This window comes from Mangrovibacter phragmitis (genome assembly GCF_001655675.1).
In the GTDB taxonomy this organism is placed as follows: domain Bacteria; phylum Pseudomonadota; class Gammaproteobacteria; order Enterobacterales; family Enterobacteriaceae; genus Mangrovibacter; species Mangrovibacter phragmitis.
This window is the reverse complement of the sequence record NZ_LYRP01000022.1, coordinates 57,672-173,014: the sequence shown is the minus strand read 5'-3', so window position 1 is coordinate 173,014 and position 115,343 is coordinate 57,672. Positions and strand designations below refer to the sequence as shown.

General features: G+C 51.3%; 98 protein-coding genes, 1 tRNA gene and 4 pseudogenes (2 of these 103 cut by a window edge). 49 read left to right on the top strand and 54 right to left on the bottom strand.

The window, feature by feature from the left end:
• Nucleotides 1–490: the 3' portion of an ABC-2 transporter permease gene (locus tag A9B99_RS13920; RefSeq protein ID WP_032715518.1), read on the top strand. The gene continues 203 nt to the left of window position 1, outside the view; the window shows 490 of its 693 coding nt (coding positions 204–693); the start codon falls outside the window, past its left edge; it ends in the stop codon at nt 488–490.
• Nucleotides 491–842: 352 nt separating this feature from the next.
• Here A9B99_RS13920 and A9B99_RS13915 read toward each other — a convergent pair whose 3' ends face one another.
• Both A9B99_RS13915 and A9B99_RS23345 read right to left on the bottom strand, forming a co-directional pair.
• Nucleotides 843–1,163: a TA system toxin CbtA family protein gene (locus tag A9B99_RS13915; RefSeq protein ID WP_064598428.1), complete on the bottom strand. Its 321-nt coding sequence runs from the start codon at nt 1,161–1,163 to the stop codon at nt 843–845.
• A gap of 36 nt (nt 1,164–1,199) precedes the next feature.
• Nucleotides 1,200–1,307 (bottom strand): annotated as a pseudogene (locus tag A9B99_RS23345) (type IV toxin-antitoxin system YeeU family antitoxin); the annotation flags it as partial.
• 845 nt (nt 1,308–2,152) lie between these two features.
• On the opposite strand from A9B99_RS23345, the gene hemB reads away from it, so the two are divergent.
• A complete protein-coding gene (gene hemB, locus A9B99_RS13905) occupies nt 2,153–3,175 on the top strand; it encodes a porphobilinogen synthase (protein WP_064598425.1) in 1,023 nt (340 codons plus the stop codon).
• A gap of 273 nt (nt 3,176–3,448) precedes the next feature.
• On the opposite strand, the pseudogene A9B99_RS13900 reads toward hemB, so the two are convergent.
• From A9B99_RS13900 to A9B99_RS13885, 4 genes and pseudogenes are all read right to left on the bottom strand, one after another.
• Nucleotides 3,449–3,643: pseudogene (locus A9B99_RS13900) on the bottom strand (transposase); the annotation flags it as partial.
• Between the two features lie 137 nt (nt 3,644–3,780).
• Entirely contained in the window at nt 3,781–4,308 is a 528-nt protein-coding gene (locus A9B99_RS13895) for a carboxymuconolactone decarboxylase family protein (protein WP_064598421.1), read from the bottom strand.
• A gap of 51 nt (nt 4,309–4,359) precedes the next feature.
• Complete coding sequence (locus A9B99_RS13890; protein ID WP_064598419.1) at nt 4,360–6,030, bottom strand: carboxylesterase/lipase family protein; 1,671 nt, start codon at nt 6,028–6,030, stop codon at nt 4,360–4,362.
• A 72-nt stretch (nt 6,031–6,102) separates the two neighbouring features.
• A complete protein-coding gene (locus A9B99_RS13885; protein ID WP_064598417.1) occupies nt 6,103–6,879 on the bottom strand; it encodes a cyclase family protein in 777 nt (258 codons plus the stop codon).
• Nucleotides 6,880–7,050: 171 nt separating this feature from the next.
• On the opposite strand from A9B99_RS13885, the gene A9B99_RS13880 reads away from it, so the two are divergent.
• Complete coding sequence (locus A9B99_RS13880; protein WP_197499278.1) at nt 7,051–7,644, top strand: TetR/AcrR family transcriptional regulator; 594 nt, start codon at nt 7,051–7,053, stop codon at nt 7,642–7,644.
• Nucleotides 7,645–7,744: 100 nt separating this feature from the next.
• On the opposite strand, the pseudogene A9B99_RS13875 reads toward A9B99_RS13880, so the two are convergent.
• Both A9B99_RS13875 and A9B99_RS13870 read right to left on the bottom strand, forming a co-directional pair.
• Nucleotides 7,745–8,596: pseudogene (locus A9B99_RS13875) on the bottom strand (IS3 family transposase); the annotation flags it as partial.
• A gap of 5 nt (nt 8,597–8,601) precedes the next feature.
• Nucleotides 8,602–9,171 (bottom strand): IS110 family transposase, encoded by a 570-nt coding sequence (locus A9B99_RS13870; protein ID WP_064598412.1) that lies wholly within the window; start codon nt 9,169–9,171, stop codon nt 8,602–8,604.
• Nucleotides 9,172–9,213: 42 nt separating this feature from the next.
• On the opposite strand from A9B99_RS13870, the pseudogene A9B99_RS13865 reads away from it, so the two are divergent.
• A pseudogene (locus A9B99_RS13865) lies at nt 9,214–9,441 on the top strand (phage polarity suppression protein); the annotation flags it as partial.
• Nucleotides 9,442–9,764: 323 nt separating this feature from the next.
• Nucleotides 9,765–12,518 (top strand): TrlF family AAA-like ATPase, encoded by a 2,754-nt coding sequence (locus A9B99_RS13860; protein WP_064598410.1) that lies wholly within the window; start codon nt 9,765–9,767, stop codon nt 12,516–12,518.
• Nucleotides 12,519–12,566: 48 nt separating this feature from the next.
• Here the strand turns inward: A9B99_RS13860 and A9B99_RS13855 are convergent, their stop codons facing one another.
• Both A9B99_RS13855 and A9B99_RS13850 read right to left on the bottom strand, forming a co-directional pair.
• Nucleotides 12,567–13,829 carry a tyrosine-type recombinase/integrase gene (locus tag A9B99_RS13855; protein WP_064598408.1) on the bottom strand — a complete coding sequence of 421 codons (1,263 nt, stop codon included), beginning with the start codon at nt 13,827–13,829 and terminating at the stop codon, nt 12,567–12,569.
• 164 nt (nt 13,830–13,993) lie between these two features.
• Nucleotides 13,994–14,078: transfer RNA gene (locus tag A9B99_RS13850), tRNA-Leu, on the bottom strand.
• A gap of 294 nt (nt 14,079–14,372) precedes the next feature.
• On the opposite strand from A9B99_RS13850, the gene ahr reads away from it, so the two are divergent.
• Entirely contained in the window at nt 14,373–15,392 is a 1,020-nt protein-coding gene (ahr, locus tag A9B99_RS13845) for an NADPH-dependent aldehyde reductase Ahr (protein WP_064598407.1), read from the top strand.
• Nucleotides 15,393–15,476: 84 nt separating this feature from the next.
• On the opposite strand, the gene A9B99_RS13840 is transcribed toward ahr, so the two are convergent.
• The 3 genes from A9B99_RS13840 to lptF all read right to left on the bottom strand — a co-directional run bounded on the left by A9B99_RS13840 (nt 15,477) and on the right by lptF (nt 18,312).
• The gene (locus tag A9B99_RS13840; protein WP_064598405.1) at nt 15,477–15,737 is read right to left on the bottom strand and encodes a hypothetical protein; all 261 of its coding nucleotides are present in this window, start codon (nt 15,735–15,737) and stop codon (nt 15,477–15,479) included.
• 392 nt (nt 15,738–16,129) lie between these two features.
• Nucleotides 16,130–17,212: an LPS export ABC transporter permease LptG gene (lptG, locus tag A9B99_RS13835; RefSeq protein WP_064598403.1), complete on the bottom strand. Its 1,083-nt coding sequence runs from the start codon at nt 17,210–17,212 to the stop codon at nt 16,130–16,132.
• Entirely contained in the window at nt 17,212–18,312 is a 1,101-nt protein-coding gene (lptF, locus tag A9B99_RS13830; protein WP_064598401.1) for an LPS export ABC transporter permease LptF, read from the bottom strand. Before lptF ends, lptG begins: the two co-directional genes overlap by 1 nt.
• A gap of 274 nt (nt 18,313–18,586) precedes the next feature.
• Between lptF and pepA the strand changes: the two genes are divergently transcribed.
• The 4 genes from pepA (at nt 18,587) to A9B99_RS13815 (ending at nt 23,672) form a co-directional block, all read left to right on the top strand.
• Nucleotides 18,587–20,098 carry a leucyl aminopeptidase gene (gene pepA, locus A9B99_RS13825; RefSeq protein ID WP_064598400.1) on the top strand — a complete coding sequence of 504 codons (1,512 nt, stop codon included), beginning with the start codon at nt 18,587–18,589 and terminating at the stop codon, nt 20,096–20,098.
• Between the two features lie 95 nt (nt 20,099–20,193).
• A complete protein-coding gene (locus A9B99_RS24385; RefSeq protein ID WP_269448071.1) occupies nt 20,194–20,322 on the top strand; it encodes a hypothetical protein in 129 nt (42 codons plus the stop codon).
• A 30-nt stretch (nt 20,323–20,352) separates the two neighbouring features.
• A complete protein-coding gene (locus A9B99_RS13820; RefSeq protein WP_064598398.1) occupies nt 20,353–20,811 on the top strand; it encodes a DNA polymerase III subunit chi in 459 nt (152 codons plus the stop codon).
• A gap of 5 nt (nt 20,812–20,816) precedes the next feature.
• Nucleotides 20,817–23,672, top strand: a complete 2,856-nt coding sequence (locus A9B99_RS13815; protein WP_064598396.1) for a valine--tRNA ligase — start codon at nt 20,817–20,819, stop codon at nt 23,670–23,672.
• A gap of 1,228 nt (nt 23,673–24,900) precedes the next feature.
• On the opposite strand, the gene A9B99_RS13805 is transcribed toward A9B99_RS13815, so the two are convergent.
• Nucleotides 24,901–26,097, bottom strand: coding sequence for a YjgN family protein (locus A9B99_RS13805; protein WP_064598393.1), 1,197 nt, complete (start codon nt 26,095–26,097; stop codon nt 24,901–24,903).
• Between the two features lie 207 nt (nt 26,098–26,304).
• Between A9B99_RS13805 and A9B99_RS13800 the strand changes: the two genes are divergently transcribed.
• Entirely contained in the window at nt 26,305–26,799 is a 495-nt protein-coding gene (locus tag A9B99_RS13800) for a GNAT family N-acetyltransferase (RefSeq protein ID WP_064598392.1), read from the top strand.
• Nucleotides 26,800–26,806: 7 nt separating this feature from the next.
• Here the strand turns inward: A9B99_RS13800 and miaE are convergent, their stop codons facing one another.
• Nucleotides 26,807–27,574, bottom strand: a complete 768-nt coding sequence (gene miaE, locus A9B99_RS13795; protein WP_064598391.1) for a tRNA isopentenyl-2-thiomethyl-A-37 hydroxylase MiaE — start codon at nt 27,572–27,574, stop codon at nt 26,807–26,809.
• Nucleotides 27,575–27,625: 51 nt separating this feature from the next.
• Nucleotides 27,626–28,051, bottom strand: coding sequence for a ribonuclease E inhibitor RraB (rraB, locus tag A9B99_RS13790; RefSeq protein ID WP_064598390.1), 426 nt, complete (start codon nt 28,049–28,051; stop codon nt 27,626–27,628).
• A gap of 98 nt (nt 28,052–28,149) precedes the next feature.
• Between rraB and argL the strand changes: the two genes are divergently transcribed.
• The 5 genes from argL (at nt 28,150) to A9B99_RS13770 (ending at nt 31,976) form a co-directional block, all read left to right on the top strand.
• Nucleotides 28,150–28,245, top strand: a complete 96-nt coding sequence (gene argL / locus A9B99_RS24515) for a putative translational regulatory protein ArgL (protein ID WP_231889194.1) — start codon at nt 28,150–28,152, stop codon at nt 28,243–28,245.
• A complete protein-coding gene (argF, locus tag A9B99_RS13785) occupies nt 28,215–29,222 on the top strand; it encodes an ornithine carbamoyltransferase (protein WP_064598388.1) in 1,008 nt (335 codons plus the stop codon). The genes argL and argF (A9B99_RS13785) overlap by 31 nt, the downstream gene beginning before the upstream one ends.
• Nucleotides 29,223–29,874: 652 nt before the next feature.
• Nucleotides 29,875–30,120, top strand: a complete 246-nt coding sequence (locus tag A9B99_RS23880) for a hypothetical protein (protein WP_156519060.1) — start codon at nt 29,875–29,877, stop codon at nt 30,118–30,120.
• Nucleotides 30,121–30,637: 517 nt separating this feature from the next.
• Nucleotides 30,638–31,114 (top strand): hypothetical protein, encoded by a 477-nt coding sequence (locus A9B99_RS13775; protein ID WP_064598383.1) that lies wholly within the window; start codon nt 30,638–30,640, stop codon nt 31,112–31,114.
• 10 nt (nt 31,115–31,124) lie between these two features.
• Nucleotides 31,125–31,976: an N-acetylmuramidase domain-containing protein gene (locus A9B99_RS13770; RefSeq protein WP_064598381.1), complete on the top strand. Its 852-nt coding sequence runs from the start codon at nt 31,125–31,127 to the stop codon at nt 31,974–31,976.
• Between the two features lie 1,590 nt (nt 31,977–33,566).
• On the opposite strand, the gene A9B99_RS13750 is transcribed toward A9B99_RS13770, so the two are convergent.
• Nucleotides 33,567–34,022: a YhcH/YjgK/YiaL family protein gene (locus tag A9B99_RS13750; protein WP_064598373.1), complete on the bottom strand. Its 456-nt coding sequence runs from the start codon at nt 34,020–34,022 to the stop codon at nt 33,567–33,569.
• A 704-nt stretch (nt 34,023–34,726) separates the two neighbouring features.
• Here A9B99_RS13750 and arcA point away from each other — a divergent pair.
• The 8 genes from arcA to ridA all read left to right on the top strand — a co-directional run bounded on the left by arcA (nt 34,727) and on the right by ridA (nt 42,290).
• Nucleotides 34,727–35,947: an arginine deiminase gene (arcA, locus tag A9B99_RS13745; RefSeq protein WP_064598371.1), complete on the top strand. Its 1,221-nt coding sequence runs from the start codon at nt 34,727–34,729 to the stop codon at nt 35,945–35,947.
• An 18-nt stretch (nt 35,948–35,965) separates the two neighbouring features.
• Nucleotides 35,966–36,883, top strand: a complete 918-nt coding sequence (arcC, locus tag A9B99_RS13740) for a carbamate kinase (RefSeq protein WP_064598369.1) — start codon at nt 35,966–35,968, stop codon at nt 36,881–36,883.
• 81 nt (nt 36,884–36,964) lie between these two features.
• The gene (gene argF / locus A9B99_RS13735) at nt 36,965–37,969 is read left to right on the top strand and encodes an ornithine carbamoyltransferase (RefSeq protein WP_064598366.1); all 1,005 of its coding nucleotides are present in this window, start codon (nt 36,965–36,967) and stop codon (nt 37,967–37,969) included.
• 68 nt (nt 37,970–38,037) lie between these two features.
• The gene (gene arcD, locus A9B99_RS13730; protein WP_064598364.1) at nt 38,038–39,510 is read left to right on the top strand and encodes an arginine-ornithine antiporter; all 1,473 of its coding nucleotides are present in this window, start codon (nt 38,038–38,040) and stop codon (nt 39,508–39,510) included.
• Nucleotides 39,511–39,628: 118 nt separating this feature from the next.
• The gene (locus tag A9B99_RS13725; protein ID WP_064598361.1) at nt 39,629–40,138 is read left to right on the top strand and encodes an arginine repressor; all 510 of its coding nucleotides are present in this window, start codon (nt 39,629–39,631) and stop codon (nt 40,136–40,138) included.
• 203 nt (nt 40,139–40,341) lie between these two features.
• Nucleotides 40,342–41,277, top strand: a complete 936-nt coding sequence (gene pyrB, locus A9B99_RS13720; protein WP_064598359.1) for an aspartate carbamoyltransferase — start codon at nt 40,342–40,344, stop codon at nt 41,275–41,277.
• Nucleotides 41,278–41,290: 13 nt separating this feature from the next.
• Nucleotides 41,291–41,752 carry an aspartate carbamoyltransferase regulatory subunit gene (gene pyrI, locus A9B99_RS13715; RefSeq protein WP_064598357.1) on the top strand — a complete coding sequence of 154 codons (462 nt, stop codon included), beginning with the start codon at nt 41,291–41,293 and terminating at the stop codon, nt 41,750–41,752.
• Nucleotides 41,753–41,885: 133 nt separating this feature from the next.
• A complete protein-coding gene (ridA, locus tag A9B99_RS13710; RefSeq protein ID WP_064598356.1) occupies nt 41,886–42,290 on the top strand; it encodes a 2-iminobutanoate/2-iminopropanoate deaminase in 405 nt (134 codons plus the stop codon).
• Between the two features lie 82 nt (nt 42,291–42,372).
• Here ridA and mgtA read toward each other — a convergent pair whose 3' ends face one another.
• Nucleotides 42,373–45,087 (bottom strand): magnesium-translocating P-type ATPase, encoded by a 2,715-nt coding sequence (mgtA, locus tag A9B99_RS13705; RefSeq protein WP_414855555.1) that lies wholly within the window; start codon nt 45,085–45,087, stop codon nt 42,373–42,375.
• Between the two features lie 436 nt (nt 45,088–45,523).
• Here mgtA and treR point away from each other — a divergent pair, with 436 nt between their 5' ends.
• From treR to nrdG, 5 genes are all read left to right on the top strand, one after another.
• Nucleotides 45,524–46,489 (top strand): trehalose operon repressor TreR, encoded by a 966-nt coding sequence (gene treR / locus A9B99_RS13700; RefSeq protein WP_064598355.1) that lies wholly within the window; start codon nt 45,524–45,526, stop codon nt 46,487–46,489.
• A gap of 147 nt (nt 46,490–46,636) precedes the next feature.
• Nucleotides 46,637–48,055 carry a PTS trehalose transporter subunit IIBC gene (treB, locus tag A9B99_RS13695; RefSeq protein WP_064598354.1) on the top strand — a complete coding sequence of 473 codons (1,419 nt, stop codon included), beginning with the start codon at nt 46,637–46,639 and terminating at the stop codon, nt 48,053–48,055.
• 221 nt (nt 48,056–48,276) lie between these two features.
• Nucleotides 48,277–49,941, top strand: coding sequence for an alpha,alpha-phosphotrehalase (gene treC / locus A9B99_RS13690; RefSeq protein WP_064598352.1), 1,665 nt, complete (start codon nt 48,277–48,279; stop codon nt 49,939–49,941).
• A 417-nt stretch (nt 49,942–50,358) separates the two neighbouring features.
• Nucleotides 50,359–52,494, top strand: coding sequence for an anaerobic ribonucleoside-triphosphate reductase (gene nrdD / locus A9B99_RS13685; RefSeq protein ID WP_064598350.1), 2,136 nt, complete (start codon nt 50,359–50,361; stop codon nt 52,492–52,494).
• 2 nt (nt 52,495–52,496) lie between these two features.
• Nucleotides 52,497–52,961 carry an anaerobic ribonucleoside-triphosphate reductase-activating protein gene (gene nrdG, locus A9B99_RS13680; RefSeq protein ID WP_064598349.1) on the top strand — a complete coding sequence of 155 codons (465 nt, stop codon included), beginning with the start codon at nt 52,497–52,499 and terminating at the stop codon, nt 52,959–52,961.
• Between the two features lie 87 nt (nt 52,962–53,048).
• On the opposite strand, the gene A9B99_RS13675 is transcribed toward nrdG, so the two are convergent.
• The 11 genes from A9B99_RS13675 to pmbA form a co-directional block, all read right to left on the bottom strand.
• Complete coding sequence (locus A9B99_RS13675) at nt 53,049–54,965, bottom strand: BglG family transcription antiterminator (protein ID WP_064598348.1); 1,917 nt, start codon at nt 54,963–54,965, stop codon at nt 53,049–53,051.
• A gap of 56 nt (nt 54,966–55,021) precedes the next feature.
• Nucleotides 55,022–55,762 (bottom strand): 2-dehydro-3-deoxy-phosphogluconate aldolase, encoded by a 741-nt coding sequence (gene dagF / locus A9B99_RS13670; RefSeq protein ID WP_064598347.1) that lies wholly within the window; start codon nt 55,760–55,762, stop codon nt 55,022–55,024.
• Complete coding sequence (locus A9B99_RS13665; protein WP_064598345.1) at nt 55,759–56,877, bottom strand: DgaE family pyridoxal phosphate-dependent ammonia lyase; 1,119 nt, start codon at nt 56,875–56,877, stop codon at nt 55,759–55,761. Before A9B99_RS13665 ends, dagF begins: the two co-directional genes overlap by 4 nt.
• Nucleotides 56,861–57,994, bottom strand: a complete 1,134-nt coding sequence (locus tag A9B99_RS13660) for an amidohydrolase/deacetylase family metallohydrolase (RefSeq protein ID WP_064598344.1) — start codon at nt 57,992–57,994, stop codon at nt 56,861–56,863. Before A9B99_RS13660 ends, A9B99_RS13665 begins: the two co-directional genes overlap by 17 nt.
• Before the next feature lie 45 nt (nt 57,995–58,039).
• Nucleotides 58,040–58,684, bottom strand: a complete 645-nt coding sequence (locus A9B99_RS13655; protein WP_064598342.1) for a DUF4310 family protein — start codon at nt 58,682–58,684, stop codon at nt 58,040–58,042.
• Between the two features lie 11 nt (nt 58,685–58,695).
• The gene (locus A9B99_RS13650; protein WP_064598340.1) at nt 58,696–59,472 is read right to left on the bottom strand and encodes a DUF4311 domain-containing protein; all 777 of its coding nucleotides are present in this window, start codon (nt 59,470–59,472) and stop codon (nt 58,696–58,698) included.
• 240 nt (nt 59,473–59,712) lie between these two features.
• On the bottom strand, nt 59,713–60,009 hold the full coding sequence (locus A9B99_RS13645; RefSeq protein WP_064598339.1) for a DUF4312 family protein: 297 nt from the start codon (nt 60,007–60,009) through the stop codon (nt 59,713–59,715).
• Entirely contained in the window at nt 60,009–60,374 is a 366-nt protein-coding gene (locus A9B99_RS13640) for an SFCGS family glycine-rich protein (RefSeq protein ID WP_064598338.1), read from the bottom strand. Before A9B99_RS13640 ends, A9B99_RS13645 begins: the two co-directional genes overlap by 1 nt.
• 10 nt (nt 60,375–60,384) lie before the next feature.
• Nucleotides 60,385–60,729 carry a glycine dehydrogenase gene (locus A9B99_RS13635; protein WP_064598336.1) on the bottom strand — a complete coding sequence of 115 codons (345 nt, stop codon included), beginning with the start codon at nt 60,727–60,729 and terminating at the stop codon, nt 60,385–60,387.
• 292 nt (nt 60,730–61,021) lie between these two features.
• The gene (cybC, locus tag A9B99_RS13630) at nt 61,022–61,411 is read right to left on the bottom strand and encodes a cytochrome b562 (protein ID WP_064598984.1); all 390 of its coding nucleotides are present in this window, start codon (nt 61,409–61,411) and stop codon (nt 61,022–61,024) included.
• A gap of 47 nt (nt 61,412–61,458) precedes the next feature.
• On the bottom strand, nt 61,459–62,811 hold the full coding sequence (gene pmbA / locus A9B99_RS13625) for a metalloprotease PmbA (protein ID WP_064598334.1): 1,353 nt from the start codon (nt 62,809–62,811) through the stop codon (nt 61,459–61,461).
• A 93-nt stretch (nt 62,812–62,904) separates the two neighbouring features.
• On the opposite strand from pmbA, the gene yjgA reads away from it, so the two are divergent.
• Nucleotides 62,905–63,459 (top strand): ribosome biogenesis factor YjgA, encoded by a 555-nt coding sequence (gene yjgA / locus A9B99_RS13620; RefSeq protein WP_036114137.1) that lies wholly within the window; start codon nt 62,905–62,907, stop codon nt 63,457–63,459.
• A 411-nt stretch (nt 63,460–63,870) separates the two neighbouring features.
• Complete coding sequence (locus A9B99_RS13615; protein ID WP_064598328.1) at nt 63,871–65,079, top strand: aldose 1-epimerase family protein; 1,209 nt, start codon at nt 63,871–63,873, stop codon at nt 65,077–65,079.
• Nucleotides 65,080–65,309: 230 nt separating this feature from the next.
• Here the strand turns inward: A9B99_RS13615 and A9B99_RS13605 are convergent, their stop codons facing one another.
• Nucleotides 65,310–66,098 (bottom strand): MipA/OmpV family protein, encoded by a 789-nt coding sequence (locus A9B99_RS13605; RefSeq protein WP_064598325.1) that lies wholly within the window; start codon nt 66,096–66,098, stop codon nt 65,310–65,312.
• Between the two features lie 126 nt (nt 66,099–66,224).
• Between A9B99_RS13605 and A9B99_RS13600 the strand changes: the two genes are divergently transcribed.
• The 4 genes from A9B99_RS13600 to A9B99_RS13585 all read left to right on the top strand — a co-directional run bounded on the left by A9B99_RS13600 (nt 66,225) and on the right by A9B99_RS13585 (nt 72,395).
• Nucleotides 66,225–66,917 (top strand): response regulator, encoded by a 693-nt coding sequence (locus A9B99_RS13600; protein WP_064598324.1) that lies wholly within the window; start codon nt 66,225–66,227, stop codon nt 66,915–66,917.
• Nucleotides 66,914–68,107, top strand: a complete 1,194-nt coding sequence (locus A9B99_RS13595) for a sensor histidine kinase (RefSeq protein ID WP_064598322.1) — start codon at nt 66,914–66,916, stop codon at nt 68,105–68,107. Before A9B99_RS13600 ends, A9B99_RS13595 begins: the two co-directional genes overlap by 4 nt.
• A gap of 68 nt (nt 68,108–68,175) precedes the next feature.
• Nucleotides 68,176–69,327: an efflux RND transporter periplasmic adaptor subunit gene (locus tag A9B99_RS13590; protein WP_064598320.1), complete on the top strand. Its 1,152-nt coding sequence runs from the start codon at nt 68,176–68,178 to the stop codon at nt 69,325–69,327.
• Entirely contained in the window at nt 69,324–72,395 is a 3,072-nt protein-coding gene (locus tag A9B99_RS13585) for an efflux RND transporter permease subunit (protein WP_064598318.1), read from the top strand. The genes A9B99_RS13590 and A9B99_RS13585 overlap by 4 nt, the downstream gene beginning before the upstream one ends.
• Nucleotides 72,396–73,521: 1,126 nt before the next feature.
• On the opposite strand, the gene mpl is transcribed toward A9B99_RS13585, so the two are convergent.
• The gene (gene mpl, locus A9B99_RS13575; RefSeq protein WP_064598316.1) at nt 73,522–74,898 is read right to left on the bottom strand and encodes a UDP-N-acetylmuramate:L-alanyl-gamma-D-glutamyl-meso-diaminopimelate ligase; all 1,377 of its coding nucleotides are present in this window, start codon (nt 74,896–74,898) and stop codon (nt 73,522–73,524) included.
• 185 nt (nt 74,899–75,083) lie between these two features.
• Between mpl and fbp the strand changes: the two genes are divergently transcribed.
• The gene (gene fbp / locus A9B99_RS13570; RefSeq protein ID WP_064598315.1) at nt 75,084–76,085 is read left to right on the top strand and encodes a class 1 fructose-bisphosphatase; all 1,002 of its coding nucleotides are present in this window, start codon (nt 75,084–75,086) and stop codon (nt 76,083–76,085) included.
• A 213-nt stretch (nt 76,086–76,298) separates the two neighbouring features.
• Here the strand turns inward: fbp and A9B99_RS13565 are convergent, their stop codons facing one another.
• From A9B99_RS13565 to ytfQ, 5 genes are all read right to left on the bottom strand, one after another.
• Nucleotides 76,299–77,918: a methyl-accepting chemotaxis protein gene (locus tag A9B99_RS13565; RefSeq protein WP_064598313.1), complete on the bottom strand. Its 1,620-nt coding sequence runs from the start codon at nt 77,916–77,918 to the stop codon at nt 76,299–76,301.
• A 91-nt stretch (nt 77,919–78,009) separates the two neighbouring features.
• A complete protein-coding gene (yjfF, locus tag A9B99_RS13560; RefSeq protein ID WP_064598311.1) occupies nt 78,010–79,011 on the bottom strand; it encodes a galactofuranose ABC transporter, permease protein YjfF in 1,002 nt (333 codons plus the stop codon).
• The gene (ytfT, locus tag A9B99_RS13555) at nt 78,998–80,020 is read right to left on the bottom strand and encodes a galactofuranose ABC transporter, ATP-binding protein YtfT (RefSeq protein WP_064598309.1); all 1,023 of its coding nucleotides are present in this window, start codon (nt 80,018–80,020) and stop codon (nt 78,998–79,000) included. Before ytfT ends, yjfF begins: the two co-directional genes overlap by 14 nt.
• A 13-nt stretch (nt 80,021–80,033) precedes the next feature.
• Nucleotides 80,034–81,536 carry a galactofuranose ABC transporter, ATP-binding protein YtfR gene (gene ytfR / locus A9B99_RS13550; protein ID WP_064598307.1) on the bottom strand — a complete coding sequence of 501 codons (1,503 nt, stop codon included), beginning with the start codon at nt 81,534–81,536 and terminating at the stop codon, nt 80,034–80,036.
• A gap of 59 nt (nt 81,537–81,595) precedes the next feature.
• A complete protein-coding gene (gene ytfQ / locus A9B99_RS13545) occupies nt 81,596–82,552 on the bottom strand; it encodes a galactofuranose ABC transporter, galactofuranose-binding protein YtfQ (RefSeq protein ID WP_064598305.1) in 957 nt (318 codons plus the stop codon).
• Nucleotides 82,553–82,945: 393 nt separating this feature from the next.
• On the opposite strand from ytfQ, the gene ppa reads away from it, so the two are divergent.
• Entirely contained in the window at nt 82,946–83,476 is a 531-nt protein-coding gene (gene ppa, locus A9B99_RS13540; protein WP_064598304.1) for an inorganic diphosphatase, read from the top strand.
• A 390-nt stretch (nt 83,477–83,866) separates the two neighbouring features.
• Here ppa and A9B99_RS13535 read toward each other — a convergent pair whose 3' ends face one another.
• The 3 genes from A9B99_RS13535 to tamA are packed head-to-tail and all read right to left on the bottom strand — an operon-like array spanning nt 83,867 to nt 89,756.
• Nucleotides 83,867–84,214, bottom strand: a complete 348-nt coding sequence (locus A9B99_RS13535) for a gamma-glutamylcyclotransferase family protein (RefSeq protein WP_064598302.1) — start codon at nt 84,212–84,214, stop codon at nt 83,867–83,869.
• A gap of 2 nt (nt 84,215–84,216) precedes the next feature.
• Nucleotides 84,217–88,026 carry an autotransporter assembly complex protein TamB gene (gene tamB, locus A9B99_RS13530; protein WP_064598300.1) on the bottom strand — a complete coding sequence of 1,270 codons (3,810 nt, stop codon included), beginning with the start codon at nt 88,024–88,026 and terminating at the stop codon, nt 84,217–84,219.
• Nucleotides 88,023–89,756 (bottom strand): autotransporter assembly complex protein TamA, encoded by a 1,734-nt coding sequence (tamA, locus tag A9B99_RS13525; RefSeq protein ID WP_064598298.1) that lies wholly within the window; start codon nt 89,754–89,756, stop codon nt 88,023–88,025. The genes tamB and tamA overlap by 4 nt, the downstream gene beginning before the upstream one ends.
• A 364-nt stretch (nt 89,757–90,120) precedes the next feature.
• Here tamA and msrA point away from each other — a divergent pair, with 364 nt between their 5' ends.
• Together msrA and paeA are read left to right on the top strand one after the other, a co-directional pair.
• Complete coding sequence (msrA, locus tag A9B99_RS13520) at nt 90,121–90,762, top strand: peptide-methionine (S)-S-oxide reductase MsrA (protein ID WP_064598297.1); 642 nt, start codon at nt 90,121–90,123, stop codon at nt 90,760–90,762.
• 167 nt (nt 90,763–90,929) lie between these two features.
• Nucleotides 90,930–92,267: a polyamine export protein PaeA gene (gene paeA / locus A9B99_RS13515; RefSeq protein ID WP_064598295.1), complete on the top strand. Its 1,338-nt coding sequence runs from the start codon at nt 90,930–90,932 to the stop codon at nt 92,265–92,267.
• Nucleotides 92,268–92,375: 108 nt separating this feature from the next.
• On the opposite strand, the gene A9B99_RS13510 is transcribed toward paeA, so the two are convergent.
• Nucleotides 92,376–92,582, bottom strand: coding sequence for a DUF1107 domain-containing protein (locus A9B99_RS13510; RefSeq protein ID WP_036103080.1), 207 nt, complete (start codon nt 92,580–92,582; stop codon nt 92,376–92,378).
• A 331-nt stretch (nt 92,583–92,913) separates the two neighbouring features.
• Here A9B99_RS13510 and A9B99_RS13505 point away from each other — a divergent pair, with 331 nt between their 5' ends.
• Nucleotides 92,914–93,471, top strand: a complete 558-nt coding sequence (locus A9B99_RS13505) for a YtfJ family protein (protein WP_064598293.1) — start codon at nt 92,914–92,916, stop codon at nt 93,469–93,471.
• Here the strand turns inward: A9B99_RS13505 and cysQ are convergent.
• Both cysQ and A9B99_RS13495 read right to left on the bottom strand, forming a co-directional pair.
• Nucleotides 93,461–94,201 (bottom strand): 3'(2'),5'-bisphosphate nucleotidase CysQ, encoded by a 741-nt coding sequence (gene cysQ, locus A9B99_RS13500; protein ID WP_064598291.1) that lies wholly within the window; start codon nt 94,199–94,201, stop codon nt 93,461–93,463. The genes A9B99_RS13505 and cysQ overlap by 11 nt on opposite strands.
• 194 nt (nt 94,202–94,395) lie before the next feature.
• Nucleotides 94,396–94,788, bottom strand: a complete 393-nt coding sequence (locus tag A9B99_RS13495; protein WP_064598289.1) for a winged helix-turn-helix transcriptional regulator — start codon at nt 94,786–94,788, stop codon at nt 94,396–94,398.
• 99 nt (nt 94,789–94,887) lie between these two features.
• Here A9B99_RS13495 and A9B99_RS13490 point away from each other — a divergent pair, with 99 nt between their 5' ends.
• From A9B99_RS13490 to A9B99_RS13480, 3 genes are all read left to right on the top strand, one after another.
• Entirely contained in the window at nt 94,888–95,736 is an 849-nt protein-coding gene (locus A9B99_RS13490) for an SDR family oxidoreductase (RefSeq protein WP_064598287.1), read from the top strand.
• Nucleotides 95,737–95,850: 114 nt separating this feature from the next.
• Nucleotides 95,851–96,678, top strand: a complete 828-nt coding sequence (locus tag A9B99_RS13485; RefSeq protein ID WP_064598285.1) for an AraC family transcriptional regulator — start codon at nt 95,851–95,853, stop codon at nt 96,676–96,678.
• A gap of 73 nt (nt 96,679–96,751) precedes the next feature.
• The gene (locus A9B99_RS13480; protein ID WP_064598284.1) at nt 96,752–97,732 is read left to right on the top strand and encodes a DMT family transporter; all 981 of its coding nucleotides are present in this window, start codon (nt 96,752–96,754) and stop codon (nt 97,730–97,732) included.
• Nucleotides 97,733–97,770: 38 nt separating this feature from the next.
• Here the strand turns inward: A9B99_RS13480 and A9B99_RS13475 are convergent, their stop codons facing one another.
• Entirely contained in the window at nt 97,771–99,435 is a 1,665-nt protein-coding gene (locus A9B99_RS13475) for a methyl-accepting chemotaxis protein (protein ID WP_064598281.1), read from the bottom strand.
• Nucleotides 99,436–99,642: 207 nt separating this feature from the next.
• Between A9B99_RS13475 and ytfE the strand changes: the two genes are divergently transcribed.
• Nucleotides 99,643–100,305, top strand: a complete 663-nt coding sequence (ytfE, locus tag A9B99_RS13470; protein ID WP_064598280.1) for an iron-sulfur cluster repair protein YtfE — start codon at nt 99,643–99,645, stop codon at nt 100,303–100,305.
• A gap of 236 nt (nt 100,306–100,541) precedes the next feature.
• On the opposite strand, the gene cycA is transcribed toward ytfE, so the two are convergent.
• On the bottom strand, nt 100,542–101,948 hold the full coding sequence (cycA, locus tag A9B99_RS13465) for a D-serine/D-alanine/glycine transporter (protein WP_064598278.1): 1,407 nt from the start codon (nt 101,946–101,948) through the stop codon (nt 100,542–100,544).
• Between the two features lie 268 nt (nt 101,949–102,216).
• Complete coding sequence (gene fklB / locus A9B99_RS13460) at nt 102,217–102,837, bottom strand: FKBP-type peptidyl-prolyl cis-trans isomerase (RefSeq protein WP_064598982.1); 621 nt, start codon at nt 102,835–102,837, stop codon at nt 102,217–102,219.
• 347 nt (nt 102,838–103,184) lie between these two features.
• On the opposite strand from fklB, the gene A9B99_RS13455 reads away from it, so the two are divergent.
• Nucleotides 103,185–103,889, top strand: coding sequence for a LysM-like peptidoglycan-binding domain-containing protein (locus tag A9B99_RS13455; RefSeq protein WP_064598276.1), 705 nt, complete (start codon nt 103,185–103,187; stop codon nt 103,887–103,889).
• A gap of 124 nt (nt 103,890–104,013) precedes the next feature.
• Here the strand turns inward: A9B99_RS13455 and rplI are convergent, their stop codons facing one another.
• The 4 genes from rplI to rpsF are packed head-to-tail and all read right to left on the bottom strand — an operon-like array spanning nt 104,014 to nt 105,453.
• Nucleotides 104,014–104,466 (bottom strand): 50S ribosomal protein L9, encoded by a 453-nt coding sequence (rplI, locus tag A9B99_RS13450; protein WP_064598274.1) that lies wholly within the window; start codon nt 104,464–104,466, stop codon nt 104,014–104,016.
• A gap of 41 nt (nt 104,467–104,507) precedes the next feature.
• Nucleotides 104,508–104,735 carry a 30S ribosomal protein S18 gene (gene rpsR / locus A9B99_RS13445; protein ID WP_000135199.1) on the bottom strand — a complete coding sequence of 76 codons (228 nt, stop codon included), beginning with the start codon at nt 104,733–104,735 and terminating at the stop codon, nt 104,508–104,510.
• 4 nt (nt 104,736–104,739) lie between these two features.
• Nucleotides 104,740–105,054 (bottom strand): primosomal replication protein N, encoded by a 315-nt coding sequence (priB, locus tag A9B99_RS23330; RefSeq protein WP_074388814.1) that lies wholly within the window; start codon nt 105,052–105,054, stop codon nt 104,740–104,742.
• Between the two features lie 6 nt (nt 105,055–105,060).
• Nucleotides 105,061–105,453, bottom strand: a complete 393-nt coding sequence (gene rpsF, locus A9B99_RS13440) for a 30S ribosomal protein S6 (RefSeq protein ID WP_036103112.1) — start codon at nt 105,451–105,453, stop codon at nt 105,061–105,063.
• A gap of 347 nt (nt 105,454–105,800) precedes the next feature.
• On the opposite strand from rpsF, the gene A9B99_RS13435 reads away from it, so the two are divergent.
• Nucleotides 105,801–106,031 (top strand): hypothetical protein, encoded by a 231-nt coding sequence (locus A9B99_RS13435; protein ID WP_064598272.1) that lies wholly within the window; start codon nt 105,801–105,803, stop codon nt 106,029–106,031.
• Here the strand turns inward: A9B99_RS13435 and yjfP are convergent.
• Entirely contained in the window at nt 106,028–106,753 is a 726-nt protein-coding gene (yjfP, locus tag A9B99_RS13430) for an esterase (protein WP_064598270.1), read from the bottom strand. The two genes, A9B99_RS13435 and yjfP, sit on opposite strands and share 4 nt — an antisense overlap.
• A gap of 225 nt (nt 106,754–106,978) precedes the next feature.
• Between yjfP and bsmA the strand changes: the two genes are divergently transcribed.
• The 3 genes from bsmA to A9B99_RS13415 all read left to right on the top strand — a co-directional run bounded on the left by bsmA (nt 106,979) and on the right by A9B99_RS13415 (nt 110,049).
• A complete protein-coding gene (gene bsmA / locus A9B99_RS13425; RefSeq protein WP_064598269.1) occupies nt 106,979–107,290 on the top strand; it encodes a biofilm peroxide resistance protein BsmA in 312 nt (103 codons plus the stop codon).
• A gap of 153 nt (nt 107,291–107,443) precedes the next feature.
• Nucleotides 107,444–107,719: a YdgH/BhsA/McbA family protein gene (locus tag A9B99_RS13420; protein WP_082917885.1), complete on the top strand. Its 276-nt coding sequence runs from the start codon at nt 107,444–107,446 to the stop codon at nt 107,717–107,719.
• A 332-nt stretch (nt 107,720–108,051) separates the two neighbouring features.
• Nucleotides 108,052–110,049 (top strand): methyl-accepting chemotaxis protein, encoded by a 1,998-nt coding sequence (locus tag A9B99_RS13415; RefSeq protein WP_082917878.1) that lies wholly within the window; start codon nt 108,052–108,054, stop codon nt 110,047–110,049.
• Here the strand turns inward: A9B99_RS13415 and A9B99_RS13410 are convergent.
• From A9B99_RS13410 to nsrR, 4 genes are all read right to left on the bottom strand, one after another.
• Nucleotides 109,986–111,620 carry an isovaleryl-CoA dehydrogenase gene (locus A9B99_RS13410; protein ID WP_064598263.1) on the bottom strand — a complete coding sequence of 545 codons (1,635 nt, stop codon included), beginning with the start codon at nt 111,618–111,620 and terminating at the stop codon, nt 109,986–109,988. The genes A9B99_RS13415 and A9B99_RS13410 overlap by 64 nt on opposite strands.
• A 96-nt stretch (nt 111,621–111,716) precedes the next feature.
• A complete protein-coding gene (gene rlmB, locus A9B99_RS13405) occupies nt 111,717–112,451 on the bottom strand; it encodes a 23S rRNA (guanosine(2251)-2'-O)-methyltransferase RlmB (protein WP_064598261.1) in 735 nt (244 codons plus the stop codon).
• Between the two features lie 102 nt (nt 112,452–112,553).
• Nucleotides 112,554–114,986, bottom strand: a complete 2,433-nt coding sequence (gene rnr, locus A9B99_RS13400) for a ribonuclease R (RefSeq protein ID WP_064598979.1) — start codon at nt 114,984–114,986, stop codon at nt 112,554–112,556.
• Between the two features lie 39 nt (nt 114,987–115,025).
• A protein-coding gene (gene nsrR / locus A9B99_RS13395; RefSeq protein ID WP_064598977.1) for a nitric oxide-sensing transcriptional repressor NsrR crosses the window boundary here: on the bottom strand, nt 115,026–115,343 show its 3' portion. Its footprint extends 108 nt past the window's final position; only the last 318 of its 426 coding nucleotides appear in the window; the start codon falls outside the window, past its right edge — the gene reads right to left on this strand; its stop codon occupies nt 115,026–115,028.

Sequence of the window (115,343 nt, the reverse complement as noted above, 5' to 3'; positions counted from 1 at the left end):
TGAAGCCGAAATGATCACTGATGAGCTCAAAAAGCTGAAATCGATAGCCGTCAAAACAACGCTGAAATCGCTGAAGATACAGCAAAAAGCAAATATCCTCGTTTACCAAAATCTTTTAGAGTTTAGGGATATTTATCAACTACTCTCGGATACAAAAGAATTTGAGACTGATTACCAAGTACTGGTAATGGAAACCGCACTTTCACTCAGGGAAAATGTCTTTGATTTTGTGGATCTTGAGATCGAGAGCTATAAGTCTCAGTGGTCTAATTGGCGCGATAAATATGTCAGAGAATACATTAGAGCAAACATCAATCAGGACTCACTATCTTCACGAGTGAGAATGAGTATTCGCTTTGCAAATCAGTATCTTTACTTGTCTCATTTTATTGATGGATTGTCTGCGGGTGGCACGCCGATGTTAAAGATTATAAGCGTAGAGGATGGTTGGCATATGATTATGAAAGGTACTACGTGGAAGGGTCGTTGAAGATTGTATTTTTCCTTATCCCCTTGATTTGGTATTGCCAATTAAACACGCTATCCGAGCTTCATAGCCCAATCTTGTTCCCCACAGATATCTGAGATTGGCTGAAATACGGCACTAATCTGCTGGCGACGTTTCTCAGTCTGTGATTGTCTTGAATATCAACCGGTGACAATCCGTTCGATACTTGTCGAAAGAATGAGCTCATTCTGTTCCGTCAACACGTCGGGTTCTGTTTGCATCGTTAATCGCCCATAAAAGCAAACACGCCTACCGGGAGTGGCAGGCGCATTATGCGATGAATAAAAAAGGTGGGAAGTTCAGAGGTAAAAATCAGGAGTGAGGCTCGAAGAATTCAAGTATTTATTAATCCGGTAGCTCGCCTGGCTCTAAGAATATCAGTCGCGGTCAGAAATGGTGTCTGCTCCTGCCATGTAAATCCCTTACGGTCGATGCGAACCAGTTCATAACGTTCCACCAGAAAATTAACAGCATCGGCAAGCGTAATTCCTGCATCGATATGCTCCTCAATGGTCGCGTCGTCATGGAATGGTGTGTCGTTAAGCGTCAAGCCGTAATGGTGATCCAGCAAATACGTTAAAAGTTGCTGCCAGACGTGCACTGGCGACAGACGTGACAAAACCGGCACCTTGGCCGGTACAGTTGAAATGTGCATGGGTAGAATCCTGAGAAAAGAAGAAGAGAGAAGGTGTTACGGGGTTGGATAAATAGAAATGTAAACATAACCGCAGCTACCACGGGTATCAGCTACACAGGTTAAACTCGCAAGTTGAATGTTCACCTGACGTTGCTGATGTGGAGCTCCCGGACCCGGAACCAGGGTTCGCCCATCCGCACATATTTTTTGGCGGACCGGCTGCGGGCAATCACACAGCCATCGTTATATCTGAATGGCGCTAACAGTTAGTAATATGTAATAACATGATTTTTATGAGTATTGAATTACTAACTTTTCTGTGTGTTAAGACTCGGAGGGCTACTTCAGTTAGAAACTTTTAGAGCGAATCCGATGAGAAGCATCTTCAAGAGGAAATGATCAGTCACCGTCCGTTGTGTGCCAAAGCAGACATTGAACATGTCTGCTTCTATTAAAGTAATGGGTTGGCTCATAACAAACTTAGCTTGAAAGGAGTGAACCGGCTTAGCGAACAGGGGCTCACTGATGTTGGTCACGTCCGCCCTTGGCACGAAGCAAACAAGCTACCAAGGCTGAAGGTCCGCTATGAGCGCAGGCTGTGTAAAAACTCAGACCAAAAACTCAAATGCGTGAATCTATGCAAAATCTGGGATTCAAACGGTTGGTCAACTCAGCCAAAATTTACGTAGGAACACGGTTTTCAGCGCTGTTTTTATCCACTTCTGCAATCAAGAAGGTTTTCACACAGCCTGAGCAAACAGCGGAAGTTCGCGTTTGTCATAACAACTGGGATGGAGGACTAACATTGGCATCTGATAATCAACTGGGAGCCGGTCACTTGTTCCGGTTCTACTCGTTTGTTGTGATAAGCCCGTAAATTTAATGTCAGGTGAAATAACTGCCTGAGCCTTTATGTAGAATGATTTTAAGGCGTAGAATGAAGAAGTTATGAGCAAATTCTTTAAATGCCTTATATTCCGACACCCAATCAATGAAAGGTACATTCAGTGTCTATAATTATCCCGGATTCATTTCCTGCCCGCCGTTTACGTCGTTCCCGTACCCATGCTTTCAGTCGCCGACTGGTTGCGGAAAACCATCTGACCGTGGATGACCTGATCCTGCCTGTTTTCATTGTTGAGGGAAAAAATCAACGTCAGGAAATCGCTTCGATGCCGGGAGTCTTCCGATTGTCTCTGGATAACCTGCTTCTTGAAGCTGAGATGCTTGTGAAGTCAGGCATTCCTGCGATTGCGCTATTCCCTTCCCTTGAACCTTCCGATAAGTCACTTTACGCAGACGCTTCATGGGATCCAGCAGGTCTGGTGCCCCGTGCTGTTCTGGCCCTTAAAGGCGCCTTTCCTGAACTGGGTGTCATCACTGATATTGCCCTTGATGCCTACACCACACATGGGCAGGACGGTATCATTGATGAAAACGGGTATGTCCTTAACGATAAGACGAATGAAATACTGGTGAAACAGGCAATGGCTCATGCTTTCGCGGGGGCAGATATTGTAGCGCCAAGTGACATGATGGACGGGCGCATTGGTCAAATCAGATGTGCTTTTGAATCACAGTCGTTACATAACGTCCAGATAATGGCTTATTCGGCGAAGTACGCTTCAAATTATTACGGTCCTTTCCGTGAAGCCACAAAATCTGCAACTGCACTGGGTAAAGCGAACAAGAAAAATTATCAGATGGATCCGGCGAATGCGATGGAAGCAATGCATGAGATTGCGCAGGATTTACAGGAAGGGGCCGATATGGTGATGGTGAAGCCCGGACTACCTTATCTGGATATCATCAGGGAAGCGAAACGAAATTTTGCCGTGCCTGTCTTCGCTTATCAGGTTTCTGGCGAGTATGCCATGCATATGGCCGCATTTCAGAACGGCTGGCTGGAAGAAGAAAAAACGATTATTGAATCTCTGGTGTGTTTCAAACGCGCCGGGGCAGATGGCATTCTCACGTATTTTGCCGCGCGAGTAGCCACGTTGCTTAATAGCGGGCATGGAGAATACTGATCTTGCGTGCTCAGAGAAACTGAAATAGCACGATTATGACAATGTCCGCTCCTGGCACGCAGCGGACAGGCTGCGTGACCATCATGTCTGCTGTGAGCGCAGGCTGTGTGAAAACTCATAGCCTTAAGTAGCCAAACAATATTTCTCATCTGTGTTTTGAGAATGCTGTTTAAGTTGACAAGGTAATCTGTGATTTTATCCGGGTGTCTCAGAAGTTTTTATTGCGGGAAAGAGCCTGATATTTGTTACTGGAGGATAAAACGGCCGGAACCATTAGCCGTATTGTTCCTGAAGCTGAAATATCAATCCTGTAGTACCCCATATCGATATCATCCTTTTGAGGTTATAAGCCAATATATGTAAACTCATTTCCGTACTGACATTTTTAAATTTCCGCATCAGAAAGTGCGTTGCACCCATCCACATTTTAATTGTCCCAAACGGATGTTCTACCGTTTGCTTTCGCATGTCCGCTCCTCAGGATATTTATAGTGCTGGCCTCAGCAGCCCAGGGTAGATTTCACGATGTTATCCGCCGCCCAGAAGCCCGCCAGGCTCTACAGCCTGTGGGCTCCTGCGCTATGACCGGTTTTATTTTCAATGCCTCAGGCCATTTTTTCCCATGACGTCGGTCTCTCATCCAGTTCAACTTCCAGTGTTTCAAGGAAGCGTGCCGTCATCATGTAATGCCCGATCAATAGCGTGATTTCGGCTATTTCCTCCTCGCTGCAATAACACCTGAGCGCATGAAATACCACGCCCGTCACTTTGACATGATTCACACATTCGTCGGTAAAACGGACCACAGCCTGTGTTTTACCGTCCAGTTTCTGAATGTCGCCATCTTCAATGGCGTCGATATCACTTTTACGCCAGCCGCTCTGTCTGGCTATTTCGACGTGCTGCATACGTTCATACGCGCTGTGGCTAAGCGCGGCGACCCGTAAAATCACCAACTCTCTGTATTTGGCGCAAAGATGCCCCTGTCGGAATGAGGCGCCTAGCGTCAGATAGCCGTCCGTACACGCGCCGGTGCGCAATAAGGCGCGAGTGAGGTTGGCAGGGAAACGCTGATAGAGATCCTGTTGTTCAGGTGTGAGGGAATCGACTTCGGGTAAGGTAATACGTGCCATGATTGTGCCCCTTTTGGAGGGAAAGACTGGCGATGGCCAGTTTTTCGGCCTTTATTCTTCGAACGCTTGTTCCAGATGCTGACTCAGCCTTTCTTCAAGCTGGCGTACGCTATCAATGCCTAAAGCAGAAAAGTGATTTTCCTCTTGCTCAAGCAGTCGCTTCTGCGGGATCACCTCTTTGCCGAAACGAAGGATGACCTGATTTTCCTCATCGAATTTCGGCCAGAGATCTTCACCCCCATGCCGAATAAAGGCGGCATAGTAGTTCCCCATGGCCCCGGCACTGTGTTTGAGTTCATCGATATCGATCCCATCGAATGCTGGCCATTGCGACAGTCGCTCCGGGTCGTAATTACGCCACAAAAACGGCATATCGCCGGTGTGGACCGCCCGTAGCTCCCCATTCCATCCCGGGAGATCGTAGCTGAACTGGAAAAGCCAGGTCGGTACACCTAACCGGGTGAAGTGTCTGGCTATTTTTAACGATGAAAACTTAAAGAACTCAAAAGACATAATGTCGGAGAGAATATGTCCCGGCTCCCGATGTTCCGGATAGAGTTCTTTATACCCTTCGTACAGTTGCTGAGCGCCGTCACTGCCATAAATCGGCGTCAGGACGTCGAGAACATCCTGTACGCTGCCATGACGTAGGGTTTCGGTATGACCGCGGAAAAACTGCCATTCATCTTTGGCGAAACCAATCATCAACTCGTTGACCGTATCGGCAGCCGCGTGGCTGGAGAGATATTCAGCAGGGCGTTCCGGGATCCATTTGCCGTCAACCACGCCACCCAGAGGGCGCCAGGCGATATTTTTGTCCGGATGGAAAAAGCGCGTTAAGACATTCTGCACCGCCAGAAAGCGTTCGGGATCGATGTCGGCGAGCGCTTCAGGGGACGAGATATCCAGTAAGGAGAGATATTTCTCCGCCACCCGGACCGCCTGCGCCTGATTTTGGGTACACCAGACATTGAAAGGCGATAATGACTGGATAATGGCCCGCCGGAAAAATTTCCGGGCCGGCGCATACGTCAGCAGATGCGAGACGGCGGTCGCGCCGCAGGATTCGCCGCCGATAGTCACATTATCCGGATCTCCTCCGAACGCGGCGATATTCTCATGCACCCATTGCAAGGCGGCGAATTGATCTTTCAAACCCAGGTTGATGGCTTCGGGAAACGCATCGCTGATTAAACCAAAATGCACCCAGCCCAGCGCCCCTAAACGGTAATTGGGCCGGACGACAATGATATTTTCCTGCCGGGCAAGATTGGCGCCGTCTTCCAGATGAAACGATCCCGAACTGACAGCGTTGGCACCGCCATGATAATACACATAGACCGGCATTTTTTTTCTGCCCGCATTCTCCGGGACCCAGATATCAAGGTACAGGCAGTCCTCGCTGATATTTTCGTGATGGTAGGTTTTCCCCACGTAAGCAGGCCAGGCAGGGACGCCCGGCACGCCGGCGTCGATGCGCTTAACCTGCTCCATAACGGCGTGCGTGTTGTTCAGGTTCATCTGAAAGGACGCCGGTCCCGAAACCACCGCGTTTCTGATCCCCTCCCAGGGAGAAAGGGGCTGAGGGTTGCGAAACCGTAGCGAACCGACCGGGGGCCGGGCATAAGGGATGCCCCGGAAAATATCCAGCGCGTTTTCGCGCAGACCCTGAATCCGGCCCTGCCGGGTAGTGACGATGGGGGAACGAGTTTCTGTATGCATGGAGCACCTCTGTTTTCAGTGATGGCGATCTCTCGCCGGTGTCGGCTTGAGCGTGATGAAGAGAGTGAAGGGTTATTCATCGACTAATGCGATGGTTCTGCACCAACCGGCCGAGGCCCGATGGACTTTTATCGGCAGGCTGATGACCGTAAATCCGTTATCCGGTAATGAATTCAGAGCGGAGAGTTTTTCAATCTGGCAGTAGGGCGTTTCGTTTCCGGCATAGTGCCCTTCCCAGATCAGGGAGGAGTCGCCCGTTTGCTGATAACGCGCACGGGTATAAGCGAACGGCGCATCCCAACTCCAGGCGTCGGTGCCAACCAGACGTACGCCTTTTTGCGTCAGATAAAGCGTGCCGCTTCGCCCCACGCCGCAGCCGCGTTCAAGGTAATCCTCACGGCCGTAGCGATCGCCGGCCGCCGTGTTGATCAAGACGATGTCTCCCGCAGAGAGGGTATGGCCGATGCGGGCGAATTCTTTATCCAGATCCGCCGGACCAATGACATAGCCGTCTGGATACTGGCGAAAATCGAGCTTCACCCCTGGACCGATACACCAGCTCAGGGGGATTTCATCAATGGTCAGAGATCGATCGCCATCCTTCATGTGGGAATGGTAGTGCCATGGCGCATCCATATGTGTGCCCGCGTGGGTGCTCATATTGACGAACTCCACCGCCCAGCCCTCTTTTTCCGGCAAGTCGTCCGGACTGAGCCCCGGAAACATCGCGGCAAGCTGGAGCGCACCTGCCGCATGGTTATGGTAATTGATGGAAGGTAAAAACGGCGGCGGATCGGAGGGGATGCCGTTTTGCAGAGTGACGGAAAGATCGATGATGCGCTGTTTCATTACTGCTCTCCATTTCTCAACAGAACAACCCAACAGGAGACTGAATGCGGTGACGCTATTGGATTATCCCTGGTTTAGTTCTATAGTTGCACTGCTCAGTGCAACCACCAGTGCACTGCACTGTGCAGTGCAATTGGTAAAAAGTCAAATACAATGGTGAAAAAAAACACTATGGCAACACCGTCTGCTGAAAAAATTCTGGATTCGGCCGTGAACGTCCTGCTGACGCAGGGCTACGACGCGGCAAGCATGGATGACATCGCTGCGGGCGCCGGGGTATCCCGCCGCACCTTGTTCAATCAGTTTTCAACGAAGGAAGTGTTGTTCGAACAGGCTATTGAGTATTTCTGGTCACGTTTACCCGTTGTACAACTCTCTACCACGCAGGAAGCCATGGCCGATCCGCAAACGGGATTGATGCAAATTGGCCTGGCCATCGCGGATTTCTGGGCGGCGGATACCTCCATAAAACTCGCCCGGATGATTGTTCGCGAGAGCGAACGTTTTCCCTCTCTGGCCAAAAACTATCTGGAGTTAGGTAAAGTGCCCGCCCTGGGTTCGCTCATTCGTTACCTTGCCCAGCAGAACGCTGCCGGTCATCTGAAAATGGAAGATACGGATCTGGCAGCCCGTCAGTTCGTTGGAATGATTAATGAGCCTCTGGTGTGGTTTCGTGTGTTAGGGCTTAAGGATGAAACGAATATCACTCAACGCGAGCGGGTGGTACAGGAAGCGGTCAGGACGTTTTTAAGCCGCTATGCTTAAGCCACACGCCGCTTATCTTTATCTATCCACGGAGAGCGAACACGCAGCTATGCTCCCATTCCAGGTAGTGTGATCCTACCCATGAAATGTGGACACGGCCCTAAGCGAGGTTTTCGTTTTCAAATTGTTCCGGGCTGAGACCGCCACAGGCACTGTGACGACGCCACCGATTGTAATCGCACTCGATATAATTAAACACCGTCGTCCGCATTATTTCCCGACTGATAAAGCGTTCACCGTGGATGCATTCGATTTTCAGCGAGTGGAAGAAGCTTTCCGCACAAGCGTTATCGTAACAGCAGCCCTTTGCACTCGTGCTACCGCGTAAGTTATGCCGCTTCAGTAGTGCCTGATAATCCGCTGAACAGTATTGCCCGCCGCGATCCGTGTGAACGATAACATTTTTCGGGCGTTTACGCCGCCAGAGTGCCATCTGTAACGCATCACAGGCCAGTTTTGCCGTCATTCGTGAGGACATCGACCAGCCAATAACGGCACGAGACCACAGGTCAATCACCACCGCCAGATACAGCCAGCCTTCATCTGTACGTAAGTAAGTGATGTCACCGGCCCACTTCTGGTTCGGACCGCTGGCGCTGAAGTCCTGCTTCAGCAGGTTTTCCGATACCGGCAGACCATGTTCACGGTAACTGACCGGCCTGAACTTCCGGCTGGCTTTCGCCCGTAATCCCTGACGACGCAGGCTGGCAGCGATGGTTTTAATATTGTACTCCGGCAACTCATCAGCAAGGCGTGGCGCACCATAGCGCTGTTTTGCTTCATCGAATGCGTTGCGGACAGCCTCATCACAAACGAGCCGGAACTGTTGACGCAGGTTTATCTGACAATGACGCCTGCGCCAGACATACCAGCCACTTCGGGCAACCCGAAGAACACGGCACATGGCTTTGACGCTGAATTCAGCCTGATACTTTTCAATAGCAACCGTCTTAAACGTCAAACTGCCGCGAGGTAATTTTCGTCATAATTCTGTTGTTTCATCAGGACACCGTAGCAGACATGTACCAGCTTTCTCATTACTCCACCAAGGGCTGACATCTTTGCTTTCCCTCCCGATATCAGGCGATCATAAAATGTCTTGAAATATACGCTGTGTCTGATCGCAACCATTGCTGACATAAAGAGTTTAGCCCTTACTTCTGGGGGCCCGCTTTTTGACATTCGCGTTCTGCCATTCACCGAGCTGCCGGAACGTTTCTCTCTGGGGACGACACCCAGCCATGATGCTGCCTGCTTCGCACTACTGAAGTGATTGCCCCGCAACACGGCCAACATCGTACTACCTGTGGACGGACCTATCCCTGTTATCGAGGTCAGATACGCTATATCCCGTTTCAGATCAGGATAATTGTTGATGTGATCATCAATCAGTTTCCCGACGGCCTCCAGCTCGTAGTTAAGTGTGCCCAGAATCTTTCTGATCGACGCATAAACAAGCGGTGAGCACCGTCCCGACGCCAGTTTCTCAAGCCGGTTCTGCTCGCGTCCCACATCTGTCAACAACACTGTCTAATGACCCCTTTCTGGTCTTATATCAGTGTTGCTGACATGGTACGCAAACGCGCCCTCGACCGTTCATCAGAATACCTGCGTGAAGCCCTGTCAGTATGGCTGGCCGGAGGGCATGACATTACTTATTCAGAACGGGACAGCGAGATTTTAACCGCCGCCGGATACCGGCCGGAAGCACCTTCCCGCGATGACAGCCGCGAGCAATTTACCCCCGCACAAAACATGATTTACACCCGCCGACGTGCCGACATGGCAGCGCAGTAACCTGCGTAAAAAACCGCGAAAATCCCGCCTTTTTCCCCAAAAAAAGCCATGCATGCATAAGGTGCATGGCTTTGCATGCGTTTTATGACTACCTTTAAAGCTGTTCCCGCCAGTGCTGGCAGGGGCTGAGGCCGTTAATGCAGGTGCATTAAAACAGCCCCGGAAAGCGGGCAGGCGAGGCGGGGAAAGCATTGCGCGCGATAAGTATTGATTAATTATATTTAAGTAGGATGTTTGAGATAAAAAAAGGGTTAAAGTAGGTCTGGTAACACTGAAAAAAGCCAAAAAATCATGATGAACCATTAATCCGACAGGAGGATGTCATGCAGCAAATAGGTTCAAAATGGTGGAAGTTTGATTTCCACACACATACACCCGCATCAATGGATTACGGTAAAGCTGACCATCAAATAAAACAAACAATGACCCCAAGGCAATGGTTATTAGACTATATTCAACACGGAATTGAATGCATAGCAGTGACCGATCATAATACTGGGGCATGGATCGACAAATTAAAACCAGAAGCAGAAAATTTAAGATCAGAAGGGCATTCAATATACATATTTCCAAGTATAGAGATTACAGCACATGGTAACATTCACATCTTAGGCATATTCGACATTGATAAAACATCTAGTTTTATATCTCAGATAATTGGGGCAACTAACTATTCTGGTACAGAAGGGGATAGTGATGCAGTAACTCAAATCAGCCCACAAGAGGTTATTGATTTAATCATTAGTCGTGGGGGAGTTGCGATTCCAGCACATATTGACAAAGCGAGTGGGCTTTGCACCGTTCATCCTTCAGGTCCGACTCTAAAGCAAATACTTACTAATGCTTCTGCAGTTGAAATAATAAAAACGCACGATGAATATGAAACCAACCAGCCCGGTTCAAGCCCACTGCGCGGGTATATTTCGTTACAAACAGGTCTTCCTGAGATAATTGGTTCAGATTCTCACCACCCAAGCACAGTTGGTAGAGCTTTTACGTGGATAAAAATGGGTACACCATCAATTGATGGATTAAAACTTGCTTTGTTTGACGGTGATGACTCATTGAAAAGATCAGATCAACACCCAGACTCTCCAAATATTTACGCGGAAAACAGAATTACATCCATAAAGATAAACAAAACTAAATACTGTGGGAGAATAAATGAATTTTCAATACAATTTCATCCATGGTTAAATTGCATTATAGGTGGAAGAGGAAGCGGTAAATCAACCATTTTAGAGTTTATGAGAACTGCTTTGGGAAGAGAGAAAGAACTGGAACAGTTATCATCTAACAAAGAAATGTTTAATTCTTATTCTAAACTAGCCAGAAAAGCTCAGAGCAGAGATGATGATGGTGTCTTTTTAGAAAATAGTAGCATTCACATAGAGTACTTAAAAGGAGAAAATCATTATAGGTTAGAATGGGGGTATGGAGACCAGCAAATATCCATAAACCGAATTGACGGACAAAATATTATCCCAGAAGAAGGGGATGTAATAAGTAGATTTCCCGTAAAAATATTCAGTCAAAAGCAAATATATGAAATATCTCGCTCACCAAATTATCTTTTAAACCTGATTGATGAGTCAAGTATTGTTAGCTTAACCGAATGGAACTATAAATGGGAAAATGAAGTTAGTACAATTTTTCAGTTAAGAAGAGATGTTAAAGATTTAAGGACAAATATATCCACTAAAAGTACCTTAACTGGTCAGTTAAATGACATTAATCAAAAAATAGCATCGATTGAAAGATCCAGCCATGCTAGCATATTATCAAATTATCAGAAATCTTTAAACCAAGATAATTTGATACGTAATTTCATTACAGAAAATGTTGATTTCTTGGAAAATATAACCAATTACATTACTCAAACCAGACCAATTAAAATTGAAATTAATCCTGAGCTTTTTATCAATCAAAATGAAACTACTACCCAAAACAAAATCCTAGATATTCAACAAAAAGTTGAAGATAGTATTATCACATTCAATAAGACCATCAATGACGTCACTAACGAAATTAAAGGCTTAAGCAATTGGTTTGACTCATCTGCATTGAAGCAAGAAATGATTACCAATAAAAATCAATACACCACATTAGTTACTAATCTACAAGCTAGTGGAGTTAATAACCCAAGCGAATATGAAAGCCTCATCGGCACAAGGAAAGCACTGTCAGAACGATTAAGTAAAATCTCTACCGATGAAAAAACCATTGAACAAAAAAGATCAGAAATCGTTCAAAGCTATAAAAAATTAGTTGAACTTCGTAAAGAACTCACTGCCCGGAGAAGACAATTTCTTGTCGACATAAATGATAATAATACTAACTTTAAAGTTAATGTTGATTTTTGTGGAGATAAACAATTCCTTGAAAGTAGTTTTAGAAATGCCATCGATAAAAATGATACTACATTCATCAATGAAATATACAATGAAGATGGCAATGGTTTTTTGAATATATTAAACACTAAGATTAAAGAAATATCAGAGGACAATGATGGAATTATAAATAAAATCCAAGACCTAAAAAATGGATTTTTTGATAAAACCGCTAACACAATATTGGACGTGAAGCTAAGCAAGCGTTTCTTCGATTTTAAAAACTCATTGTCTGAGGAGGAGATTACCGCTTTAATATGCTGGTTCCCTAGTGATTCAATCACTGTGAAATATAATGATGGTCGAAGATTTAAAGATCTATCTCAGGGCTCAGCAGGCCAGAAGGCAGCAACAGTTCTCGCATTTTTACTTTCCTATGGAGATGACCCTATAATTTTAGATCAACCTGAAGATGATTTAGATAACCAGCTAGTTTATGAACTCATTGTAAAAAAAATAAAAGAAAGCAAATGCAAAAGGCAAATAATTATAATAACTCATAACCCTAACATTGTTGTGAACGGAGATTCTGAACTAGTTGTTTCATTAAGCCAGCAGTCAGGTATTACTGATTTCCTCTCCTTCGGGGGATTACAAGAGCGTGAAGTAAGGAGAAACATCTGTGACATAATGGAAGGGGGCAAAGACGCATTTAGTCAACGCTATAGAAGGATTGTTTCTGCTTAAAAGCATTTTCCTCTCTCTAAAAAAGAGAGAGGAAAATACACCTCAACATCAATATGCTTTAAGCTTCGCATAATCGAATGGAGTTACAAATTCATTTTTGTTGGCATCAAGATAATCATCCCACCATTGCACCATTAACCGACGCTCATCCAAATGCTCAGACGTATGGATATAAGCCGCACGCACATTATTACGCTCTGAATGGCTCAACTGCCGTTCTATCGCATCATCACTCCACAATCCTGACTCACCTAGAGCACCACGCGCCATCGTCCTAAAGCCATGCCCGCAAACTTCGGTTTTCGTGTCATAGCCCATTGCTCGCAGGGCACTGTTAACCGTGTTCTCACTCATGACTTTCGCAGCGTCATGATCACCGGGGAAAAGCAGCGCTTTATCACCACTGATTTGCTTAAGCTGTTCCAATAACACCAGAGCTTGTCGGCTAAGTGGAACGATGTGTTCCTCTTTCATTTTCATGCCGCGATGAGAGTAACGCACGCCTTTAATTTCTTCCCGCTTTGCCGGTATGCGCCAGATTGCTTTATCAAAGTCGAACTCATCCCACCTTGCAAAACGTAACTCGCTGGAGCGAACAAAAGTGAGTAAAGACAGTTCTACAGCAATCCGGGTCATCATCCGGCCGCGGTATGCAGCAAGACGAGCAAGAAATTCAGGGAAGCGGCTGGAAGGTAAAGCCGGATAGTGTCGCGCTTTGGTTGTCGACAACGCACCGGCCATGTCACTGGCCGGGTTTGAGTCGATGTAATCGTTCTGTACGGCATAACGCATTATGGCCGTGACGCGCTGTTGCAGACGCTGGGCAACGTCATGTTTACCGCTGGCATCAACTTTTTTAATCGGGGCTAACAGGTGGCTGGTTTTGAGCTGGCGAATGTCGGACGAACCGATATGAGGGAAAATATAAAGCTCAAGATAGCGCAGAACGCGCGAACGATGGTCTTCACTCCACCGTTTGTTACTGGCATGCCATTCACGAGCAATGGTTTCGAAAGCATATGCCCCCGAATTTTCGGCCTGAGCTTCTTTCTGTTCAGCTTTTGGGTCAATCCCCTGCCCTAACAGTTTTTTGGCTTCATCACGTTTTACCCTTGCCTCAGCAAGCGTAACCGTCGGCCAGACACCAAATGCCAGGCGATCTTCTTTTTTGTCGGAAGGACGTCGGTATTTCATGCGCCAGTATTTAGACCCCTTGGCCGAAACCTCGAGATACAAACCGCCGCCATCGGCCATTTTGTAGGTTTTGTCTTTAGGCTTTGCGGTCTCTACCTGTCTGGCGTTGAGCTTCATTTTGGGGGCACATTTCTAATCGAAGTTAAGATGCCCCCAATTATGCCCCCAGTGCCCCCCGGATTTCAACGGACTGTCCCGGACGATGCTGGACGCGAAAATCGCTGTAAGCATTGATTTTAAAGGGTTTAGTGGACTTTCTCGGATGGTCTTGGAAGAAGTCGTGGTGCCGAAGGCCGGACTCGAACCGGCACGTATTTCTACGGTTGATTTTGAATCAACTGCGTCTACCGATTTCGCCACTTCGGCACAGAAGGGGATGCGGAAAACGTGAAGGATTATACCTGTTCCCATTCATGGCGCAAGGCTTATCCCTGCGTCTCGCTACCGTATGCTGAAAAAACCGCCAACCCAATCATTACCTTACCGTAAACAACCCCCAGCGCCGCCCCCACCACTATCAGATTCCTGGCGCTGGCTTTTCCCGCGCACATCCGCCAGCATACCTTGTTACATCAAACGCTTGCGGTTCTGGTTAAGGGCTGTGCTGCGTTCGCTAAGATGTTCTACACTTCAGGTCAGTCCTCAAACCAGGGAACCAACATGACAATCATTAAAAGCTATGCTGCGCCGCAGGCCGGTGCAGAACTGGAACTGTATGAGTTCGATGCCGGGGAGCTTGCTCCGGAAGATGTCGAAGTAGACGTAGAATATTGTGGTATTTGCCACTCTGATTTGTCGATGATCGATAACGAATGGGGCATATCCAGCTACCCGCTGGTTGCCGGGCACGAAGTCATTGGCCGGGTCAGTGCGCTGGGTAGCGCAGCACAAGATAAAGGCCTGAAAGTGGGCCAGCGCGTGGGTATCGGCTGGACAGCGCGCAGTTGCGGCCACTGCGATGCCTGCATCAGCGGCAACCAGATCAACTGCCAGCAAGGCAGCGTGCCCACCATTTTGAACAAAGGCGGGTTCGCCAACAAAATCCGCGCAGACTGGCAGTGGACCATTCCGTTGCCGGAATCCATAGATTTCGCGGCGGCTGGCCCGTTGTTGTGCGGTGGTATTACTGTGTTTAAACCACTGCTGATGCACCATATCACCGCCAACAGCCGCGTGGGCGTGATTGGGATTGGTGGCCTGGGGCACATTGCCATTAAACTGCTGCGCGCCATGGGTTGTGAAGTGACCGCATTCAGTTCGAACCCGTCTAAAGAGCAGGAAGTGCTGAAAATGGGTGCAGATAAAGTGGTGAACAGCCGCGATCCGCAGGCACTTACCGCACTGGCCGGCCAGTTTGATTTAATCATCAACACCGTGAATGTGGATCTGGACTGGCAGCCCTACTTCCAGGCGCTGGCCTGGGGCGGGAACTTCCATACTGTTGGCGCGGTAATGAAGCCGTTCCCGGTGCAGGCATTCACCCTGATAGCCGGTGACCGCAGTGTTTCAGGTTCTGCCACCGGTTCACCGTTTGAGCTGCGCCAGTTAATGAAGCTGGCGGCCCGGGCGCATGTTTCCCCGCAAACCGAGCTGTTCCCGATGTCAAAAATTAACGATGCACTGCAGCATGTGCGGGATGGCAAGGCCCGTTACCGCGTGGTGCTACAGGCAGATTTCTGATAACAGCTTAATGGGAATAAATAACGGCCAGGCACGCACTGTGCACTGGCCGTCTTTCAGTTGCTGCTGGCTCACTTGCCATTTTCAGGCACTTTCTTCTTCCAGTTCACTGCTTCCCTGAACCTTACTGTTCTGTTGTGCCGCCAGTTTTTTCTCCTGTTCCCGTGCGCACTGCGCCTGCTCGCAATAACGCTGGAAACGTTCACAAAACCACGCTCGCTGGGCATCCGTCATATTGCCGGTAATCGCTGCCACATCTACTTTATGCCCTTGCGCCCGCATGCGGGCAAAACTGCGTGCCAGAAAATCAAAATTCTTTAACGCCATCAGTTCTGCTTCACCCATGCTGCCCCTCCATCTTCCGTAAATGTTGCCTGTAAGCTTTCCTGTTTTAAGTATTGTCCTCATCGGATTTTTCGAATGGTCAAAAGGTGCGCACAGCAGCAACTAAACCGGCCTGAGGTCACATTTCGGGGGAAAATACGGGGGAATCTTTGTGGGGCAAAAAACCCAACAAAAAACCCGCTACACAGAGCGGGTTTGAGCCTGATGACAAACCTCATGTACGCACAGAACGAGAGGATGTCACCCTATAAAAAACCTGGAAAATCAAGTCATTGATTTTCGGCTGCTAACTAAAAAGAAGGAAAAACCACGTTTTTTCCTTCTTTTTCATCAATCTGAAACCCGCTACACAGAGCGGGTTTTGCCAGACATCACAACTGCCGTTACCACAGCTAACTGCGTTTCACCAGCAACCACAGGCTGATTAGCAGGAAAGACGCACTGGGCAGGATCGCGCCCATAATTGGCGGAATATGGTACACCAGGCTAAGCGGGCCAAAAATCTGGTCCAGCACATAGAACACAAAGCCGCAACTGATGCCGGTTACCACGCGCACGCCCATTGGCACACTACGCAGCGGGCCGAAAATAAACGACAACGCCATCAGCATCATTACCGCCACAGAAACAGGCTGGAATACCTTGCTCCACATATTGAGCTGGTATTTGCCTGGATCCTGCCCGCTGGATTTCAGGTACTTCACATAGTTATACAGGCCACTAATTGACAGGGCGTCCGGGTCCATCGCCACCACGCCCAGTTTGTCCGGGGTGAGTGTGGTTTTCCAGGTGCCGTTCAGTTTTTGCGAGCCGGTAATCTGCGTGGGGCTGGATAAATCAGATTCATCAATCTGCGAAAGCTTCCACTCTTTCGCGTCTTTATCAAACTTCGCCGAAGCCGCGTTCTCTACCGAAAGCAGGCGGCGTTCTTTGTTGAAGCGATAAATGCTGATGTTTTCCAGTTCGTTGTTGCCTTTTACCCGCTGGATAAACACAAAACTGTTACCGTCTTTCGCCCATAAGCCTTGCTGAGTGGAAAGCAGCGAACCACCGTACATCATTTGCGCCCGGTAGTTGCGCGCCATTTGCTCGCCCTGCGGAGCAACCCATTCGCCAATCGCCATGGTCAGCAATACCAGAGGGATGGCCGTTTTCATTACCGATGCCGCCACCTGCATACGGGTAAAGCCGGAAGCCTGCATCACCACCAGTTCGCTGCGTTGTGCCAGCATGCCCAGCCCCAACAGCGCGCCAAGCAGTGCAGCCATGGGGAAGAAAATCTGAATATCTTTGGGAACACTGAGCAGGGTATACAGCCCGGCGCCTGCTGCGGTGTAGCCGCCCTCGCCGGCCTTTTTCAACTGATCGACAAACTTGATAATGCCGGAAAGCGATACCAGCATGAACAGCGTCATCATAATGGTGTTGAAGATGGTCTTGCCAATATAGCGGTCAAGAACGCCAAACCCTGCCATCAGACCGCTCCTTTCTTAACAAACTGCGCACGCAATTTACGCATGGGCACGGTATCCCACAGGTTCAGGCCTACGGCCAGCGCCAGGTACAATGCATTGACAACCCACATCCACATGGCCGGGTCCAGCTTGCCTTTGGCGCCATTAGAGCGAATAGAGGTTTGCAGCAAGAAAAACACCAGGTAAAGCAGCATAGCAGGCAGCATGGATAACACCCGGCCCTGGCGCGGGTTCACCGCACTGAGCGGCACCACCATCAGCGCCATAATCGCCACCGCCAGCACCAGGGTAATGCGCCAGTTCAGCTCAGCACGGGCAGAGGGCGTATGGGTGTTCCACAAAGTGCGCATATCCATCTGTTCGGTATCGTTCGGGTCCAGCGTCACAGCCTGGTGGCCAATAATCGCTTTATAGTCCTGGAAATCCGTAATCCGGAAATCACGCAACAGCGCCGTACCTTCAAAGCGAGTGCCTTTGTTCAGTGTTACCACCTGGGAGCCATCTGGCCGCAGTGACATTTTGCCGGAATCCGCCACCACCACAGAAGGCCGTGCATTGCCTTTCGGGCGCAACTGCGCAAGGAACACATCGTGGAATTTACTGCCGTTCACACTTTCAATAAACAACACCGAGTTACCATCGGAAGACTGCTGGAATTGCCCGGCAGCCAGCGCCGCCATGCCGGGGTTGGCTTTTGCTTCCGCCAGCACTTCATCCTGGTGGCGTGATGACCAGGGGCCGGCCCACATCACATTCACCGCAGCAACAGCACCTGTCAGTAACATCAGCACGCCTGCCGCTTTAACCAGCACTGATTTACTCAGCCCGCAGGCATGCATTACCGTTATTTCACTCTCGGTATACAACCTGCCAAAGGTCATTAACAGGCCCAGGAAAAGACTGAGAGGCAATATTAATTGCGCCATTTCAGGCACGCCAAGCCCTAATAAAGAGAGCACTAAATTCGTGGGGATTTCACCGTCAACCGCCGCGCCCAGTACCCTGACCAGCTTCTGACAGAAGAAGATAAGTAACAGGATGAACAGAATCGCCAACTGGCTTTTGAGTGTCTCCCGTACAAGATATCTTATGATTATCACATTAAATACGCCTGTGAAAACGAGTCTTTTTGCAGGAAAATTGCTTGTTTCATCGCTTATACGTCATTTATTCTCTTGAGTCGTCGAAAACACCGCTAAGATTAAATAATCTCTCGGCTTCAGGTTTCACGACCTGATAAGTGACGAGCGGAAACCAGTAAAACGTCCGTTAAGATTAACACGAAGTCACCGCAACAGCGGAGTGCGAGTTACGAAAGTTTTCAATTCTATCCGTACAAGCCGCTGTTGTCTTTAAGATTCAGGAGCGTAGTGCATGGAGTTCAGTGTAAAAAGCGGCAGTCCGGAGAAACAGCGGAGCGCCTGTATCGTCGTGGGTGTATTCGAACCGCGCCGCCTGTCCCCAATCGCAGAACAACTCGACAAAATCAGCGACGGTTATATCAGCGCTTTATTACGGCGCGGTGAACTGGAAGGGAAGCCTGGGCAAACCTTATTACTGCATCACGTCCCGAATGTGCTCTCTGAGCGCATCCTGCTGATTGGCTGTGGTAAAGAGCGTGAACTGGATGAGCGCCAGTACAAACAGGTAATTCAGAAAACCATTAACACCCTGAATGATACGGGTTCTATGGAAGCCGTCTGTTTTCTGACCGAGCTACACGTTAAAAGCCGGAGTACGTACTGGAAAGTGCGCCAGGCTGTCGAGACAGCGAAAGAAACCCTTTACAGTTTCGACCAGTTAAAAACCAACAAAACCGAGCCACGTCGCCCGCTGCGTAAAATGGTGTTTAATGTGCCAACCCGCCGGGAACTCACCAGTGGCGAGCGCGCAATCCAGCATGGTCTGGCAATTGCGGCAGGCATTAAAGCCGCCAAAGACCTCGGGAATATGCCACCGAATATCTGTAACGCTGCGTACCTGGCGTCTCAGGCGCGCCAGCTGGCTGATGCTTACAGTAAAAATGTGGTTACCCGGGTGATTGGCGAGCAACAAATGAAAGAGCTGGGGATGAATTCTTACCTGGCTGTCGGCCAGGGTTCCCAGAACGAATCCCTGATGTCGGTTATTGAATATAAAGGCGACCCGTCCGCCGATGCCCGCCCGGTGGTTCTGGTAGGTAAAGGCCTGACGTTTGACTCCGGTGGTATCTCCATTAAGCCTTCTGAAGGCATGGACGAAATGAAGTACGACATGTGCGGCGCGGCGTCGGTCTACGGCGTAATGCGTATGGTGGCGGAGCTGCAACTGCCCATCAACGTAATTGGCGTACTGGCGGGTTGTGAAAACATGCCAGGCGGGCGTGCTTACCGCCCGGGCGATGTGCTCACCACGATGTCCGGGCAGACAGTTGAAGTGCTGAATACCGATGCCGAAGGCCGCCTGGTGCTGTGCGATGTGCTGACCTACGTTGAACGCTTCGAGCCGGATGTCGTGGTGGATATCGCCACACTCACCGGGGCATGTGTGATTGCGCTTGGTCACCATCTCACCGGGCTGATGTCCAACCATAACCCGCTGGCTCACGAGCTGCTTGGGGCGTCGGAGCAATCTGGCGACCGCGCGTGGCGCCTGCCAATGGGCGATGAGTACCAGGATCAGCTGGACTCCAATTTTGCCGATATGGCGAATATTGGTGGCCGCCCTGGCGGGGCAATTACTGCCGCCTGCTTCCTGTCACGCTTTGCCCGTAAATACAACTGGGCGCACCTGGATATTGCCGGTACCGCCTGGCGCTCCGGCAAAGCGAAAGGTGCCACTGGCCGCCCGGTGGCCATGCTGGCGCAGTTCCTGCTTAACCGCGCGGGGCTGGGCAACGAAGAGTAACCTCCGTCCCCTGCTTTCACGGCAGGGGCGAGTATTTTACGGGGAAGGCCTGCCAGGTGCGGGCTTACCCGTGCACAACAGGCCCCCATCGTGGTATGCTTGCTGACCGCCTGGCGGTGTATGCGCCCGCATTCACCCCGGCTCGCTTGCCAACAGGCTGGCACCGCCTTGAAGGCGCCATACTCACCTGGGAAACCGCTGCTCAAACCACGAGCCCGGCGTGAGTGAACAGTCACCGACAACACTCGGAAATCATGAAAAACGCAACGTTCTATCTTCTGGATAACGATACCCCGGCAGGCCCGCTAAGCGCTGTCGAAGCGCTGGTGTGCGAACTGGCGGCAGAACGTTGGCGGGAAGGCAAGCGTGTGCTGGTTGCCTGTGAAAACGAACAACAGGCTATCCGGTTAGATGAAGCGCTATGGCAACGCGAACCCCACCATTTTGTGCCCCATAACCTGGCCGGTGAAGGCCCGCGTTTTGGTGCGCCGGTTGAGCTGGCCTGGCCGCAACGCCGTGGCAGCGCGCCCCGCGATATTCTTATCAGCCTGCTGCCCGGGTTCGCAGATTTTGCCACCGCTTTCCATGAAGTGATAGACTTCGTCCCTTACGAAGAATCCCAGAAACAACTGGCGCGTGAACGCTATAAAGCGTATCGCACGGCTGGTTTCCACTTGACCACGGCCACCCCCACGGTGCCCGGAACGATATAGCAGAAATGGAAAAGACATATAACCCACAAGATATCGAACAGCCGCTTTACGAGCACTGGGAACAGCAGGGCTACTTTAAACCCAATGGCGATAACAGCCAGGAAAGCTTCTGCATCATGATCCCGCCGCCGAATGTCACCGGCAGTTTGCATATGGGTCACGCCTTCCAGCAGACCATCATGGACACCATGATCCGCTACCAGCGCATGCAGGGTAAAAATACGCTGTGGCAGGTGGGGACCGACCACGCCGGTATCGCCACGCAAATGGTGGTCGAGCGCAAAATTGCTGCCGAAGAAGGGAAAACCCGCCACGATTATGGCCGCGATGCCTTTATCGATAAAATTTGGCAGTGGAAAGCAGAATCCGGCGGCACCATTACCCGCCAGATGCGCCGCCTGGGCAACTCTGTAGACTGGGAGCGCGAACGCTTCACCATGGACGACGGCCTGTCCAACGCGGTGAAAGAAGTGTTTGTCCGCCTGTATAAAGAAGATTTGATTTATCGTGGTAAGCGCCTGGTCAACTGGGACCCAAAACTGCGTACCGCGATTTCCGACCTGGAAGTGGAAAACCGCGAATCTAAAGGCTCTATGTGGCACATCCGCTACCCGCTGGCCGACGGCGCGAAAACCGCAGACGGCAAAGATTACCTGGTTGTCGCCACCACCCGTCCGGAAACCCTGCTGGGTGATACCGGTGTTGCGGTAAACCCGGAAGACCCGCGCTATAAAGACCTGATCGGCAAATATGTTGTGCTGCCGCTGGTTAACCGCCGTATTCCTGTCGTGGGCGATGAACACGCCGATATGGAAAAAGGCACCGGTTGCGTGAAAATCACCCCGGCGCACGATTTCAATGACTACGAAGTCGGTAAACGCCACCAGTTGCCGATGATCAACATTCTGACCTTTGACGGCGATATCCGTGAAAGCGCTCAGGTGTTCGATACCAATGGTGTTGAATCCACCGTTTACAGCAGTGATATTCCGGCGGAATTCCAGAAGCTGGAGCGTTTCGCTGCGCGTAAAGCCATTGTGGCCGCGATTGATGCCGCTGGCCTGCTGGTTGAAATCAAGCCGCACGACCTGACTGTGCCTTACGGCGACCGTGGCGGCGTGGTGATTGAACCAATGCTGACTGACCAGTGGTATGTGCGTGTTGCCCCGCTGGCGAAACCGGCGATTGAAGCCGTAGAAAACGGCGATATCCAGTTCGTTCCGAAACAATACGAAAACATGTATTTCTCCTGGATGCGCGATATTCAGGACTGGTGTATTTCCCGCCAGTTGTGGTGGGGCCACCGTATCCCGGCATGGTACGACGCACAGGGTAATGTGTATGTTGGTCGTACCGAAGACGAAGTGCGCCAGGAAAATAACATTCCGGCAGACATCGCCCTGAACCAGGACGAAGACGTGCTGGATACCTGGTTCTCCTCTGCGCTGTGGACATTCTCCACCTTGGGCTGGCCGGAAAATACCGAAGCACTGAAAGCATTCCACCCATCCACCGTGATGGTGAGCGGCTTCGACATCATCTTCTTCTGGATTGCGCGCATGATCATGATGACCATGCACTTTATTAAAGATGAAGACGGTAAACCGCAGGTGCCGTTCCACACGGTGTACATGACCGGGCTTATCCGTGATGACGAAGGGCAGAAGATGTCCAAGTCTAAAGGTAACGTGATTGACCCGCTGGATATGGTGGACGGTATTTCGCTGGAAGCCTTGCTGGAAAAACGTACCGGCAACATGATGCAGCCGCAACTGGCCGAGAAAATCCGCAAGCGCACCGAGAAACAATTCCCGAACGGTATTGAACCGCACGGCACCGATGCGCTGCGTTTCACACTGGCAGCCCTGGCGTCTACCGGTCGTGATATCAACTGGGATATGAAGCGCCTGGAAGGTTACCGTAACTTCTGTAACAAGCTGTGGAACGCCAGCCGTTTTGTGCTGATGAACACTGAAGAGCAGGATTGCGGCTTTAACGGTGGCGAGAAAGTGCTGTCACTGGCAGACCGCTGGATCCTCGCGGAATTCAACCAAACGGTAAAAGCCTACCGTGAAGCGTTGGATAACTACCGCTTCGATATCGCCGCCAACATTCTGTATGAGTTCACCTGGAACCAGTTCTGTGACTGGTACCTGGAGCTGACCAAGCCGGTAATGAACGGTGGCAGCGAAGCCGAATTGCGCGGTACCCGTAATACTCTGGTTACCGTACTGGAAGCGCTGCTGCGCCTGGCGCACCCGATAATTCCGTTTATTACGGAAACTATCTGGCAGCGTGTGAAAGTGCTGAAAGGCATCACTGCCGATACCATTATGTTGCAACCGATCCCGGCGTTTGACAGCGCACTGGTAGATGAAGCCGCACTGGCCGATACCGAGTGGCTGAAACAGGCAATCACCGCTGTGCGTAATATCCGTGCAGAAATGAACATTGCACCGGGTAAACCACTGGAAGTGTTGCTGCGTAACGCCAGCGAAGCGGTGGTTGCCCGTGTAAATGCCAACCGTAACTTCCTGCAAACGCTGGCGCGCCTGGAAAGCATTACTGTGCTGCCAGCCGATGATAAAGGCCCGGTTTCTGTAACCAAAATTATCGACGGCGCAGAGCTGCTGATCCCAATGGCAGGCCTTATCGATAAAGCCGCTGAGCTGGATCGCCTGGCAAAAGAAGTGGCGAAAATCGACGGCGAAATTGCCCGTATTGAGAGCAAGCTCTCTAACGAAGGCTTTGTTGCCCGCGCGCCTGAAGCTGTAGTTGCTAAAGAGCGTGAGAAACTGACCGGTTACGCTGAATCTAAAGCGAAACTAATTGAACAGCAGGCTGTTATCGCCGCGCTGTAAGTTTCTATGCCGCAAGACACCAACCGGGGCCCTGCCCCGGTTTTTTTATGCCTGTGGTTTTTGTTTTAAGCCAGAGGAAAAAAGATGTAGAACGCAGGCCCCACAGCCGCACCGGGCAACACAAAAACAATTACTTGCAGCGGGGACAGTTCGCGTAAGACCGGTGAACCGGAGAAAGGAAGACAAGGTTATTCCGCCCGGATGGCGGAATAAGGCGAACCGAGGCATGGATGCCGAGTCGAGCCGGCCGCAGGCTGACTGCCCGGAGGTGAACACAGTGCGCAGCACCGGTTGCCCGCGAAAACGGGGATTGCAAAGGGGGCGAGCCCCCTTTAGCCCGTTCACTGGCTGTGTAGCCACATTAGTCACCTCACTTCAGGTGAACGGAAACAGCCACACTGCAAGTGAACGGAACAGTCACCGCTGTAACAATAATCTGCCAGCACAGAGCCAGTTGCGCGCCGTGTCAGCCATACTGCTTCCTCTCACCCGCCGCGCCCGGCGCCCGCAGGGGGCACTGGCCCCCTGCACCCCTTTTCGTGGCCGGCAAAATCGCCGCTTCGCGGACATTCGGCTTACCCCGGCGGCCTGTTCGGGTACCGCTCCGGGTCGGCTTCCTGCCTCCCGTCGCTCTGCCTGCGTCCTGCAGGCAGCCCCGCCCCGCCAGGCACGCCTCAACGATTTAGAGGCCACCCAAACCTACCCGTTTGTAAGCCAGAAGCAGCAGCAAAAACACACAAAGACATATCAGGCACAAATCCCCCAGCCACACCAGACAACACAAAAAGCCCCGCTACTTGCAGCGGGGACAGTTCGCGTAAGACCGGTGAACCGCAGAAAGGAAGACAAGGTTATTCCGCCCGGATGGCGGAATAAGGCGAACCGAGGCATGGATGCCGAGTCGAGCCGGCCGCAGGCTGACTGCCCGGAGGTGAACGCAGTGCGCAGCACCGGTTGCCCGCGAAAAACCGGATTGTTAAGGGGCGGGCCCCTTAACACGTTCACAGGCTGTGAAGTCACATTAACCACATCACAGGAAGTGAACGGAACCTTCACTTCAGTCCAAGGTGAACGGAACTTTCACATCAGTCCAGGTGAACGGAAACAACCACACTGCAAGTGAACGGAAACAACTACACATGACACTATGCAAAGTGAACACAACATTCACCGCAGTAACTGTAATCTGCCTAACCGGGATCAAAAAAGGGGGCAAAGCCCCCTTTAATCAAAATACAAACTGCATCACTGACAACCCACGCGCCAGCAAATTCGCCGGGTCAGCCGCTGGCTTATCATTGTGGTCTTCCACTGGTAACTGGTCCAAATCCCCTTCTACATGGGTATTTTCCAGTAAATAACGTGTCGCACGGACTCGCGCCCATGGGTAAGCCAGAAACGCTGTAATGCTGCAAATAAACAGATTACTGACAACCAGCCACACAAACGCACCAACACGTACCGTGGAACGAAAACAAATAGCGCCATTATGCAGGCTCGCCTGGCTGTAGATATAGTTACGTACTGCCACATAACCGTAGCAATAGCACACCAGAGCACCCAGAATATAGAGGAAATAACCCAGCAATATTGAACCTGCAGACTGCATTGCTGCCATCATAATCATGTCTTCCGGATTACCGGAATACTTCATCAGATGCACTATAGGGGCAACAATAAAGTAACCTGCAGCAATCATGAAAGGAATAAATAGCACAATTGCCTTCACGATAATAATGGCACACTTTTTCGTTTCAAGACTTACTTCAAATTTCACGTTACCGTACTGCAAATTATTAATCAGCAATCTACCCCACTGTGAAATATAAAGCCCCTGAATCAGTACAATGCTAAAAAGAGTAACCAGGGCAATACATACAGAGCCGCCAATAACCATACCGGCACTCATTGCGGAACCCATGACGCTCAAAATAGAGGTGACGAGCATCGACATAGCCACCACAATCAGTAATGGCTGCCCCAGCATCACCCACCAGGCGCGTAACGGATTGGTGCGGAAGTTAAAGCGCACACCATTCAATGTGGTCATCATGGCCTGGTAACGTAAACCCTGCATGATCAACCACGGGGAAAACAGTATAAACAACAGCATCATAATCAATGATAATACGGCATTGTTATGGGCAATGTTCACCAGAAAAATGCCATACAACACGGCGATGCACAGCCAGCCAACCAGAATAGATTTACCTGTTGCGTGATAAGCAAATTTTTTCCCGGCTAATTCTGTATTTTCATAGAAATAACGGCGTGAGCGGACAAATGCCCAGGGAAGAAACAATCCAAGAGTAATGATGGTCAGAATAGTGTTGACCAACCATATAACAAAAAATTCACCACCCGTACCTTTGAAGGACATAGCTCGAACCGGGCTGTTTACCATCCCGTCATTTACGTCTGACATAACAATCCTTAGTTAAAATTCAAATAAAACAATAAGTTAAGAAGATATATTTTCTCTGTGTGCATTCAGGACTTTTTATTGTAAAGTATATTTACAAAAAGAAATACACCTGGATTAACGGGGTTGTCATTCGCACAAACTAATGTTATTAGCAGGCTGATATTAATTAACGGCCAAAATAATTCAGACAATTCTTAAGAGAAAATAATGAGCAGTGAAGAATTTATATCACGGGAAATAACTGCAGAAGATAACCCGGCTATTGCAAATGTTATTCGTCAGGTATCTGCAGAATATGGGTTAACGGCGGATAAAGGCTACACCGTTGCAGACCCTAATTTGGATGCACTGTACCAGGTGTATAGCCAGCCTGGGCATATATACTGGGTTGTAGAGTATCAGGGGCGCGTTGTTGGTGGCGGTGGTCTGGCACCACTGGCAGGTGGTACCAGCGATACCTGTGAATTACAGAAAATGTATTTTCTGCCTGTGGCGCGTGGTAAAGGGCTGGCAAAAAAACTGGCGATCCAGGCGCTGGAATTTGCCCAACAGCAGGGTTACCACCAGTGTTATCTGGAAACTACAAGTTCACTGACACAGGCTATTGGGCTATATGAACGCCTGGGCTTTAAACATATTGACCAGGCCATGGGTTGTACAGGCCATGTCGATTGCGAAGTTCGTATGCTGAAAATACTGTAATGCTCAATTAAGCCTGGTTGACCGGTACGCCGCTATGAAAACGGAATTCGGTATCTTCCGACAGTATCAATGCGGCCTCTGCTTCGCCAATTTCCTGTACGCGAGCCTGGATATCATCTACTGATATTTGCCGGGCAAGCGCCAGGTAGTCCTGGTAATGGCGGGCTTCCGAACGCAGCAAAGAGACATAAAACTTTTGCAGGTCACCGTCCAGCCAGGGGGCCAGTGCTGCAAAACGTTCGCAGGAACGCGCTTCTATATAAGCGCCACAAATCAGTTTATCTACCAGCGTCGCTGGCTCGTGGGTGCGGATACTGCGCAACAAGCCTTTCGCATACCGGCTGGCGGTTATTTTCACATAAGGAATATTGCGCGCCGCCATCACTTCCCTGACCTGCCAGAAGTGGTGTAGCTCTTCTTTGATAAGCAACACCATGCGGTCGATAAGCGCCTGTTCCCAGGGTGAGCTGGTTTGAGGCATGGCGCTTTTACTGATTTGCTTATGCAACGCGATAAAGTCAGGCTCCGGGCCTTCGCGAAAAGTAAACGCTTCATAGGGTTGCAGCCACTCCAGCAACGCTGCCGCACCCTTTTGGTCGGCCACATACTTGCGAATCAGCAACATGGCAGTTTGCGCGGCTTTCAGCTCACACACCATGTGGTCGGTCAGCAACAATGGTAAATTTTCCGGTTTACGGGCTTCATGTAACCAGGCTTCGGGTGTGGTGCAGTGGAGAAACTGTAATACGGGGGCAAGAATTTCGGGGTAACTCATCTAACGGTTCCAGGCTTAATACGGCGGGTTACCCCGCCGCTTTATCATGAATCAGTGGCGGACGCCGTCGTCGTCTTCATCCACGTAATCATCATCGTCGTCATCGCCGCCGTCTTCGCCATTCGGGTCTTCGTAGTAAGTTCCCCAGCCGTCATATTCCACTTCGAATTTTTCGGCCAGATCCATTAACTGCTCAACCTGGGTGTCGATAAGCTCAGCGTTTAAAGCACATTCACTGATGGCATCGCAGCAAATAACTATTTCGCCGCCATCCAGTTCCAGTTCTTCCGGGTCGGTCACTTCATAACCCAGCTTAAAGGCTTCCACAGCCACTTTCTCCAGACTCTCAAAGTCATCTGCGGACAGGTGGTGTTCAATGGTGTACAGCGCATCCGGGTCGCTGCCGTCTTCCAGTAATTCTTCAATAACCAAACGCGTTTCTTCGCGTTGTTCGTCCAGCAGTTCAGGGTTTGCCATAAGAGAGCCTCCGTAAGTTGGCATACGGCGCTATTCTCCCACAGCCGGAGCCTTGCCTCCACTCTCATGTGCAAAGATTTCTGACCCCGGGGTTGAAAATGAATATTCATACATATAAAGTGAATTTTAATTCAACTAGTGGTTTTGACCATGTGAGGCAAAAATGTCCTGGTTCTATAAGAAACACTTTCTGAAATTGCTCGACTTCACCCCCAGCCAATTACACGAACTACTGACCCTGGCCGCCCAGCTAAAACGCGACAAGAAAAATGGCACAGAAGCACAGCACCTGTTGGGGAAAAATATCGCGCTCATCTTCGAAAAAGACTCCACGCGCACCCGGTGCTCTTTCGAAGTTGCCGCATACGACCAGGGTGCACGAGTAACCTGGATTGGCCCGAGTGGCAGCCAGATTGGCCATAAAGAATCAATTAAAGACACCGCCCGTGTTCTGGGCCGCATGTACGATGGTATTCAGTATCGTGGCCATGGCCAGGAAATTGTCGAAACACTGGCCCAGTATGCCGGGGTACCGGTGTGGAATGGCCTGACCAATGAATTCCATCCCACGCAGCTAATGGCTGATTTACTGACTATGCAGGAGCACCTGCCAGGTAAAGCATTTAACCAGATGACACTGGTGTATGCCGGAGATGCCCGCAATAACATGGGGAATTCCATGCTGGAAGCGGCGGCATTAACCGGGCTGGATCTGCGCCTGGTGGCTCCGAAAGCCTGCTGGCCAGACGAACAACTGGTAACAGAGTGCCTGGCGCTGGCAAAAACCAATGGAGGGAATATTACTCTGACAGAAGATATTGCCAGTGGTGTGAAAGGCGCAGACTTCATTTATACCGATGTGTGGTTGTCGATGGGGGAAGCCAAAGATAAATGGGCTGAACGTATTGCGCTGTTAAAACCTTACCAAGTGAACGCACAGATGCTGGCATTGAGCGGCAACCCGGATGTGAAATTCCTGCACTGCCTGCCTGCTTTTCATGATGACCAGACTACCACAGGTAAGCAGATGGCTGAGGAATACGGTCTGGTGGGTGGCATGGAAGTGACGGATGAGGTGTTTGAGTCTGCGAATAGTATTGTGTTTGACCAGGCTGAAAACCGGATGCATACCATTAAAGCGGTGATGGTGGCGACACTGACGGATTTGTAGTTGGTGGAGGGGGCGTTCGTCTGGTGTAGGTATTTTTGTTCACTTGAAGTGTGGTTGTTTCCGTTCACCTGAAGTGATGTGAAGGTTCCGTTCACCTGGACTGATGCGAAGGTTCCGTTCACCTGGACTGATGCGAAGGTTCCGTTCACCTGGACTGATGCGAAGGTTCCGTTCATCTGGACTGATGCGAAGGTTCCGTTCATCTGGACTGATGCGAAGGTTCCGTTCACTTCCAGTGATGTGGTTAATGTGACTTCACAGCCTGTGAACGTGTTAAGGGGCCCGCCCCTTAACAATCCGGTTTTTCGCGGGCAACCGGTGCTGCGCACTGCGTTCACCTCCGGGCAGTCAGCCTGCGGCCGGCTCGACTCGGCATCCATGCCTCGGTTCGCCTTATTCCGCCATCCGGGCGGAATAACCTTGTCTTCCTTTCTGCGGTTCACCGGTCTTACGCGAACTGTCCCCGCTGCAAGTGACGGATTGTTTGTGTTGTGCTGAGTGGCTGTATGTTCTGTGCATGGTATGTCTTTGTGTGTTTTTGCTGCGGCTTCTGGTTTACAAACGGGTAGGTTTGGGTGGCCTCTAAATCGTTGAGGCGTGCCTGGTGGGCCGGGGCTGCCTGCAGGACGCAGGCAGAGCGACGGGAGGCAGGATGCCGACCCGGAGCGGTACCCGAACAGGCCGCCGGGGTAAGCCGAATGTCCGCGAAGCGGCGATTTTGCCGGCCACAAAAGGGGTGCAGGGGGCCAGTGCCCCCTGCGGGCGCCGGGCGCAGCGGGTGAGAGGAAGCAGTATGGCTGACACGGCGCGCAATTTGCTCAGTACTGGCAGATTTACTGTTACAGTGGTGACTGTTCCGTTCACTTGCAGTGTGGTTGTTTCCGTTCACCTGGACTGATGTGAAAGTTCCGTTCACCTGAAGTGAGGTGACTAATATGGCTTCACAGCCTGTGAACGGGCTAAAGGGGGCTCGCCCCCTTTGCAATCCCCGTTTTCGCGGGCGACCGGTGCTGCGCACTGCGTTCACCTCCGGGCAGTCAGCCCGCGGCCGGCTCGACTCGGCGTCCTGCCTCGTTTCGCCTTATTCCGCCGTCCGGGCGGAATAACCTTGTCTTCCTTTCTCCGGTTCACCGGTCTTACGCGAACTGTCCCTCGCTGTGAATAGCGGGGGTTTTGTATGGTTTGGTGTGGCTGGGGAATTTGTGTACTGTCTGTTTTCCTTGTTGATAGCTTCAGGTTTACAAACGAGTGGGTTTGAATTGCACAATAGAATTTATAATTCTAAATGAATCAGATTGTTTCATATTATTTATTTTGTTAATAATTAGCACATTAATTCATAATTAAGATTATTCTTAGTTTATATCAACAACTTAGCATTACTATTTTATCGAAATTTCCTCTAAGAGTCTGGTATGAAAAAAACAATAGCATTTCTTTCTGCAGTCATGTTTTGCAGTGTCAGTCATGCAGAAGATTTTATTTGCCACTTAAAAAACAACAAAACACTTACAATAAGTGTAAACGACACTGGAACGCCGGTTTATCAATATGGCACAGTTGATCATACAGATCTCCGTCTGCCTGTGGAGCATAAGGACATTGATTCAATCCGCAATGCGTATCTTTTGGCTCCCGGGGGGGGTGAGGTATCTTACTTACGATTTATAAACGGCACATATTCATATGTTGTTTTTACCAGTAAAAATGCGGCACAGAAAGTACAAAGCGGTGTAGCCATCTGGAAAGCAAGCAATCTTGTCAGCATATTAAAATGTACAAATGAAACAAAGCCAATTGAAAGCTATCTGGGTAATGCGCAGGTGTTGACATCGGATGATGACGATACGCTTTACGGATATAAATATATAAAAAAATACCTCCCTGAATAAGAAATAAAAAATGGAACACATACAAATAGGATTTCCAGTCGGTCCTGGACAGTTGAATCAAAAACAGGATGTCAGAACCATCCAGGCACTACTGAACAGTGCTACGCAAAATCAGTCTGATAAATTATCTGTTGATGGTATAGTGGGTCCAAAGACCATCGCAAGAATAAGACAATATCAGGCCAATATTGTCAAATTAGACCCTCCAGATGGAATTATCTCACCACATGGAGTAACTCTGAGGTCATTACATTTTAAGAAAAAAGAAAAACATATTGTCCCTCAATTTCACTCATCAGGCAATGTTATTACAGAAGATTACTTTATTGAAGCAGCTCATACTTTAAAATGTGAAGTCGCTGCAGTTAAAGCAATTGCCATGACAGAAACCAAAGGCAGTCCTTTTTTATCACCGGGAAAACCATATATTCTTTATGAGAGACACATCTTCTCCTCCTTAACAAATAATCGTTTCGATACCTCACATCCGGATATATCAGCTAAAGAACCGTATCCTCATTATGGTACTTACAATCAACAATATATTCGTTTAGATGAAGCCAGAAAATTAGATGAGAATGCAGCTCTTGAATCTGCATCGTGGGGAGCATTTCAAATATTAGGCCGCTATTACAAAAGATGTGGGTTTAATTCCATACAGCAATTTGTTTCAGGAATGAAAACAATTGATGGGCAATTTTATTCTTTTATCAACTTCATTAACAGTGACAACTCATTACTGAATGCATTACAGCAGAAATCATGGAGAAGAGTTGCATATATTTATAATGGAAGAGCATATTATAAAAAACATTATGATATTAGGTTGGCAAACAATTATCAGCTAGCTTTGTCTGCCTGAAAATTTTTATCTGCGGGGACAGAATTAACCAGGTTGAATGAATATTCCGTTCACTTGAAGTGTGGTTGTTTCCGTTCACCTGAAGTGATGTGGTTAATGTGACTTCACAGCCTGTGAACGTGTTAAGGGGCCCGCCCCTTAACAATCCGGTTTTTCGCGGGCGACCGGTGCAGTGTAGTGCGCTCACCGGGGGTGGTTATTTCCGTTCACTTGCAGTGTGGCTGTTTCCGTTCACTTCCAGTGATGTGGTTAATGTGACTTCACAGCCTGTGAACGTGTTAAGGGGCCCGCCCCTTAACAATCCGGTTTTTCGCGGGCGACCGGTGCTGCGCACTGCGTTCACCTCCGGGCAGTCAGCCTGCGGCCGGCTCGACTCGGCATCCATGCCTCGTTTCGCCTTATTCCGCCATCCGGGCGGAATAACCTTGTTTTCCTTTCTGCGGTTCACCGGTCTTACGCGAACTGTCCCCGCTGCAAGTGGCTATTTTCTTGTGTTGTCTGGTGTGGCTGGAGGATTTGTACCCGGTATGTCTTTATTTATTTTTTGCTGCTGGCTTACAAACGGGTGGGTTTGGGTGGCCTCTAAATCGTTGAGGCGTGCCTGGCGGGCCGGGGCTGCCTGCAGGACGCAGGCAGAGCGACGGGAGGCAGGATGCCGACCCGGAGCGGTCCCCGAACAGGCCGCCGGGGTAAGCCGAATGTCCGCGTAGCGGCGATTTTGCCGGCCACAAAAGGGGGTGCAGGGGGCCAGTGCCCCCTGCGGGCGCCGGGCGCAGCGGGTGAGAGGAAGCCGTGTGGCTGACACGGCGCGCAATTTGCTCAGTACTGGCAGATTTACTGTTACAGTGGTGACTGTTCCGTTCACTTGCAGTGTGGTTGTTTCCGCTCACCTGGACTGATGCGAAGGTTCCGTTCACTTCCAGTGATGTGGTTAATGTGGCTTCACAGCCTGTGAACGTGTTAAGGGGCCCGCCCCTTAACAATCCGGTTTTTCGCGGGCGACCGGTGCTGCGCACTGCGTTCACCTCCGGGCAGTCAGCCTGCGGCCGGCTCGACTCGGCATCCATGCCTCGTTTCGCCTTATTCCGCCATCCGGGCGGAATAACCTTGTCTTCCTTTCTCCGGTTCACCGGTCTTACGCGAACTGTCCCCGCTGCAAGTGGCTATTTTCTTGTGTTGTCTGGTGTGGCTGGGGGATTTGTGCCTGATATGTCTTTGTGTGTTTTTTGCTGAGATATGACAGGCGGGTGTGGGGTGTGGCCTCTAAATCGTTGAGGCGTGCCTGGCGGGCCGGGGCTGCCTGCAGGATGCAGGCAGAGCGACGGGAGGCAGGATGCCGACTCGGAGCGGTACCCGAACAGGCCGCCGGGGTAAGCCGAATGTCCGCGTAGCGGCGATTTTGCCGGCCACAAAAGGGGGTGCAGGGGGCCAGTGCCCCCTGCGGGCGCCGGGCGCAGCGGGTGAGAGGAAGCAGTGTGGCTGACACGGCGCGCAATTTGCTCTGCACTGGCAGGTGAATGTTCCGTTCACTTCCAGTGATGTAGCTTCACAGCCGTGAACGGGCATAGGGGGCCCGGCCCCCTGTCCTGCTCAGTCATTCACCCGCAACTTCACAACAACCTTACGGACTTTGCCGGGTTCACCAGCAGCACACAGCGGTTTATGCACGGTGCCCGGCCAGAATACGACAAAGTCACCTTCATTCAGTACAACTGTTTTCTCGTCCACGCCAGCGGCCAGGAACGCAATATCTTTATCTGCCAGCCAGTCAGTGTCTGGTTTACCTGCCGGATGCGTACTGAACGTCATCCCTTCCTTGCCATTCAGAACAATTTGAATGTCCAGGCAACGGGCATGATATTCCGCTTTGCGGTCGGCAAAGGGTTCTGTGACATCATTAGAAACCATATAAAACAGACGGTTGCCGTCAATTTCATATTTACCTGCGGGGGTTTCGTCAGTGACATGCGCTGTTACATACTCAATGGCCTGGCGTAACGCATCTGGCAGCCAGGGCTGCAAATTATGGATGTTACCAATGATCATGGGAGTTCCTTATTAAAACCGTGTTTCACTCTCTGATTTATACGATGAATCGCACTGCCATACCAGCGCAAATTATTGTCTTTGATAGTCACCGCATGTTTATCTCCGCTGATGTAAATCACTTGTTATTGCCCAGGCATTTTTTATGCAGCAGATGTCTCTTTTTTATGCACTACTTATGCAAATAAGTGCATAAAAAAGTCGCCATCCTGTTGATTTTTATAGCCATACTAAAAAAAAGTCTTCACACTCACAGTTTTGTTTTTCTCTATTTTATGCAGTTTTACGGTTAACTATTTCTCTCATAATGGAGCGAGTAAAATCAAAACTGTGTTTTTTTGCATACTTATGCACACCAGCAAAAATAACACATAATAATCAATAAGTTAAAATATTTTCAATCCTGCATATTCTCACAAAAAAATAACAACTATAAATATTAAAACTCAACTAAAGATTATTTATTCAGATTCAACTTAATGCAATCTGCATTATTTAAGAGCCATATCAAACAAACCGAACAGTTTTGTTTTTTGGATTGCAACACCACTTCAAACTGCTTTTAATAGCATCAGCAAAACAATTTAAAACCAATGCCATCAAGCCGGAAGCAAAGGCAATTATCTTCTGTTTTCTCATTAACAGGATGTGGATAACTGCTATTTAAAACAGGCTTCCGGAATAAAAGATAATGAGGATTAAATATGCAAAAACATTATGTCGGTTCCGAAATAGGGCAATTACGCAGCGTCTTACTTCACCGCCCTAACCTCAGCTTACAACGCCTGACACCATCGAACTGCCAGGACTTGTTATTTGATGATGTGCTGTCAGTGGAAAAGGCAGGTGAAGAGCATGATATCTTCGCCAACACACTGCGGGAACAGGGTGTTGAAGTGCTGCTACTCACTGATTTACTGAGTGAAACACTGGATAACACTCAGGCGCGTGACTGGTTACTCAGCACCCAAATATCTGACTACCGCCTGGGGCCGGCATTTGCCTCCGATGTGCGGGCATGGCTGGCTGATTTACCGCACCGCGAGCTGGCGCGCCGCCTCACTGGCGGGGTCACTTATGGTGAAATACCCGGGCATATTAAAAATATGGTAACGGATACTCATAGCGCCACCGATTTTATTATGAAGCCATTGCCTAACCATTTATTCACCCGTGATACATCCTGCTGGATTTATAATGGTGTTTCAATTAACCCAATGGCAAAAACAGCCCGTCAGCGAGAAACAAATAATTTGCGTGCTATTTACCGCTGGCACCCATTATTTTCCGCTGGTGATTTTGTGAAATATTACGGCGATGAAAATATCAATTATGACCATGCCACGCTGGAAGGTGGAGACGTACTGGTTATTGGCCGTGGCGCGGTATTAATTGGTATGTCTGAACGCACCACACCGCAAGGGGTGGAATTTCTCGCCACTTCACTATTCCAGCATAACCAGGCTAATCAAGTGATTGCGCTGGAACTCCCCAAACATCGCTCCTGTATGCACCTGGATACCGTGATGACCCACATTGATATCGACACCTTCTCCGTCTACCCGGAAGTGGTGCGGCAGAACGCACAGTGCTGGGTACTGACGCCAGATGGCCGGGGTGGTCTGAAACGCCAGCAGGCTCCCAACCTGCTGCATGCGCTGGAACAGGCACTGCATATTGACCAGGTGAAACTGATAACCACTGGCGGCGATGCCTTTGAAGCAGAACGCGAACAATGGAATGACGCCAACAACGTACTGACACTGCGCCCGGGTGTGGTTGTCGGCTACGAACGCAACACCTGGACCAACGAAAAATATGACAAAGCCGGCATTACCGTACTGCCCATTCCCGGTAATGAACTGGGGCGCGGCCGTGGAGGCGCACGCTGCATGAGCTGCCCGCTGGAACGTGATGGCATTTGAGAACGGAGAACAACGAACATGACGGAACGTAAACCCACACTGGTCGTTGCCCTTGGCGGCAATGCACTGCTTAAACGCGGCCAGCCTCTTGAGGCGTCTGTTCAGCGCGAAAATATCGCACTGGCAGCACGGACAATAGCCCAGCTCACCCACCAGTGGCAGGTGGTACTGGTGCACGGCAATGGCCCTCAGGTTGGCCTGCTGGCTTTGCAAAATAGCGCCTTTGACAAAGTCGCCCCGTATCCGCTGGATATCCTGGGTGCAGAAAGCCAGGGCATGATTGGTTATATGTTGCAGCAAACCCTGAAAAACGTTCTGCCCGACCAGGAAATCAGTGTGTTGCTCACCCAGGTAGAAGTCAGCGCCAGTGATCCGGCATTCAGCAACCCGACCAAATATATCGGGCCGGTATATGACCGTGCTCAGGCAGAAATACTGGCTGCCGAGAAAGGCTGGGTTTTCCGCCAGGACGGTGAGTGGACACGCCGGGTAGTCCCGTCACCCCAACCCCAACGCATTCTGGAAAGTGATGCCATCAGCGCCCTGATCCAGCGCGGCCACCTGGTCATCTGCAACGGCGGCGGCGGTGTTCCGGTGGTTGAAAAAGGCGATGGCTATCACGGCATTGAAGCGGTGATTGATAAAGACCTCTCCGCAGCACTGCTGGCCCGCCAGATTGAAGCGGATGCGCTGTTGATTCTGACCGACGCAGACGGGGTATATCTCAACTGGGGGCAACCAGACCAGCGCCCACTGGCCCAAGTCACCCCGGCTGAACTCAAGACGATGACCTTTGATGCGGGTTCTATGGGTCCGAAAGTGGCTGCCTGCTGCCAGTTTGTCGAGCAATGCCATGGGGTTGCTGGCATTGGCGCTCTGGAAGATGGCCTGGCAATTCTGGCGGGCGACAAAGGCACACGTATCTCAGCCCACTGATTCGCGTTTTTTACTGCCACACCTGATCCCTGCCCTCACCAGGCCGGGGTAGAAAAGTGTTATCCAAAAAAGGATATAATAATGACTATTTCACTGAAAAATAAAAACTTTTTAAAACTCCTCGATTTTACGCCCGCTGAAATTCACTACCTGCTGGAGTTGGCGGCTTCTTTGAAGGCCGCCAAAAAAGCCGGGACAGAAAAGAAAACGCTGGCTGGCAAAAATATTGCGTTGATCTTCGAAAAAACCTCCACCCGTACCCGCTGTGCTTTTGAAGTGGGGGCATTCGACCAGGGTGCGCAGGTCACTTATCTTGGGCCGACCGGGTCACAAATTGGCCATAAAGAGTCCATGAAAGATACTGCCCGCGTGCTGGGGAGGATGTACGACGGCATTGAATACCGTGGCTACGGCCAGGCCATTGTGGAAGAACTGGGGCAATACGCAGGCGTCCCGGTATGGAACGGTCTGACCAACGAATTCCACCCCACACAAATTCTGGCTGACCTGATGACCATGCAGGAACACACACCAGGTCGTGCGCTGAAAGACATCGCATTTGCTTACCTGGGCGATGCCCGTAACAACATGGGCAACTCCCTGATGGTGGGTGCGGCGAAAATGGGCATGGATATCCGCCTGGTGGCACCTAAAGCATTCTGGCCGGAACCTGAACTGGTTGCTCAGTGCCAGGACATCGCCAAACAAACTGGCGCACGCATCATGCTGACCGACAACGTACAGGAAGGCGTGGCGGGTGTGGATTTCCTCTATACCGATGTTTGGGTGTCGATGGGTGAAGCCAAAGAAGCCTGGGCAGAGCGTGTAGCGCTGATGAAACCTTATCAGATCAACGATGCTGTTGTGGAAGCCACTGGTAACCCCCAGGTGAAATTTATGCACTGCCTGCCCGCATTCCATAACGATGAAACCACGGTTGGCAAAGAGATTGAGAAAACCTGGGGCCTGAAAGGGCTGGAAGTAACCGAAAGCGTTTTTGAATCCCCCCGTTCTATCGTTTTCGATGAAGCAGAAAACCGCATGCACACCATTAAAGCCGTCATGGTGGCAACCCTGGGTGAATAACACAGTCATGCGGCAGCAGAGCCTGCCGCATTATCCACAGGCTGCCTTCGGGCAGCGGGAGAACGACGATGGCAGACGTTACACATAGCGACACCGATTCCCATACAGCGGAGCACGGTGAGAAAAAGTTGGGGCTGGGTGCACTGGTTGCCCTGGTTATCGGTTCAATGATTGGCGGTGGGGTGTTCAGCCTGCCGCAAAACTTTGCGGCGGTAGCGTCACCCGGCGCACTGCTGGCTGGCTGGGTTATTACCGGCATTGGCATGCTGTGCCTGGCTTTTATCTACCAGAACCTGAGCGCGCGTTGCCCTGAGCTGGATGGCGGGATTTACAGTTACGCCCGCGCCGGTTTTGGCGACTTCATTGGTTTCCAGGCCGCCTGGGGTTACTGGTTTTCCGCATGGCTCGGCAATGTATCCTATGCCGTGTTGCTGTTCAGCGCGCTGAGCTTTTTTATTCCTGTCTTTGGGGAAGGCAACAACCTTATCTCTGTGGTTGGTGCGTCTATTGTACTGTGGCTGGTACACGCGCTGGTGTTGCGTGGTGTGCGGGAAGCCGCATGGATCAATTCACTGCTTACCATTATCAAGGTACTGGTGTTGATTGTTTTTATTATCGCCGCCTTGCTGGCATTCAGAATGGGTATTTTTACGGCTGATTTCTGGGGCCGTGTGATGCAAACCAGTAACACGCACAGCAGCCTGTTCGACCAAACCAAAAATACCATGCTGGTTACCACCTGGGTATTCATCGGTATTGAAGGCGCGACAGTGGTTTCCGCCCGCGCTGCCCGGCGTTCTGATATCGGTAAAGCGACAGTCACCGGCTTACTGGGCGCGCTGGCTATTTATGTGCTGGTCAGTGTGCTTTCGATGGGGATTCTGGACCAGGCCACACTGGCCGGGTTGAAGAACCCGTCTATGGCTGGGGTACTGGAGCATGTTGTCGGCCCGTGGGGTGCACGTTTCGTGGCTGGCGGGGTGATTTTATCGGTTGCCGGCGCACTGCTCGCCTGGACCTTGTTTGCTGCGGAACTCCCGCGCGTAGCCGCACAGGATGGTATCTTTCCCGCAATATTTGCCCGTGAGAATAGCCGCCATTCACCTTCATTCTCACTCTGGATAACCAACGGCCTGATTCAGGTGTTCCTGTTGCTGACACTGTTCTACCAGGCGGGTTACCAGGCCCTGTTCTCTATTGCCACCGCAGCGATTTTACCTCCCTATCTGTTCAGTGCGGCTTATGGATTAAAACTGGCGCTGACAGGTGAGCGTTACCAGGAAAATGAACACCGTGGCGGAGCGATTGCCCTGGGTATCGTCGCTACGGTGTATGGCTTCTGGCTGTGTTATGCCGCAGGTGACTCTATGCTGTTGAGCGCCCTGCTTTTTGCTCCAGGTATACTGGTGTATATCTGGCAACGCCGCATCCAGAAGCGCCTTATGTTCAACAATGCCGAGTGGTGGCTGGTGATTGCCATTGTACTGGCTGCCGCCTGGACACTACTGCTTATTTTGCAGGGCTCACTGAGCATAGCCTGATTTTTTTCGGCCAGTTGACCTGAAGTTGCCAAAGGAAGACTGGCCCGGCGGTTTAAATAATCCAGTTATGTTAAACAGTTAGCTCGATATTTAGTTTTTTTGAATAACAGGATGCAGTATGAAAACCCCGATTACATCGTCTGAAAAGGAGATGCAACAGTTGGCGTTATGCCAGCGGTTAATCATCAACCACAGCTACGGGTGCCAGGATGCGTTACGGCGTGACATGCAACGCCACGGTTTTCAGGCCATCAGCCAGTCCACGATTTCACGTTTATTGCGTATTCTTGGGGTCATTAAAATTCGTAATGCCCGGGGGGAGAAAATCTACAGCCTCAACCCGCAGGAACAGCCTGAACCCAGTGCCGGGCGGGCCATTGGTGAAATGGTTATCAGCGTAGAGCACAACGCCGAGTTTGTTATCCTCCATACTGTGGCAGGCTATGGGCGTGCGGTCGGGAAAATACTTGATTACCGCGCGCTCCCCGATGTTTTAGGCGTAGTGGCAGGCAGCAGTGTTGTCTGGGTAGCGCCCCGGGATGTCACTAAAACGCCCCATTTGCACCATAAAATTGTACAAACTTTTGGTCTGACCGCCGTTTTATCGCAACCGGTTGCGGTACGATAAAAAAATGTGCATTTACGCCTTGATGAGGGACTCAGGATGCGTATAATGCCGCACAATTTGCCGGGAGGATGCATGGTTACGCCAATTCCACAAGACGTTTTGCGTACTCACCTGAATACAGGTGCTGTCTTCCCGTTGCACCGATCCAGAGCCCCTCGTTGAGGGGCTTTTTTTTGCCCGCGTTTCGTTAACAGGAGAGAAACATGGCCAATCCGCTTTATAAAAAACACATCATTTCGATTAATGATCTTAACCGGGAGGAGCTTGAGCTGGTGCTGGCGACAGCCGCACAGTTAAAAGCGCACCCACAACCGGAGTTGTTAAAGCACAAGGTTATCGCCAGTTGTTTCTTCGAGGCCTCAACCCGTACCCGCCTCTCCTTTGAAACATCTATGCACCGGTTGGGCGCGGCGGTGGTTGGCTTCTCTGACAGCAGCAATACCTCGCTTGGTAAAAAAGGCGAAACGCTGGCAGATACCATTTCGGTAATCAGTACCTATGTGGACGCTATTGTGATGCGCCACCCGCAGGAAGGAGCATCACGCCTGGCAACTGAATTCTCCGGCCATGTTCCGGTACTGAATGCCGGTGATGGCTCCAACCAGCATCCCACTCAAACCTTACTGGATCTGTTCACCATTCAGGAAACACAAGGTCGGCTGGAAAATCTGAATATCGCCATGGTAGGCGACCTGAAATATGGCCGTACTGTTCACTCGCTGACTCAGGCGCTGGCGAAATTCAGCGGTAACCGGTTTTACTTTATCGCCCCGTCTGCACTGGCAATGCCGCAATATATTCTCGATATGCTGGAAGAAAAAGGCATTCCGTGGAGCCTGCATAGCAGCATTGACGCCGTTATGGCAGAAGTGGACATTCTGTATATGACGCGCGTGCAGAAAGAGCGCCTCGACCCTTCTGAATACGCTAATGTGAAAGCCCAGTTTGTGCTGCGCGCCAGTGACCTGGAAGGTGCCCGTAGCAATATGAAAGTGCTGCATCCACTGCCGCGTGTTGACGAAATCGCGACCGATGTTGATAAAACCCCTCATGCCTGGTATTTCCAGCAGGCGGGAAATGGCATTTTTGCCCGCCAGGCATTGCTGGCACTGGTTCTGAATGAAGATTTGGCACTGTAAGGGAGACAAGATAATGACTGACGATAAAAAACTGCAGGTTGAAGCTATTAAATGTGGCACTGTTATCGACCATATTCCGGCTCAGGTCGGGTTTAAACTGCTCTCTTTGTTCCAGTTGACCAAAACCGACCAGCGCATCACTATCGGCCTGAATTTACCTTCCGGTGAAATGGGCCGCAAAGACCTTATCAAAATCGAAAATACGTTTTTAACTGAAGAGCAGGTAAACCAACTGGCACTGTATGCGCCCCACGCCACAGTCAACCGGATTGACGATTACAGCGTGGTGGGTAAGAGCCGTCCCAGCCTGCCAGAGCGTGTGGATAACGTGCTGGTGTGCCCAAACTCGAACTGTATCAGCCACAATGAACCTGTCGCTTCCAGTTTTAGCGTGAAAGTGCGTGATGACGCCGTCACCCTGAAGTGTAAGTACTGCGAGAAAGAGTTTGCCCGCCACGTTGTCCTGAATGACTGAACGTTGAATGACTGAGCTTTGGATGATTCAGCTCTGAATAACTGAGTGCAGGCGGACAATGCTGGAATTGACCCGGATGCTCCCTATAATGGTGGGCATCTTTTCTACGGCTGGTTAATTAACAGGAGTAAATATGTCACGCGAAATCAGTACCGATAAAGCCCCTGCCGCTATTGGCCCTTATGTTCAGGGTGTGAATTTGGGCAACATGATTATGACGTCTGGCCAGATTCCGGTAGACCCGCAAACCGGTACCGTTCCAGAAGATATCACCGCCCAGGCTCGCCAGTCTCTGAATAATGTGAAAGCCATTGTGGAAGCGGCCGGGCTGGCAGTTGGCGATATTGTTAAAACAACTGTGTTTGTCAAAGACCTCAACGATTTCGCCACTGTGAACGCGGAATACGAAGCGTTTTTTACTGAACACCATGCGGCTTTCCCTGCGCGCTCTTGTGTTGAAGTGGCTCGCCTGCCGAAAGACGTTAAAATTGAAATTGAAGCAATTGCCATTCCGCGTACTCACCTTTCCCAGTCATAACGGGTTACGAAACAGCGGAACCGCAACAATAAACGGCCTGCTCTGCGAGCAGGCCGTTTGTTTATCTGGCAAAACCGCGTTATTACTGCCAGCCATAACGGCGGGTGAAAACCCCTTTCACCAGTTGTGTCAGCGCCATATATCCGGCGAGGATCCCCACCAACCACGGGAAGTAGCTGAGCGGCAACGCCTGCAATTGCAGGTATGAAGCCAGCGGAGAGAATGGCAGCCACAACCCGATACACATTACCACCAACGTCATCGCCATCAGTGGCCACGCTGCTCGGCTTTGCAAGAAAGGCACCCGGCGAGTACGAATCATATGCACAATCAGCGTTTGTGACAGTAGCCCCTCCACGAACCAACCCGACTGGAACAGAGTTTGTGCTTCCGGCACACTGGCGTGGAACACAAACCACATCAGGCAGAAGGTCAAAATATCAAATATGGAGCTGATTGGGCCAAAAAATACCATAAACCGCCCCAAATCTGCCGGGTTCCAGCGCTGAGGTTTCTGAATTTGCTCGTCATCCACGTTATCGAACGGAATCGCAACCTGAGATACATCGTACAGCAGGTTCTGAATCAGTAAGTGCAGCGGCAACATCGGTAAAAAAGGCAGGAAAGCACTGGCAACCAGTACGCTGAACACATTACCGAAGTTAGAGCTGGCCGTCATTTTGATGTATTTGAGCATGTTGGCAAACGTGCGCCGCCCTTCAATGACACCAGCTTCCAGCACCATCAGGCTTTTTTCCAGCAGAATAATATCCGCGGCTTCACGGGCAATATCCACGGCACCATCCACAGAAATACCGATATCTGCCGCACGTAAAGCTGGAGCGTCATTAATACCGTCACCCATAAAGCCCACTACATGGCCGCCCTGGCGCAGCAGGCGCACAATACGTTCTTTGTGCAGTGGCGTCAGGCGGGCAAAGACTACAGTATGGCGCGCCAGTTCTGCCAGTGCCATATCATCCAGGTTTTCAATACGGCTCCCCGTGATGACAGAGCCCGCATCCAGCCCCACTTCGCGACACACTTTCGCTGCCACCAGTTCGCTGTCGCCAGTCAGAATTTTGACCGTGATACCGCTGGCATGCAGGGCTTTCAGTGCCGGTGCGGTGCTCTCTTTCGGCGGGTCCAAAAATGCGATATAGCCATCCAGGATCAAGTCAGATTCATCAGCCCGGCTGTAATCACCTTCCCGGGCTACCAGAAACTTACTGGCAACAGCCACCACCCGTAACCCCTGGCGGTTAAGATCATCCGTCACCTGGCGAATTCTCACCAACAGAGCCTCGCTGAGCGGCACAATCTCTTCACCCTGGCGCACATGGGTACACACATCCAGCATTTCCTGTAGTGCCCCTTTGCAAATGAGCAAATGCGCATCCGGCGCTTCACTCACCACTACCGACATGCGGCGGCGTTCGAAATCAAACGGGATCTCATCCACTTTATGCCAGTGTTCAACATTCGCCCGGGCCTGGAACTCGTCCACCCGTTCCAGCACTGCGGTATCCAGCAGGTTTTTCAGGCCAGTCTGGTAATGGCTGTTCAGCCAGGCAAGGTGCAGAACCCGGTTACTGACTTCCCCGGCGGTATCAGTGTGAGTTTCCAGAATAATGCGGTCCTGCGTCAGAGTACCGGTTTTATCCGTGCACAGAATATCCATGGCACCGAAGTTCTGAATGGCATCAAGGTGCTTCACAATCACTTTCTGGCGTGACAGTTTTACTGCGCCACGCGCCAGTGTGGAGGTGACAATCATGGGCAACATTTCCGGTGTCAGCCCAACAGCCACAGACAACGCAAACAGTGCCGCTTCCCACCAGTCGCCTTTGGTGTAGCCGTTAATCAGCAGCACCACCGGTGCCATCACCAGCATAAAACGAATCAACAACATACTGACGCGGCTGATACCTTTCTGGAACGCGTTAGGTTCATTCTCCTGCTGTGTAACCCGGCCTGCCAGTTGCCCAAACCAGGTATTCCCCCCGGTGGCAATGACCATTGCCTGCGCGGTGCCACTCACCACAGTGGTGCCCATAAAACACAGCGTGTCGCTTTCCAACGGGTTGCGTTGTTCGGCCTGGCGGCTGTGGGCCGCTTTTTCTACCGGCAAGGATTCCCCGGTCAGTGAAGCCTGGGCGATAAACAGATCCCGTGCCTGCACTACCCGCAGGTCTGCGGGGATCATGTCACCAGCAGATAACTTGACGATATCGCCAGGAACCAGTTGATCACAGGGGATCTCGCACCAGCGAGTGGTACCCAGTTCATCCACCGTGCGCAATACCGTTGCTTTGTTGCTGACCATGGCTTTCAGTGCATCAGCGGCTTTGGTGGATCGCGCCTCCTGCACAAAGTTCAGCAAGGTAGAAATCGCCACCATCAACAGAATAACGCCCGTGGCAAACAGGTCTTCGGTTGAATACGAGATAATTGCCAGCACGGTCAGGAGCAGGTTAAAAGGGTTGCGATAACACAGCCACAAATGGCCCCACCATGGCGTGGGAGCCTCTTCCGGGATACGGTTGAAGCCATACTGCGCCCGGGCCTGGGCCACCGCCTCGGCATTCAGCCCTTCCGGGTGACTGTTAAATGCCTGCCAGAGTTCGCTTTCTGGCATTTGCGCCACTTTCAGGCACTGTTCGGCAAGGCCGGGTGGCATGGTGCCAGCCTGGTGTGCTGAACGGGTGTCCAGTAACGGGTCGCGTGCCACCAGGCGGTGGGGTAAACGGCGAATCAATTGAGAAAAGAGACGACGAGTCATTTTTTTTACATGCATAACTATCCCTCCGTGCTCCTTCACAGCCAGTGGCAGGCACACAGAACAGCACCACGCAGATACCCACCGGGTTGCGTGGCGAAAACAAAAACAACAGGGACGTCATACGAAGACGCCGCTGCATTACATGTTCCAGTAAGGCAACGGCGGAAAAAGGCGTGCCTTACCGGGTGAGGTAGTTCTCGGTTAAATGAGGTGCTGGATCTGGGTCCATGAGTCCTCCGGTAAGGTGAAAAAAAACAGGTCTGGCGTATATCTGGTGGAAACACCACGCCACCTGGCTCAGGTTTAGCGCGCACAGAATACTCCCTGTTGTGTAAACGGTAGCTCAACCAGGGGTTGGTTAATCTTTTCTTGCTGGCAAACAAGGGAAATATGACGCGTCAGGGGTTATGATAGCGGCAACGCCACTACCAACCTGAAGGATTACCCTGATATGCCAGAACGCCTGACAATCAAAGATATCGCCCGGCTCAGTGGCGTTGGCAAATCTACAGTTTCCCGGGTGTTGAATAATGAAAGCGGCGTCAGTGAGAAAACCCGCGAGCGGGTGGAGGCCGTAATGCACCAGCAAGGGTTCAGCCCTTCACGCTCCGCCAGGGCCATGCGTGGGCAAAGCGACAAAGTGGTGGCGATTATTGTTACCCGCCTGGATTCTCTGTCAGAAAACCTGGCCGTTCAAACCATGCTGCCATTGTTTTATGAACAAGGCTACGACCCCATTATGCTGGAAAGCCAGTTTTCACCAGAGCGTGTGGAAGAGCATCTGCGCGTGATGAGGTTGCGCCATATCGATGGCATTGTGTTGTTTGGCTTTACCGGAATTAATGAAAGCGTGCTGGCAGGCTGGCGTGATTCACTGGTTCTGTTGGCGCGTGATGCCCCAGGCCTTGCTTCAGTGTGTTATGACGATAACGGCGCTATCGCACTTTTGATGCAGCAGCTTTACCAACAAGGCCACCGCCATATCAGTTTTCTTGGCGCACCCCACAGTGATACCACCACGGGTCTGCGCCGCCATCAGGCTTATCTGGACAGTTGTGAGCACTACCAAATCCCTCCCTGCGCTGCCCTGCCCGGGCTTGGCATGCAACAGGGCTATGACTATATCGCTGGTGTGTTAACCCCAGCCACTACCGCACTGGTCTGCGCGACCGATATGCTGGCGATTGGCGCCAGTAAATATCTGCAGGAGCAGCATATTACTCATCTGCAATTAGCCAGCGTGGGCAACACGCCGTTAGTTCGTTTTCTGCACCCGGAAATTATCACCGTGGATCCGGGTTACAACGAAGCGGGCCGGCAGGCTGCCAGGCAATTAATTGATCAGATCAACCACCAGCAGTCGCCCCGCCAGATAGTGATCACCGCGCGGCTGGCTCCACCAATAACGACAGGCTGATCCCCGCTGCTCGTCAGGTAAAAGGCGATTTATTGTGATCATTGCCCTGGTTCGGGAACGTTCCCATTTTAACCCAACACGAAAATAGCTACCCTGCGGGCAGGCAGAACATGCTGATGCCTTTACCTACCTCCACAGGGATTTACCATGAAAAAAATTAACCCGCAGGATATTGATACGCTGATTGCACTGGTGGGTGGCAAGGAAAATATCGCCACCGTAACCCACTGCATTACCCGGCTGCGTTTTGTGCTGAATGATCCGGCGCTGGCCCAGCCAAAAACCATTGAAACCTTGCCCATGGTGAAAGGCTGTTTTACCAATGCCGGGCAGTTCCAGGTGGTGATTGGCACTAACGTCGGCGACTGGTACCAGGCGCTGCTGACACGGACCGGGCAAAGCTCCGCCAATAAAGACCAGGTGAAACAGGCCGCACGCCAGAATATGAAATGGCATGAACGCGCGATCTCCCATTTTGCCGAGATCTTCTTCCCGCTCCTGCCAGCACTTATCAGCGGCGGGTTGATCCTCGGTTTTCGTAATGTCATTGGCGATGTGCCCTTTCGCAACGGCGAAACCCTGGCGCAGATGTACCCGGCATTAAAAACCCTGTACGACTTCTTATGGCTGATTGGTGAAGCCATTTTCTTCTATTTGCCTGTGGGGATTTGCTGGTCGGCGGTGAAGAAAATGGGTGGGACGCCCATTCTGGGGATTGTGCTGGGCATCACCCTGGTGTCACCCCAACTGATGAACGCTTACCTGCTGGGTAGCCAGACCCCGGAAGTATGGAACTTCGGCTGGTTTACCATTCAAAAAGTGGGTTATCAGGCGCAGGTTATTCCGGCGCTGCTCGCCGGGCTGGCGCTGGGTATGATTGAAACCCGCCTCAAACGCCTGGTTCCTGATTACCTCTATCTGGTGGTAGTACCGGTCTGTTCGCTGTTACTGGCTGTTTTCCTGGCCCACGCGCTGATTGGCCCCGCAGGCCGGATGATTGGCGACGGTGTTGCCTTTGCGGTGCGCCACCTGATGACCGGTAGTTTTGCCCCAATTGGCGCCGCTCTGTTCGGTTTTCTCTACGCACCACTGGTGATTACCGGTGTTCACCAGACCACGCTGGCCATCGACATGCAGATGATTCAAAGCATGGGCGGTACGCCTGTCTGGCCTCTGATTGCGTTGTCCAATATTGCTCAGGGTGCTGCCGTTGTGGGCGTTATCCTGGTCAGCCGTAAACAAAATGAGCGTGAAATCTCTGTCCCTGCCGCCATTTCCGCTTTCCTGGGTGTCACGGAACCCGCCATGTACGGCATTAACATGAAGTACCGTTTCCCCATGCTGTGCGCCATGACCGGCTCAGGGCTGGCCGCATTGCTGTGCGGGTTAAGCGGTGTACTGGCAAACGGCATTGGTGTGGGGGGGATCCCGGGCATTCTCTCCATTCAGCCACGCTTCTGGGGCACCTTTTCACTTGCCATGGCGGTCGCGATTGTTGTGCCCATTATTCTGACCACGGTGTTGTACAAACGTAAAACTCATCAGGGCACATTGCAGGTGGTTTAAACCTTAACTTCACGGGCGGCTTACCCGCCCGTCAGATTGATGAAAAAGAAGGGAAAAGCGTGGTTTCCCCTTCTTTTTAGTTAGCAGCCGAAAATCAATGTATTGATTTTCCTGGTTTTTTATTGGGTGACATCCTCTATTTCTGTGCGGACATGAGGTTTGTCATCAGGCTCACGGGCAGCTTACCCGTCCGTTCCTTTTTTATAATGCAGGAAAGCATGATGACAGCAACACTGCCCTGGTGGCAAAACGGAGTGATTTACCAGATTTACCCGAAAAGTTTTCAGGATACTACCGGCAGTGGCACGGGAGACCTGGCGGGGGTTATCCAGCGGCTGGACTACCTGCAAACGTTGGGTGTGGACGCCATCTGGCTGACGCCATTTTATGTTTCCCCTCAGGTTGACAATGGCTACGACGTTGCCGATTACCTGGCTATTGACCCGGTTTACGGCACCATGAGCGATTTTGATAACCTGGTTGCAGCAGCCCACCAGCGCGGTATTCGCATCATTCTGGACATGGTGTTTAACCACACCTCCACTGAACATGCGTGGTTCCGTGCAGCGGAAAACCCGCAAGACTCGCACCGCGATTTCTATATCTGGCGTGATGGTACGCCCGATACACCGCCTAACGGCTGGCAGGCGAAATTCGGTGGCAGTGCCTGGCAGTGGCATGCCGAAAGCAGGCAGCATTACCTCCATTTGTTCGCGCCTGAGCAGGCAGACTTAAACTGGGAAAACCCGGCAGTGCGCCAGGCACTCCAGCAGATATGCCATTTTTGGGCAGACCGTGGCGTGGATGGCCTGCGGCTGGATGTGGTTAACCTGGTGTCCAAACACCCCGGCTGGCCGGAAGATATCCCTGGTGGTGATGGCCGCCGTTTTTATACCGATGGCCCGCGCATTCATGATTTTTTGCAGGAATTCAGCCGTGAAGTGTTTGTTCCTCGCCAGTTAATGACAGTCGGTGAAATGTCTTCGACATCGCTGGAGCACTGCCGCCAGTATGCCGCGCTCGATGGCCGCGAATTATCCATGACGTTCAACTTCCACCACCTGAAAGTGGATTACCCGAACGGGCAAAAATGGGCCCTGGCCGAACCGGACTTTATCGAACTGAAAAAGATTTTCACCTGGTGGCAGCAGGGCATGCACAACCAGGCGTGGAATGCGTTGTTTTGGTGTAACCACGACCAGCCGCGTATTGTCTCCCGTTTTGGGAGTGAAGGTCCGCTGCGGGAGGTCTCGGCAAAAGCTCTGGCGCTGGCGCTACATGGCTTGCAGGGCACGCCGTATATCTATCAGGGTGAAGAGCTGGGCATGACCAACCCCCATTTTAGTACCATTGAAGAGTACCGTGATGTGGAAAGCCTGAACATGTTTGCCTCAGGGCGGCAACGTGGTGAAAGCGAGGCAACACTGCTGGCGGTGCTGGCCAGTAAATCCCGCGATAACAGCCGCACACCAATGCAGTGGAACAGCAGCCCACAAGCCGGTTTTACCAGAGGTACGCCCTGGATAGGTGTGTGTGATAACTACCCGGAAATTAATGCCCGTGCCGCACTGGATAACCCGGACTCAGTGTTTTACACCTATCAGCACCTGATTCGCCTGCGTAAAACGCACCCGGTGATAACCTGGGGCGACTATGAAGACCTGCTGCCCAATACCCCGGTATTGTGGTGTTACCGCCGCACCTGGCAGGGTCAGCAACTGGTGGTCGCCATCAACCTCAGCCCGCAACCACAAACCTGGGCCGGTTGTACTTTGCCGGGCGCATCTGAAGTGCTGGCTGCTAACTACCCTCACCCACCATTACAACCAGAAGGCATCACATTGCGCCCCTTTGAAGCTGTCTGGTGGCTGGCGGTATCTGATTGACTCGGCAAATTTGAACCTTATTCAGGCCAGCCAGGGAAAGCTGGTCTGAAGTGTTTGCATAAGCCCCCTCTTCCGGTTGTTTTTTAAGCGTGTTTCAGGAAAAAATCTGAATGCTTAATTCCCGTTCACCCAGCAAGCCGCATCATAGCTTCTCCGCCAGATTTACTTTGTCCTGCATCAAAAAAAACGCAAACATGTTTGATGCAAATCACTATATATAGACACTAAAATGCGTTCCTCAACTACATATTGTAGAAATCATCTGTTATACCTTACTAAGACCACATTTCCGCAAGGGAAGTATTTGTGGATAAATCGGGGCAAAGACAGGGGCTTTTTGGCGTATTCCAGATACATAGCGCCTTATTTCTGAACCCTTGCCTCTGTGGAAAACCTGTTTTTAAAAATGGAGAGATCATGACACCGCATGTGTTGAAAAGAGATGGGTGCAAAGTACCTTTCAATTCAGAGCGCATTAAAGAAGCCATTCTTCGTGCCGCTAAAGCTGCTGGTGTCGATGACGCAGACTATTGCGCCACCGTCGCAGAAGTCGTTCGTGCACAAATGGAAGGCCGTAGCCAGGTCGATATTCATGAAATTCAGACCGCTGTTGAAAACCAGTTAATGGCCGGAAGCCATAAACAACTGGCTCGCGCTTACATTGAATATCGCCATGACCGTGATGTCGCCCGTGAAAAACGCGGCAAACTCAACCAGGAAATACGTGGTCTGGTAGAGCAAACCAACACGGCTATCCTCAATGAAAATGCCAATAAAGACAGCAAAGTCATCCCCACTCAGCGTGATTTGCTGGCCGGGATTGTGGCTAAACATTACGCCAAACAGTATCTGCTGCCCCGTGATGTTGTACTGGCTCATGAACGGGGTGAAATCCACTACCACGATCTGGATTACTCCCCTTTCTTCCCCATGTTTAACTGCATGCTGATAGATTTAAAAGGCATGCTGACTCAGGGCTTTAAAATGGGTAACGCGGAAATTGAACCGCCGAAATCCATTTCTACTGCCACAGCGGTTACCGCACAAATTATCGCGCAGGTCGCCAGCCATATTTACGGTGGCACCACCATTAACCGTATTGATGAAATCCTGGCGCCCTTCGTTACCGCCAGTTTCCAAAAACACCGTAAAACCGCAGATGAATGGCAGATCCCTGATGCTGAAGGTTATGCCCGCTCACGCACAGAAAAAGAGTGTTACGACGCTTTCCAGTCTCTGGAATATGAAGTTAACACGCTGCACACCGCGAATGGCCAGACACCTTTCGTCACCTTCGGTTTTGGGCTGGGTACTGGCTGGGAATCCCGCCTGATTCAGACATCTATTCTGCGCAACCGCATTGCCGGGCTGGGCAAAAACCGCAAAACTGCGGTGTTTCCCAAACTGGTCTTCGCGATCCGCGATGGCCTGAACCACCGTGACGGTGACCCGAACTACGATATTAAGCAACTGGCTCTGGAATGTGCCAGTAAGCGCATGTACCCGGATATCCTGAACTACGATCAGGTGGTGAAAGTGACCGGATCCTTTAAAACCCCAATGGGCTGCCGCAGCTTCCTGGGGGTTTACGAAGAAAACGGCGAACAGATTCACGATGGTCGTAATAACCTTGGAGTTATCAGCCTGAACCTGCCGCGTATTGCGCTGGAAGCCAAAGGCGATGAAACCGCGTTCTGGAAACTGCTGGACAGCCGCCTTGAGTTGTCGAAGAAAGCGCTGATGACACGTATCGCACGCCTCGAAGGTGTGAAAGCCCGTGTTGCGCCGATTCTGTATATGGAAGGGGCATGTGGTGTGCGCCTGAAAGCCGATGACGATGTCGCGCAAATCTTTAAAAACGGTCGTGCCTCCATTTCGCTTGGGTATATTGGTATTCATGAAACCATTAATGCGTTGTCCGGCAACCGCCATATTTATGACGATGAAAAACTGCGCTCGATTGGCGTTGCGATCGTCGCCCGCCTGCGTAAAGCGGTAGATGAATGGAAAGAAGAAACCGGCTATGGTTTCAGCCTGTACAGCACCCCCAGTGAAAACCTGTGCGACCGCTTCTGCCGCCTGGATACCGCCGAGTTTGGCGTAGTGCCTGGCGTAACGGACAAAGGCTATTACACCAACAGCTTCCACCTCGATGTGGAGAAAAAAGTTAACCCTTACGACAAAATCGACTTTGAAGCACCCTACCCGCCACTGAGTAATGGGGGCTTTATTTGCTACGGCGAGTACCCAAATCTGCAACACAACCTGCGCGCGCTGGAAGATGTGTGGGATTACAGCTACCAGCATGTGCCCTATTACGGTACTAACACGCCGATTGATGAATGCTATGAGTGCGGTTTCACTGGTGAGTTTGAGTGCACCAGCAAAGGCTTCACCTGCCCGAAATGCGGCAACCATGATTCTTCACGAGTGTCTGTTATTCGCCGCGTTTGTGGTTACCTGGGCAGCCCGGATGCACGCCCGTTCAATGCCGGTAAACAGGAAGAAGTGAAGCGCCGGGTGAAACACCTCAATAACGGCCAGTTGGGTTAATTATGAATTACCACCAGTATTACCCGGTGGATGTAGTGAATGGCCCCGGCACCCGGTGTACTTTATTTGTCGCCGGTTGCGTACACGAATGCCCCGGTTGCTATAACAAAAGCACCTGGCGGGTGAATTCCGGGGTGCCGTTCACCCAGGAAATGGAAGACAGGATAATCGCCGACCTGCAGGATAACCGGGTAAAACGCCAGGGTCTTTCGCTTTCCGGTGGCGACCCACTTCACCCGGCCAATGTGCCTGCGGTGTTGCAACTGGTGCAGCGCGTATGCCGCGAGTGCCCGGGCAAAGACATCTGGGTCTGGACGGGTTACCTGCTGAGCGAGCTGAACGATGCGCAGCGGCAAGTTGTAGCGCTGATTAATGTGCTGGTTGATGGCAAGTACATGCAGGATTTACGCGACCCGGCGTTGATCTGGCGTGGCAGCAGCAACCAGGTTATCCACCACCTGCGTTAAACGCTTAAAGCGGGTTGCCGCCAGAAGCAATAAGATATACAGCACCCCGATATATGTGTGGTGCTGTTTTTTTTTGTGCTGAACAAGCTAGCTCTGTTCAGTACTCAGGCAGGATACAGCCACCGCTTTAAATTCATCGAAATTCTGGCAATCTTTGAGTAATGGCATGCGCTGTTCGCGCAAAAATGTCACAAACAGGTCGTAAATCGCCATCGCTTCTTCATATTCTTCTTTACTGATAGCCAGCAGGAAAATCACTTTTGCTGTTTCATCTCCCCAGGCAATACCCTGGGGGGCCAGTACGGTGTACACCACGGTTTTGTGGGCCAGCAAGCCCAGTGAATGCGGTAACGCAATGCCGTCGCCCAGCATAGTGCTGACAATCGCTTCACGCTCTGCCACTGAAGGCAGAAAATCTGGCCCGACAATGCCTTCCCTTTCCAGTTGCTGGCACAGGCTGGTGAACAGGGCCTGCTGGCTGACGGGTTTATCAATGATGCGAAAATAGCGCGCATCAAAAAACCGTTCCAGCATCCAGGGACGGGTGCGATCCACCAGTACCAGCTTGCCTATCTGCTCTACCTGGTAATCGGAAGGAAACGGCGACATGGTGGCAACTGGTTTGTCTTTTTCCACCAACCGCGCAGTGCTGATAACAAAGTCTTCGGCAATGGTGTCCAGTTGTTCGTAATCCCGCAGGGAGATAATGCGTGTGACTTCAATTTGCGGGTATTTGCGCACCAGTTGGGCCTGAATCATGCGCACAGTAGAATTGCCGGTATCGCACACCAGCAGTACCTGTGGGTTACGTTGCCAGCCAATGTTGTAGTGGCGCTCCAGCCCGACACCAATATGCAACACCAGAAAACCCACTTCATTTTCGCTAATGGTGTATGGCGTATGTTTTCCCCAACTGGCAACCGCTGCAAGTGTCATATCCCACGCCAGCGGGTAATGCTGTTTGATATTTTGCAGCAATGGGTTGGGGATATGGATTTGGTAGCGAACCCGCGTAATCATGGTCTTAATGTGGGTCAGCAAATCGGCGTGCAGTTGCTGGTCGCGGGTCAGGTCGTAATTATAGTGGCTGTTGATATAACGCAGAATGTAGCTAACCAGCGCTTCGTCGTCATCGGCACTAATAGCACAAGGGTCGGCATCCTGAATACGCCGTGCGGCAAAATGTACCTGTAACCAGTTTTCTTCTGCGTCTGACAGTGCTTTACCACTCAGTTGCCCGAGCAGGTGGCTCATGGTACTGGCGGCCTGGCGCACAGGTTCATCTACGTTGTCGGCGTGAAAACTGGCAATAGGGTAACCTTCACTAATACGCCGCACCGCCACTGCGCAATAAAACCTGAGAAAATCAACGCTCTCGTCTGTCATGCGGATGGCAAACTGTTCCAGGCAGTTTTGCAGTGTGGGTTCCAGTGCCGCCAGCACACCAGAATTCAGCGCTTCTTCTTGTATTAGTGGGCTGCTACTGTCCTGCTGGCTGATTTGCCACAGTAAGTCAGTCAGGCACGCCCGCACAGCGGTTTCATCGCCAAACAGTTTCATGCCATGCCGGGGCCTTGCTTCAATCGACAAATTATAACGAGCCAGCACATCGCGCACTTCCACCATATCGCCCTGCAATGTGGCACGGCTGATAAACCATTCATCGGCCAGGTCTTCAAGCTTGAGGGAAAACGCCGAAGTTAAAAACCGCACCAGTAAGTAGTTAACCCGATCTGCACTGGTGCGGGGAATACGCAAAGGTGCCTGGTGTTGGCTTTGCAATTCACCAAAACGGCCCGGGTCGGTAACCCGCAACTGGTAGCCGGTTCCCCGGCTCAAAATAAACTGCGCGCCATGGCAGGCCAGCAATGTATTCAGTGCCGTAATATCCGCCCTGACTGTGCGGGTGGAGACAGCCAGGCGGCGAGCCAGTTCATCCTGAGGCAGTGTTTCGTTTTCCAGTAAACAAAACAACTGCGCCAGCCGTTGGTTGGGAAATCGCACGTCTGTGTCCTCTGGTGACACGGGCGCCCCAGTGCGCCCGTGAGTCTGAATAAGGGTTACCCCAGATATTTTTTAACACTGTTGAGCAGGGTACGCACATCCCCCGGTCGTGTTTGCCCGGTGTTTTTATCAATAATGGAACTGTATATGTGTGGAATAATACGTTTAACACCTGCTTGCAGGGCAATGTCGAGGATGGCCTCAAAATTGTCCAGGTCTATTCCCCCGGTAGGCTCCAGCCAGAAATCCTGGCGTGCACATGCCTTTGCAACCGCGCTATATTCATCACGGCAGGCTAATCCGCCCATAGGGAAATATTTCACTGAACTGCCACCCATATCTTTCAACAACGCAATGGCAGTATCAATGGGCACAATGCCATCCGGAGCCTGACTGCTGAGCGGCCCGGTTGAGATTTTTACCAACCCGGGTGTGCCAGTGGGTGAGATCAGGCCATTTACCACTGTGTCGTTTTGCCCTAACAAAGCCCTGCTGACGGCAACCCCGGTGAACACCTGGTTAACGTGCTGTGGCTGTATCTGGCGGGAGATCTCGCTCACCATGGCCGACTGCCCTGGCGAACCGGCCCCCAGCCCCACCGAAATCGCGTTGTTGATAAGTGAGGCATATTCACGCATGTCTGCCACTGCGTGTTCTGTATCCGGGTAATTTTTGGATAACACACCAACCAGCACATAACCTTCGGCGGCTTCATAGATATCCACCGCATTCTGGTGAGAACCCGCCAGAACATTCAGGCACACGCGGTCCTGGTAAAAACGTGGGCTCAGGCTCATGCTGTTGTCTCCTTGTTCAGTACAGCGCGAATACTGTGGAAAATTGTCATTAATTGTTGGGCATCAACACTGCGGACGTCGGCTTCTACAATGCCGCTGTTCGCTTTATAACCCCGGAAGTAAATGGCGTGCTCGCCTTGTTTGAGTTGCTCCAGCAACTGGCCTGTCGGCAGGCCAGTTATCGCTTCATTGAAGGTTATTTCCGCCCGGGCGATATCCCGGCCAGCCGCATCCCACACCACGCGGGCCTGTACGCCATCAAGTTGGTTAAGTGCTTCAATAAAGGGAGCCATTTTCGCCACCATTTGCTGCCCGGTTTCGTGCTGCGCATGCAGATACTGTTCAATAGCGCAGGCAAGCCCCAGAATACCTTCTTTGCCCACTTTCATGGCCCGGCCAATACCCCCAGACTGGCGTTGTACCCAGCCCACCCAGGGTTGCCGGCCAATCACCAATCCACTGGTCGGCCCTTCCAGGGCTTTAGCGCCACTGTAAATCACCAGGTCTGCTCCGGCCTGGTAGTAACAGCGCAGATCTTCTTCTGCTGCAGCGTCCACTATCAGTGGCAACTGATGCTCCCGGGCAACCTGCGCGGCTTCGCTAACCGTCAGCATACTTTTCTGCACACAGTGGTGAGATTTGATGTACAGCACCGCGGCGGTGTGCGGTGTAATGGCGGCAGCAAGTTGGCGGGCGCTGCATTCGTTGGCGTAACCCGCTTCCACCAGCCTGCCGCCCCCCAGAGCAACCATCGCGCCAACGGGTGCGCCAAAGTTTACGTTGTGGCCTTTTGGCAACACGATTTCGTTATCGGTCAGTGGTGTTTCATGCAGGTGAGTTAACAGCCAGTCGTCATCTTTGGCCAGCACTGCAGCCACACTTTGTGCAATCCCTGCCGATGCACAGGACACAATGGTTGCCGCTTCGGTTTCAAGCAAACGGGCAATGTACTGACCGGTTTTTTCAACCAGGTCATGCATTTCAAAGTAGTGCTGCATCCCCTGAGTGACCGCATCCACAACTGCGTCCGATGGTGTGGACACGCCCAAAATAGTCATGCGGCCAGATGCATTAATGACCGGTTTAACCTGATATTTCTCATACACTGAAGACATGTTCGGCCTTCCCTTGTTCTGTCAAAAACCATTTTCCTGCCCGCATTGCAGCCAGCGGGACGATGCATTCTGATGCCGCCAGCACACTTTGCTCACTGTCGGTAAGCCCCCCCTGGTATGGGCGCACATCGAACAGAGTGAAATCGGCATCCAGCCCTGGTGCTATGCGGCCTTTGCGCACCAGGCGCAGCCCCTCGGCTGCGTGTTGCGTGACGCAGGCCACCACTTGTTCCAACGTCATGCCGAGTGCAAGGAACTTCGCCATCACCAGCGCCAGGCTTTTGACTGGCCCGTCGATACGGTTACGGCAATAGATGTCGGAACTGATGGTGTGCGGCAACAACCCCATGCCGATGGCTTTTTCAGCTACAGAAAAACTGAAGCTCGCTGTGCCATGCCCGACATCAAAGCGGACACCCCGTTTTAACGCCTGCTGTACTGCGTCGCGCAGTTCACCGGAAGGGGAAAAAATGCGGTTTGGCTTGCCGTTAAAGCAGTGGGTCAGGATATCGCCCGCAGACAGCAGCGCGGCTATCTCATCCAGGTCTGGCGGCGTATTCCCTATATGCACCATCAGAGGCAGATTACCGTTTTCCTGCTGAATCACTTTTGCCCGTTGTAAGGGAGCAATGCCATTTTCCCCCACCACGCTACTACTCATGCGGGCTTTCAGCCCCACGATAAAATCCGGGTGACGGGCGACGGCCTGGCGTACCGCACGGGCATCAATTTTCGCCATATCCGCCAGTTCATTTTGGGTAACCAGCCCCTGACGCGCGATATTGAGCAGAGCGTAAACCTCGGTGACTGCCTCACGGGTCAGTTGCCAAAAGTCATCGATGTCATCGGCTCCTGTACTACCGGCATCCACCACGGTTGTAACGCCCGTGGCAATCCCCACACTGTCGGGTTCATCGTGGTAAATGGGCGATTTGGGGTAACAGTGCACATGGCTGTCTATCCACCCGGCACTGAGGAAGAAACGCCCGCCCAGGGTTATCTCTTGCCGTGCCGGAGTATTGATATTACCGACTTGTGCAATCACCCCCTGGTGAATGGCGATGTCGGTAATGCTACCGTCGACCAGGTGAGCCCTGCGCAGGATCATATCGAACATAACGGCTCCTTACGCCAGCAGGCGATGTACCCACTGGCGTGGTATTTAGCTGATTGCGATAGGGAAAATGGCGCCAAGCACCATGGCACCCAAAATAGCGCCACCGGTAATCGGCTTCTGCCACAGGTAGAACACCAGCGCACCCGCCAGAGCGCCCAGGCCAATAGGAATGGAGGCACTAATGGCACTCAGAATGATAAGCGGGCCAAGAAAACGGCCAGAGGCGTTCCCGGCTCCCATCATGACATCGGCCCCGTAGGTGGAATCGCTCTGGTTAATGGTGAACTTACGCGCCAGGATGATGATGTAGCCAATCGCCAGGCCGAGTACTAACCCTGTAGCCAGTGATGCAGCAAAGTTTGCGACCGGGAATACAATGCCTGCACCAAGCAATAAAGCCGGAACACCTAAACCAACACCGGTTTGAATTGCCCCGCCGATATCCAGAATCCCAACCAGCGAGCCTTCAATAATACGGGCAAACAGAAAACTGGCGCCAAATGCGGCTACCGCACCATAGACGCCGGTATCCATGCCTGAGCGCAACATCGACACAAACGCCACTTCATTAAATGCGCCAATGCCATACAGGTAATACATGTGCGTACCGGCAAAGACTCCTGCAGATAACAGGCCAACAAAAATAGGGAATGACCAGTCTGCGTACCAAAAACCTTTGTTCTCTTCCATTTGTTTTCCCCTTATTTACCGCTCAGCGCGTTATGCAGCAGTTCAAGCCAGTTCGGCGCACCAAGGCGGAACGACTCAAGGAATTTCAAATCAAATCCGCGGAAGAAGGCACTTAATACAAACAGTGTGATAATCGCCGTCATCATGATTTTGGTGACTTTGTTCCACCCACTTTCTTCCACACCTTTCCCCACGAGGATGCCCAGCACCAGGCCTGGAACCGCATTCCCCATAATCATTTGAGCCAGGCCGCCAAAAATGGTGGCCCATAAACCAGAGCGTTTTCCGGCATCAATCGCAGCCAGCCAGAAAATAACGGGCATCACGATATTGACCAGCAGATTAGCGGCGGGCACCAGCACTTTGACTGCCGTTACCTGCAAAGCCGCGGGTACGGCGGATGCAGTAGAGTTCAGAAAGGCAACGACCACCATGCCAACCAGGCCGCAGGCAATCGCCATTTTTTTCGGGTTATGCAGTGTCTGGGTGACATCGCGGTTTTTTATCATGAGCGCGGCGACACCCCAGTTTGGGATAATGCGGTGGTCAACATCCTGGGTGAATGACCCGGCGGCAACCGATGAAGCCCACGCGTTAAAGAAAAACCCCAGGCCAAAGGAGAAGTGTGATGCCGGGTCACCTTCGCAGGCATTGAGTTCACCCAGCGTACGGAATGCGCCCATACCTTGTGTTACCGGTGCATGGAACATACGTGCGGCGCCAGCCCCAACTCCCACACCAACCAGCCCGCCAATAATGAGCGATTTTATTAATATGATGAAAAACATACGTCCTGCCCTTTTTGTTTTTATACACAAGACCTTTCAGGATGCGTAACGGCACGGAGATGCCGGTGCGCAGATGCAGCCAACAAGAAAAACACCTGAAGGATGCCGTGCATAGATACCGTTTGAGCTTCAGACTGCAGGTGAGCTGGCAACCCGCACTCTCCTGAGTACTGGCAACAATCTGCGCGGGTACTGCGTAACCCCGGCCTGCACCCCGAATACCTTCGGGTATCACGTTATTTACTGAGCGATAAAATCCACCTGTTCTGGATCTATCGCCGTCACATTGACGGTGACTTCCAGCTCAACGCTGAAGGTTCGTCTTTCACGGCGCAGAAAGAAAAACAGAAACGCCTCTTTCCGCACAATCTGGCGGGCGGCAATGACTTTCACATCCTGTGGTTCAATGCGCAGTAATACCTGTGAAGAGCCTTTCAACACCTCACGCTGGATATGGGAAAACGCGTCGGAAAAAGCAGCCGCTTTCGAGGTGCCTTTTCCCTGTACGCTAACGGTGGTTGTTGATAATTGTTTCATCAGCCATTGCCATATTTTTTCTGCCAGGCTTCAACCAGGCGAATACCCAGTTCTTCAATATCCATAAAACCAAACCCGAGGACATTGCAGCCTTCTTTAATCGCCGTGACGCCCTCATCCACTGAGCGCATGCCATATTTGGCTTTGTAACCATGTTTATTCTGGGCCGTAATTGCCCCGGCACCGCCACTACCGCAAAACGAGATGCCAAACGTTGCCTGCTCGGCTTTCATGACATCACCCAGTTTCATATCCGCCGCAACACCGGGTATCACAACCGCACGCCCACCCGCTTTTTCCACGCCTGCTGCAACCTTCTGCCCTTTTCCCAGGCGGTCGCCAATAACCACTGTAATTTGTTCCACTTTGCGCTCCTTAACTGACACCGTTTTCTTTTGCTACTGCGAAATGGACAGATAGCAACCAGACCTCTTCCCTGGGTAAGTTGCCGAAGATATCGACCACCGTTTTAGCCAGTTGCATTGCCGGTTGCGGGATCTCATTAAACAAACTGGCGTCAACTTCGGGCAATGGTTCGCCACTCACCGAGCGCCACGCCATGGCCCGAAGATGCGACGCCAGCATTTGTTGCTGCACTGGCGTTGGAAAAATTCCTTTTTCTGCCAGCAACTGCTCTACCTGGCGTAATACCTGCCCGGCCAGCGCCGCAGCATGTTCTTCCTGACAAGCCCCGGTATTCAGGGCTATTTTGTTGTCCACGCGACTTACCTTGATTCGTTGAGATGCTACTAAGCTAGCGCGAGCGCGCGCGGGTTTGTAGCAAGTTGTTTTCCACTTCAAAGTGGAAAAACGACGGAAGGGAGTGATCTGTTTCGCATTACGGCATGGTGCTGAACAAAAACGCTGGTAAGCCAGCTTCTTGCGGGTATTAACCACGGAGAAAGGAAGGAAAAACAGAGAGTAAGCAAACAAAACGCCCCGGAAAACCGGGGCAATATCATAAGACAGTCTTATGTTTCAGCTAAGTTTAAACAACCTGGCTGACGCAGAATTAGCGGTATTTCTGATGGTAAGTATTGCGGGTTTGTTTGAAGTGCTCCGCCGCAGCCTGTGCCTCTTTTACTTTGCCTTCATCCGCAAGTTTCAGCGCACCATCTATCTGGCCCACCAGAATATCCAAACCATGACGATAATCTTTCATTTGCGGGCTGTCGCTCGCCTGGCCGTCCAGTTTTGGTGGCGTGGACTTTTTCGCGTCTTCTGCTGCCTGACGCATGTTAGTCAGTGCCATTTTTAGCTTACCGGCATCTTTGGTACTCATCACGGTTTGATAGTTCTGGGCCAGCGTGTCCATATCCACGCCAAGGTTCTCCGCCAGTACCGAAGTACTCGCCATAGAGAATGAACAGACCGCTAACAGGGCTATCAGTGTTTTACGCATTGGCTCACCTTTTTTATAAAGAGTGCGGCAGGTCGCACCCGAAAACATTACTGCCCGGCGATTTTCATTTCCGGCAGTAATACCGAACCGCATTGAATATTACTTCGGGTCTCAATATCGTCACCAATGGTGACCATATTGCGCCACATATCTTTTAAATTACCGGCGATAGTAATTTCACTCACCGGGTACTGAATTTCACCATTTTCAACCCAGAAACCGGAAGCGCCACGGGAATAATCACCCGTAATACCACTGACGCCCTGCCCCATCAGTTCCGTTACTACCAGGCCCGTTCCCATCTCTTTGAGTAACTGCTCAAAGCTCAGGCCACGGCCCGCAATACGCCAGTTATGAATTCCACCAGCATGACCTGTGCTGTGCAGGCCCAGTTTGCGGGCAGCGTAGCTGGTCAGCAGCCACTGTTGCAACACGCCATTTTTTACAATATCTCGCCGGGTGGTACGCACCCCTTCACCATCATAAGGGGAAGACGCCAGCCCTTTTAACAGGTGCGGATGTTCTTCAATAGTTAACCATTCCGGCAGGATTTGCTGGCCCAGTGAATCCAGTAAGAAGGTGGATTTCCGGTACACCGCACCACCACTGATAGCCCCCACCAGATGGCCAAACAGGCCGGTTGCCGCTTCTGCTGCAAAAATAACAGGCGCTTTCATGGTAGATAATTTTCGTGGAGATAAGCGTGATAAAGTGCGTTTTGCACACTCTTCACCCACCCACTCAGGGGATTGCAGGTCGCTCATTTCGCGGCCAATAGAATAGGCATAATCCCGCTCCATACTGCCGTTGGCCTCGCCAATCACACAGCTGGATAAAGAGTGGCGGCTGGAACAGTAGCTCTGCAGCATGCCGTGGCTGTTACCAAACACTTTAATGCCGTAATGGCTGTTAAAGCTGCCGCCTTCGGTGTTGGTTATACGTTTGTCAGCCTGCAGCGCAGACTGTTCTGCGCGAGCTGCCAGGCTGATGGCTTGCTCAGGAGAAATTTCTGCCGGGTGAAATAAATCCAGATCCGGAGCTTCAAATGCCAGCAACTCTTTTTCCGCCACGCCAGCGCACGGGTCTGGTGAAGTATACCGGGCGATATCCACCGCCGCCTGCACTGTACGGGCAATTGCGTCTTTGCTCAAATCTGTAGAGGAAGCGCTACCTTTACGGTTTTGCGAATACACCGTGATTCCCAGTGCGCCATCGCTGTTAAACTCTACATTTTCGACTTCGCCATAACGGGTGCTCACGCTGATACCCGTGGTTTTACTGACTGCGACTTCTGCGCCATCCGCCTTACCGGAGGCCAGTTCCAGCGCATGGGCTACCGCTTCTTCCAGTGCTTTACGTTGTTGTGCAACTTGAGTGATTACTTTCATCGCCAATGCCATAATGTAAGGTAAGTTAATTGACAGTCTAACAGAGAACCATTTCGCAGTGCGCACCTTAACTGGTAGTATTAGCCTCTTTTTAAGGAGCCTGATATGACAAAACAGCCTGAAGACTGGCTCGATGACGTCCCCGATAGCCAAAACGAAGAGGACGAAGATGATGAAATTATCTGGGTCAGCAAGAGTGAAATTAAGCGCGACGCAGAAGAGCTGAAACGTCTCGGCGTTGAGTTGACTGAACTTGGCAAAAACGCGCTGGATAAAATACCGCTGGATCAGGACCTGCGTGCAGCAGTGGAACTGGCGCAACGGATTAAGAAAGAAGGCCGTCGCCGCCAAATACAGTTGATTGGGAAAATGCTGCGTCAGCGTGATGTGGACCCCATTCGCCAGGCGCTTGATAAGCTGAAAAATCGCCACAACCAGCAGGTTGTTGTGTTTCACAAGCTGGAAAGCCTGCGCGACCAGTTGATTACTGGTGGTGATGAGGCCATTGAAGAAGTACTGCGCCTGTATCCGGATGCTGACCGTCAGCAATTACGTTCCCTGGCGCGTAATGCGAAGAAAGAAGTTGCTGGTAATAAACCACCCAAATCCAGCCGCCTGATCTTTCAATACTTGCGCGATCTGGCTGAAAACCAGGATTAATCATCCGGCTGCCTTTCCAATGGCAGCCGTTTTTTTCGTCACCCGTGTGGCGAACTGCTCTTTGTCGCTTTCTGTTGTACCTGGTGCCCGCATTTCACCTGTGCTCTGCCCGCAGACCTGTCACAGATTCACCCGGAAAGTTTCCTGTATCAGTATACTTGCCAGGCCTGTCTTCAGGCGCTGCATTTTACGCCTGCCACAAAAAGCTGAATCGTTACAACAAAACACCTCAAGATGCACAAGATTAGAGAAACAACTTATTTGTTACATTGTAAATCATGATCTGAATCTCATTTATTTACAAAAATTAACACTTAATACTGTGAATTGAAGGGGATCACATTTTCTTGTTACCTGAAAAACTAGTCTTTGCTGAAACAAACATAATCGATTCAGCAAAAGGACGTTCCGATGAAAAAAGCTCTGATCCTCTCAACACTCGCGTTACTCATCTCTGGACAAGTGGCAGCCAAAACCTGGGTGCTGACGGACACTGAAAGCAATACAGAACAAGGAAACTGGCACATCTCCAGCCATCAGCTGAACATAAAATCTTCCCCGTTCAGCATTGAGCAAACTGTGTTGCATGGTGGCAAACAAGAAGGCAGTAAACTGCTGGTTATTAAAAGCCAAAACGGCCTGACTATTACCCTGATTCCCACCCGCGGCATGGATATCCTGCGTGTAGAAGGTTTTGGCGTGCGTATGGGTTGGGATTCACCGGTTAAAGAGGTCGTCAACCCTGCTTACATGAACCTGGAAAGCCGTAACGGACTGGGCTGGCTGGAAGGTTTTAATGAAATGATGGTGCGCTGTGGTTATGAATGGACCGGGCACCCGGGTATGGCGGATGGCCAGCTGTACACCCTGCATGGTAAAGCGGGGAATACACCGGCATCTAAAGTGGAAGTGAGCGTGAGTGACAGCGCACCTTATACCATTACTGTGCGCGGCTTACTGAAAGAGAGCACCTTTAAAAAAGCCGATTTGCAGACCCAAACAGAATTGCAATATGTTCCGGGCAGCAGCCAGTTCAGCATTCATGACGTGCTGACCAATAAAGGTGATTACGACCATGATTACCAGATAATCTATCACAGTAACTTTGGTCAGCCGATTCTGGAAGAAGGTGCGCAGTTCCTCGCGCCAATCGCGCAAATCAGCCCGTTTAATGACTATGCGAAGAAAGGCCTGAGCACCTGGCAGACCTATGCCGGCCCCACCAAAGGCTTTGACGAAATGGTGTTTAATATTGCACCACTGTCCGGAGCCAACCACCAGACACTGGCAGCTGTGGTGAACAAAGCGGGCAACAAAGGCGCAGCTATTCACTTTAACACCACGCAACTTCCGGTTCTGACACTGTGGAAAAATACCGATACGCTGAAACAAGGCTATGTGACCGGCATTGAGCCCGGCACCAGCTATGCCTACCCGGTATCCATTGAACGTGAACAGAAACGTGTGAAACAACTGGCACCAGGCCAGAGCGCACACTTTGATTTAACCTACCAACTGCTGCACTCCGCAAGCGATGTAAACCAGATTAAACAGGATATCGCCACGATTCAGGGTGACAAGAAAGTAGAGGAAATCAGCACACCGATGGCTAAGGAGTAAGACAGCCTTGCCCGCAGGGACGCGGGCTCTCCCACGGTTTCTGGTTATTCAGTCTTATCCGCAGCAGGGCGTTACCGGTCAGCAACAACGGGTAATGATCCGCCAAAATATACATATCGGCAGCAACATCGGTCATCGCCAAAATAATGCATTCAGTGCGTGTACTGCCGATGTTCATAGCCTCAAGACACCGTCTTATTAAAGTATCAGAAGCATTACAGTACATGTTCTCAGAATGAATACAGCACACCCAACGTCGTTCCCACTTCATTGCGGCGGGATACGATTTGGCTGTCCGCAGCATGGGAGCCCAGCCACTGGTAATCAACGCTGACCAGAATTCCCCACTGCTCAGTTAGCTGGTGATCCCATGTCAGGCTGGTATCCACACCGTAAAACCCGCCGGGCGCGGAATAAAATGAGTAACCAGAACGGCGACTCTGCCTGATGTTGACCCCATAGTTCGTATTCATGTAACGGCTATCGCCAAATAAGGCCGCAGAGCTTAATGCAACCGTGTCGGTGCTTGTCTGCCAGGGAACCAGCGTGACAGAAGTCTGGTAACTCACGCCCTGGCTTTCACTCAGAGGCAGAGTAGCCTTGCCTTCCAGAGTCAACCAGGAAGTGGCCGACCAGCCAACCACAATGGCCGTATTCACTGTCGGGTTGATATTCCCCATCCCTTTCAGTTTGTCACTACCATCCCGCCAGAGGGAATTACGTTCTGAACGCCCAAGGCTGTAACCCAGTGTATGCTCCAGCCAGAATCCATTGTCAGTTTGCAGGTCGTATCCCACTCCTTTCTCCGAATCCAGAAAGAATGCGCCATCACGGGCCTGCACAACAGGAACCACCTGCCAGTTATGTTTGTCTGAGCCACTGTAACGGGGGATATTTTGCCCGGCGATGCCAATTGAAATGCTGCGCTGTGCCGGGCTGGTGTCGTCGGCACGTACTGCCGTTGCTGTGCCAGTGAGTGCGAAACAGGCCATATACAACATCAGTTTTCTGGCTATCATTGTGGCTTCTCCGTACCTGTATTGTCAGCGGGCCCTTGTCAGGGGGGCCGGGTGTGCCAGTGAATATACGGAGGCAGTGTCAGTAAACTGTCAGGGGTTTATTAAGAAACGGTCAAGGCGGTCTGAATGTCCGGAAAACGAATACTGATTATTGAAGATGATACAGATGCGGCAGATGTGTTAAGTGCATATTTACGGCGAGAAAACTATGAAGTGAGTGTTGCGGGTGATGGGTTGTCTGGCCTGGACATGAGCCAACAGTTGCGCCCCGACCTTATATTGCTTGATGTGATGCTGCCTGGCCTGAATGGCACAGAAGTGCTGGCAGCAATACGGCGCAAAAGTACCACGCCCGTCATTATGGTGACCGCCATGGGCGACGCGCCAGATAAAATTGGCGCATTGCGATACGGAGCAGATGACTACGTGGTCAAGCCTTATAACCCGGGCGAAGTGGTTGCACGCGTGCAGGCAGTTTTGCGGCGGGTATTCCAGGAGCCGGAAATACAGCTATTGCGCTGGCAGACACTGGAGGTTGATACCTTGATGATGACAGCAGGAGTGCGCGGCAGCGATGGAAAGCTGGGGCTGATTGATTTGACACCAACAGAATTCAGCATGCTCACGGTATTGATGGGGGCACCCGTTCGCCCTTTTTCACGCCAGGATTTGCTGGAGCGTTGCCTGCCAGAGAGCGATGCTCTGGAACGGGCGGTGGACACGCACATTTATAACCTGCGTAAAAAACTGGAAGCGGCCGGCATTTCTGACGTACTGGTCAATGTACGTGGTACTGGTTACCGGTTCCGTCAGCCATGAAGACTTTACAGCAACAGACATTATGGCGCTGGATCTGCGTGCGGGTACTGGCACTGGCTGTGGGTTCCGTTGTGGTTATTGCCTTATGCATGTGGTTGCGCTTCGCCATTGAAAATATTTGGATACTGCACCATATGCCTGCGGATTTGCGTAATGAGTTTGTGCAGTTACGCTCGCATCCGGAAGCCAACCCTGCCCGTTTCCATGAGATTATTGATGCATGGTGGGGGATAAGCTATTCCGACCCGTCGATAGCCTCAGCCGACTGGCTGACTGTCGGGCTTCTGGTCGTGGTCATCATTCCTTTCATTGTGTTTTTTGGGTTACGTTCCGCCCGGCCACTCTCCGTTCAGTTCAGCCATCTGGCGGCGGCGGCGGGTTCAGTCTCCGCAGGTAATTTCAGCACACGGGCAGCACAGGTTGACGGCGCTCCGTTAGAAATGTCCCGATTTACCCAAAACTTCAACGCGATGATGCAGCAACTGGCACGCTATGAACGTGAACTGAAGGCTTCACATGTTGCAATGGCGCATGAACTGCGTTCACCGCTTACTGCCGCTATTGGGCGATTGCAGGGAATGATCGACGGCATATTTACTCCTGAGCCCAGACAACTGGAAATGGTGATGAAGCAACTCCAGTTGCTTAGCCGCCTGACTGATGAATTGCACTTGTTATCACTGGCGGATGCAGGCCAGCTTAGTCTGCATAAATCGGTAACAGACCTCGCCGGGTTACTGCATGAAAAAGCGGCATGGCTGGCGCCACAGGCGCAGGATGCAGGTATGGCGCTGCATGTTATCGCTGATACTCCCTGCCCTTGTGAAGTTGACGCCGTCCGCCTCGGCCAGGTTGTGACTATCGTGATGGAAAACGCGCTGCGATACGCATCTGAAGGTGGTTCACTGACTGCATCAGTGCGGAAAACACCAGGCGGGTATGCAATGGCGTTTAGTGATCAGGGCCCGGGTGTGGCAGCCGAATTTCTGCCAGTGATGTTTGATCGTTTTACACGCGGCGAGTCATCACGGGCACGGCATTCCGGCGGTAGTGGCCTTGGTCTGTCGATTGCACGAGCTATCTGTTTGGCTCATGGGGGCGCTATCCATGCTGCGCAAGGTGTCGATAAAGGGCTGGTTATCACCATCACGCTTCCTGCCAATAATTCAGTTATCTTGACACGTTCCTGACAGATTGTGGGGGTAAATCCTGACAGTGTTCCGGTGTAATGGCCGGAATACCATTCAGGAGCCTCGCCATGACGGATAATATTCCTGACCTGCCCGGCTATGTTCGGCAGGCTTTTTACCATCTGTTTGCAGCAAACCGGTTGTCCCTGTTGGGATACAGTCTTCTTGTATTGCTCCCGCTTGTGTTACTGCTCACAGCCTGTGGCGAAAAAACCGAGAAGCAGGTGCTGGTACCGCGTCCGGTACGTACCATCACTGCTCCTGCGGCATCCTGGCACGGCGAATTTATGCAGACCGGGGAAATCCACCCTCATGATGAACTGCCACTCGGGTTTCGCCAGGATGGCCGCCTTCTGGCTCGTTTGGTGGATGTGGGCGACCGGGTGAAGGCCGGACAATTGCTGGCAACACAGGAAAGCTCCGTGCAACAAAACCAACTCAACAGCGCGCGTTCCAGCCTGGAGAGTTCGCTTGCTGCGGAGCACCTGGCGGCACTGAATTTACAACGCATGAAACAACTCATGCCCTCTGGCGCCATTGCGCGTGTTCAGTTTGATACAGCACAGTCAGAGTGGTTATCTGCCGTTTCACGCCGCAAAAGCAGTGAGGCGGAGCTGAAAACAGCGCAGGAATACCTTGACTGGGCGCAACTCAAAGCGCCTGCAGCCGGTATTATCACTCAGATTAATGCACAACCAGGGCAAGTGCTTAGTGCCGGGCAAACCGTGCTGACACTCACTGCAGGAGACACCCTTGATGCCATTATCAATGTGGCCAGTCCACAACTGTTTGAACAACACCATGGTGATTTTAATGTCTCACTGGTGAGTGATCCGTCAGTTCACGCCCACGGTATTTTGCGAGATATCAGCCCACAAGCAGATCCACAAACCCGGACCTGGCGAGTTCGCATTCAACTGATAAACCCACCGCAGGGAATGGCACTGGGGGCCAGTGTACAGATCCGCCTGCCTGACTCCGGGCCCGCACTGATTTCACTCCCGGCATCTTCGCTGGCCAGAATTAACGGTGAACCGGCTGTATTCGTCGTGGATCAGGCAACCCACCAGTTGGTGCTCAGGCCAATTAAACTGGGCGGATATACCGCGAACACAATTTTGGTATCCAGCGGTATTACCCCAGGAGATGCTGTTGTCACTGCGGGTGTCAGTAAACTACGGCAAGGAGAAAAGGTTGCTCCTGGGGAGGGAATTCAATGAGCAGGCCCCCCGAAAAATTAACCTTTAATTTGTCTGCATGGGCACTGAATAACCAGCAACTCGTGGTATTTTTCATGCTGCTGGTCATGGTGTGCGGCATCCTGAGCTATGAGCATTTACCTCGCAATGAAGACCCGGCGTTCACCATTAAAACAGCGGTCGTCTCGGCAACATGGCCGGGAGCAAATGTCGAGGACACAGTGAATCTGGTGACGAATACGCTGGAGGAAAAGTTACAGGAGATCCCACATCTGGATTACGTTGAAAGCGACACTCATGCCGGAAAATCAGTAATATTTGTCAACCTGCGTGATGATACGCCTCCGGGTCAGGTAGCCGGAATATGGTACCAGGTACGTAAAAAAATGCAGGATATTGCGTCTTCTTTGCCTGAAGGCGTTCAGGGCCCAGTGGTGGATGATGAATTTGACGATACCTGGGGCACCATTTATGGCTTTACTGCTGAGGGGTTTACCCCCCGTGAACTGCGTGACCGGGTGGAGGCAATTCGCCGCCGACTAATCTCCGTGCCGGATATCGGTAAAATTCACCTTATTGGCGAACAGGACGAACAGTGGGTTATTGCCTTTTCCCCCAAAAAACTGGCGGGAATGGGAATTGGCCTGCAGCAAGTCAGTGATGCCCTGCGTGCACAGAATGCCGTCCAGCCTGCGGGGGTTTTGCGCACAGAGCACGAAAACATCGCCCTGCACGTCAGTGGGGCGCTCACTACAGCAGATAGCCTGCGGGCCATCACGCTACACATAAATGATCGTTATATTCCACTGACCGACATTGCCACTATTCACCTGGAAAATACCGAACCACCTGAACCCACCTTCCGGGTCAATGGTAAGCCCGCTATTGGGCTGGCAATTTCTATGGTTTCGGGCGGCAATCTCCTGGCATTCGGCAATGCGCTGAATACACGCATGACCCGGCTCAGCGAACAATTGCCCCGGGGCATTGAAATGGTCAAAGTTGCCGACCAGTCAGCAGTGGTTACCCAGGCTATTCATGGATTTGTCAGAGTGCTTGTTGAAGCGATTATTATCGTACTTGCAGTTTCATTTGTATCACTTGGACTGCGCGCCGGGCTGGTTGTTGCCACCGCAATACCACTGGTACTGGCACTGACATTTACCGGGATGATGCTGGCGGGTATTGGTTTACAGCGCATCTCACTTGGTGCGCTCATCATTGCTCTTGGGCTACTGGTTGATGACGCCATGATAACCGTTGAAACAATGGTCACTCGCCTGGAGATGGGAGACACCCGCAAGGAAGCCGCTTCCTGTGCGTTTAAAACCACCGCATTCCCGATGCTGACAGGAACACTGGTGATGATAGCCGGGTTTATTCCTGTCGGTTTTGCTGCATCGAGTGCAGGGGAGTACTGCTTTACGCTGTTCGCGGTGATGCTAATCGCTTTGTTGTGCTCCTGGGTTGTCGCCATTGTGTTCTCACCGCTGATTGGCGTGAGGATCTTACCGGCAAAAATCAGTTCGCAGCATTCATCCCATTCTGGTGGAAGGCTCCGGCGTGGCTACCACCAACTATTATGTTGTGTATTGCGACACCGGGTAATCACTATCGGCACAGCCCTTATGCTGCTGGGTCTGGCTGCTTATGGCGCCAGTTTTATGCAGGGTGAATTCTTTCCAGCTTCCGACCGGCCAGAGTTACTGGTCAGCCTGACGTTACCGGCAAATGCATCACAAACGGAAACTGCCCGGCAGACTGAACGGCTGGAAAAGGTGTTAATACATAATCCGGATGTGGATCATTTCTCCAGTTATGTCGGTTCTGGTGCTGTACGGTTTTATCTGCCAATGGATGTTTTGTTGGATAACGAAAATACCGCTCAGTTGGTTATTGTGGCGAAAGATCTCAAGGCCCGGGACCGGTTACGAAAATCCCTGCAAACGCTGCTATCCCAGTCGTTCAGCGATATCACCACCCGTGTTTCCCCACTGGAATTAGGCCCTCCGGTTGGCTGGCCGGTGAAATACCGAATAACCGGCCCGGAATACGCCAAAGTTCAGGTGATTGCCCATCAACTGGCTTCTGTTCTGGGCAACAGCCCTTACACTCGTGAAGTTAACCTTACTGCGGGTGAACCGGAACGGGTCATTACCGTACAAATTAATCAAACTGCCGCCCGGGCCGCAGGTGTTTCCTCACAGAGTATTGCCCAAACACTGCAGACCATTTGGTCTGGTAGTGAAGTGACAACCTTACGTTCCCGCAACAGGTTGCAAGGCGTAGTGCTAAGAGCCAGTGATGCTGAACGCCAGGATATTGCGACATTGTCTGGCCTGTTGCTGACAAATGAGCAAGGGGAGAAGATTCCGCTCAGCCAGGTTGCGACACTGGCATGGGGAGTGGAAGACCCGGTTATCTGGCGACGCCAGCAACTGCCCTTTATCACCGTTCAGACTGACCTGGCCCCGGGCATGCGTGCAGAAGCGGTGTCACAACGACTGAAGCCACAAGTTGACCATTTGCGAGCCACATTGCCAGATGGCTACCAGATTGAAGAAGGCGGAGTGGTGGCCGAATCGGATAAAGGCAATCGTTCCGTTTATGCCGTGTTGCCAGTGACCTTAGTTGTGATGCTGATTTTGCTGATGATACAGCTTCAGCGTTTTTCCCGGATGCTTCTGGCGCTGTTAATGGCACCTTTCGGCCTTATTGGTATTGTTCTGGCAATGCTGCCAGCCGGTATACCAATGGGGTTTGTTGCACTACTGGGCGTTATCGCTTTGGCAGGTATGATAATCCGCAATGCGGTTATTCTGATCAGTGAGGCAGACGGTAACCTGCAAAAAGGCATGGGGTCTGATACTGCGATTATTGCGGCAGCAGAACACCGGGCACGGCCAATACTGCTAACTGCCTGCGCTGCAATCCTGGGTATGTTGCCAATTTCTGAACAGGTATTCTGGGGGCCTATGGCCTATGCCATCATCGGCGGCTTGCTGGTCGCGACCCTGGTCACTCTGACAGTATTACCTGCCGCACTGAGTATGGTCATGCAAAGAGAACACCCACTCACAGCACAATGATCTGCCAGCACAGAGCCAGTTGCGCGCAATGTCAGCCACACTGCTTCCTCTCACCCGCTGCGCCCGGCGCCCGCAGGGGGCAGTGGCCCGCCAGGCACGCCTCAACGATTTAGAGGCCACACCCCACACCCGCCTGCATGCTCACAGCAAAAAACACACAAAGACATACCAGACACAAATCCCCCAGCCACACCTGACAACACAAAAAAACAGCTAATTGCAGCGAGGGTTGTGTCGCGTAAGACCGGTGAACCGCAGAAAGGAAGACAAGGTTATTCCGCCCGGATGGCGGAATAAGGCGAACCGAGGCATGGATGCCGAGTCGAGCCGGCCGCAGGCTGACTGCCCGGAGGTGAACGCAGTGCGCAGCACCGGTTGCCCGCGAAAACGGGGATTGCAAAGGGGGCGAGCCCCCTTTAGCCCGTTCACTGGCTGTGTAGCCACATTAGTCACCTCACTTCAGGTGAACGGAACTTTCACATCAGTCCAGGTGAACGCAAACAACCACACTGCAAGTGAACGGAACTGTCACCACTGTAACAGTAAATCTGCCAGTACTGAGCAAATTGCGCGCCGTGCCAGCCACACTGCTTCCTCTCACCCGCCGCGCCCGGCGCCCGCAGAGGGCACTGGCCCGCCAGGCACGCCTCAACGATTTAGAGGCCACACCCCACACCCGCCTGTAATATCTCAGCAAAAATCAAAGAAAACAGACAACGCACAAATCCCACAGCCACTCAGCACAACACAAAAAACCCCGCTATTCACAGCGAGGGTTGTGTCGCGTAAGACCGGTGAACCGGAGAAAGGAAGACAAGGTTATTCCGCCCGGACGGCGGAATAAGGCGAAACGAGGCATGGATGCCGAGTCGAGCCGGCCGCAGGCTGACTGCCCGGAGGTGAACGCAGTGCGCAGCACCGGTCGCCCGCGAAAACGGGGATTGCAAAGGGGGCGAGCCCCCTTAGCCCGTTCACAGGCTGTGAAGCCACATTAACCACATCACTGGAAGTGAACGGAACCTTCACATCACTAGAAGTGAACGGAACCTTCACATCAGTCCAGGTGAACGGAACAGCCACCGCAGTAACAGTAATCTGCCAGTACTGAGCAAATTGCGCCCCTCTCCTACTCCACTGAACGCTGCGCCTTCATCTCCAGCGCATCCAGCAACTTCTGATGAATCCCACCAAAACCACCATTACTCATCACCAGAATCACATCACCTGGTTGCGCCGATTTACTTATCATATCCACCAGCGTATCAAGGTCTGCACTCCAGTGTGCTGGCTGAACACAGGCTTCAGCGACTTCGGCAACCTGCCAGGGAATATGCTGTGGCTGGAACAAAAAGACTTCGTCGGCCCGGCCCAAAGATGGCGCGAGGTCATCTTTGCTGATCCCCATTTTCATGGTGTTGGAACGTGGTTCCAGCACCGCGAGGATGCGTTTGGTGCCACCGACTTTACCGCGTAAGGCCGCAAGCGTTGCCAGAATGGCTGTTGGGTGATGCGCAAAATCATCATATACCGTGACCCCATTCGCTTCACCACGCAATTCCAGACGGCGACGGGCATTGATAAAGGAACCCAACGCTTTCGCGGCATCTGCGGGGGCCACACCAACATGACGCGCAGCTGCAATTGCCATCAGGCCATTGTGCATATTGTGCTCGCCAACCAGCGCCCAGTCTACTGCCGCAACCTGTTCACCATCCAGCCACACTTCCCACTGTGAAGCATCCTGGTTTGCTTTTTTCGCCAGCCAGTGCCCTTGTTCACCAACCAGTTCTTGTTCACTCCAGCAGCCCATTGCCATAACCTGTTTCAGGTTAGTATCGTGCTCCGGCAGAATAATACGCCCCTGTCCTGGCACAATACGCACCAGGTGGTGGAACTGTTTCTGAATGGCTTTCAGGTCGTCAAAAATATCGGCGTGATCAAACTCAAGGTTATTGAGAATCAATGTCCGTGGGCAGTAATGTACAAACTTGGATCGTTTATCAAAGAAGGCGCAATCATATTCATCGGCTTCAATAACAAAGAACGGGCTTTCACCCAGCCGGGCAGAAACATCAAAATTACCTGGCACGCCACCAATCACAAAACCGGGCTGGTAGCCACACTCTTCCAGGATCCAGTTAACCATCCCAGCTGTTGTCGTCTTGCCATGCGTACCCGCAACAGCAATCACCCAACGGTCGCGCAGAACGAAATCATGTAACCATTGTGGCCCGGACATGTACGGGATACTTTTTTCCAGCACCGCCTCAACGCAAGGATTACCACGCGTCATCGCGTTACCGATGATAACCAAATCGGGTTGCGGTTCCAGTTGGCTGGCATCATAGCCCTGAATCAGGTCTATACCCTGTTTTTCCAACAATGTGCTCATTGGCGGGTACACATTGTCATCGGACCCGGTTACTTCATGCCCTAAAGCCCGTGCCAGCATGGCAAGGCCGCCCATAAACGTGCCACAAATTCCCAGAATATGAATACGCATAGCTCTGTCCTTTTCCTTTCTGGCGCACATTCTACCCGTATGTTCTATGATGAATAAATGACTTTTCAGCGAAATCCCATCCTTGCTGGCGCGATTCATCTGTGCGCGTTTATTTTAAACTTTGTTAGTATTGTTTTATTCGCTTTACTCAACCGCTTTACTCCACTGAATGCAGGGAAAGTGTTATGAAAACGTTAGGTGAATTTATTGTCGAAAAGCAGCACGAGTTTTCTCACGCCACCGGGGAACTCACTGCATTGTTATCGGCGATAAAACTGGGTGCCAAAATCATCCACCGCGATATCAACAAAGCAGGTCTGGTTGATATTCTGGGTGCCAGTGGTGCCGAGAATGTTCAGGGTGAACAACAGCAAAAGCTGGATTTGTTTGCCAATGAGAAACTGAAAGCTGCACTGAAAGCCCGCGATATCGTTGCCGGCATCGCTTCTGAAGAAGAAGACGAAATTGTTGTTTTCGAAGGGTGTGAGCATGCAAAATATGTTGTGCTGATGGACCCACTGGATGGCTCTACTAATATCGACGTTAACGTCTCTGTTGGTACTATCTTCTCTATTTACCGCCGCGTTACACCAGTCGGCACGCCTGTTACTCTGGAAGATTTTCTGCAACCCGGCAACCAGCAAGTGGCTGCAGGCTACGTAGTCTATGGCTCATCCACCATGCTGGTTTACACAACCGGTTGCGGTGTTCATGCCTTTACCTACGATCCATCACTGGGGGTTTTCTGCCTGTCTCAGGAGCGCATGAATTTCCCACCGAAAGGCAACACCTACTCCATTAATGAAGGGAACTACATTAAATTCCCACAAGGTGTGAAAAAGTACATTAAGTACTGCCAGGAAGAAGACAAGGCCACCAACCGTCCATACACTTCCCGCTATATCGGTTCCCTGGTTGCTGACTTCCACCGTAACCTGCTGAAAGGCGGTCTGTACCTGTATCCCAGCACAGCAAGCTACCCGGAAGGCAAACTGCGCCTGTTATACGAATGCAACCCTATGGCGTTCCTGGCCGAGCAGGCTGGCGGCAAAGCAAGTGATGGTAAACAGCGTATTCTGGATATTCAGCCAGACAGCCTGCACCAGCGCCGCCCGTTCTTTGTGGGTACAGAACAAATGGTTAATGACCTGGAGCGCTTTATGCGCGAATACCCGGATTCATTGTAAGCCTGGTAATCAGGTCAAACAGGGCGTATAAGCGCCCTGAGTCTGATGACAAACCTCATGTCCGCACAGAAAGAGAGGATGTCACCCAATAAAAAACAAGGAAAATCAATTTATTGATTTTCGGCTGCTAACTAAAAAGAAGGAAAAACCACGCTTTTTCCTTCTTTTTCATCAATCTGACAGGGCGTATCAGCGCCCTGTTTGTATTGCGTATCAGGCAGGGAGTGCCAGCGGCTGTTCAGCTTTTTGCTTATCACTTTCAACCACAGAGGCATCCTCAGCCAGTTTAAACTCCCGAACCACAGCCATTAGTTGCCGTGACTGATTCTCCATCGCCTGCATAGATGAAGCAGAAGCCTGTACCAGGCCGGCATTTTGTTGTGCCGCATCGTCCATCTGATTCACCGCGATATTAATTTGCTCAATTCCATGGCGTTGTTCTTCAGAAGCGGTGGCTATTTCACGCACCAGTTTGGTCATGCGCAAGACTTCCGTGGCTATCTCATCAATCGTTTCCCCGGCTTCCAGGGCCAGTTGCTGGCCTTCATCAACGTGTTCACGGGAGGCCAGGATTAAAGAGCGAATTTCTTTTGCAGCATCGGCGCTGCGCTGAGCCAGATTACGTACCTCACTGGCAACCACGGCAAACCCGCGCCCTTGCTCACCAGCACGCGCCGCTTCCACAGAGGCGTTAAGCGCCAGGATATTGGTTTGAAAGGCAATACCATCGATAACACCAAGAATGTCGCCGATTTTTCGGGAGCTGGTCGCGATATCCTGCATTTTTTCGATGACATAACAGACTTTCTCACTCCCCTGATCTGCCGTGTCGGACACATGCAGCGTCATATCATGGGCCTGATGAGCGTTATCAGCATTCTGTTTCGCTGTCGCGGTAATCTGCTCCATACTGGCTGCTGTTTGCTCTAATGAACTGGCGGTACTTTCGGTACGCTGAGCCAGTTCAGTATTGCCGTTAAGCAATATCTGGCTTCCCTGGTCAATACCCTGTGCCGCGCTTTTCACCTGGCTCATTGAATTCACCAAAGCCGTTCGCATGGCATCAATGGCCTGGCTCAGGCGCCCCAGTTCATTGCGGTTATGGTAACTGGCCGTCCGGGTCAGGTCGCCCTGAGCGACCTGCTCAAGCAGCGCTATGACATTATCAAGTGGGTGCAAAAAGCGGTGGCGCAGCATCAGCCAGGCAATAACCATCACTCCTACAGTTGCCAGTAGCGCAACAACCATCAGGTACAATACCCTGTTCTTTCTGGTCTGTACGCTCTGAACCTGCTGGTTACTGTATTCAGTTGACCAGGACTGGAATGCCTTCATCCGGCCATCAAACTGGTTTGCCAGGGGCACCAGCTGGTTTTCCAGCAAGTTATAATAGTCATCTGCACTTTGCTTGTTCAGTGCAGCCTGCATGGGAACAATGCCTTGTGCATCGTAATCGGAGAAACTTTTGCCTACTGCCTGCAGTAATTCCTCCCCTTTGGTGTCGTTAATCCCACCGGCAACTTGTGTCGTGATGTTTTTACGTGCACGGGCGATATTACTATTAACCTTTTTAACCAACGTAGCGGCATCATCCAGCATGCCAATTTCCATTAAACGAACGGCCTGCCCGGCATCATTGCGCGCACGTAGTAAGGCGATATAGCTCTGGTTTATAACCGCCAGTTGCTGGCTGTGTAACTTGTTAATTTGCTGTAGTGAAGAGGCGCTGTTCTGGAGCGCATAAATACCGATTGCGCTTACCATCAGTATCAGAAATGTCATTATGGCTAACAGGGAGAGCAATGCGGTACGTAGAGAAAGATGTCGTAACATAAAAGAGCCCCGATAGTGGCAAGAACGATTAAAAATATAACAGTACGGTTATCGTCCACTACCGGGGGAAGTTTAATTATTTTTCATGAAGTTACGTCTTTGTTGGCTCTATGTTAACCCTGTTAACAGGAACACTTTGCCGCCCTTCCCAGAACGCCATCAGGCCGCGCTGCATTGCAATAAAAATAAATAACAGAATGCCGATAGCGATTTTGGTCCACCACGAACTCAGCGTGCCATCGAAGTTAATATAAGTCTGAATTAGCCCTTGAATAGACACACCAAACAGAGTACCCAGCACCGTTCCCACACCACCACTAAGTAACGTGCCGCCAATGACTACAGACGCGATGGCATCCAACTCCACTCCAACACCGGCCAGAGCATAACCCGCTGAGGTATAAATAGAAAAAATAATCCCCGCCAGCGTTGCCAGCCCAGTGGAAAGCATATAAATGCCAATGGTGGTGCTGCGGGTTGAAATCCCCATCAGGTTCGCAGATGTGGCACTGCCACCAATGGCATAGACCCGGTTACCAAACTGAGTGCGGCTTGCCACCAGAATGCCAAACACTACCACCACTAACATCACCACACCCAGAAAACTCAGGCGACCACCGCCAGGTATACGCCAGGCCAGAGTGGATAAGGTTTCATAGACAGGGTTATTGATAGGAATTGACTCTTCAGACAACAGATAACTGGCACCCCGTAAGAAGAACATCCCGGCCAGGGTGATGATAAAAGCGGGGATCTTCAGGCTGTCTATCAGTAACCCCATGAAAGCACCGAACCCACATCCCATCAGCAGGATCAATGGAAATGCCACTACCGGAGACATCCCCCAGTCACCCAGCGCTTTTGCCAGAAACACCCCGGTAAAAGCAATAACCGACCCAACTGAAAGATCGATCCCACCGGAGATAATCACAAAGGTCATGCCAACAGCGATAATCCCCAGAAAGGCATTATCGGTCAGGATATTACAAATGACCCGGGTTGAGGCGAAGCCCGGAAACTTAGCCAGGCAGAACAGGTAGCCGAGAATAAACACCAACAGGGTGATCACCAGCGGCAAATTACGCTTCATCATGGCGGCGCCACCTTTTAATCAATGAGATAAAACGCTGTGACTGAACAACCAGCACGCACAGTACGACGATGGCTTTCACCACCTGGTTCATTTCCGGCGGAAAACCGGACAGCAGAATCCCGGTGTTCATACCCTGAATAATCAGCGCCCCCACCACCGACAACACCATATTGAAACGCCCACCCATCAGCGAACCGCCACCGATAACCACGGCAAGAATCGCGTCCAGTTCAAGCCACAACCCGGCATTATTGGCATCGGCACCACGAATATCCGCCGCAACAATGACCCCGGCAATTGCCGCACATAAACCGCTCAACACATAGGTAAGCATCACGACAATACGGGTATTCACCCCGGCGTTTTTTGCCGCACGAATGTTGATCCCTGCCGCTTCAATAAACAGCCCCAGTGCGGTTTTGCGCACCAGAACCCAGAACGCGACCAGCGTAACCAGAGTAATTACCACGGGTGTAGGGAAGAACAACAGCGAACCACTACCCAGCCAGGCAAGATGGGGCGAGTTAAAGGTAACAATTTGCCCGGAGGTGATAAGCTGCGCCACGCCGCGCCCGGCGACCATCAGAATCAGGGTGGCAACAAATGGCTGAATTTTGAGTATGGCGACCAGAATACCATTCCATAACCCGGCCAGCATGCCGACGCCCAGTGAAGCCAGAATCACCACCGCCAGAGAATGCCCCTGCACTGTCAGTGCGGCGGCTGTGGCCCCGGCAATTGCCATGGTTGCCCCAACAGACAAATCAATACCGCCGGTGGCAATTACCAGCGTCATACCAATCGCCAGTAATGCCACCGGTGCGGCACGGTTAAGGATATCAATGGGGCTGCCAAACAGGCGGCCATTCTGCAAAATAACCTGAAAAAAGTGGGGAGCGACCAGGCTGTCCACCACTAACACCAACAGCAACGCAATCAATTGCGGGGTGCCCTGTGGCCAGCGGAAACTGCGGCGCTGCTGCCCGGGACCTGATAACGAATGCGGCATCACAATCTCCTCCTTATGCCGCAATGGCATTCATAATGGCGGCGACAGAGAGATCTTTAAGGGGGATCTCGGCAATTTGCTGGCGATCTCGCATGATCACCACCCGGTCGGCATAGCCCACTAACTCTTCAAGTTCCGACGAGATAACCAACAACGCCAGACCATCCGCACAGAGTGTTTCTATCAGGCGGATAATTTCAGCGTGTGCGCCCACATCAATACCGCGGGTCGGTTCATCGAGGATCAGAAATTGGGGTTTGGTGAGCAGCCAGCGGGATAACAAGACTTTTTGTTGATTCCCACCAGATAAAAATTCGATGGGTTGTTCCATACCTGGCGTACGAATACCCAACTGACGTATAAACCGCTCGGCTATCTGCTGCTGTTCTTTACGCGGAATAGGGCGTAACCAGCCACGCTGTGCCTGTAGCGCCAGAATGATATTTTCCCGAACAGAAGCTGCAGCAATGATCCCGTCAGTTTTTCGGTCTTCGGGGCAGAAGCCAATTCCAGCGCAGGAAGCCTGATGCGGAGTACGCAGCGACATCGTTTTGCCTTTAATTGCCACACGACCACTGTCGGAAGGCCGAATGCCAAAAATCACCTCTGCGGTTTCGGTCCGCCCGGAACCCAGCAGGCCTGCCAGGCCGACAATTTCGCCCGGGCGCACCGTCAGGTCGAATGGTTTGATTACGCCTTTCTTGCCGTAGCCGGTAAGTTCCACCACCGGTTTGTCGCTCAGTAGTGTTCGCCCGGCTCGCTGCAGCGCGTTTTGTTCAAGCTCACGGCCCAGCATCATCTTAACCAGTTCAATTTGTGGCAAATCTGCGGTGTTCTCCGTGCCAACAAACGCACCGTTACGCAATACGGTAATTCTGTCAGTCACTTCATAAACTTGATCGAGAAAGTGGGTGACAAAGATAAGGCTGGTGCCCTGATCACGCAGTTGGCGCATCAGGGTGAACAACATTTCAACTTCTTTGGTATCAAGGCTTGCGGTGGGTTCATCCAGAATCAGAACTTTGGCTGACAGGTCCACAGCCCGGCAGATAGCAACAATTTGCTGCATGGCAACCGAATAACGATTCAGGGGTTCACGCACATCCAGTTCAAAACCGTAAGAAGCCATTAACTTGCTGGCCCGTCGGAAAATTTCTTTGCGTTGCAGTAAACCAAACCGGCGGGGTTCGCGACCAATAAACAGGTTGTCGGCCACAGACATATTCGGAAGCAGGTTAACTTCCTGATACACCGTACCGATCCCCATGCGCTGTGCGTCTGCTGTGTTTTTCGGCGAGACAGACTGACCTTCCAGGTAAATAGCCCCGGTATCACGCTGATAAACGCCAGTGAGGCATTTGATCAATGTTGATTTACCGGCACCATTTTCACCCAACAGGGCCATTATCTCGCCCCGGCGTAGTTGAAAATCGACATGGTCCAGCGCTTTCACGCCGGGGAAAAATTTACTCAGGCCTTCCGTGCGCAAAATTTCCTGATTATCACGGGTGTTCATCGCGGAGTCTCCGGTCAGGGAAACGGCTCAGGCCATGAAAATAGCCTGAGCCTGGTTGGTTAATAACCCATATGGAGTTTGCGCTCGTATTGCTGTTTTGCTGTGTCTGGCAGATAGAGCGTTGATTTAGTGATAATCGTTTTCGGTGGAATCGTACCGTCTTTCTTGTATTTTTCCAGCGCATCAAAGGCCGGGCCAGCCATATCCGGCGTCAACTCGACACTGGCATTCGCATCGCCCGCCATCATGGCTTTATAGATATCAGGTACACCATCAATAGAGCCGGTGAGAATGTCTTTACCCGGTTTTAACCCGGCTTCTTTAATGGCCTGGATTGCCCCAATGACCATATCGTCATTATGGGAGTAAACCATGCAAATATTTTTGCCGTTGTTCTCCGCTTTAATGAAGCTTTCCATCACTTCTTTACCTTTACTACGGGTAAAGTCGCCAGACTGGGAACGAATGATTTTGATGTTTGGCGCTTTGGCGATAGCTTCAGCAAACCCTTTTTTACGGTCAATCGCTACGCTGGCACCCACAGTACCTTGCAGCTCAACCACATTACACGGCTTACCTGCGACAGTTTTCACCAGCCAGTCGCCAATTAACTGGCCTTCCAGCACGTTGTTGGCTGTTACCGTGGTCATGTACAGAGATTTGTCTTTTACATCAATAGAACGGTCAAGCAGGAATACCGGGATCTTAGCATCTTTGGCTTCTTCCAGCACAGGCTCCCAGCCGGTCGCCACCACAGGTGCAATGAAGATTGCATCCACGCCCTGAGCAATAAAAGAGCGTACCGCTTTAATCTGGTTCTCTTGTTTTTGCTGTGCATCGGCAATTTTCAGGGTAATTCCGCGTTCTTTCGCTTCCGTTTTGGCAACATTGGTTTCTGCTGCACGCCAGCCAGATTCCGAACCAACCTGAGAAAATCCAACCACCAGGGGGGCTGCCATTACTGCTGATGACATAGCCGCTGAAACTGCAGAGACTAAAAGTAACCGCTTCCACATAAGCGTGTCCTCTCGTAGGGTTATTATTGGTAAGAAGTACATCTGCAGGAGAAACTATAGACAATACGGGATGTAACAGAATGCGTTACATCACAATTCAAAAAAGTAGCATAATTGTTAACACCCAGTTTTGGTCAAGGATCGGGCTGGATGAGGCTCCTCACCATACTGGCGTATGCCGTTTTTTTTACCAATGAATTCGCTGGTATTTCTCTTTTGTAACCGGTTACAAGAATTTATAAATAATGCGGCTGGGTTTATGGATTTTTGTGCTAAAAAATACGCTACCTTTTACTTCGAACTTTTCCGGATTAAGAAAAACAGGCGAAGACATTCGGGCGCAGTTGGCTATAATACCCGGCACTTGTTTGCCACACATTAAAGGAAACAGACATGAGCTTACTGAACGTACCAGCAGGCAAAGATCTGCCGGAAGACATCTACGTTGTTATCGAAATCCCGGCTAACGCTGACCCTATCAAATATGAAGTCGACAAAGAAAGCGGCGCACTGTTTGTAGACCGTTTCATGTCTACTGCTATGTTCTACCCGTGCAACTACGGCTACATCAACCATACCCTCTCTCTGGACGGTGACCCGGTTGACGTACTGGTGCCGACTCCGTACCCGCTGCAGCCGGGTTCTGTTATTCGTTGCCGTCCGGTTGGCGTACTGAAAATGACCGACGAGTCTGGCGAAGATGCCAAACTGGTTGCGGTACCGCACACCAAACTGAGCAAAGAATACGACCACATTAAAGATGTGAACGACCTGCCAGAACTGCTGAAAGCACAGATCACCCATTTCTTTGAACACTACAAAGATCTGGAAGCTGGCAAATGGGTGAAAGTTGACGGTTGGGACAACGCTGAAGCCGCTAAAGCTGAAATTGTTGCTTCTTTCGAACGCGCTGCCAAAAAATAATGCCTGATACAGCCATGCGGCGCGATGCCGGTGGTGAGGTGCTCACAACACCAGTCAGCGCATGAATCATTAAGCACTGCCCTGCGGCAGTGCTTAATTTTTAAGTTTTATAATGCCTTTCCCACACACACTCTTCCTGTTTTCACTCTACTGATTAAGCACATGTAAATCAGGCAGGCCGGTCACAAGCAAGAAGCTGCTGCGCACATTATGCATGTATCACTCACCACCGAAGTGTGCTATCCGGCAATACAACCAGGTTATTCAGGTTGGCGTTGTGAACGGGAGAAACAAGCATGACCGGGGAAAGTGCATCAGGGCATCAAGAAAAAAACACCGCCAGGCTTCTGGCGGTGCTTTTGTGGTGAACTTACTAACAGTACCGGCGGGTTACTTGAATTTATCTCTGTCCAGCCAGTTACCTGTATCAATGTAAGTGAGCCCTTCAACAGAGCGCTGGTAGACATACATCCAGGCGGAACCAAACGGCGTTTGAATTAACTGCCGGCTGTATTCCCCCGCTTTGGTACGCAACGCATCCAGTTCAGCCAGAGTGGAAGCATCAATACGGTATACTTCACCAAAAACGGTTCCTTCTCCCGGCACAGCGCCAGGATAATGCCCCACACTGTATAACTGATAATGTTCTACTGTATGATCGCCTAACCACTGCGCGTTGGTCATCCAGTGACTGTTACCTTGTTTGCGTCGTAAACTGCCGTAAACAAATATTCGCATTGCTAAAACTCAAACTGATAGAGCAAATCGAGCGCCTGATCAACCCCAGACACCGCTTCCAGATACAGCTTAGGCATCAGCCGATAACGCAAGGTGAGCGTTGCCAGTGAGTCAAAGATACCTACCCCGTATTTCACTTGCAGACCCGGCAGTACATAACCGCTGACCACCACCTGAGAAGAATCCCCCGCACCTGTGGTATCCAGCGACAAGTTTTTGACGCCAAATGTCTCTCCGATTTTACCCACAACCTGCCCACTTTGTGCAACCCCCATTCCAATTAACATGGAAGTCATGGCTGCACCATCACCCTGTTCGCTACTCAGACCCTGTCCACGCAGTAAATACGACAGCGCTTCCTGTTGCGACATAGCAGGGTCAGAGAAGATTTCTGCTTTCGGCTCATCCGCCATCCCCGTGACACGCACCCCAGCCACCACATTGTCTTGTGTGGCATCAGGGTTACGAATTGCTTCAATATTGAGAGAAGGCTGATCCGGCGGGCCGGAGAACAGCAGAATCCCTTTGCGTACGATCAGATCCTGACCGTAGGCATGGAAGCGCCCTTCAGGAATATTAATCTGCCCGTTAAGGCCCAGGCCTTGTTTGTCCTGAACCACTTTCAGGTCACCATCCAGCCGGGCTTTCAGGCCAAAGGCATTCAGACGCACATTGTTGCCAATATGAATCTTCAGGTTACTGTTAATTGGAATAGATGCAGTTTTGGGCTGAACAGGCTGCAGGTTGTCATTCAGCATCACTTCATCATCTGATACACCCACTGCACTTTCGGGTAAATCATGCACCACAATACGCGCCCAGGGAACGTCCACGCTGCCGTTCAGCATAAACACCGAAGGTGTGGCATCAAACACGATATCCGGCGAGACATCCATGCGCACCATTGGTGGTACAGTAATACGCACCCGGCTGCCTTTGGCGGCGATTTGCGCTTTCCAGTTATCCAGTTGCGCCCAGTCGGCAAAACCGCTCAGGCTGATTTGCCCTTTTGATGTCCGTACTGTCCCTTGCAGGGTGGAACGCTGACCGGTGAAGGCCATAGTGACATCACTCGGTTGCATATCGAAAGGCATAAAGTTGGCCTGCAACCCCAGGTCACTCATCCGCACCTGGCCGAATAACTGTGGTTTTTGGGCATCACCGCCCAATGTCAGGCGGGCATTAACTTTACCATTCGCTTTTTCACCTGCGGTAAAGACAGGGTTCAGGAAATCCAGTGAAAAGTTGGTCAGATTGACATTGCCAGACAGTTGCCGCCGCCCTTGTGGGTCTTTGACCTGGAGTTTGCCATCCAGTTGACCATTGTTGACCAGGCGCACCAGCCAGTCGGCCTGTGCCAGGTCATTATGTATAGCCGCGTTTACTGTCAGTGCGTCAAACTCCACTGGCAGGTGCCCGTTGCTCATTGCCTGGTTAACCTTCACCCCTTTACCGGCCAAATGAATGGACGCCTCTGGTAAACCGGGCTTAGTGCTGTCCCAGGATACATCCGCGTTACCACTGAATACACCTGAGGCTTTAGTGCCTTCCGGCAGTAAGTCTTTCAGCATCGCCAGGTCGAAGCGGTTAAGGTTGATACGCGCCCGGCCACTGTGCCCGGCTTCTATCGGTTGTGGAACACAAAGTTCCGCATTGGGGTTGCGCCAGCAATGAACGCCTATCGCAATGCGTTGCTCCTGGTTGCGGTAATCCAGCGATACGGGCTGGGTTAATAACCAGGGGCCGACCGGCGTGTCAAAGCGGGTATTGCTCAGTGTGCCCTGCCAGCGTTCCTGCTGGCGGTCAAAGTGCCCGTTCAAGCTTAAATGGCCGGATACAGGCTCCCCGGAAATCTCCAGTTTCATCTGGTGCTGGTTCTCATTACCTTCTGCATTTAGCGCGACACGCGTTATCGCGAGACCTGGCTGGGTGATATTACCCACCAGCACTTTCAGGTGCCCGCCAATTTGCTCACCCGAGCTGATATCGCCATCGACATTCACTGAGCTGACAGAAAGCGCCTGCCAGCGCAGGCGATGGGCCTGAATCGAAGCAAATAGTTGCGGCGCAGCCATATCGCCCCGCACTTTTACGAGCCCTTTTGCGGTACCACCTAAACCAGGCAGTGCATTATCCAGCGCTGGCGCATCAATGCTGGCATCAAGCTTCAGTGTTTTTTCACCCACTTCACCCTGCACTGCAACGGTATTACGGCCTAACGCAATGTTCAGTTTCGGGATAAGCCACTGCATGTAGCTGTTACCACGCAGATTCCCTTCGATATTGAGCGGGTTCTGCTTCACATTTCCTTTCAGGGCTATTTCCGGTACGGAAACTTGCCATGTGCCGCCATACAGGCTGCCACGGGTTTTTACCACACCGTCCACCCGGGAAGGCCAGTCCGGGTATTGTTTCGCGGTGTTAATGCCCGCAAGTGTCAGTTCACTGTGCCAGCTTATCGCTTTGCTCCAGTCAACCACCGCAGTTAAATCGGTATTCCCCTCCAGCGCCGCGATGCGCAATTTATCCAGTACAAACTGCTGTGTAGTGCCTTTGCCATTTAACGTAATTGCTGCCGGGGGAACCTGGTCGCCTTTCACACGGGAAGCGAAACTCACCTGGTAATTGCGCATGCTTCCGGTAACAGACAGCTTAAGGTCGTGTACCTGATATTGCGCCGCGCCTTCCAGCGGCCAGGCGAGCTGTGGCGATGACACTTGCAGGTTAACCGGCAACCCGGCTTGCGCCAGTTGTGTTTCACCACTGACATCCAGGTTTACCGGACCAGAAAGGTTCAGACCCAGCCCCAGTTTGCTGCGCAGGCCGCCGTTAAGGTTGAGTTTAATTTTCTCGCCTTTCAGCGGCGCTGTATTCAACGAAGCGTTCAGGGTGAGAGCAACCGGCCAGTCTGCGCTGAGGGTAGCCTTCCCACTGGCGTTCACCAGCCCTTCACTGGAATCGACATCCAGAGTATCGAGTTTCAGGTGCCCGTCGGTTCCCGTCACTTTGAGCAGGAGTTTATTGACCGTGATATCGCTGTCACCTGTCAGGCGTAGTTGCTTACCCGTAAATTGCGCAATGGTGAGATTAACAGGCAGAGTGACATGGTCCATTTCTGGCAGCAGCGGTTTGGCAAACAGTTTTTCCAGCGTCTCGCCCAGTGGTGGTTCCTGTACTTGCTGTGTTGCGCCTGTGCGCTGTTTGTCGCCCGCTGTAACCGCCTGTTTTGCTTCAACCACCGCTTTCGCTGCGCCTTGCGGCGTTTTCGGCAGGGCTATTAACAGGCCTTCAAGGGTGGTGGGAGTAATGGTCAGATTACGACCTTCCCAGTTGACGCCACTGTGGAATGCCATCAGCGAGACCGTTGTGTCATCAATACTGACATTGACGTTTTCAACCGCAATTCGCGATAACGTGATGGCATAAGGTGTACTTAAATTAAGCGGCCCGCTCTCTTCTTCCTGAGCCGGTACTGACGGCGGCATTTTGCTGGAGTCGATGGCCACATTGATGTCTTTCAGCGCTAAATCATTTATGCAAAATTTGCTGTGCCACAAGCAGCGCAGGCTGACAGACAAATGTACCCGCCCGGCGTTTACCGCAACGCCTGGCTGTTCGTAGCGAATCTGGCTGAGCGTGAGATTACGCCAGCCCCCTTCTACATTGCCAATATGCAACCCTGGTACCCAGCGGTTCGCTGCACTGAACAACACATGCAACCCCGGAGTGGTTCCCACCAGGAAGCCCACAACACCAAAAATAAATACCACCACCAGAATGACGGCGAGGCTGATTTTTTTCCAACGACTCATAATTCAGGCCCCAGACCGATGTAAAACTGCACGCCATGTTCCTTTTTATCCCCCACCGGCATGGCAAGGTCTAACTTAATGGGCCCAACCGGCGACTGCCAGCGCACCCCAAAACCTGCACCGGTTTTGAAATCATTCGCGTCAATCGCACTTACTGCTTCCCCTGAATCAACAAACACCGCGCCCCACCATTTGCCAGTTACGTTGTACTGGTATTCCAGCGAGCCGGTAACCATTTTTGATGCCCCGATCAGTTTACCGTCGCTGTCTTTCGGTGAAATGGATTTATATGAGTAACCACGGATACTGCGATCGCCTCCGGCAAAGAAACGCAAATCAGGAGGGACTTTGTCGAAATCCCCGGTTTCAATCCAGCCAACAGTGCCGCGCATTACAAAACGGTGGCGCTCTGCCAGGGTGCGAATCCAGGTGTTTTGGGCCTGCATCACCAGGAAATCGACATCTGAGCCCCATGACGTGTTGGAGATATCGACTGAATAGCGTTGAGAATCTCCCCAGACTGGCATTAGCCCGCCACGCGAGCGGGTACGGCTGAAACTCACACCAGGGTAAATCAACATCGTGGTATTGGTGACACTGGCCTGGGTAAAGTGGTCAAGGCTCCAGCGCAAGTTCAGTGCCCGTTGCCAGCCGGTATCCAGTTCCCAATAGCGAGACACCGCAAGCGTTGTGGAGTCGGCCTGGGTATCGTTCAGATCGGTGCGCTTAAACCCTCCCTGCAACAGGTAGTACTGTTCAAGCGGGCTTTTCAGCAAGGGGACTTTGTAACTGAAATCCAGCGTTTGCTCCGGCGCAGACAGGCTGGTGCTGGTGGTCAGGCTGTGACCATAGCTGTTAACCCAGGGTTTTTTCCACGACGCTTTGATACGTGGGCCTACATCAGTGGAGTAACCAACCCCGGTTTCAACTGTATTTTCTGTACGCGGTGTGACCACGCCCTCAAGTGGCAATATTTTAGTTTTGCGAGATTTATCAAACTCTGGCGCCACAACCACAGAATTAAACCAGCCTGTGGCGGAGAGCCGGCGGTTCAGTTCGGCAAGGTCACTACTGGTGTAGTAATCACCTTCTTTGAAGGGCACCAGGTTTTGCAGGTATTCATCGCGAATTTGTGAACCTTTGAAGGTCACTGTGCCGAAACGGTAACGCTGACCACTGTCATAGTCGATATCCCAAAAAGCTTCATGCCTGCCCAGCGACACACCCAACTGGCTCTTTTTAAAATCGCTGTCGAAATAGCCTTTACGTAAGGCTTCGGTTGTCAGTGATTTTTTAAAGTTTTCGTAGGTTCCATGGTTCAGGATAGTGCCCTTTGCCGGGCGTTTTTTCAGTAGTGCGAGGTAATCCGGGTCTTTGCTCGCCCCACCGCGCAAAATCACCTCAGTGCCACCAATTCTGACCGGCTCACCCGGCGTGACTTTAGCAATCAGCACCTGGCGGCCAACTTTCGGTGGGGGCTGTAAATCAAAATCAATCACAGGTTCATAATAACCGAGTGCCCGCAACCCTTTGCGAATGGCATCATCCACGCGTGCCTCAAAACGGCGGTCTGGCGTGACTTCATCACTTTCAATGGTTGAAAGCTGCGCGCGCACGTTTTTTTGCAATTCTCCCGACAGTCCTTCAACTTGCAAACGCACGCTGGCCGCACTGGCCAGGCTGCTGGTAAGTAACAAACTTACGCAACAAATGATTCGGATATGAGGCACTTTTTCTCCTGATCTTCCCTTGTTCCCACCCCTGGGATACAACATGAACCGCTCCGCGGCATAACAAAACCTCAACACTTGAGGTTGAAAAACAGATACCGGCCCTGATATTTCTACTAGTTAGCGTAGCCGTATTTGCTGCAATCCGCCTGATGGCCGTCTTACTACGAGGGCCGGTAACTGGCGGGCAAACAGCCAGTCTGAAAAACAGGCACCCGATAATTTTTGCTATGACAGTAGGTTATGTTGACGCACTGTAACAAAAATGAACGCGCTGGATTACAGAGCGTATATTGTGTGCAAATATAGTGCCTGTGACAACCGCCCAAGGGCAGTCCAGTTTCTGAAAAGTGGAGAGAAAACCATGGTAAATTTGTTTACCAAGTCGACGCCTGTGGCACAGTCGCAAGCATTACCCGGGCGTAAAACTCCGATGCCTGTCGCCCGGTTACACGCCGTTAATGAACACTCAATGACCCACGTTCCGGATGGTATGGAAGTGGCATTATTTGCGATGGGATGCTTCTGGGGTGTGGAGCGCCTGTTCTGGCAACAACCTGGGGTATACAGTACCGCGGCAGGTTACACCGGTGGTTTTACCCCCAATCCAACTTACCGCGAAGTGTGTACCGGGCAAACCGGCCACGCAGAAGCAGTGCGTGTTGTTTATGACCCGGCCGTGATCAGTTATGAGCAGTTATTGCAGCTATTCTGGGAAAATCACGATCCGGCTCAGGGAATGCGCCAGGGTAACGATATTGGTACCCAGTATCGCTCTGCCATTTACCCGCTAACCGAACAACAGTCGGCTGCGGCGAAAGCCAGCCTGGTTCGCTTCCAGTCAGCCATGAAGGCGCAAAATGACAATCGGGCGGTAACAACAGAAATTGCCACGGCGCTACCGTTTTACTATGCGGAAGACGAACATCAGCAATATTTATACAAAAATCCGGAAGGCTACTGCGCGCTCGGAGGAATTGGCGTTTGCCTGCCGCCTCAGTCGTAATTTCACATGAAAACTGGTTAAATCATCGCCTGCTGGCAGGCCATGCTGCCCTTAGGTTATACTGAATACGAAATTGCCGGCCCAGCGCTTACGGGCCGGTTTTTAGTGTCTGTCACATGGATAATCAACTTTCCCTTCCGAGGATCTGGCGTTACGCCGGATAAGATATGTTAAACAGTATATTAGTCATACTCTGTCTAATCGCCGTCAGTTCGTTTTTCTCGTTGTCTGAGATTTCACTGGCGGCCTCCCGTAAAATCAAACTCAAGTTGCTGGCGGATGAAGGCAACATAAACGCGCAACGCGTTTTGAAAATGCAGGAAAACCCCGGCATGTTCTTTACCGTGGTGCAAATTGGCCTGAACGCTGTGGCTATTTTGGGTGGTATTGTTGGCGACGCGGCATTCTCACCTGCCTTCAAGAGCCTGCTCATCCGTTTTATGGCACCGGAGTGGTCAGAGCAACTGAGCTTTATTCTCTCTTTTTCACTGGTTACTGGCATGTTTATTCTGCTGGCGGACCTGACACCGAAACGCATAGGTATGATAGCGCCGGAAGCGGTCGCCTTACGGATAATCAACCCCATGCGCTTCTGCCTGCTGGTTTTCCGTCCACTGGTGTGGTTCTTCAACGGTATGGCTAACGTGATTTTCCGCCTGTTCAAGCTGCCAATGGTGCGCAAAGACGATATCACGCCTGACGATATTTACGCCGTAGTCGAAGCTGGCGCTCTGGCCGGGGTGCTGCGTAAACAGGAACATGAGTTAATTGAAAACGTGTTCGAACTGGAATCCCGCACAGTGCCTTCTTCCATGACATCACGCGAGAACATTATCTGGTTCGATTTACATGAAGATGAGCACAGCCTCAAAACCAAAGTGGCAGAACACCCACACTCCAAGTTTTTGGTGTGTAACGAAGATATCGACCACATTATTGGCTATGTCGATTCTAAAGAGTTACTGAACCGTGTACTGGTCAACCAAAGTCTGGTGCTGACCAGCGGTGTGCATATCCGCAATGTGTTAATTGTACCGGATACGCTGACGTTATCTGAAGCGCTGGAAAGCTTCAAAAGTGCCGGTGAAGACTTCGCGGTGATTATGAATGAGTACGCACTGGTTGTTGGGATCATCACGCTGAACGATGTGATGACTACGCTGATGGGTGATCTGGTAGGCCAGGGCATGGAAGAGCAAATTGTTGCCCGTGATGAAAACTCCTGGCTGGTTGAAGGTGGAACACCTATTGATGACGTAATGCGCGTACTGGATATCGATGAATTTCCCCAATCAGATAATTATGAAACCATTGGTGGTTTCATGATGTTTATGCTGCGTAAGATCCCCAAACGAACCGATGCGGTGAAATATTCCGGCTACAAGTTTGAAGTGGTGGATATTGATAACTTCCGCATTGATCAGTTACTGGTTACCCGGCTGGACAGCAAGCCCGTTACCCTGGTACCCAAACTTCCTGACTCTTCAGACAAGAGCGTTGCCTGATAACGCCCTGCATTTTTGCCCGGCCAGGCAGAGGAACGTGCCAGGCCAGTGAGGTACAAAAACAGAAACGGCCCTCAAGGGCCGTTTTTTTGTCTGCGCTACCGGAACCTAAGCCATTTCTGCCTGCAAACGTGTTACCTGGCGGTTGACCTCAGACATGATAGCTAAATGTTGCTTATCTTTTACCCTGGGTAGAAGAATGCGACCTTTATCAAATTCAAATGCACCTATGTCCTTGATGTACAACCGTCCACGAAACAGGATTTTTACGTACTTAGCCACTTGAAGTGGATTGTAACGCTGAAAGATTTTCATTTTTTACTTTCTCCTGCAATACCGCCGCCTCCGACAGTCAAATCTGACTCAGTCGTATTAAGGAGCGGAATAAACAACGTTATTAAATATAGCCTAAGGGTCAGAAAAGCCCTAGTGCCTATAATTATTTTTACCTTTCTATGACAGTATTTCAGAGGATTCTTTGCAAACCTCTACACTGCCCAGTATAAGTATTCAAAATCATGTCAAATTGTGCGCGCGCCCACAAACTGGCACCGTCTTTGCCAATATGGATCACAAAAAACCGATATGCTTAAAGCTCAGGGCCATCTGGTCCGATCACCTGCAATAAAACAAAAGGATATCGATGATGAGACTGAGCAACCTGCTGGCATTCGCCCTGCTGCTGCTTCCCCTGGTAACATCGGCTCATAACCTGACGTTAAATCAGCGCGTACCGCCAACGGGGGTAAACGATAAAGGAGAATTGTTACTGAAAAATGATCAGTTCAGCTATCAGCCCTGGAATAGTGCGCAACTGGTTGGCAAAGTACGCGTTGTCCAGCATCTTGCCGGGCGGACGTCGGCAAAAGAGATGAATGACCCGCTTATTGAAGCTATCAAGCACGCAGGCCTGCCGAAAGACCGCTACCAGACCACCAGCATCGTGAATACTGACGATGCAATTATAGGAACCAGTCTGTTTGTACGTAACAGCATTGAAGACAGTAAAAAACAGTACCCCTGGTCGCAGTTTATTGTCGACAGCGATGGCGTGGTTCGCAAAGCCTGGGGCTTAAAACCGAAAAGCTCTGCCATTATTGTGCTGGATAAAACCGGGAATGTGGCGTGGGTAAAAGATGGTGCGCTGACACCTCAGGAAGTGCAGCAAGTGATTAGCCTGCTGCACCAGTTAGTTAATAAATAGAGACTCTGAAGCCGGGGTTCAGGAATGACTCTCGTGGTGTGTAATCAAGGGTTTTCCCCTGCCAGTCATGCACTTGCGCCCCGGCAGCAACAGCCACTGCGTGGCCCGCCCCTGTATCCCAAACGTTGGTTGGCCCAAAGCGCGGATACAGTTGTGCAACCCCTTCCGCCACCAGGCAAAACTTAAGCGAAGAACCAATAGACGTTGTCTGGTGTTCGCCGAGTTGTTCCAGATATTCTGTTAATTCTGCATCGGCGTGGGAACGACTGATGACCACTAATGGCGGGTGTGCTTCGCGTACCTGAATTTGTTTGCGCACACCACACTCTTCTTTCCATGCTTTCCCATTCGCTGCGCTGTACATAACCTTAAGTACCGGCGCATACACCACACCCAAAACCGGTTTCCCTTGCTCAATCAGTGCAATGTTCACCGTAAATTCCCCATTGCGTTTGAGAAACTCTTTGGTGCCATCCAGCGGATCCACCAGCCAGTAGCGTTGCCAGTGCTGGCGCTCATCCCACGCGGCAGGCGCTTCTTCGGATAACACGGGGATATCGGGGGTCAGTGACTGGAGACCAGCCAGAATAACTTTGTGTGCGGCAATATCGGCCGCTGTCACCGGGGAATTGTCAGCTTTATGGGTTTCCTCTACAGGTTTTTCACCCTGGTAAACCGCCATAATGGCAACACCGGCATCGCGCGCCAACTGGCATATCTGTTCTAACATTATCCACCTCTTACGCTAAGCGCTAAACGGTTCTGGCGCTGTAATACCTTGTTTTTACATGATGTTGTTTATACCGCATTATGCGTCCACAGACTACGGCCGCATTGGTGGCAATCCGTAAACAACAGCCATATAAAGCATAAGCCTGGCACAGCCCGCAATGAGATGCCTGTGCAGTTCATGGCACTGAGGCGCTACTGGCGCGCCTGCCGGGAAGATAATACATCAGGCAGGTTTTGTTCTATCCAGTCGGCCAGCGCAGACACTTTGTCGCTCACTTCCTCGCCCATCGGAGTCAGACTGTATTCAACATGCGGAGGAATAACCGGCAATGCACGGCGATGGATAAAGCCATCGCCCTCCAGCCATTGCAGTGTTTGTGCCAGCATTTTTTCACTCACCCCGCCAATCCTGCGCCGTAAGTCGCTGAAACGGTGCGTACCATCCCGCAAGGCAACCAGAATTAACACGCCCCAACGGCTGGTGACATGCTTAAGCACTTCCCGCGAAGGGCATTTTTCCGCAAATAAATTACCTTCGCGTAACTGTTCACTGAGCGAGCCTGTTTTAAGTTTCACATCTGCCATTTCACACTTACCTTTTTGTACGTACTTACTAAAAGTTAGCACAGTTGCTATGCTTCAGCAACAGACACAAACTCAGTATGAAAAACCAGGAGACTTATCATGATTGCAATTACTGGTGCGACAGGGCAGTTAGGCCACGAAGTGATAACCGCGTTGCTGAAAAAACATCCCCCCGAATCACTGGTTGCTATTGTGCGTAACCAGAGCAAGGCACAAAGCCTGGCGGAAAAAGGGATTCATGTGCGGGTTGCCGATTACAGTGACAAAGACGCACTGCGCACTGCGTTAGTGGGTGTCGAAAAATTACTGCTAATTTCCTCCAGCGAAGTGGGACAGCGTGCCGCACAACACCGCAATGTGATTGAAGCGGCTGTGCAAACCGGAGTAGGGTTGCTGGCGTACACCAGCCTGTTGCATGCCGACACCTCGCCACTACAACTGGCGCAAGAACACCGGGAGACGGAGCAAATGCTGGCCGATTCTGGCCTGCCTCATGTTCTGTTGCGCAATGGCTGGTATACCGAAAACTATATGGCGAGTGTCCCTGCGGCACTGGCTCACGGGGTAATTCCGGGTTGCGCCGGAGAAGGCAAAATTGCCTCTGCCAGCCGTAAAGATTACGCCGAAGCGGCAGCCCAGGTTCTGAGTCTGGAAAACCAGGCCGGAAAAATATACGAACTGGCTGGCGATGAAGCCTGGACGCTGTCTGAACTGGCGCAACTTCTCAGCGATACCAGTGGCAAACAGGTGGCTTACCAGAACATGTGCGAAGCAGACTATGCGGCATTACTGGAAGGTGCTGGCCTGCCAGGGCCTTTTGCGGCAATTCTGGCAGATTCCGATACTGGTGCGTCAAAAGGTGGGCTGTTTGATGATACCCACCAAATCAGCACATTAACCGGTCACCCAACAACATCCTTACTGACCAGCTTAAAAAACGCGCTGTAAATGTTAAATTACGGTTATATACTGTGAGAATAACTACTGCCGCAGGTATCCCCTGCGGCGCAAGTGGATTGTTCACTGGTCATTGTTTTTCAGCGATATATAACGAGGTTAACTGTGCAGGGCGTACCAGACCATTTTACGGATGAGCGGGACACCGCCAGTTTCCGTCAGTTTTCTGCCCTTCCCGGTGTCGAGTTATATCACGCACATATCTCCCGTTACGCCTTCGAACCCCATACTCATGAAGCCTTTGGTATTGGCACCATTGAAGCCGGAGCTGAACGCTTTCGTTACCGGGGAACACATTATGTTGCCGCCGTAAACTCACTGGTCACTATGAATCCGGACGAGCTGCATACCGGCGAGGCCGAAACTCCCGATGGCTGGCGTTACCGTATGATCTACCTTGAACCCGCGCAGCTGGCGGAAATCACAGGTATTGATCAATGGTGGTTTAACGATGTAGAGCGTTGTGATGCCTTGCGCGCGGCACAAACTGGCAGGCTGATAGGCGCATTGTGGTCGGCCGAAACCCCACTCGCACAACAAAGCCTGTTGCTTGACCTGATTGACACTATCCGGCCTTATGCCAGTCATGGTCGTTTACCGGGTTCGATGAACGCCCCGCGCTTCGACCAGGTACGCCACTACCTGCATGATAACTATATGCACCCCGTCACGCTGGGAGAACTTGCCCAGGTGGCGGCACTCAGCCCTTACCACTTTCTGCGCCAGTTCAAAGCGCAATATCATGTCACACCACACCAGATGCTGATGGCGATTCGCCTGTGGCGCGCCAAACTGTTTCTGGCACAAGGCATGCCTGCAGCAGAAGTCGCCAGTGCGACAGGCCTTACTGACCAGTCCCACCTTACCCGGACGTTTAGCCAGCGCTATGGTCTGACCCCTGTGCGTTATCAACGCCAGGTGTTGGCCCGCTAAAAGCGCAATCTGATACAATATTTCATTGAATGCTGTCAGGCAGAGTAACCGCAGACTGAACAAAGGAGAGTGCATGTTTGCGGGCGTACTTTACGCATTAGTTGCCGGGCTGATGTGGGGGCTGATTTTTGTTGGCCCATTAATTGTGCCGGAATACCCGGCTGCATTGCAGTCGATGGGGCGTTATCTGGCGTTGGGGATTATTGCTCTCCCTCTCGCCTGGGCCGGGCGTAAGCAGTTGCGTAAGCTCACATCACGCGACTGGTGGGCAGCTTTGCAGCTGACTATGATGGGGAACCTGATTTATTACGTCTGCCTTGCCAGCGCCATTCAGCGTACCAGCGCGCCCATAACGACCATGATTATCGGTACACTACCGGTGGTTATCCCTGTTTTTGCCAACCTGCTTTACAGTAAACGCGATGGTAAATTGCCCTGGCGGCGGATGGCGCCGGCACTGGCCTGCACACTGGCCGGGTTAATCTGTGTAAATATTGCCGAGCTTTCCCAGGGGTTACCTCACTTTACGCTATGGCGTTATCTGAGCGGTATTCTGCTGGCACTGGTGTCGGTAGGTTGCTGGACCTGGTACGCACTGCACAATGCGCGCTGGCTGAAAGAGAACCCGGCGCACCACCCGCTTATGTGGGCAACAGCGCAGGCTCTGGTGACACTGCCTGTATCTCTGGCTGGTTATGCGGCTGTTTGCCTGTGGGTATCAGCCGTGACCCCTCTGTTCCCGCTCCCTTTTGGCCCGCGTCCGGATGTATTTATTGTGCTGATGGTGACAATTGCGGTGCTGTGTTCCTGGGTTGGTGCCCTGTGCTGGAATCAGGCAAGCCAGCGGTTACCTACCGTGGTGCTCGGGCCATTGATTGTGTTTGAAACACTTTCTGGCCTGCTGTACACATTTTTAATGCGCCACAGCATTCCGCCCCTGGTCACTCTGAGTGGCATTGCATTTCTGGTGCTGGGCGTGGTGATGGCGGTACGCAGCAAACCGGTGCCACCGGTACCAGAAAATATCGCAACACCAGTCACGCTGGAGAAATAACCTGATGCCACGGTCTGCGGCATCAGGATAATCACCGTTTAAAAGGCTTCCCAATTATTTTCTGCGGCCGGAGACGGTTGCACGCTCAGCTTCGGTGCCGCCACGGCGGCAATCTGAGGTTTTGTCGCTACAGTCACCGGCTGGCTGTTGTGCAGTTTGAATACAGCAACCACCTGGTTGAGTTGGGCTGCCTGCTGTTCAAGGGCACTGACTGCTGCTGCAGACTCTTCTACCAGCGAAGCGTTTTGCTGGGTGACGTTATCCATTTCAGAAACCGCCAGACTGACCTGGTCAATACCGTGGCTTTGTTCGTCAGAGGCAGAAGAGATTTCGCCCATAATATCTGTGACCCGAGTTACGGCACCCACGATTTCACGCATGGTGTCCCCAGCTTCACGCACCAGATCACTGCCGGTCTGCACCCGCTCACCAGAGTTTTCAATTAAGGTTTTTATTTCTTTTGCCGCCTGTGCACTGCGTTGGGCCAGGGTGCGTACTTCACCGGCCACCACAGCAAACCCCCGCCCTTGCTCACCAGCACGGGCAGCTTCGACAGCGGCATTCAGCGCCAGAATATTAGTCTGGAACGCAATACCATCAATCACATTGGTTATCTGCGCAATCTGGCTGGAACTGCTGGCGATTTCATCCATGGTTTTCACGACATTGTTCACCACATCCCCGCCTTTACGTGCGGTATCAGAAGCATTACGCGCCAACTGTGTTGCCTGGCGGGCATTGTCAGCATTCTGTTTTACTGTTGCGGTAAGCTGTTCCATGCTTGATGCGGTTTCTTCCAGCGAGGCTGCCTGTTGTTCTGTCCGGGCTGACAGATCATTACTGCCGGCTGCGATTTCGCTGACACCAATAAAAATCGTATCGGTACTACTGCGCACGGAACTGACAGTTTGAATCAACGCCTGCTGCATTTGGTGCAAACTGCCAGCAAGACGGCTCATCTCACTACGCCCTTCGCTCAGGATACGCCGGGTCAGATCTCCACTGGCAATAGCCATAATGTGTTCCATGACTTCATGCAGTGGCTGAAGTAATACACGTTTGAGAAAGAACCAACTGGCAATAATAACAGCAATGACAATCACCATGACGCTCCCCAGAATCCACATCATCCGTGCATAATCTGAATTGTTTTCGTTTGCCCCTTCACTGCTGAGTTTAGCCTGCTCCTGGCGCCAGGCTTTGTAGACTTTCTGCATGGCCACTTGTTTTTGCTCAACTTTTTGCGCATACATGCCTTCCAGGTCACCTTTTCCCAGCATCGTGGTCATGGCGCTCAGTGTCGTGGAGTAATGAGCGTATTCCGCTTCCAGTGAAGCCGTCAGTTGTTCATCAAGGCCAGGGGTATTAGGCAATTTTTTGTAATTCTGGAAATGGGCATCGGCCTCTTTCAGCAGACTGTTGCTTTTATTTATCAGACTGTTGAGGTCTGTGGCGTTGATAGTGTTTGCCATACTGCTCTGCAACCGTAACATACCGCGGTTCAGCGTAACCCGGGCCTGGTTCAGGCTAATCCAGGCATCGGTCATTTCATAAACATTCTGGTTAGAGATTTGCGCAAGCGAGAAATTCTGTTTGTCGTTGTTTAATGCCTTCATAAAAAAAGCTGCAGAAACTAATTGCATCGCGCCCAGTACAGCAAGCACGGCAATAAGCAATGTTACTACCTTGATTCTTTTAAACATTATTAACCTTCACGTCTTCATAAATGAGTAGCCTGCAAACAATATCGGCAACATGGCTCACAAATTTAATGCTTTATTTCCCACGAAAAATTGCGTTATGCGATATTCAAAGGTTTACCCTTTTCCCATAACCAAATCTCACACTGGACACAGCCTATAAGATGTATTTAAAATGCATCTTATAGGCTAACTGAGTGAGGTGATGTTATGGCTTTTCGGGAACAGGCATTAGGTGAACTGGCATTAACCATTCCACGCGCTTGCGCGTTATTCCGCCGCTATGATCTTGATTTTTGTTGTGGTGGCAGGCAAACCCTGCAGCGGGCAGCAGAACGTAAGGGGCTGGATTTACAGGCAATAGAGGCAGAGTTGACTGTGCTGTCTACGCAGCCGCATACACAGTCATGGGCAGGTGAACCACTTAGCGACATCATCGACCATATTCTGGTGCGTTACCATGACAGGCACCGGGAACAGTTACCTGAACTGATTGCGCAGGCTGAGAAAGTCGAGCGGGTACATGCCAGCAAGCCATCGGTTCCAGCGGGTCTTGCAAAGTATCTGACAATGCTCAATGACGAACTCAGCCAGCATATGCTCAAAGAAGAACGCGTGTTGTTTCCATTAATCAAACAAGGGCGCGGGGCAGAATGTGCAGGGCCAATTAACGTGATGGAGCATGAGCATAGCGAAGCGGGTGAACTGCTGGAAGTTATCAAACATGTCACAAACAATGTGGTGCCCCCCCTGGAAGCCTGTACTACCTGGAAGGCACTGTATAACGGAGTTAATGAGCTGATTGATGACCTGATGAGTCACATTAGCCTGGAAAATAACAATTTGTTCCCGCGCGCACTTGCGGGCGAGTAATACCCGGCTCTGTTTGCTGCCATACAAAAGGCACCCGCAGGTGCCTGAGACGGGTGACAAATCTCATATCCGTACAGAACGAGAGGATGTCACCGAATAAAAAACCAGGAAAATCAATTCATTGATTTTCGGCTGCTAACTAAAAAGAAGGGAAAACCACGATTTTCCCTTCTTTTTCATCAATCTAAAGGCAGCCGCAGGTGCCTTCGTTTACTGGAGTGAAACGCTGAACCCTGTTAAACCCGCGCGAGGCGTTTTTTCCCGGTTACTTGCCAACCAATCGCCAGTATCACAAACCATAGTGGTGTCACCATGAGTGCCTGGCGCGTATCCGCCTGTAGTGTCAAAAGCCCCAACACAAACACAAAAAACGCCAGGCAGACCCAACACATGACAATGCCCAGTGGCATCTTATACTGCGATTTCGCATGCAGTTCCGGTCGCTGTCTGCGGTACACCAGGTAAGAACACAAAATGATGCTCCAGACAAACATAAACAGAATGGCAGAAACCGTCGTGACCATAGTGAATACCGTCATCACATCCGGGATCAGGTAAATCAGTACCACACCGCCCAATAGACACAGGCAGGAAAACAATAGCCCTGAAGCCGGAACCGCGCGACGTGACAGGCGGGCGAAACGAGCAGGCGCGACGCCATCCTGTGCCAGGCCATATAGCATGCGGCTGGTCGAGAATACCCCACTGTTGGCGGAAGATGCCGCCGATGTCAGCACTACAAAGTTGATAAGGCTGGCCGCTGCGGGCAACCCAACCAGCATAAACAGCTCAACAAACGGGCTTTTTGACGGCACAACCGAGCGCCAGGGTGTAACAGACATAATCATGATCAGGGCAAAAACATAAAACATGATTATCCGCACAGGAATAGAGTTGATTGCTCTGGGTAATGATTTTTCCGGGTTATGCGTTTCCGCAGCAGTTGTTCCCACCAGTTCAATCCCCACAAAGGCGAACACAGCTATCTGGAAACCGGCAAAGAAACCACTTATCCCTTTAGGAAACCAGCCACCATCAGCCCACAGGTGGCTGAACGATGCGGTCACGCCCGAAGGTGAAGTAAATCCGGTAAACACCATTACTGCACCAACCACAATCAGGGCAATAATCGCAACGATTTTTATCATGGCGAACCAGAACTCCATTTCACCAAACATTTTTACCGTTGCCAGGTTCAGGGACAGCAGTACAATCACCACTGCCAGCGATGCCACCCATTCCGATAACCCGGGGAACCAGAATTGCGCATATGCAGAAATGGCAACCACATCGGCAATACCGGTTACCACCCAGCAAAACCAGTAGGTCCAGCCGGTAAAATACCCCGCCCAGGGGCCCAATAAGTCTGCGGCAAAATCACTGAATGACTTGTACTCGAGATTCGACAATAGCAATTCGCCCATTGCCCGCATCACGAAGAACAACATAAAGCCGATAACCATGTACACAAATATAATGGATGGCCCTGCGAGGCTTATCGTTTTGCCCGACCCCATAAATAAGCCAGTGCCAATGGCACCACCAATGGCAATTAACTGAATATGTCGGTTTGAGAGATGTCGCTGAAGGGTTTGTTCCTGCGGTGTTTCCACCGCTTCGGCCACCTTGACCTGGTCTACCATAGTATTTTCCTGTCTGTCATTTCAGGCTCTGCGGCCTGTCAGTAATTACTTAATCAATAACAACGCGTGTACCCCGGTTGACTCACTGCCGGGGATAACCTGAGAAGTTAGCGGATAGGTTAAATATTTGTTATTAGAGTGTGGTTTATATTTATTAATACGCGGAGCGCCTCACAAAAATACGCGCAATAGCGTTTTTTGCAAGATAAAATCGTGGGGAATAAAAGGAAGCTGAAACAACCCCGCCGTAGCGGGGCCGGAAGGCGGATTACAGGATTTCCAGCAATTCGACTTCAAAAACAAGAGTGCTGAACGGAGGGATAGATGCACCAGCACCACGCTCACCATATGCCAGGTTATGTGGAATGCTCAGTTCCCATTTAGAACCGACAGGCATCAGCGTTAGCGCTTCAATCCAGCCTGCAATCACGCCGCTAACCGGAAACTCAGCGGGTTCACCGCGCGCCACTGAGCTGTCGAACACGGTACCGTCAATCAGTTTACCGGTATAATGAACACGCACCTGGTCTTTACGGGAAGGAATCGGGCCTTCACCCTGGGTCAGTACACGGAACTGTAAACCTGATTCAGTGATGTTGACACCTTCGCGGTGGCGGTTTTCTTCCAGGTATTTTTGCCCTTCCGCCGCCATTTCCTGCTGGCGTTCGCGGCGTACGGCTTCGGCACGCTCGTGAACTTCACGCAACGCGCGGTGTACGACATCAACCGGTACAGAAGGTGGGTTGCCTTCCAGCGCATCACACAGGCCAGCAAGTAACGCTTCAGGCAGTAAACCTTCCAGCCCGGAGTCACGCAGTTGTTGACCAACCTGCAGACCAATACCGTAACTTGCCTGCGCTTCAACACTGTCAAAAGAAGGGGTCGTCATGAATTTTCCTTTACTGAGGGTTTGTTCATCTTCATAGATGTCTGGCGAACCCGCCAGACGCCCCGGCAGCATAACAGCCAGAGCCCATGAGGTAAAAGGGAACAGGGTAAATGTCTGCCTTGAACCTCAATAATTGGCTGATGCGATAATTATCATGATTGCGTACTATTCCACTCGCATCAAACAGTTAGCAAACTATACTCTCAGGAAGCATTCAGCGATTGTCTGAAAGGAATTTCGGCGGATAATATCAGGCTGACAGTGGGTGGATACTTTCATTCGTAATACAGGATAATGGATATTCAGGCCACCACACCGTATCCATTAACGATGGACCAGGAGGCGACATGCCGGGCCAGTTTGCATTAAAAGCCATGATTCACCGGGTCTGGCATGCACCAGATGATTTCCGGTTAATGGATCCGTTACCCACCCTGCACCGCCGGGGCATCATTATAGGTATTGTGCTGGTTGTTATTGGGGTATTGTTGCCCACTGACAATACGCCTGTAACCCCGGTCTCCAGGGAAACACCACTGAACCTCCCCGTCAATACGCCTGTCACATCAGGGGGGCAAAGCACTGTTCCTTCTACCAGCCAGCCAGTTGTAACCACGCCACCGCGTTACAACGAGCCACAACCGGTGCAAACTTCACCGGCATTGCGCTCACCAGAAGAGAGTATTCAGCCAGATAACGAATCTGAGGCAGCCGGGCGGGCACCTCAGGAAAGGCGCACTACAACAACCAGTAACACCGCCAATACAACCAACAGTGCCACAGGCCAGGCACAATGGCATACCTGGCGAGTAGAGCCGGGGAAAACACTGGCACAACTGTTCCGCGATCATAACCTGCCCCCCACTGATGTGTATGCGATGGCGAACGTCGAAGGCCCGGATAAACCGCTGAGTTCACTGCAAAGCGGCCAGGAAGTAAAGGTCAGAGTAAATGGTAACGGGGTTGTCACGGGGTTGATTGTCAATGACAGTGAAAACCGTCAGGTACTTTTTACGCGCGAGAGTAACGGGAGTTTTATTCGGGCGCGCTAAACTAACGGGTAAACCCTACTGGCAGGTGCGCAATAACAGCGTGGTTAATAATGGCAGTAAACAGGCAATAATCACAAAGCAAAACGCCGGCATAAGCCGGCGTTTTAGCGTACATCAGCGTAAATTACGCTTCAGCAACGATGTTTACATTCAGTTGTGCAAACACTTCGCTGTGTACCTGGAAGTGAACTTCATGGTCACCAGTGGTACGCAGAACGCCGTTCGGCAGGCGAACTTCGCTTTTCGCAACTTCAACGCCAGCTGCAGTTACAGCGTCAGCGATGTCACGAGTACCGATGGAACCAAACAGTTTACCTTCGTCACCCGCTTTAGAAGCGATGGTAACTACGCCCAGTGCATTGATTTTCTCTGCACGGGCTTCAGCGGCAGCCAGCGTTTCAGCCAGTTTAGCTTCCAGTTCAGCACGACGAGCTTCGAAAAACTCAATGTTTTTCTTGGTTGCCGGAACAGCTTTACCAGCCGGTACCAGGAAGTTACGTGCGTAACCAGATTTAACATTAACCTGATCACCCAGGCTACCCAGGTTTGCTACTTTATCAAGCAGAATAACTTGCATTACCTTATCCTCTCAAAGTCGTATTGGTTGACCGTGGCCGATTACTGATGACGATCAGTGTACGGCAGCAGAGACAGGTAGCGCGCGCGCTTGATAGCACGGGCCAGCTGACGCTGGTATTTTGCACGAGTACCGGTGATACGGCTCGGGACAATTTTACCGCTTTCGGTGATGTAGTTTTTCAGCGTAGCGATATCTTTATAGTCGATCTCTTGAACGCCTTCCGCGGTGAAACGGCAGAACTTGCGACGACGGAAATAACGTGCCATTTGGCTAGTCTCCAGAATCTATCAATTCAATCTGCTCGGCATGCAGAACCACTTTACTCAGACCATTTCGCGCCTGATGGCAGCTAATAAAGCCCTGAACGGTGAGTTGCGTGCCGACCGTTATACTGTGAGTAATGGCCTGATGAGCCTGCCCGCTAATAATCACTGGCATTCTGCACCACGCCTGCCGGTTAAACCCGGCTTCCTCCTGCACTGAACGGTGCTCAAGCACGAACTGGCAGTGAGGAATTCCTGACGGGCTGACCTTTCTGAGAGGTGCCCTGCACACAGTGCCGGACAACAACAGACGGTTAGCCATCAGCGATTACTCTTCAGAATCCCCAGCAGCATTCTCTGTGGCTTCGTTAGCGAAATCATCGCGACGTTCACGACGTTCGTCTTTCGCTTTAACCATCGGAGAAGCTTCAGTTACAGCGTGTTTGGTACGCATAACCATGCTACGGATAACGGCATCGTTGAAGCGGAAGTTTGTTTCCAGCTCATCGATAACTTCCTGCGGTGCTTCAACATTCATCAGAACGTAGTGTGCTTTGTGCAGTTTGTTGATCGGGTAAGCCAGCTGACGGCGGCCCCAGTCTTCCAGACGGTGGATCGTGCCTTCTGCACCAGTGATAGCACCAGTGTAACGCTCGATCATGCCCGGAACCTGTTCGCTCTGGTCAGGATGGACCATAAAAACGATTTCGTAATGACGCATCGAATTGCTCCTTACGGATTATTCAGCCTCCTGTCAGGGTCAGCCGTAGCCCATGGAAGCAAGGAACGTGTGTTAAGACGGCTGAAAAATGACGCGTCATTCTATGGAAGTTGAGCGCTAATAACAAGCGGAATACAGAAATAAATCGCTGAGGAAACGCACACAGCGCCAAAACAGTGTTGCCGCGCGAACTACAGTTACAAACAGAGGATGACTGAATTTTTTTGAATACGTTTATCAGAAATGTTCGCTTTCTGCACAGAGTGCAGGCAGTACAATACGTTACATAGACCCCTTAGAAGAAAGGAGAGCCACCCTGCAATAAAAAGACCGTTGAGGAGACCACGATGAGAACCAAAATGATAGCCCTGATAACGGGCATGTTGTTATCGCTCCCTGCTGTTGCAGCCATCAACACGCAGCCTGACCCCAGCCATAATATGGATGACGTGATGAGTACGGGTGTCATTTATATTAACCACCGAGGCGAAACGATGCCCCAGTTTGCGCCAGGGCTGCAAAGACAGCCTCAGCTATCGAGCCAGGCCGTACCCATCAACGGCGTTAATCCACATTAAAGTGACTGGCTGAAAAAGGCGCAGGTTGAATCCAGCGCATAAGGCGTAATCCGGTGTTTTACTCCTGATTCCCAGTAGCAAACCACATTACTATCCAGATGCTGTTGTTGCAGTAACTGCCACAAACGCTTTGATTCTGCGACAGGAACCAGGTCATCATCTTCACCATGCCAGAGCATTAATGGCCGGCGAGCAAGCAACTCAAGGCATTGTGTTACTTCATAGTCTGCCAACGGAGCCAGCACTGCATCCCGATGTGCCGGTGGCGGGAACAACGATTGAGAAAGCGCATGATAAAACCCTGAGCCCATCAGGCTCGCAGTGCAGCGCACTTCAGGATAATGCCCGGCCACCGCTAATGCCGTCATAGCCCCCATTGATGCCCCCGCGATCCCCAACCGCCCTTCGGCCAACCACTTTTTATCATTAATGGCATCACGCAACAGCGGGTATTCCTGAATGTTCCCATAAAGGATTTGCCAGAAATGCTGCAACCGCCTTGCTTCGTCACCATGAAAACGCGCGCCGTGTTCCGGTGCATCTGGCATAATCACCCGAAAACCCGCCTGTGCCAGCGCAACAGCAAAGTAGCTGTACACCAGCTTCGAGGAAGTATAACCATGCCAGAAAATAATTGTCGGTAAAGGCTGGTGGCTCTTGCCAGCAGGGGTAGCATGCAAGACCTCAAAACCGGCCAGATTCGTGGTTTCTATTTCTGTCATTTAACGTTCGCATTTTGTGTTGATGTCGCTCTATTCTATACCCTTATATATACAGGCAGGCCAGCGCGGTGCCTGGTTACCCAAAAATCCCAAATGTCAGTGTGAGACACGGATTACGCTTTTTAGTGATATATCCTGCGAATTCACGTTTCAGGTAACAGAAAATGAATTTTTGGCTTACCAGATTTATCTCAAACACTAAAATCAACTTGTCAGGAAAATAAAATGTCTATACGCCGTTTTCTTCCGCTTTGCTTATGCCTGGTACTGGCGGGTTGCAGTACCAACTGGACAACTCCCCGCCCGGCTCCTGCTGTAGCAGCCTGGCCCCAGGAAATCCAGCGTAACCAGACAGAAGGGCTGGTGAGAATGGGGATGATCAGTGTCACCACTCGCGGTGGCCCGGTAGATGCGGAAGAAGCAATCAAACAGCGCGCGACCAGGGAAAAGGCTGATTATTATATGATCTTGTTTATTAACGATTATATGGTTCCTGGTGTACGCCGGGCTAGCGCAATTCTTTACCGTAAACCCTGATGCTTAAACAGGTTTTAACGACTTTACACTGAATTGCACGACTTTATTTTCCGCCTGACACAATACAGCTTGTCGCAAGGGACGCTGCATGCTGAATAACAAGGAAATGACCTGTAAATTTTTTTCAGATCATCTGATATGGAGCGGGCAATTATGAAGCGATCACTGGCATTAACCTCTCTACTTTTGTCCGCAGGGCTGGTCAGTACCAGTGCAAGGTCGGCTGAGGATGTACATGCTGATCGGGTGACGGCATTTAATGAAATGGGCATTCTGTCGTTTAAAGACGTCACTGGCAGCCCTCAGGAGATCGAACGGCTGGTTGCATTAAGCGCGGATGAAAAGGGTGCTTCCGTCTACCGTATTGTGAATATGGAAGAAACGCCTCGTAAAGATACCTGGCATGTGGAAGCCATTATTTACTCGTAACGCTATCTACCTGTGTCGCCTTTTTTACCGTTAAGCCACCTGCGGGTGGCTTATTTTGCTTATTCCCCACGAAAAGCGCAGAGCGTTCATTTACCCTATGCCACCCGTTATCAATAAATATTCTTATTTACCTAAATTAACCAATAATTCGTAATCCAATTTATGGCAGCACCATGAAATTATTAAGTGGCTGGCAAGAAATTAATTACCCTAAATTTCAACAGTCAATGATCCATATCAAGTTTGATTGAAACATATATTTACATATTGTGTATAAATATTATTCAAACCACTGCCGTTAATGATGGCAAAACACAAAATACGGCAGCGATATGATGACTTCATTTAAATACTGGGGATTAGGTGCTCGCTTGTCAGTAATGACAGCCGTTAGCGTCGCAGTACTGTTTTTTATTTTTACGATGTTTCTTGGGCGCCTGGCCAGCCAACAACTGGAACAACAAGCATTACAAGACATGAAAGCGCAGGTCACAGGGATTCATGACACCGCGCAGATGTTTAATAGTAGCCTCAACAGTGAAGTAGCCAGCTTCACACAATTATTTTCCAGTTTCTTACCACAGCCTCTCACTGTTGACCCTCGGCAAATGGTAGAGATAAGTGGGCACAAAGTGCCGCTACTTAAAGGTGGTGATATCCCCCTGCATGAGAATAACCAGTTCTCAGATGACTTCCTGACCCGCAGCGGCGCTATTTCCACGTTATTTGTCCGCTCAGGCGACGACTTTGTACGGGTCGCGACATCTTTGCGTAAAGAAGACGGCTCCCGGGCAATGGGTACTCTGCTTGACCGCACCAGCCCGTCCTGGGCCAAAGTCAGCAAAGGTGAAGTCTATCGTGGCCTCGCGCTGCTGTTTGGTAAACGTTACATCACCCAGTATCAGCCAGTTAAAGATGCCAGTGGGCAGACTATTGCCGTGCTGTTTGTCGGTGTCGATATCAGTAATGCCTGGCAACTGATGCGCGAAAAAGTTATTTCCCGTCACCTGGGGAAAAGCGGCCGGTTCTATGTTCTGAGCAATGCACCCGGGAAGAGCTGGGGGAAATATTTATTTGATACCAACCGGGAAGGCAAAGCACCCGGCTGGCCGGCAGACATCAATAACGCCGTGTTAAACCAGCCTTCAGGGTCAACCACCTGGCATTCGCCAGGCGGAGAGGATACCGCACTGGTCTGGACTACATTGCCAGACTGGAAATGGGTGATTGTGTCTGAGGTCAATAAAGGCCAGCTACTGAGTAATATTACCCGGATGCGTGATAGCTTTCTGGTGGCCGGTGCAATACTGGTTGTACTCTTTGCATTGTGCTTTACGTGGCTGATACGCCGCTGGGTCAGCCAGCCGCTACAACAGGTTATTGGTCTGGCACAGTTATATGCCAGTGGCGATTTGCGTCAGGCTATCCATACACAACGCCATGATGAAATCGGTCAGTTAATACAAGGAATCAATGGTATTGGCGATGGGCTGAATACCATAGTTCAGCAGGTACGCCAGACAGCTGAAGAAATCAGCCACAGCACTGATACTCTGGCGACCGACAGCGATGAAATTGGCGAACAGATTAGCAAACAGGCCAGTAGTGTTGAGGAAACCTCGGCCAGTATGGGGCAACTTGCCTCCACCGTGGCGCAGAACGCCGACAATATGGGAACAGCAAAAGGGTTAGTCGAAGAGACAACCCTGGCTGTTCACAGTGGTGGGGTGACGGTGAAACACGCAGTCTCCACTATGGATGCAATACGTGAAGCGTCGCAGCGGATTGCGGATATCACCCATGTTATTGAGTCAATTGCTTTTCAAACCAATATTCTGGCGCTGAATGCGGCGGTAGAAGCAGCTCGCGCTGGCGAACACGGCAAAGGGTTTGCCGTCGTAGCCCAGGAAGTCCGGGCACTGGCAGCACGCAGTGCCAACGCCGTGAAAGAGATTGACCAGTTAATTGCAGATACACTGGAAAAAGTGAGCGAAGGCCATGTGTTATCGCAAAAAACCAGCCAGTCGATGCAGGATATTACCGGGCATATTGAGCACATCAACCAACTGATTGCCACCATCAGTACTGCCTCACAGGAGCAGTCTGCCGGTATCAGCCAGGTCAATATTGCGATGACACAAATTGGCGAGTCCACACACATTAATGCCCGGCACATTGCCCGCACGGAAAAAGTGGCCCACAGCCTGAGAAGCCAGGGCCACCACCTGGCCGAATTAGTGAAACTTTTTCACGTTAAAGACAGCTATCACCCTGCGCCACCAGTCGCCCTGAGCAGAATATCAGAGAGTACCGGTTCATCAATTAAGTGATCGCCTCGGGAGTCCAGCGCCATCTGACACCATGTTTCCGCAATACGTGGGGGCAGGTGGCGCAACATTTCAGCGCCAGTGGCAAGGTGTACCAACTGGCTGGTAATTTGGCGGCTGAATGCTTCGTCAGGTTTACGTAAGTGTGCCTGTAATTGCCGCCAGGTGCGGTCAAAGTGACGGCTCTGCCCTTTCACCTCAGCAAAATTCGCCTGCAGTAAACCCACCACTCCCGGCTGTTTTTGTAATACACGCAGCACATCCAGACACATAATATTCCCGGAGCCTTCCCAGATACTGTTCACCGGCATTTCCCGGTACAAACGGGGTAATTCATTTTCTTCACAATAACCAATACCCCCCAGCACCTCCATGGCTTCTGCCACAAAAGGTATGCCTGACTTGCAGATATGGAACTTTGCTGCCGGGGTGAACAAACGTGCCCATAATTGCTGATTGACATCATCCCGTTGCCCCAGCGCGCCCGCCAGGCGGAATAAAAAGGCTGTCTGCCCTTCGAGCTGTAATGCCATACGCCCCAGAACCTGGCGCATTAACGGCTGATCCACCAGATGTTTACCAAACGCCTGGCGTTGATGCGCATGGTATAACGCAACGGCAAATGCCCTGCGCATCAGGCCATGACTACCCAGTGCACAGTCAAAACGCGTCATCGCCCCCATGCGTAAAATATGGCGAACGCCCTCGCCTTCTTCACCAATCAGCCAGCCATGGGCATCGAACAGTTCAGCTTCACTGCTGGCGTTAGAACGGTTGCCAAGTTTATCTTTAAGGCGTGCCAGGCTTAAGGCATTACGCTCGCCATCAGGCAGCAGGCGGGGAACAAAGAAGCAGGACAGCCCACCCCGCGCCTGAGCCAGTACCAGGTGAGCATCACTCTGCGGAACAGAGAAAAACCATTTATGCCCCACCAGGCGGTAAGGCATGCCACAACCAGGTACTGTCTGTGGGTCTGCCCGGGTGGTGTTGCTCATCACATCAGAACCACCCTGTTTTTCCGTCATCCCCATACCAATCAACAGGCCTTTTTTCTGTGTCGCAGGTAACTGATGGGCATCATAACGATCAGTGAGCAATGACGGCAGCCAGTTGCGAAATTCTGCAGGCAACGCCTGTTGCAATAATGGTGTTGCGGCAAAGGTCATAGTTACCGGGCATAACGTCCCTGCCTCAACCTGTGCATGAAGAATGAAACGGGCGGCACGCGCAACAAAAGCACCTGGCTGAGGGTCTTTCAACCAGGGAAGGTTATGTACCCGGTTAGCAAACAGGCCCTGCATCAATAAATGCCAGGAAGGATGAAAACGCACTTCATCAATACGTTCTCCGCGCGGGTCATAACGAAGCAGTTCTGGTGGGTTGGCATTTGCCAGCCGCCCCAGTTCCAGTGACTCCGCCGAGCCAAGCTGCTGTCCGATACTGGCGAGTAATTCGCCATCCCAGCCAGCACCCTCGCGAATAACGGCATCGCGCAATGCACTATCAGAGAGGAATAAATTACTGTTAATCAGTGGAGCAGGTTGATTAAAAACGGTATGAGTTTGCCAGCGCATGGTTAGTCTCCCTTTATGCCATTACATAAAGTATGGACTGCGCTGGCGGTTTATCATCGAACAACGTCACAAAGCGTGCACCCTGTCCAGATTACTTTATTTACTCCGCTGGCGCACCGCTTCAAACAGGCAAACACCTGTAGCTACAGACACATTCAGGGAAGAAACCGTACCCGCCATAGGAATGCTGATAAGCTCATCACAATGTTCGCGGGTGAGACGGCGCATGCCTTCGCCTTCCGCCCCCATAACCAGCGCCATCGGGCCGGTCATTTTGCTTTGATACAGCGTATGGTCCGCCTCACCTGCCGTACCCACAATCCAGACGTTTTCGTCTTTCAGTAAACGCAGAGTGCGGGCGAGGTTAGTGACCCGAATCATCGGCACACTTTCTGCTGCGCCACAAGCCACTTTTTTGGCTGTCGCGTTAAGTTGCGCAGAACGGTCTTTCGGCACAATAACCGCATGAACCCCGGCGGCATCGGCACTACGCAGGCAGGCACCCAGGTTATGGGGATCAGTTACCCCATCCAGCACCAGTAAGAACGGTTGTTCATACTGAGCGATAAGGTCAGGCAGATCATTTTCCTGGTACTGCCTGCCAGGCTTAACACGAGCAATGATCCCCTGATGGACAGCGCCTTCGGACTTATCATCCAGCCACTGGCGGTTCGCCATTTGGATAACTATCCCCAATGATTCAAGGGAATGAATCAGAGGTAACAGACGCTTGTCTTCGCGGCCTTTCAGGATAAACACTTCCTGAAAGCGCTCCGGTGCTCTGTCCAGTAAGGCCTGCACGGCATGAATGCCGTAAATCATTTCACTCATGTATGGTACTCACTCTGGGCACTGCGCCCGGGTTACAGTCAAAAAACAAAGCTCCGCCCGGTTGGACGGAGCCTGCTGTTAGTTTATCAGCCGTAGGCTGCGCTATTGCGCTTTTTTCTTCGCCGCACGCTTCGCTTTAGTTGCTTCTGCAATTTTACGTGTTTTTTCCGAAGGTTTTTTCGCTTTTTTGTTCTTTTGTGCGCGTGACTTTTTCGGCTTTTCACTGCGGAACTCGCTATCTGGCTCGAAATTCACACGTTTATCGCCCTGGCGCCGCCTTGGAGGCCGGGTGCTGGCAGCATCTTTTTTACTTTTCTCCCGTGCGGTTTTTCCGGCACCGCGCACTTTGCGCTCACTGGAAATCAACGCAAAATCGATTTTGCGTTCATCCATGTTGACCCCTTCAACCCGTACCTGCACACGGTCACCCAGGCGATAAGTCTGACCACCTGACTCACCAATCAGCCGCTGGCCTATCTGGTCGAAACGATAGTAGTCATTATCCAGTGACGAGACATGCACCAGGCCGTCAATAAATAAGTCATCAAGGCGCACAAAGAAACCGAAGCCGGTCACACTGGAAATCACGCCGCCAAAGGTTTGACCGACCTGGTCTTGCATGAAGTCACATTTCAGCCAGTCTGCCACATCGCGGGTTGCTTCGTCGGCACGGCGCTCGGTCATGGAGCAGTGCAGACCAAGCTGAATCATCTCCTCCGTGCCATAGTGCCAGCCGCCACCTGGAGTGCTGGTACCGGTCTCCCCGTTCTGACGGGCGAGCAAATATTTGATTGCCCGGTGTAAAGATAAGTCCGGGTAACGGCGAATCGGCGATGTGAAGTGCGCATAAGATTGCAGCGCCAGGCCAAAGTGCCCACGGTTTTCCGGGTCGTACACTGCTTGTTTCATGGAGCGCAGCAGCATAGTTTGCAGCATTTCATGATCAGGCCTGTCTGCAATAGATGCCAACAATGCGGAGTAATCTGCCGGTTCAGGCTTATCCCCTCCCGGCAGGCTTAACCCCAGTTCTGACAGCACTGAACGGAAAGAGGTAATCGCCTCTGTGCTGGGGCGATCATGAATACGGAACAGTGCCGGCTCTTTGCTTTTCTCCACAAAACGGGCTGCGGAGATATTCGCCAGAATCATGCACTCTTCAATCAGCTTGTGGGCATCGTTACGCTGAGTTTGCTCGATACGTTCAATGCGGCGTTCCGCATTAAAGATAAATTTAGCTTCTTCACTTTCAAACGAGATCCCGCCACGCTCTGCTCGTGCGCTGTCCAGTACTTTGTACAGGTTATGCAATTCTTCCAGGTGTTTCACTAGCGGGCGGTAGTGCTCACGCAGTTCTTCATCACCTTGCAGAATATGCCACACCTTGGTGTAAGTCAGGCGCGCATGGGAGCTCATTACCGCTTCGTAGAACTGGAACCCGCTCAGCTTCCCTTTCGAAGATATGGTCATCTCACAAACCATACACAGGCGGTCTACTTGTGGGTTCAGTGAGCACAACCCATTTGAGAGCACTTCCGGCAGCATTGGCACTACCTGGGAAGGGAAGTAAACCGATGTACCACGGTTATGGGCTTCTTTATCCAGCGCGGTATAAGGACGAACATAGTAACTGACATCCGCAATCGCTACCCACAAACGCCAGCCACCACCGCGTTTTTTCTCACAGTATACAGCATCATCAAAGTCGCGGGCATCTTCACCATCAATGGTGACCAGGGGTAAGTCACGTAAATCGACACGCCCGGCTTTGGCAGATTCGGGCACCTCTTCTTTCAGCCCGGCAATCTGCTCTTCAACCGCCTGGGGCCATACATAAGGAATTTCATGAGTACGCAGCGCGATATCCACTGCCATGCCAGTACCCATATTTTCACCGAGTACTTCAACAATTTTCCCTATTGCTTTAGTACGCCGGGTGGGGCGTTGGGTCAGTTCCACCACCACCATAAAACCCATCCGGGCACCCATGATCTCTTCCGGTGGAATAAGAATGTCAAAGCTCAGGCGACTGTCATCCGGGACAACAAACCCAACCCCTGCATCAATAAAATAACGACCAACAATTTGACTGGTTTTTGGTACCAGAACCCGCACGATACGGGCTTCCCTACGGCCACGGCGGTCTGCGCCGAGTGGCTGTGCGAGCACTACATCACCGTGGATGCAGGCTTTCATTTGTTCAGAGGACAGGTAAAGATCATCTGCCCGGCCTTCAACCCGCAAAAAACCGTAACCATCGCGGTGCCCCATAACGGTGCCTTTCACCAGGTCCAGGCGTTCCGGTAAGGCATAGCACTGCCGGCGGGTGAAGACCAGTTGGCCGTCACGCTCCATAGCACGCAGGCGGCGGCGCAATGCTTCAGTTTGCTCTTCGCCTTCAATCCCTAATGCTTTTGCCAGTTCTTCACGATTAGCAGGTTTTTCCTGCTTTGACAGATGATCAAGAATAAACTCCCTGCTGGGAATAGGATTGGCATATTTCTCTGCTTCGCGTTCCTGGAAAGGATCTTGTGACATATCGGTTCCTCCGTTGTCATCCTCGGGCAGTTCAGGCATTTATTCCACCTGTAGTAATTGATAAAGCGGTGGGTTTGCATCCACCATTTCTGCCAGGGTGTGGTTATCAAGCTCCTGAAGAAAATGCTGCACACCTTGTGCCAGCACTTGCCTGAGCCGGCAAGCCGGAGTGATATGGCAAAACTCACCGCTACAGTTAACCAGTTGCAACGGTTCAAGCGCCCGAACGACATCGCCAATACGAATGCTTTCAGCCGGTTTACCCAGGCGAATACCGCCATTTTTACCCCGAACAGCATCGACATAACCGGCCCGGCTAAGCTGGTTAATAATTTTGACCATATGATTACGCGACAC

Bases quoted from the DNA above. Each gene is read 5' to 3' on its own strand.
- A9B99_RS13895 (WP_064598421.1), bottom strand. From the start codon at position 4,308: ATGGCACGTATTACCTTACCCGAAGTCGATTCCCTCACACCTGAACAA.
- dagF (WP_064598347.1), bottom strand. From the start codon at position 55,762: ATGAGCCTGAGCCCACGTTTTTACCAGGACCGCGTGTGCCTGAATGTT.
- A9B99_RS13410 (WP_064598263.1), bottom strand. From the start codon at position 111,620: ATGCGCTGGCAAACTCATACCGTTTTTAATCAACCTGCTCCACTGATT.
- fklB (WP_064598982.1), bottom strand. From the start codon at position 102,837: ATGACGACCCCTTCTTTTGACAGTGTTGAAGCGCAGGCAAGTTACGGT.
- ytfT (WP_064598309.1), bottom strand. From the start codon at position 80,020: ATGCCGCATTCGTTATCAGGTCCCGGGCAGCAGCGCCGCAGTTTCCGC.
- A9B99_RS13600 (WP_064598324.1), top strand. From the start codon at position 66,225: ATGTCCGGAAAACGAATACTGATTATTGAAGATGATACAGATGCGGCA.
- A9B99_RS13770 (WP_064598381.1), top strand. From the start codon at position 31,125: ATGGAACACATACAAATAGGATTTCCAGTCGGTCCTGGACAGTTGAAT.
- priB (WP_074388814.1), bottom strand. From the start codon at position 105,054: ATGGCTAACCGTCTGTTGTTGTCCGGCACTGTGTGCAGGGCACCTCTC.
- pepA (WP_064598400.1), top strand. From the start codon at position 18,587: ATGGAGTTCAGTGTAAAAAGCGGCAGTCCGGAGAAACAGCGGAGCGCC.
- cysQ (WP_064598291.1), bottom strand. From the start codon at position 94,201: ATGTTAGAACAGATATGCCAGTTGGCGCGCGATGCCGGTGTTGCCATT.
- A9B99_RS13495 (WP_064598289.1), bottom strand. From the start codon at position 94,788: ATGGCAGATGTGAAACTTAAAACAGGCTCGCTCAGTGAACAGTTACGC.
- ahr (WP_064598407.1), top strand. From the start codon at position 14,373: ATGACAATCATTAAAAGCTATGCTGCGCCGCAGGCCGGTGCAGAACTG.
- pyrI (WP_064598357.1), top strand. From the start codon at position 41,291: ATGACTGACGATAAAAAACTGCAGGTTGAAGCTATTAAATGTGGCACT.
- A9B99_RS13605 (WP_064598325.1), bottom strand. From the start codon at position 66,098: ATGATAGCCAGAAAACTGATGTTGTATATGGCCTGTTTCGCACTCACT.
- A9B99_RS23880 (WP_156519060.1), top strand. From the start codon at position 29,875: ATGCCGACCCGGAGCGGTACCCGAACAGGCCGCCGGGGTAAGCCGAAT.
- A9B99_RS13615 (WP_064598328.1), top strand. From the start codon at position 63,871: ATGAAAAAAGCTCTGATCCTCTCAACACTCGCGTTACTCATCTCTGGA.
- A9B99_RS13535 (WP_064598302.1), bottom strand. From the start codon at position 84,214: ATGCGAATATTTGTTTACGGCAGTTTACGACGCAAACAAGGTAACAGT.
- pyrB (WP_064598359.1), top strand. From the start codon at position 40,342: ATGGCCAATCCGCTTTATAAAAAACACATCATTTCGATTAATGATCTT.
- ytfQ (WP_064598305.1), bottom strand. From the start codon at position 82,552: ATGTGGAAGCGGTTACTTTTAGTCTCTGCAGTTTCAGCGGCTATGTCA.
- A9B99_RS13890 (WP_064598419.1), bottom strand. From the start codon at position 6,030: ATGCATACAGAAACTCGTTCCCCCATCGTCACTACCCGGCAGGGCCGG.
- treR (WP_064598355.1), top strand. From the start codon at position 45,524: ATGCCAGAACGCCTGACAATCAAAGATATCGCCCGGCTCAGTGGCGTT.
- A9B99_RS13585 (WP_064598318.1), top strand. From the start codon at position 69,324: ATGAGCAGGCCCCCCGAAAAATTAACCTTTAATTTGTCTGCATGGGCA.
- treC (WP_064598352.1), top strand. From the start codon at position 48,277: ATGACAGCAACACTGCCCTGGTGGCAAAACGGAGTGATTTACCAGATT.
- ytfR (WP_064598307.1), bottom strand. From the start codon at position 81,536: ATGAACACCCGTGATAATCAGGAAATTTTGCGCACGGAAGGCCTGAGT.
- A9B99_RS13725 (WP_064598361.1), top strand. From the start codon at position 39,629: ATGAAAACCCCGATTACATCGTCTGAAAAGGAGATGCAACAGTTGGCG.
- ridA (WP_064598356.1), top strand. From the start codon at position 41,886: ATGTCACGCGAAATCAGTACCGATAAAGCCCCTGCCGCTATTGGCCCT.
- A9B99_RS13510 (WP_036103080.1), bottom strand. From the start codon at position 92,582: ATGAAAATCTTTCAGCGTTACAATCCACTTCAAGTGGCTAAGTACGTA.
- rlmB (WP_064598261.1), bottom strand. From the start codon at position 112,451: ATGAGTGAAATGATTTACGGCATTCATGCCGTGCAGGCCTTACTGGAC.
- A9B99_RS13750 (WP_064598373.1), bottom strand. From the start codon at position 34,022: ATGATCATTGGTAACATCCATAATTTGCAGCCCTGGCTGCCAGATGCG.
- A9B99_RS13860 (WP_064598410.1), top strand. From the start codon at position 9,765: ATGCAGCAAATAGGTTCAAAATGGTGGAAGTTTGATTTCCACACACAT.
- pmbA (WP_064598334.1), bottom strand. From the start codon at position 62,811: ATGGCATTGGCGATGAAAGTAATCACTCAAGTTGCACAACAACGTAAA.
- treB (WP_064598354.1), top strand. From the start codon at position 46,637: ATGAAAAAAATTAACCCGCAGGATATTGATACGCTGATTGCACTGGTG.
- A9B99_RS13435 (WP_064598272.1), top strand. From the start codon at position 105,801: ATGAGAACCAAAATGATAGCCCTGATAACGGGCATGTTGTTATCGCTC.
- yjfF (WP_064598311.1), bottom strand. From the start codon at position 79,011: ATGATGAAGCGTAATTTGCCGCTGGTGATCACCCTGTTGGTGTTTATT.
- argF (WP_064598388.1), top strand. From the start codon at position 28,215: ATGTCCTGGTTCTATAAGAAACACTTTCTGAAATTGCTCGACTTCACC.
- A9B99_RS13855 (WP_064598408.1), bottom strand. From the start codon at position 13,829: ATGAAGCTCAACGCCAGACAGGTAGAGACCGCAAAGCCTAAAGACAAA.
- lptG (WP_064598403.1), bottom strand. From the start codon at position 17,212: ATGGCAGGGTTTGGCGTTCTTGACCGCTATATTGGCAAGACCATCTTC.
- A9B99_RS13455 (WP_064598276.1), top strand. From the start codon at position 103,185: ATGCCGGGCCAGTTTGCATTAAAAGCCATGATTCACCGGGTCTGGCAT.
- A9B99_RS13595 (WP_064598322.1), top strand. From the start codon at position 66,914: ATGAAGACTTTACAGCAACAGACATTATGGCGCTGGATCTGCGTGCGG.
- A9B99_RS13805 (WP_064598393.1), bottom strand. From the start codon at position 26,097: ATGTCAGACGTAAATGACGGGATGGTAAACAGCCCGGTTCGAGCTATG.
- A9B99_RS13915 (WP_064598428.1), bottom strand. From the start codon at position 1,163: ATGCACATTTCAACTGTACCGGCCAAGGTGCCGGTTTTGTCACGTCTG.
- A9B99_RS13840 (WP_064598405.1), bottom strand. From the start codon at position 15,737: ATGGGTGAAGCAGAACTGATGGCGTTAAAGAATTTTGATTTTCTGGCA.
- rplI (WP_064598274.1), bottom strand. From the start codon at position 104,466: ATGCAAGTTATTCTGCTTGATAAAGTAGCAAACCTGGGTAGCCTGGGT.
- rpsF (WP_036103112.1), bottom strand. From the start codon at position 105,453: ATGCGTCATTACGAAATCGTTTTTATGGTCCATCCTGACCAGAGCGAA.
- A9B99_RS13650 (WP_064598340.1), bottom strand. From the start codon at position 59,472: ATGTTTTTCATCATATTAATAAAATCGCTCATTATTGGCGGGCTGGTT.
- bsmA (WP_064598269.1), top strand. From the start codon at position 106,979: ATGTCTATACGCCGTTTTCTTCCGCTTTGCTTATGCCTGGTACTGGCG.
- A9B99_RS13660 (WP_064598344.1), bottom strand. From the start codon at position 57,994: ATGTTCGATATGATCCTGCGCAGGGCTCACCTGGTCGACGGTAGCATT.
- argF (WP_064598366.1), top strand. From the start codon at position 36,965: ATGACTATTTCACTGAAAAATAAAAACTTTTTAAAACTCCTCGATTTT.
- A9B99_RS13415 (WP_082917878.1), top strand. From the start codon at position 108,052: ATGATGACTTCATTTAAATACTGGGGATTAGGTGCTCGCTTGTCAGTA.
- A9B99_RS13490 (WP_064598287.1), top strand. From the start codon at position 94,888: ATGATTGCAATTACTGGTGCGACAGGGCAGTTAGGCCACGAAGTGATA.
- ytfE (WP_064598280.1), top strand. From the start codon at position 99,643: ATGGCTTTTCGGGAACAGGCATTAGGTGAACTGGCATTAACCATTCCA.
- A9B99_RS13820 (WP_064598398.1), top strand. From the start codon at position 20,353: ATGAAAAACGCAACGTTCTATCTTCTGGATAACGATACCCCGGCAGGC.
- miaE (WP_064598391.1), bottom strand. From the start codon at position 27,574: ATGAGTTACCCCGAAATTCTTGCCCCCGTATTACAGTTTCTCCACTGC.
- A9B99_RS13565 (WP_064598313.1), bottom strand. From the start codon at position 77,918: ATGTTACGACATCTTTCTCTACGTACCGCATTGCTCTCCCTGTTAGCC.
- A9B99_RS13590 (WP_064598320.1), top strand. From the start codon at position 68,176: ATGACGGATAATATTCCTGACCTGCCCGGCTATGTTCGGCAGGCTTTT.
- rpsR (WP_000135199.1), bottom strand. From the start codon at position 104,735: ATGGCACGTTATTTCCGTCGTCGCAAGTTCTGCCGTTTCACCGCGGAA.
- paeA (WP_064598295.1), top strand. From the start codon at position 90,930: ATGTTAAACAGTATATTAGTCATACTCTGTCTAATCGCCGTCAGTTCG.
- ppa (WP_064598304.1), top strand. From the start codon at position 82,946: ATGAGCTTACTGAACGTACCAGCAGGCAAAGATCTGCCGGAAGACATC.
- msrA (WP_064598297.1), top strand. From the start codon at position 90,121: ATGGTAAATTTGTTTACCAAGTCGACGCCTGTGGCACAGTCGCAAGCA.
- A9B99_RS13645 (WP_064598339.1), bottom strand. From the start codon at position 60,009: ATGAAACAATTATCAACAACCACCGTTAGCGTACAGGGAAAAGGCACC.
- A9B99_RS13775 (WP_064598383.1), top strand. From the start codon at position 30,638: ATGAAAAAAACAATAGCATTTCTTTCTGCAGTCATGTTTTGCAGTGTC.
- yjfP (WP_064598270.1), bottom strand. From the start codon at position 106,753: ATGACAGAAATAGAAACCACGAATCTGGCCGGTTTTGAGGTCTTGCAT.
- A9B99_RS13655 (WP_064598342.1), bottom strand. From the start codon at position 58,684: ATGGAAGAGAACAAAGGTTTTTGGTACGCAGACTGGTCATTCCCTATT.
- A9B99_RS13815 (WP_064598396.1), top strand. From the start codon at position 20,817: ATGGAAAAGACATATAACCCACAAGATATCGAACAGCCGCTTTACGAG.
- A9B99_RS24385 (WP_269448071.1), top strand. From the start codon at position 20,194: ATGCTTGCTGACCGCCTGGCGGTGTATGCGCCCGCATTCACCCCGGCT.
- A9B99_RS13800 (WP_064598392.1), top strand. From the start codon at position 26,305: ATGAGCAGTGAAGAATTTATATCACGGGAAATAACTGCAGAAGATAAC.
- arcC (WP_064598369.1), top strand. From the start codon at position 35,966: ATGACGGAACGTAAACCCACACTGGTCGTTGCCCTTGGCGGCAATGCA.
- A9B99_RS13420 (WP_082917885.1), top strand. From the start codon at position 107,444: ATGAAGCGATCACTGGCATTAACCTCTCTACTTTTGTCCGCAGGGCTG.
- argL (WP_231889194.1), top strand. From the start codon at position 28,150: ATGAATATTCATACATATAAAGTGAATTTTAATTCAACTAGTGGTTTT.
- rraB (WP_064598390.1), bottom strand. From the start codon at position 28,051: ATGGCAAACCCTGAACTGCTGGACGAACAACGCGAAGAAACGCGTTTG.
- A9B99_RS13480 (WP_064598284.1), top strand. From the start codon at position 96,752: ATGTTTGCGGGCGTACTTTACGCATTAGTTGCCGGGCTGATGTGGGGG.
- A9B99_RS13505 (WP_064598293.1), top strand. From the start codon at position 92,914: ATGAGACTGAGCAACCTGCTGGCATTCGCCCTGCTGCTGCTTCCCCTG.
- A9B99_RS13880 (WP_197499278.1), top strand. From the start codon at position 7,051: ATGGCAACACCGTCTGCTGAAAAAATTCTGGATTCGGCCGTGAACGTC.
- yjgA (WP_036114137.1), top strand. From the start codon at position 62,905: ATGACAAAACAGCCTGAAGACTGGCTCGATGACGTCCCCGATAGCCAA.
- rnr (WP_064598979.1), bottom strand. From the start codon at position 114,986: ATGTCACAAGATCCTTTCCAGGAACGCGAAGCAGAGAAATATGCCAAT.
- mgtA (WP_414855555.1), bottom strand. From the start codon at position 45,087: ATGCATGTAAAAAAAATGACTCGTCGTCTCTTTTCTCAATTGATTCGC.
- fbp (WP_064598315.1), top strand. From the start codon at position 75,084: ATGAAAACGTTAGGTGAATTTATTGTCGAAAAGCAGCACGAGTTTTCT.
- mpl (WP_064598316.1), bottom strand. From the start codon at position 74,898: ATGCGTATTCATATTCTGGGAATTTGTGGCACGTTTATGGGCGGCCTT.
- arcA (WP_064598371.1), top strand. From the start codon at position 34,727: ATGCAAAAACATTATGTCGGTTCCGAAATAGGGCAATTACGCAGCGTC.
- A9B99_RS13475 (WP_064598281.1), bottom strand. From the start codon at position 99,435: ATGTTTAAAAGAATCAAGGTAGTAACATTGCTTATTGCCGTGCTTGCT.
- cycA (WP_064598278.1), bottom strand. From the start codon at position 101,948: ATGGTAGACCAGGTCAAGGTGGCCGAAGCGGTGGAAACACCGCAGGAA.
- nrdD (WP_064598350.1), top strand. From the start codon at position 50,359: ATGACACCGCATGTGTTGAAAAGAGATGGGTGCAAAGTACCTTTCAAT.
- cybC (WP_064598984.1), bottom strand. From the start codon at position 61,411: ATGCGTAAAACACTGATAGCCCTGTTAGCGGTCTGTTCATTCTCTATG.
- A9B99_RS13665 (WP_064598345.1), bottom strand. From the start codon at position 56,877: ATGTCTTCAGTGTATGAGAAATATCAGGTTAAACCGGTCATTAATGCA.
- arcD (WP_064598364.1), top strand. From the start codon at position 38,038: ATGGCAGACGTTACACATAGCGACACCGATTCCCATACAGCGGAGCAC.
- tamB (WP_064598300.1), bottom strand. From the start codon at position 88,026: ATGAGTCGTTGGAAAAAAATCAGCCTCGCCGTCATTCTGGTGGTGGTA.
- A9B99_RS13885 (WP_064598417.1), bottom strand. From the start codon at position 6,879: ATGAAACAGCGCATCATCGATCTTTCCGTCACTCTGCAAAACGGCATC.
- nrdG (WP_064598349.1), top strand. From the start codon at position 52,497: ATGAATTACCACCAGTATTACCCGGTGGATGTAGTGAATGGCCCCGGC.